The sequence below is a fragment of the Stappia sp. 28M-7 genome, from assembly GCF_014252955.1.
In the GTDB taxonomy this organism is placed as follows: Bacteria; Pseudomonadota; Alphaproteobacteria; order Rhizobiales; family Stappiaceae; genus Stappia.
In genome coordinates, this window is the sequence record NZ_JACMIA010000001.1 from 1358904 (window position 1) to 1474246 (window position 115343).

Consider the following 115343-nt stretch of genomic DNA (forward strand, 5'->3'; position numbering starts at 1 on the left):
CTGACCGTCGGCTGGGGCGTCAACTTCATCGTCGCCAATTCTAAGACCTGGGACGCGCTGGACCCGGCCGTTCAGACCTTCCTGCGCGACGAGGTGCGCACCAAGCTGGAGCCCGCGGGCTGGGAGATGGCCCGTGTCGCCACGCAGCAGGGCATCTGGTGCTCGGTCGGCGACGACCGCTGCGAGCCCGAGTCCACCGCCCCGCGCAACCTGACGAAAGCCGGCCTGAAGCTGGTCGAGCTGACCGAGGCAGAGAGCGCGCGCCTTCGCGAGATCGTCGCCGAGCATGTCATGCCCGAATTCACGCAGGCCTGCGGCTCCGACTGCGTTGCCCGCTGGAACGAGACCGTCGGCACTGTCCTGGACATCCAGCTGAACGCGGCGAGGTAACGGGGTTGGGCAACCTTCTGGTCTCTCGCAAGCTGGCGCGACTGGCCCGGTTTTCCGCCATCGGCAGCGGGCTGCTGCTCCTGGGCGCGGCCGGCCTGATGACGGTGGAAATCCTGTCGCGCCGCCTCTTTCACTTCGGCCTCATCGGCGTCGACGAACTGGCCGGCTATGCCTTCGCCATCGCCATGGCCTGGGGCTTTGCCCAGGCCCTGTTCATGCGGGCGCATATCCGCGTGGACCTCGTCTATCTGCAGTTGCCGGCCGGGGTGCAGCGGTTTCTGGACGTCGTGGCGCTCGGGGCGTTCACCGGGATCATCGGCATCCTGGTCACTCATGCCTTCGGCACGCTGGCGGAATCCCTGCGCCTTGGGGCACGCGCCAGCACGCCGCTGGCAACGCCCCTGTGGATCCCGCAGGCGCTCTGGCTGGCCGGGCTGATCTTCTTCCTGATCTGCCTTGCGGCCCTGCTGTTCGATCTGATGCGCGCGCTCGTCCGGGGCGACCAGGCCCTGGCGGCCGAGCTGGGCGCCTCGGAATCGGCATTGCGGAGGCGGTGAGATGGGCATTGCGCTGATCCTTCTGTTCGTCCTGATCGCGCTGGGTCTGCCGATCGCCGCGGTGCTTGGTTGGCTCGCCGTGCTGCTGGACTGGCTGCTGTCGCCCTTTCCCCTGCAGCGGGCCTTCGGCGAGATCGCCTGGTCGCACAGCATCGAGTTCACGCTGATCGCGATCCCCATGTTCATCATGATGGGCGAGATCCTGCTGCGCTCGGGCATCGCGGACCGCATGTACAACGGGGTCGCGGCCTGGCTCGGCTGGCTGCCCGGCGGGTTGATGCACGCCAATATCGGGGCCAGCGCCCTGTTCGCGGCAACGTCCGGCTCCAGCGTCGCCACGGCCGCGACCATCGGCACCACCGCCATGCCGCAGGTCGACCGCCACGGCTACAGCGAGCGCTTGTTCCTCGGCTCTCTGGCGGCCGGCGGCACGCTCGGCATCCTGATCCCGCCGTCGATCAACATGATCATCTACGGGTTCCTGACCGACACATCCGTCCCGCGCCTGTTCATGGCGGGGCTGATCCCCGGCATCGTGCTGGCGGCGATCTTCTCGCTGGTCATCGTCGTGCTGTGCATCGTCAAGCCCTCGCTGGACGGCGACCGCAGCGCGCCGACCGCGCGGGCCCTGCTGGCCAGCCTGCCGGCATTGGCGCCGCCTCTGGGGCTGTTCGCGGTGGTGATCGGGTCGATCTATGCCGGCTGGGCCACCCCGACGGAGTCCGCGTCCATCGGCGTCATCGTCTCCTTGATGCTCGCCGCGCTCTACCGGCGGCTCAGCTGGGAGATGCTGGTCGAGGTGTTCATCGGCACCATCCGCACCTCCTCGATGATGATCCTGATCACGTTGCTGGCCTTCCTGCTCAACTTCGTCATCGGCGCGACGGGAATGGCCAATGTGGTCAACGACTTCGTGAGCGGCCTCAACTGGAGCCCGCTGTCGACGATGTTGATGATCCTGCTCGTCTATCTGGTGCTGGGCATGTTCATGGACACGCTGGCGATGATCGTGCTGACGATCCCCATCGTCACGCCCATCGTCGTCGGCCTCGGCTACGACCCGATCTGGTTCGGCGTCATGATGGTGCTGGTGGCCGAAACCTCGGTGCTGACGCCGCCCATCGGCATGCTCTGCTACGTCGTGCACGGCGTGCGGGGCAGGGGCGATCTGACGGACGTGTTCATCGGCGTCACGCCGTTCATCGCCGCGCTGATGGGCATGATCGCCCTGATGCTGGCATGGCCGGAACTCGCCCTGTGGCTGCCGGGGCGCCTCTACTAGGCGCGGCCCGCTTCGGCCCAAAACGATCGAGGCCCGGCCAGCCGTCATGCGGCTGGCCGGGCCTTTGTCTTTTTTTGGTGCCCGCCTTGCGCCCTCGACAGGATCGCAAGCCCCTCCGCGCGGCAACGGGAGAATTGACTCCGCACAACCTGCAATTTTTATCGGAAAAACCAATAATTATATCCAAAAAAGGCAGGTTATCCGATCAAGCCTTCTGACGCAGGGTTGGGTGTCCGGCGGGTTTTCGCGCTGGCACATTTCGCGATACCCGTCAGGAGCCAGAGTTGAGCGCCGTCTATCTGAATTACTCGCAAGCCGAACTGGACCGGGCGTACGACCAATCGTGCTGGGCTCCCGAAATGGCGGCTACGCTCGCCGCCTATGCCGCGCTAAGTCTTGCCCAGCGACATGAAACGCCGGCGGAAACCTTCCGCTATGCGGACGACGACATGGGCGGGATCGATGTTTTCAACGCTTCCGCCGACGGGCCGCTGATCTATTTTCTCCATGGCGGCGCCTGGCGGTCGGGCGACCGTTCCATGTACAGCTTTCTTGCGCGCAACCTGGACCTGACCGGGTGTCCGCTGGCGGTGCCCGATTATCCCAAGATCCAGTCGGTCGGCTTGCCGGCGATGGTCGACTGGGTCGCCGCGGCCCTGCGCGCCCTGCTGGCGCAGCGGCCCGACTATGCCCGGCGCGGCCTGGTCCTGGCGGGCCACAGTTCCGGCGCGCATCTGGCCGCATGTCTGGCGACCGGGGCAGGAGGCCCCGACATCGCGCAGCGCGTGTCCGCCTGTCTGCTCGTCTCGGGCATCTACGACATGGAGCCGGTGCTGCTGTCGAGCCGGCGCAGCTATGTGAATCTGACGGAGGCGGAGGCCCTTCGGCTGAGCCCGCTCGAGCATATCGAGGTGCTTGAGCCCGGCCGCATCGTCCTCGCCTACGGCTCGCGCGAGAGCCCGGAATTCGTCCGGCAGGCGGAGGCCTTCGGCCGGGCGCTGGTCTCGATGCGGCACGATGTCCGGATGCTGCGGATCGAGGACCGCGATCATTTCTCCATCCTTCTGGAATGCAACGATCCCGCCAGCGCGCTCTGGCAGGCCCTGACGTCGCTGACGGCGTCGACGCCGCGCTGTGAAGCGCCGCGGACCAAGGAGATGCAAGGACCGGACTAGACCAACCAAACACCGGAGAGGGAAAATGGGAGTGAGTTCAATGAGAATGACGTCGATTATCTGCGCCGCCGCGTTGATGTGCGGAGCAGCGCCAGCCCTGGCCGAGCAATATTCCATCGGAACCCTGCCCCAGGGCAGCAGCGGCTATGTCATCGCCGCGGCCATCGCCTCGACGGCCAGCGACCACACGAGCAACGACTTCATCGCCGTTGCGACGGGCGGCGCGAACCTCGTGTTACCGCAGGTGAATTCCGGCGAGATGGACTTCGCCACCTCCAACATGATCGAGGCGTCCTACGCCGTCACCGGCACGGGCAATTTCGAGGGCATGCCCTTGCCCGAGCTGCGGATCGCCGCGGTGCTGCCGCGCTATCAGGTCGGCCTGCTCGTGCGCCGCGACAGCGAGTTCAAGACGGCGGCCGATCTGGCCGGCCGCCCGGTGCCGACCCAGTACAGCGCGATGAAGATGATCGAGCTGATGCAGGACGCCACGCTCGCGGCGGAAGGGCTGGACTCGTCCCGCTTCGAGGCGACCGCGGTGCCCAACTTCGCCAAGGCCGTCGAGCTGCTCGCCGCCGGCCGTGTCGATGCGGCCTATGCGGCGGCGACCAGCGCCCAGGTGCGCGAGGCGGATGCCTCCGTCGGCGTCCGCTTCCTCGGCGTCAATGCCGTGCCGGGCGGCGAGGAGAAGATGCAGGAGATCGCGCCCGGCTCCTATCTCGACACGATGGAGCCGGGGCCGGGTCTGGTTGGCGTCGACAAGCCGCTCACCATGTTCAGCTATGAATATGCCCTGCTCGTCGGCGCGCATGTGCCGGATCAGGTGGTCCATGACCTGGTGAAGGCGCTCTACGAAAACCAGAAGGAACTGGCCGAGACCTCGCCGCACTTCAAGGGATGGGAGCCGGCCAAGATCTATCGCCCGTCGAAGAAGGCGAAGTATCACCCGGGCGCGGAAGCCTTCTTCCGTGAAGCCGGTCTCCTGAAGGACTGATCGAGGATGCCGGGCAGCGGCGAGGTGCCGTTGCCCGGCCCTAGGTCGTGAACTCATAATTCTGACGAGAAACGGTATGCCCGAACCTGATCGGATACAAGGAGCAAGGCCGCAGGAAACCATCAGGTTTTCAAGGGTTTGCGGCGCTGTTGCCGGCGGGTTCCGGCATACCCGAAGGGCGCCGTTCGAGCTGCGATCTGCGGCGTCGGATCGCTCGGCCGGGGGACCTGCCCCGGCCATCGCGCTCCTCCTGGCATGTCATTGCCCGAACCGGCGCCGTTTCCGGCAAAATTATGAGTTCACGACCTAGTGCAAGGGTCTTGTGGAAGGGTCTTGAAGATGAGGCAATCTCTGGACGGATCGGACGCGCGGACGGGCGTCGATCGGCTTTTTGCCGGCCTTCGCACGGCATTTGCCGTGTCGATACCTCTGCTCGCCGTCGGCTTCTGTCTGGATGCGCCGCGCCGGCTCGGTTACGTCATCTACGACGAGCAGTTCCTGGCGTTTCTGGTCGGCCTGTGCCTGGCGCTGGTCTTCCTGTCGACCGGACCGCGCGGCAAGGCGCGGGACCGTGCCGCGCCTTGGTACGACATCCTCGCCGCGGCAGTCGGCCTCGGCGTCTGTCTGTTCATCGCCTCGGACTACGAGGGGATTTCCATGGCGTCCGCCATGAACCCGATGGCACATCTGTTTCCCGCCCTCGCCGTGATCCTGCTGTTGCTGGAGGGTGTGCGCCGCGTTGCCGGCTTCGCCCTGATGGCCATCATCCTTGTCTTTCTAATCTACGGGCTGTGGGGCTACATGATGCCCGCGCCGCTGACCGGCCAGCAGGTCTCTCCCCAGCGGCTGGCGGTCCAGATCGCCTTCGACCCGAGCGCTATCCTCGGTACGGCGCTGTTCATCTGCGCGACCGCCGTGGTCACATTCATCCTGTTCGGCTCGATCCTGGAAAAGGCGGGCGGCACGGAATTCTTCAACGATATCTCGCTTGCCCTGTTCGGCGGCTATCGCGGCGGAGCTGCCAAGATCGCCGTGGCCTCGTCGGCGCTGATGGGCTCTATCTCGGGCAGTGCGGTCGCCAATGTCGTCTCGTCCGGCGTCATCACCATCCCCTTGATGAAGCGCAGCGGCTATCGCGCGCAGACCGCCGCGGCGGTCGAGACCGTCGCCTCCACCGGCGGCCAGTTGGCCCCGCCCGTGATGGGCGCCGCGGCCTTCCTGATGGCCGACTTCCTGCAGGTGGATTATTCGGAAGTCGTGCTGGCCGCGTTGATCCCGGCCTTGCTCTACTTCCTCTCCATCTTCTTCCAGGTCGACCTTGCTGCCGCGCGCCGGGGCCTGCGCGCGCTTTCGAAGTCCGAGCTGCCGGCGGCGCGCGCGGTCATGGCGCGGGGCTGGATCTATCCGCTGCCCTTCGTCGTCCTGATCGTCGCGATGTTCTGGCTGCATCTGCGGGTCGAGGAAGCGGCCCTGTGGGCCTGCGTCTCCCTGCTGCCGATCCTCCTCTGGAAGAAGGGGGGCCGGCGCAGCCCGGTCGACCTGTTCGCCGCCTTCGTGGCGGCCGGCCGGTCGTCGGTGTCCGTCATCCTGATTGCGGCGGCGGCAGGCATCATCATCGGCATCCTCAACCTGACCGGGCTCAGCTTCTCGCTCACGCGCATCCTGATCACGCTCGGCGAGAACAACCTGTTCCTGCTGCTCCTGCTGTCGGCGGCCCTGTCCATCGTTCTGGGAATGGGCATGCCGACCGTCGGCGTCTATGTGCTGCTGGCCACCCTGGTCACCCCCTCGATGATCAAGCTGGGGGTGGAGCCCATCGCCGCGCACATGTTCGTTCTCTACTTCGGCATGATGTCGATGATCACCCCGCCGGTCGCGGTGGCGGCGTTTTCGGCCGCGACCCTTGCGTCCAGCCCGCCGATGCGCACGGCGATCGAGGCGACGATCATGGCCTGGCCGGCCTTCGTCGTGCCGTTCCTCTTCGTGTTCTCGCCCACCTTGCTGGGCGTCGGGCCGAGCCTTGCGGTGGTTGCCTCGACGGTGACGGCGCTTGCCGGCGTGTGGTGCATCACGGCGGGCGGCATCGGCTACATCCGCGACGCCGCCGGCCCGCTGTCGCGGCTGCTCATCTTCGCGGCCGGCGCCGCATTGCTGATGCCCACCGACCTGTTCCAGGGCGCGCTTCTGCTCAATATCGCGGGCCTTGCGGTCATGATCGCGATGCTGGTGTTGTCCAGGAGAGCCAGGTCCGTCTCGGTATCCGCCCCGCAGGAAACGCGGGCCGGATAGGTTCAGCCGGACTGTTCGGCGTCGAGGTCCGGGTCGGGCGGCACCCCCGCCCGCAGGAGGACGGCGCGCAGCTGTTTGATGAACGTGTACCCCGCCGGGCTCAGCGAGCGGCTTGCCGGATAGACGCAGGAGATCTTGCGCACGATGTGCGGCTCACCGAGAGGCAGGGCAACGACATGGGTGTTGTGAACGCCGAGGATCGTGTAGCGCGGCAGGATCGCGATGCCGAGATTCTCGGCCAGCATGCCGAAGATGGTGGTGATCTGCTCCACCTCCCATTGCGGCTGGAAGTCGACGCCCGCCCGGGCGAAGCCCTGCTCCACCAGTTCGCGCAGGCCGCTGCCGCGTACCAGCGTGATGCAGGGAAACCGGACCGCCTCGCGCCAGTCGGTGGCATCGCCCGCCGCCAGCGGATGGTCCTTCAGGCAGAACACCATCATGTCTTCGCTTAAGAGCGGCATCGACCGCAGGTCGGTCTGGCCCGGCGTCATCGTTCCGATGCAAAGGTCGACCCGGCCGTCCATCAACCGGATCAGCATCTCGTCGTTGGTGACGTCGGATATTTCCACTTTGATGCCGGGATGGAGCCTGGTGAACGCGGCCACCGCGCGCGGCAGGATGGTGGCCGCCAGAAACGGGGGAGCGGCCACGCGCAACCGGCCTTCGCGCAATTCGGTCAGGTTGCGCACGTCCGAAAACGTCTGCTCCAGCTCCTCGAAGGTCCGCACCGCGCCCTTGCGAAAGGTGCGTCCGGCTTCCGTCAGCTCGACGCGGCGCGTGGTCCGGTCGAAGAGGCTCGTGCCGAGCTCCGTTTCCAGGTCGCGGATGATCTGCGAGAGCGTCGGCTGGCTCAGGCCGATGCGTTCCGCCGTCCGCGAGAAATTGCAGGTCTCGGCCAGGACGAGGAAGGCGTTGAGCTGTCGGAACGTGATCTTCATGCCATCCGTTTATCAGACAATCGCATCGATGTGTCGCAGCGCGCCGCGCGCCTGCCCAAGGAAGGAGCCGGGATGATCCCTCAAGCACGGCCAGCCGAAATTATCCTGCACGGCGCGCGGCTCGTCGACCCTGCGGGAGACGATCCGGCCGGCGATGCCGTTGCCATCGGGGAAGGGCGCATTCTTGGCGTCGGCCCGCACGAACAGCTCAAGGGTCTGGCGACGCCCGAGACCGTCTCGCTGTGTTGCGAGGGCCTCTCCCTGATGCCGGGGATGATCGACGGCCACGCGCATCTCGACCGGGAGGGGCTGAAGAGCGTGCTGCCGTCGATCTCCGGCGCGCGGTCAATTGCCGAAATCCAGGCGATTCTGCGGGATGTGGCCGCGCGCACGCCGCCGGGCCAGTGGATCGTGCTGTCGCCCTTGGGCACGCCGCCGCTGTTTCTCGACAGCTGGTCCGGCCTTGCCGACGGGCGCTGCCCGGATCGGCATGACCTCGATGCCGCCGCGCCCGATCACCCGGTCTGGATCCGCCCGGCCTGGGGCTATTGGAGCAACAAGGCGGATCTGGTCTGCGTGGCCAACACCGCCGCCCTGGCGCTGGCCGGTGTGGGCCGGGACACCCCGTCGCCGCATCCGCTGGTCGAGATCCACCGCGCGGCAGACGGCCTGCCGGACGGGCGCTTCAGCGAGGCGACGCGCATCTCCATCGTCGAGACGACCTTGATGTCTGCCGCGCCCGGCTTCGACGTGGCGACCAGAACCGATGCGCTGGCCCGCTCGATGGATACCTACGCGCGCTTCGGCACGACCGGCGTCTATGAGGGCCACGGCGTCGCGCGGGAGGTCATCGCCGCCTACGGCGCCTTGCGGGACCGCTGCAAGCCGGGCATGCGGGCGACGCTCGTCGTCAGTCCGTCCTGGTCGGGCGTCGATGCCACAGCCGACATGGCTGCGCTGATCGCGGACTGGACCCGGTGGGCGAAGCGCGGCTTCGCGGATGACGACCGCCTGCGCATCGAGGGCATCTATGCCGAGATCGATGAAACGGGCGAAGGGCTCGTCAGGGCGCGCGGCGGATGCTGCACCGGCTGGGCGGGCTTTCATCTCGACAGCGGGGCACCGCGCGCGATGGTCCGCGAGCTGCTGCTGGAGGCAGCCCGCCAGCGCCTTCGCGTCTCGACCATCTTCGACGACGTCATGGGCCTGATGGAGGAGGTGAACCGGTCGCAGCCGCTTGCCGGGCTGAACTGGGTGCGCGGCCATGTGGCGACGCTGGACGAGCGCGCCCTCGGGGCCATTCAGGACATGGGCCTGATGCTCGTCACCCATACCAACCGGCACATCGCCAAGGGCGGCTCGGCCCATCTTGCGCGCCTGGGACCCGATCGCTGCAACGACATCGTGCCCATGCGCCGGATCCTCGACCGCGGCATCCCGGTCGCCCTCGGCTCGGACAATCTGCCCCCGTCCTTGCTGCATCCGGTGGCCGACCTTGAGCTGCGGCGCGACCACGGCACGGGTGAGCATGTCGCCCCCGATCAGGCCCTGACCCGCCGCGAGGCGCTGGCCCTGGCGACCGCCGGCGGCGCCAACCTGTTGCAGCGGGGGGAAGAACTCGGTCGGCTCAAGCCCGGATATCTTGCCGACCTCGTCGGCTTTCCCGGCGACATCCTGACGATGGAGGCCGGCGAGCTGAGGCACCTCGAGGCGCGCCTCGCCCTTGTCGGCGGCCAGATCGTCCTCCGGCAAAGCTAGGCCGGCGCGGTGTCGCCCCTAGTGGGCGGCCTCGCTTGCCTTGCGGATACGGCTGAAGCTCATGGCGATATGGGCGCGCCGCACATGGCCGGCGGCGGCAAGGTCGCCATGCTCCACCGCCTCGGTGATGTCGGTGACCTCGCGCTGGAAGGTGGTGAACTCCGTATGGATGAGCTCCTCGAAATTCTTCAGCCGTGAGGCGGTCTTCAGCCAGATCCGCGCGGTCTGGTAATAGAGCCGCTCGCTGATCTCGCGCAGCGGCTCATTGGTCGTCAACGCGTTGAACAGGTGGAAGAATTCCATGTTGATCCGCGAGAAGGTGCGCGGGTCGCCCTCATGCACCATCTCGTCGCAGCGGGCGCGGATCTCGTGGAAGCGTGCGATCAGCGCCGCATCGACCGGGGTGGGAGACAGCTTGCCGACCAGCTCGGCCAGCTCCACCCGCAGCTCGTAGACCTGCGCCAACGCGTCGACCTCTATGTCCGTGACGATGGTGCCGACCCCGTGCACCGAGCGCAGCAGTCCTTCCGCCTCGAGCTTCACCAGGACGCGCCGCACCGGCGTGCGCGAGACGTGGAACTCCTCGGCCAGGTCTTCCTCGCGCAGTCGGCTGCCGGGCGCGTAGTCGAGCAGGCAGATCCGCATTCGCAAGGCCTGGTAGATCCGCTCGAAGCGGCCGCGCGCGCCTTCTTCCGCCGGTCGCCCGGCACCCTCGTTCACCGTCATCAGGCCTGTCCGCTCCCCTCGCATACATGCGTGCCGCCTGCCCGGCGGGGCCGCGTCTTGTCCGGCATTTCCGCTCTCCCGGCAAGCGTCTCGCCATGGGCGGACCTGCCTGCCGCTGCTGGCCGCGCCCCGTTCGGCGGGCGATCTTTCCACAATCCGTCCAGAGCCTTGGCCGCGGCGCTGGAGGGGGCTTCGTTCCTTATAATGTGTACATCTGCGGATGGTCCAGAAAACCACACAAGGAAGTCTCTCGGTCAATCCGGCAAATTCCGTTGACACAGTCTGACCCAGCATGATGTTGTGCACAACATAAGAAGCAAGAGTTGGTGGAACAGAGGAGCTCAACCATGAAAAACACGATCTTCAAAGGCCTTGCCACGCTCGGCATGGCCGCGCTCGCCTTTGGCTTTGCAGGCAGCGCAAACGCCCAGTCGCTGCTGGAGCGCGCCGAGAAGGGCGAGCCGATCCGCATCGGCTTCGCCAACGAGGTGCCCTTCGCCTATCCGGGCGAGGACGGCAGCCCCAAGGGCTTCGTGAACGCCTATACGATCGGCGTTCTCAAGACGATGGGTTTCGAGAACATCGAGCCGGTGCAGACCGAGTGGGGCGGCCTCATTCCGGGCCTCAACGCCAACCGCTTCGACATCGTCACCGGCGGCATGAACATCCTGGCGAGCCGCTGCGAGAACATCGCCTTCTCCGAGCCGATGGCCAAGGTCGGCGACGGCTTCATCGTTGCTCCGGGCAACCCGAAGAAGATCAGCGACTATGCGAGCCTCGTGGCGAACGACGCGGTGATGGTCACGGGCGCCGGCTATTCCAACATCGAGGCGGCCAAGGAGGCCGGCGTTCCGGAAGCCAACATCATGCAGGTGCCCGGGCCGACCGAGATCCTGGCTGCCGTGCGTGCGGGCCGCGCCGATGCCGGTGCCGGCACCTACTTCACCATGAAGCAGCTGGCCGACAGCTCGAACGGTGCCGTCGAGGCGTCCGACCCGAACGCCATGCCGGAAGACTCCTTCAACTGGGCCGGCATCGGTTTCCGCAAGGCGGACAAGGCCTTCCTCGACAAGTTCAACGAGGCCCAGGCCAAGTATCTCGGCTCGGAAGAGATGCTCGCCGCCGTTGCCGAATACGGCTATGGCGAGGGCTCGCTGCCCGGCGACAAGACCACCGAGTGGGTCTGCGCCAACCGCTGACATGACGACGACGGTGTGCGGCGAGCCGGCGCGGCCGGCCCTTCGCCCCGTCTCCCGCATCCGGGCAGGGTTTCCTGCCCGGGCTTTGCGGCCTTGATCGAGGTCTGACAGCAAGGGCTGGGCGGCATGTCCTATTTCGAATTCCTCGGCCAGTATGGCGACCGGATCGCCAGCGGCACGCTCATCACCATGGCGCTGACGGTCCTGTCGGCGCTGCTGGCGGTGGCGATCGCCGTGGCCGCCGGCCTGATGCGCATGGCGCCCAACATGGCGGTGCGCGGTCTGGCCACCGTCTATATCGAGGTCTTTCGCGGCACATCGCTGCTCGTCCAGCTCTACTGGATCTTCTTCGTGCTGCCGCTCTTCGGCATCACGCTGGAAAAGTTCACGGCCGGCTTCGTGGCCGTGGGCATGAATCTCGGCGCCTATGGTGCGGAGCTGGTGCGCGGCGCCATTCTCTCCGTGCCCAAGGGCCAGTGGGAGGCGGCGCTGGCGCTCAACATGTCGCCGGCCAAGCGGATGATCCGGGTGATCCTGCCGCAGGCCGTGCTGATCATGCTGCCCTCCTGGGGCAACCTGTTGATCGAGCTGCTGAAAGGTACGGCGCTCGTCGCGCTGATCTCCGTCGCCGACCTGATGTTCCAGGTGAAGCAGATCAACGGCACCACCTTCATGTCGGCCGAGACCTTCGGCACCGCGCTCATCATCTACTACGTGCTGGCCCGCTTCATGATCACGCCGTTCATGCGCTGGCTGGAGCGGTTCATGTTGCGCAAGATGGGGAGGGCCTGAGCCATGTTCGACTGGCGCTGGGACTTCACCTTCGAGATCCTGCCCCGGCTGATCGCCGCCACCGGCAACACCTTGCTGGCCGCCGGCCTCGGCTATGCCATCGCGGTCGTTCTCGGCCTCGTTTTCGCGCTGGCGCAGCGCACGCCCTTCCGTCCGCTCACCCTGGGCGTGCGCGAGGCGGTGGAGTTCATCCGCTCCACGCCCCTGGTGCTGCAGATCTTCTTCGTCTTCTATGTCGGGCCGCAATTCGGCATCCGCCTGTCGCCCTGGACGGCCGGAATGATCGCCATCGGCCTGCACTATGCGGCCTACCTGTCGGAGGTCTATCGCGGCGGGCTGGAAAGCGTGCCCAAGGGGCAGTGGGAGGCGGCCAAGTCGCTCAACCTGTCGACGGCGCGCACCTACTTCCGCGTCATCCTTCCCCAGGCGCTGCCGCCTTCGCTTGCCGGCATGGGCAACTACCTTGTCGGCATCTTCAAGGACACGCCGATGCTGTCGGTGATCGGCGTTGCGGAGCTGATGCACACCGCCAATGCCATCGGCTCGGAAACCTACCGCTTCCTCGAGCCGTTCACGCTCGTCGGCATCATCTTCCTCTGCATTTCGTTGCCAACGGCGGCCCTGATCCGGCTCTTCGAGACCTGGGTGCGCCGCAAACTCGGATTGGGCTGATGAACACCACAGACGTTTCCGCCTTCCCCCTCCGCCTTGAGGGGGATGCGATCCCGATGGTCAGCTTCAAGAAGGTCACCAAGTCCTACGGCAACCTGGTGGTGCTGGACTCGCTCGACCTCGACGTCGCCGAAGGCGAGATGGTGACCGTCATCGGTCCGTCCGGCTCGGGCAAGACCACCGTGCTGCGCATGCTGATGACGCTGGAGACCATCAATGGGGGCGTCATCTATGTCGATGGCGAGCCGCTGACGCATATGGAGCGCGACGGCAAGCTGGTGCGCGCCGACAGCCGGCACCTGCGCAAGATGCGCTCGAAGATCGGCATGTGCTTCCAGCACTTCAACCTGTTCCCGCACATGACTGCGCTGGAAAACTGCATGGAAGGTCCCGTGCATGTGCTCGGCATGTCGAAAAAGGAAGCGCGCGAGCGCTCCGAGGAACTGCTGGCGATGGTCGGCATGGCGGAAAAGCGCGACCAGCATCCCTCGCGCCTGTCCGGCGGCCAGCAGCAGCGCGTGGCGATTGCCCGCGCGCTGGCCATGCGGCCCAAGGTGATGCTGTTCGACGAGGTGACCTCGGCGCTCGATCCCGAGGTGATCGGCGAGGTGACCAATGTCATCCGCCAGCTGGTTGCCGAGCACAATCTCACCATGCTCATGGTCACGCACCAGATGGGCTTCGCCAAGGACATTTCCGACCGCATCTGCTTCTTCTACAGCGGGCGGATCGAGGAGCAGGGCACCCCGGACGAGCTGTTCGGCAATCCGCAGAAGGAGCGGACGCAGCAGTTCCTCAGCGCGGTCAAGGAGGCGAGTTGAGCATCCAGCTTGCCGACATCCTCGCCGCGCGCCGCACCATTGCCGGCGTTGCCGCGCGCACCCCGATGGTGCCTTCGCTTGCCGTGGATGGAGACCTGCTGCTGAAGCTGGAGACGACCCAGCCCATCGGCGCGTTCAAGCTGCGCGGCGCATTGAACGCCGTCTCCGCCGTGCCGGCGGGCGCCCCCGGCGTCACCTGTTGCTCCACCGGCAATCACGGCCGCGGCGTTGCCTTTGCCGCGCGCGCCGCCGGCCTTCGCGCCGTCGTGTGCATGTCCGAGCTGGTGCCGAGAGCCAAGGTCGAGGGCATCCGCGCGCTGGGCGCCGAGGTGCATATCGCCGGCCGCAGCCAGGACGATGCCCAGGGCGAGAGCCTGCGGCTGGTGCGCGAGGAGGGGCTGGTCGAAATCCCGCCCTTCGACGACCCGCTGGTGATCGCCGGCCAGGGCACCATCGGTCTTGAAATGCTCGAGGACCGCCCGGACCTTGAAGCGATCCTCGTGCCGCTGTCCGGCGGCGGGCTTGCCGCCGGCGTTGCGCTGGCCGCGAAGGCGATCAAGCCGTCAATCCGCCTCATCGGTGTCACCATGGACCGCGGTGCGGCGATGCACGCCTCCATCCGCGCCGGCCGTCCGGTCGAGGTCGTCGAGGTGGCGAGCCTTGCAGATTCCCTTGGCGGCGGCATCGGGCTGGAGAACCGGCTGACCTTCGCCATGTGCCGCGACCTGCTGGACGACTGCATCCTCGTCACCGAGGACGAGATCTACGACGCCATGCAGGCGCTCTACTACGAGGACCGCATGGTGGCCGAGGGCGGCAGCGTCGTCGGCATCGCCGCGATGCGCTCGGGCCGCCTGCCGGCCTTCGGCGGTCCAGTCGCCACCATCCTCACGGGCCGCAATGTCGACATGACCACCTTCACCGAGATCGTCGCCGGGCGCGGCGTCCGCCTCGGCGAGGTCGAGCTGAAAGGGCGCAGCTATGGCGCATGAAGTGACCGTCCTGACCGCCGGCGAGCTGCGCGGGCTGGTGCAGCTGGATCCTGCCGCCGTCGATGTGGTCGAGCGGGCCTTCGCCGCGCTCGCCTCCGGCACGGTGGTGATGCCGCCGATCCTATCGATGGCGATCCCTGAGGCCAATGGCGAGGTCGACGTCAAGACCGCCTATATCCCCGGTTTCGACGGGTTCGCGATCAAGGTCAGCCCCGGCTTCTTCGACAATCCGAAGCTCGGCCTGCCGAGCCTCAACGGCTTGATGATCCTGTTTTCCGCCAAGACCGGTCTGGTCGAGGCGCTGCTGCTCGACAATGGCTACCTGACGGATGTGCGCACGGCTGCCGCCGGCGCTGTCGCCGCGCGCCATCTTGCGCCCTCGAAGGTCGAGACGGCCTGTGTCATCGGCACCGGCATCCAGGCGCGGCTGCAGATCGAGGCGGCCCATCTGGTGCGCCCGTTCTCCCGCGTTCTCGTCTGGGGCCGCGACATGGCGAAGGCGGAAGCCTGCGCCGCCGATCTCTCCGAGCGGCTGAAGATCGAGGCCGAAGCCGTCGCGGACCCGGCCGAGGCGGTGGCGCGGAGCCAGCTCGTCGTCACCACCACCCCGGCCGAGCATCCGGTGCTCAAGGCCGAGTGGCTGCATCCCGGCCTCCACATCACGGCGATGGGCTCGGATCAGGCGGGCAAGAACGAGATCGAGCCGGCAGCGCTCGTTGCGGCGGACCTTTATGTCTGCGACCGGGTCAGCCAGTGCGAGGCTCTCGGCGAGCTGCGCAGCGCCATCTCTGCGGGCCTGTGGCAGGGCGGCACGCCGCCGGAGCTCGGCGAGATCGTCACGGGGCGCCATCCCGGCCGCCGCTCGGACGACGAGATCACCATCTGCGATCTCACCGGCACGGGCGCGCAGGACACGGCGATTGCGACCTCCACCATCGCTGCCGCCCGCAAGGCCGGCGCCGGTTCGACGATCCTGACCTAACGGGCTGGTGTGGCAGGGGCGGCTGCCGGCCGCAGCAGCTCGGCCAGCACCAGCGCGCTTGCCACCATCACCAGGATCGGCGTCGCTCCGAAGGCGGCGGGCAGCATGTAGAACGAGCGGACCAGCACCGCACCGAGCACCAGCGCCATCTGCAACGCGGCGATGGTTGCGACCGGCATGGTCTCCAGTCCCCGGGCGGCGTCGGGCGTGCCGACCGGCACTTTCAGATAGGCCGTGAGGAACAGCGGCACCAGCAGCGCAGTCAGCACGAAATGCGCCGTGTAGAGCGGCCAGCCCAAGGCGCCGATGTCGTCCGGCAGCACCCACCACACCAGCAGGACCAGATAGCCCGCCGCGGTGTTGGCGAGAACCGGCGGCCACAGCAGCAGGGTCAACCAGGCGGACGGTGCTGCGCCTGCCTGTCGCGCCGTCGTCTGCAAGCCTCTGGCGACGTGGATCGTCGCGGCCGTTGCCGCCACGACGAAGGCGAGGGGGACCAGCAGGTCCATCGGCAGGCCCGACTGCAGGAACATGCCGGAGCGATACTGCGAGAAGGCCAGCTCGAGTTCCGACGGCAGGCTGGCGATCATCGGAAAGACCATCAGCAGCAGGATGCCCTGTCCGGCCCCCGGCAGGCGGAGGCGTCCGGCCAGCCAGATCAGCACCGCGGTCGCCCCGCAATAGGCGGCAAGGCTGGCGACCACTCCGCCGGTGGACAGGTCCCGCAGCAACCGGCCTGTCTGCATGCCGTGCAGCACGCCGGCGCCCTGCGCCAGCGTCATCAGCAGAGCGATCAGGCCGGTGATGGCGACCAGCACCTGAGCGTTGCGGGCCGAGGCGGCCTGCCAGCGCGCCAGCGGCGGGATCAGCAGGCGGGCGATCTCCACATGGGCGATGGCCACCACCAGCGGCCCGGTCCACAGGGCGAAGATCGAGGCCATCCGGATCGAGCTGCCGCCGGTGAAGCCGTCGTGGTAGTCGAGCCGCTCCGCATCCACTCCGGGAATCGGGATCCACAGTCCGACCAGATAGATGGCCAGCGCGGCCGCAAGCGGCCACAGCACCGGCCAGAGCGTGCGAGAAGGCGCGGTGCCGGACGTGGAGGGCGGGGGAGGCTGGGTTTCGGTCATCGGGGCCTGTGTTCGCAGCGAACCTGAGCGCATGGCTTGCGATCGTTTCAGGGCGAAACCTTAGCGGCGCAGCTTCGGCATCTGCAAGGGGCACGAACGGCGGACTGATCCGGGGCTGCCGTAAAGGTGCCTGACCGATATTGGGTGGTTCCTTGTATCTGACGAGTGAATTTTCGTCTTTATCGTCAATATCTGTCAAAAATATCCATGGGGAAAAATGCGATAAGTCTCGAAAATAGGTAATTTTTACATGTCGCATCGAAAGTAATAGCGAGTTGACACCTTGGGCGCGCCATTTAAGATTGAAAGCGTCAGCCAGCCGTCGCGCGCGGATTGCAAGCGGACTTTCGCCTGCAGCTCCCATTCCGGCCAGCCATCGACAGTGTCCGTCTGCCCCGCCGGGGCAACGGCGCGGGCTTCGGGGCTGTGGCGGTGGGTGTATCCGGACTATTTCCGACGGTTGCCGTGCTTCGCGCTGTTGCGGCGAAGCTCCGCCGGCAATGGCTCAGCTTTGCCCTGCTCTTCGTCGCGCTTGTCGTTGCCGTTGCCGTCTGCGTCGTGCTGCTGGGGGCGATCCGCTACTACTTCGCGCCCGGCCGCCTGGCCGACGCCGATCTGTGGCGCATCGACACCATCTGGAGCTCCAGCCACTCCGGCGAGAACGGGCGCTGGGCGACCTCGCCGGATCCTCTGGCCCGGCTGATCCGCCAGAACCACGGCTCGCTCGTCCATGCCGGCCGCTTCACGCCCCTTCGCTCGCAGCTGACGATCGACGACATGTCGCTGCCGGGCGGGGCGCTTTTCCGCAGTGATCCGCCCTCGCTTGCCGTCTTCGACTGGCGACTGCGGCAGGGCGCCTTTTCCCTCGAGCGGCTGGGTCCTGGCGAGGCCTTGATCAGCTCCGCCGAGGCGCGGCGCCTTTTCGGCACGCGCGACCCGGTGGGCCAGCGGATCACGCCGGCCCAGCCCGACCGCCGGGGCAAGACCACCACCTATTCGGTCGCGGCCGTTTTCCAGCCCTTCGCCGAAAATGCCGTCTTCCGACCCGACATCGTCCTTGTCGATGCGGTGCCCGGCGCCATCGACCGGGCGCTGCTGCCGAGCACGCTGCAGCAGCTGCCGATGGAGTGGCTGCGCCCCAGCGCCTACACCTTTGTCCGCTTCCGGGGGGAGGCAGGACAAGCGCAGGCGGACGCGATCGCCGCCGACCTCACCACCCGCGCGCCTTATCTGGGCGGCTGGGAGCCGGACTTCCGCGCACGGCCGGCGGCCGGGATCTGGCTGTCGGACGGCGTCTACGAGGAACTTGTCGCCGCGATACCGACCGGCTCCGCCCGCCTGCTGTGGATCAGCGCGCTCGTGCTGGCGGGCGCAGCGCTCGCCGCGTTCGGTCATGGCGTCGGGCTCGCCCGCCTCCAGCTCGCGCCGCTGGCCGAGACGCTGGCCAGCCTGGCGGTGCCTCCTGCGGCCGGCCGGCTGGCGCTTGCCGGCTTCGCGGCGCTGGCGGCGCTCGGTTTTTGCATCGTCGGCACGGCCGCAGGCATCGCCCTGTCGCGTCTTGTCGCGCGGGGCTTGCGGATGGACCCCGCCGCTTTCGCCCTGACGCCGATGGAGGGGCTGGCCCTTGCCGGGGCAGCGCTTCTCGCCTTCGCCGTCGCGGGGCTCTTGCCGCTGGTCCGCCGACAGGCGCATGCGCGCGCCGCGCGCCGGATCCTGCCGCTCTGGGCGACATTCGTCGTCTGCGGCACGGCGGCGGGCCTGTCCATCGTGCTGGTAATGCAGCAGCTGCATCTGGCGGGCCGCGACAGCGGCATGTCGCTGGAGCGTACCCTTGCCCTGCAGGTGGACCAGGACGGCGTTCTCGGCGACCGCCACGACGCCTTCCGCCAGGAGCTCCTGTCCCTGCCGGGCGTGCGAGAGGTGGGCTTCGCCAAGACCCTTCCCGGCGCGCTGCACGACTACAGCTACATGGAGCTGCGCGCCGCGACCGACCGGCGCCAGACCGAGAAGCGCTATCAGGCGCTTGCCGCCGATGACGGCTTCCTGCGCAGCATCGGCGTGGTGCCGCTGGCCGGGGCGCTGCCCTCCAACTGGGCCGAGCGCCGCGACCAGGCCGTGCTCAACCGCAGCGCGGCGGAGCAGCTCGGCTTTGCTTCGCCGAGCGAAGCCGTCGGGCAGCTGCTGCTCAGCTTCGACGGCGGGCCGCAGGTCAGCCTGCGTGTCGCGGCGGTGGTCGAGGATTTCCGCCTGAACGGCCGCCATGTGCCGAGCCCGCCGCTGGTCGTCTACCACGATCCGCGCCTGTTCCGCGTCGCCACCATCCGCTTCGATGCGGAAGCCGGCCCCGCGCGCCTTGCCGACGTCTTTCCCGTGTGGTGGCGGCTGTGGTCCCAGACGACACCCTCGCGCATCGAGCCGGGGGCGCTTTACGGCGCGGCGAACCGGCCGGCGGAGGGCGCGGCCCTGCTCAGCCTCGGAGCCTGGATCGCCACCCTTGCGGTGATCGCCGGCGTGCTTTTCGCCGTGATCCGCTTCCGCTCGGTCAGCTGCCGGCGCGAGCTCGGCCTGCGCCAGCTGCTGGGCGCCCGGCCGCTGCAGCTGGCCCCGGTTCTGGCCAGCCGCCTTGCGGCGCCGCTGCTGCTTGCCATCCCGGTTGCCGCCGCCGCGACCGTCCTTCTCGGGCAGGCGTGGCTGGCGGGGCAGGCGGACCGCATCGCGGTCACCTCGGTCCCCGTTCTGGCCACCGTCTGCCTCGGGCTGGCGCTCTCGTCGGTGCTGGCTCTCGCCGCGTGTATCGCCGTCGAGCTCCTGCTGGTTTCGCGGGGGTCGAACCTTGTCGCCACTGCCACGGGAGGAGCCTGAACCAAGACCTGTCCGATCACCAGGACTGATCTCCGATGAAAGCCGTTCGACCGTCTGGGCCGGCCGGCACGAGGGAGTTTCCCGCATCAACGAAGATACGGAAGGAGAATGGAATGCAGCATGTACTCGACATCACGGCCTCGTCCGCGCACGCGGCCGTCTACGAAAGCTACATCGAGGAAACGGAGCCGATGCTGGCCCGGGCGACCACCAGCGACTGCCTGTCGACCGGCACCACGGTCAGCAGCGGCACCGGTTCGTCGGTCGGCAGCTTCTTCTGCATCGGCTGCATAACCGGCACCGGTGGCTACGACTCGGGCTGCAGCAGCTGCCACGAATAGGCTGACGGACCGGGCCCGGGGATGATGAAGACGATGACCGATACCGCTGGTGTCGCGGCCCTGCACGGCGGAAGCTCCGCTGCGCAGAACCGCGGCCGCCTTCGCGTCTCCGGGCGTTCCGGCCCGTCGGGGCTGATGCTGGACGGGCTGCGCAAGCGCTATGGCGACCATCTGGCGCTCGATGGCGTCAGCCTCGACTGCCGGGCGGGGTCGCTGACCTCGCTGCTCGGGCCGAACGGCGCCGGCAAGACGACGCTGCTGGAAATCCTCGTCGGGCTTCGCAAGCCCGATGCCGGGCGGGCCGAAATCCTCGGCGCGCCGTTCCCCGACCTGCCGCTGGAGCGCCGGCGCCGTGTCGGCATCGTGCTGCAGCAGCAGAGCCTGCCGCCGCTGCTGCGCACCGACGAATACCTGTCGATGGTCCGCACCGCCTATCGCAGCCGCGACATCCCGATGCACCTGGTCGAGGCCTTCTCGCTCGAGGGCGCCTGGAAGAAGCGGATCGGCCAGCTGTCCGGCGGCCAGCAGCGCAAGCTGGCGCTCGTCGCCGCGCTGGTCGGCGAGCCGCAGGTGCTGATCCTCGACGAGCCGACGGCCAGCCTCGATCCGTTCAGCCGCCTGGCCTTCTGGCAGGAGCTGCGGCGGCTGTGCGACCGGGGCGAGGGCGCTTCGGCGATCCTGCTCGCCACCCACGACATGGCCGAGGCGACCGAGCTCAGCAGCGACGTGGTCATTCTGGAGAACGGCCGCGTGCGCGAAACCGGCACGCCGGACGAGCTGATCGCGCGCAACGGCGCGCCGCCGCGTCTGGCCGTGGCGCTGCGCGAGGTGGAAACCGCCGAAAAGCTTCTCGCCGCGCACCCGCAGTTGGCGGCGGACGTGAGCTTGGAGACCGGCAGGGACGGGACCGTGCATGCGGTGTTCGACGCCGGCCGGCTGGACGCGCTGCTTGCCTCCCCCTTGCGCCCGCATCTCGATCTGGCGCGCCTCAGCCAGCGCCGCTCGACGCTGGAGGACGTTTTCGTCGCCCTGCTCGGGCCGGGGCTGAAGGAGACACGGCCGTGAACATGCCGCTGCTCGCCATTCTGGTGCTCAACAATTTTCGCGAATACCTGCGGGACTTCACGTCCAGCTTCTTCACCTTCGTGTTCCCGCTGATCTTCGTCGTGATCTTTTTCATGAGCAGCTCCGGCGGCGGGGCGCCGGGCGCGCTGCCGCTGTCGCTGCAGGGCGATCTCGCCGCGCCCCAGGCGCAGGCGGTGGTCGAGGCTCTGTCCGCAGTTCCCGGCGTGCGGCTGCTGCCCGCCGGGCATGAGGCGGCGGGGACGGTCACTCTCACCGTGGGGGCGGGCGGGCGCGTGGCCCTGTCCGCGGCGGCCGACCCCTCGCTGGCGCGCGTGCTGGAGACCGCGATGCTCGCCGCCGCCGGGCGACAGGCCGGCTCCCTGCCGTTCGACTACAGTTTCGAGCCGGTGCGCAGGACCTCGGAGCTGGTGCAGCTGCTGCCGGCCTTCTTCGCCATGTCGCTGCTGCAGCTCGGACTGTTCGGCACCTCGACACCCTTGTTGCAGCAGCGCGCGCGGGGCGTTTTCCGCCACATGAAGACCCTGCCGATCACGGTCGTGCAGATTGTCTCGGCCTTGCTGGTCACCCGGCTGGCGATCGCGTTGGTGCAGATGGTCGGCCTCTATGCCATCGCCACCGGCTTCTTCGGCTTTCGCATCGAGGGCAGCGGCCTGCTCTTCGCCGCGCTGCTGGCGCTGGGCACCGGGTGCTTCGTTGCCATGGGCTTCGCGCTCGGCGGCATCATCGGCAACCAGCAGGTCGGGGTGCTGGCGACGCTGGCGATCAACTTCCTGATGCTGAGCTTCGGCAACGTCTTCTTCCAGGTGCCGCGCGACAGCGCGCTGGCGGTGGTCTCCGACCTGCTGCCGATCACCTATCTCGTCGACGGATTGCGGCAGGCCGCCACGGGCGAGCCGCAGGCCCTGCCGCTGGCGCTGGTGCTGGCCGTGCTGGCGGCCGCGACCGTGCTTCTGACGGCGGTTTCCGTCCGCTTCTTCCGGTTCGACATGGGGCAACAGGCATGAGGCCGACCAAAGGCATGGAACATGTGCAGGAGAGGCACGGCAGATGACGGTTTTGCACGGGGCGCGCTGGGCCTATTTCAAGCTCTATCCGGGCGTGTTCGGGTCCGGCTTCGACCATCTGGTCGCCAATGACCTGGCGTCCCTGCTGGGCGGCGGCGACGTCGCGAAATGGCACTTCCTGCGCATGACGGACGACGGCGGGCCGCATCTGCGGCTGCGCCTGCTGCCGGTCGATCCGGCGGTGCTGGAGCCTTTGGCCGCGCGGGCGCAGCAGCAGCTGGCAACGCTGGTCGCCGAACTGCCGTTCACGCCCGAAAGCCCGTTCACGCCGCTGGTCGCCTCGGCCGCGCCTCAGGCCGTGCAAGGGGCGGCGGCGCCTGCGCATTTCGCGCGCGCCCATGTGCAGCGCGACACCTACGAGCCGGAGACCGGCAAATACGGCACCGGCGAGATGCTGGAGATCTGCGAGACGCATTTCCAGCGCTCCAGCGAGATCGCCGTTGCGGCCATTGCCGCGGAGCTGCTCGAGGGGCGCTCGCGCAAGTGGATCGCGCCGCTGCTGATGGCCCGCTGCGTGCACCTGTTCGAGCTGCCGCGCTCGCCCCGCCAGTTCCTCAGTGACTATTGCGACTACTGGATGCGCAGCGCCGATCCCACGCAGGATCATGTCGGCCGCTTCTCCGAGCGGATCGCCGAAATCCGGGCGATCCCCTTCGACCCGCTCGACGCGGGCGCGGTGCTCGTCGCCGGCGAGAAGGACCTGCTCGCCCGCTGGGAAGCCTCGATCCGCGAGGTGTCGCGCGCTGCCCGCCGGCATTTCCCGCAGAACGACAATTTCCGCGACCAGCTTGCCTTCAACCTCTGCCACCTGATGATGAACCGGCTCGGCTTCCCGGCGGTCGACGAGGCCTATCTCGCCAGCCTCGTTGCCGCGTTCGACGGGGTGCCTGCATGATCGACGTGTTCGAGAAGGGCGACTTCCGCGCCCGCTTTCCCTGGTCGTCGATCCTCAGCCCCTCCTGCGGCATCGTCCAGAGCGTTGCCGGCATCGACGACGAGGAGCTGGGCGTGCCGGACTTCCGCCGCCGCACCGCCAAACTTTGCAACGTCTCGCTGGGCTATCCCCGGATCCGCGCCGGCGACGGATCCAGCACGGCCGAGACGCTGACTGCCGGCAGCGGCGGCGACGTGCGCGCCGACCTTGCCTATGTGCGCGCGGTGGCGGAGGCGGCGGAGCGCTATTCCAGCGCGATCTTCGACGAGCGCGATTACATCGTCGCCAGCGCCCGCGAGCTCGGCTCGGCGGCGCTCGACCATCGCCGCTGGCCGAAATGCGATGCGGCGGAACTGGCCGACCCGCGCTGCCAGCTCCATGCCTTCGATCCCGACCGGCCGATCCGCTGGGTCGAGGGCTATTCGGTGACGCAGTCGCGCACCGTCTGGCTGCCGCTCGTGATGTCGCATCTGGTGTTCGAGCTGTTGCCGGGCGAGGCGTTCTGGGCGCCGATCACCACCGGCATCGCGCTGCACAGCTGCCCCTACCAGGCGGCGGTCTCGGCGATCTGCGAGAGCATCGAGCGCGACGCCATCGCCTTGACCTGGAACTGCCGGCTGCCGCTGCCCCGCCTGTCCTTCGATGTCGAGCCGCCGGCCGAAGTCGGCGAGGCGCTGGGGCGGATCGACGGTCTGCCACTCCAGCATCATTTCCACGATGCGACGACGGATCTCGGGGTGCCGACGGTCTATCTCCTGCAGAAATACGAGGGTCACCCGCAGCTGGCGACCTTTGTCGGCTGCAGCACCGAGTTCGACCCCTGGATCGCCTGCGGCAAGGTGGTGCGCGAGGCCTGCGTCGCGCGCACGGCGATCCCGTATTTCCAGGACATTCCCGACGATCCGCTCCAGTTCACCCGCCTGGAATACGGCGCCACCTACATGGGCCGCCCGGAGCAGGCGGGTGCGTTCGACTTTCTCGCCGGTCACGACCGGGAGAGCCCGATTTCGCGGTTGGCGCCGGAGTGCGGGCCCGTCGCGCGCGAGCGGTTCGAGTGGCTGGTGCAGCGCTTCCGCGCGCTCGACTTCGAGCTGACCCTGGTCGACCTCACCACCGACGACCTGCGCGAGCAGGGCTTGAGCGTCATCCGCGCCTTCACGCCCGACCTGATGCCGCTCGATTTCCTGCCCTCGGCCCGATACCTCGGCCACGCGCGCCTCTACGACTACCCGCCGAAGGCCGGCTACGGGACGTTCCGCCGCGCCGCCGTCAATCCCTATCCCCAGCCCTTCGCGTGAGAGGAGCCGACGAGATGGCCGATTCCCTGGCGCTGTCCTCGCCCGTTTCCGGGGCCCCGGCTACCGCCGCTCCGGTGCTGCAATGCGTGATCTCCGGCGCCTTCGGCCAGCGTGTGCTGGAGGCCCTGCGCGCCGCCGGCGTGACCATTGCCGGCACCGTTGACCTCGACGGACCCTCGGCGGATCTGGAGAGCCTTGCGGCGGCCGATACGCTGGCGATCCTCGATTTCGACCGGCCGGACGTGATGGGCAGCCTTTGGGACCGCTTGTCGGTCAGCGGTTCGCGTCTCCACCTCATCGGCCTGTTCGAGGATGCGCTGACCGTCGGCCCGCAGTTCCGGGCCGGCCGGCCCGGATGCCCGGAATGCTTTGCCCGCCGGCGCCTCGCCATCTCGAGCTATGACGATGCCGGCCGCCTCGACAAGCTGAGCCGGACCTGTCTGGCCCGCATGCCGTCGGCCCGTCCTGGCTATCCGCCCTACCTGCCGGCCCTCGCCGCGGGTGCTCTTGCCGCGCGCCTGCGCCGTCCGGCGGAGGAGAATGACGGGCGCTTCCTGCGTTTTCTGACCGACGGCAGCTTTCTGGAGGAGGGGCGTCTTCTGGCGCTGCACGGTTGCCGCTGCCGAACCGCCGGTGCGGATGCTGCGGGCAACGCCGGCGCTCGGCGGACCAGCCGGCACCTTGCGGACATGCTCGGCCTTGCCGCCATGCCTGTTGCGGTGCCCACCGGAACGCGGGGGAGCGGGTCATGCTGACGGTCGAGCGCAGCCACGCCCGCGAGCTTGCCGCACAGCGGGTGACCGATCCCGAACTGCTGCGCCTGTCGGTCGAGGCGCCCTATTTCCCGCCGGATTTCCCGGTCCTGCCCTTCGGGCCCGGGCGGCTGGCGATCCTGTGCGGCGGCCGCCGCGAGGTCCTGCGCAGCACCATTCCGCTGGATCTGGTGAAGCGGGTTCTCGGCCGGTGCGACGGCACGCGTCCTGTCGGCGAGATCGCGGCGGGCCTTGCCCCGGACTTCGGCGGCACCGAGGAAGCGCTGCGCAATGTCGACGAGCTGGTGACGCTGCTGGACCGCCGGGGCCTGTTGCAGGACGGCGCGCCGCAGGCGGAGGGCGGTACGGCCTTGCGCGATCCCGAGACCGAGCGGTTCTGGGAGCAGGTCTGCGCGGCCGACAGCGTGCATCGCTCGCGCGCGTCCCTGCGCGCTGCGGTCGACCGGTTCAGCGTCTGCGTCCACGGGCCGGCGCATCTGGGGGGGGCAGCGGAAGCGGCGCTCCGGGCCGCCGGTCTGCATCTCGGCGCGGCAGGCACACAGGATGTCGCCCTGGTGCTCTATGACGGGGCGGGCGATCTTGCGCTCCCGCAAGAGGTTCTGCGCCCCGGCGGCCTCGTCCTGTTCGCCGGGGGCGGCGCGGACTGTTTCCGGCTCGGGCCGCTGGTTCCGGCCGAACGCGCGGCGACCGCTGCCGGCTGGCTGGCCGAGCGCTTCGTCGGCGGCGCGCTGGAGGCGGACGGGCAGGGACTGCGCGCGCCCGTGTTCGACGGAGTGCGCGCCAGCTTGTGCGCGGCAAAGCTCTTCCGTCTTGCCGGCGGCATCGAGCGCGGACGCAAGTTCAACTGTATTGAGCTGTTCCGCCGCGAGGGGCCGGACGGCGACCTTGCCCGCAACATCGTGCTGGTCTCGCCCTATCTCGCCGCGGACGCTGGCGACGGCGCCCCCGGCGAGGCGATGCTGGTCGCCGCCGCGCAATCGGGCATCGAGGAGCCGTTCAGCCGGCATCTCAGCCAGCGCACCTACCTGATGCACTACTCCAGCAAGAACCGGAAGCTCGCCGCTGGAACCGCGCCTGCCTTCTTCGGCGCGCCTGCTCTTGCCCTGCCTGAAGATGTCCCCCTGGAAACGAGCGTGGGAACGATGGCGGAGCGGCTGTCGCTTCTGTGCAAGTGGGCGTTCGGCGAAGAGGACGGCCGGCGCATCACGCCCTCGGGCGGCGACCTGCGCTCGGCCTCTCTTCTGGTCAACCTGCCGCGCGACAGCGACCTGCCGGCGGGGCTCTACCGCTATCGCGACACCGATCACGTGCTGGAACGGCTGGCTGGGCCGCTCGACCCGGCCGCGACCGGGGTGCCGGACACCGGGCCGGCCTTCCTGCTCGTCTCGCGGATGCGGCGGGTGGCGCGCAAGTACCAGGATGCGGCCTACAAGATCTGCGGCCTCGATGTGGGCGTCTCCAGCGCGGTGCTGATGGAGATCGCGGCGCGGCTCGGCCTCGGCCTTTGCGTGCGCAGCGACCTCGACATGCGCGCCATCGAAAGCCGCCTGCCGCTGCCCTTCATCGACGACCGCCACATGCTGTCGCTGTGCCTTGCCCCGCCGCAGGACGAGGGCAGGGGCGCAGCGCGCGCGCCGGCGACCCTTGCGCCCCCCGCCCGGCCGGGCGACCGGGAAGCCCTGCACGAGCCGCGCCTGCCTCATTGGATCGCGGCGCTCGGCAGGGCGCCGCTGCGCACGGGAGAGCCCGCGCCGGATCGGCAGGCGGCGCCGGCTCCCGCCGCCCAGTCCTCGCTGGGCTCGCTTGCGCAGATGCAGCAGGTGCTCCTTGCGCGCCGCGCGGTGCGGATGCTGCCACCGGTGCCGCTGCCGCCGGAAACGATCCTCGCTCTGCTGGCCGAGGCGCAGGCCGGCGTTGCCCGCCATGCCCCGGACATCGCCCGCCATGTGCGCATCCACGCCGTGGACCGGGCGCGGGGCCTTGTCGCCGATGCGGCGGACGGCGGGCCGCGCTGGCGGCCGGGCGTCGGCGACACAAGGGTCTTCTGGCAGGCGGTGCCCGACATGGCGCCGGCCATGCTGGTTGCCGGGCTGGAGATGGAGCCGCTGGCGACAGGCTTCGGTGCGCCGGGCTATCGCTATGCGCTGCAGGCCGTCGGCGCGGGCCTGCACCTTGCCTGGCTCGGCGCCTGCGCGCGCGGCCTGCAGGGCACCCTGCTCGGCGGCGTCTTCAACGAGGGGCTGAATGCCTGCTCTGCCGACGAGCGCTGGCGGATCGCCCCGATTGCCGGACTTGTCTTCGGGGAGGGCGCCGTCTCGTGAGCCCGGACACCGCCAGCCTTGCAGGCCCCTCGGCCCCCTTGCTGCTGCAGGCGGAAGGGCGGCTCTTCATCATCCCGCGCCGGTCGGGTCCCTATGTCAGGGTCAGCGGCCCGCTCTCGCGCGCCGTGGTGGCGCTGCTCGGCGGGCGCGAGCGCGGCGCGGTGCTGGACGAACTGGCCGCCTCCGGTGAAGCCCGCGCACCCGCGATCCTGTCCGCCGCCGAAGGCCTGATCGCCCGTCACGCGCTGGCGCTGCCGGCGGACCGGCATGTGCCCAGCCGCCGGGGGCTTGCCTTGTCGGCGGCGATGGGCGCGCTGGCCCTGGCCTCGCTCATGCTCTGCGCCGGCTTTCTCGTCGCACTGTTTGCGGGAACGGCGAGGGAGGGCGGCTTTCCCCTCTCGTTGGCAACGCTCGGCTGGTTGCTCGCGCTCGCCCCCGGTCTCGTCGTCCTGCACGAGCTGGCGCATCTGCTGACGGCGCGGCTGTTTGCGGTCAGGCCCTCCGCCGCCGGGTTCCACCGCGGGCGCTTCGGCCTGCCGATGCCCTGGCTCGACCTGCGCGAGGGGTGGAAGCTGGCGCCGCGCGATCATGCGCTGATCCATCTGGCCGGGCCGGCCTGCGACCTGCTGCTCACCGGGGCGGCGGTGCTGGCGCTCTGGCGCGCAGGGGCGCCGGTCGCCTGGCTCCAGGCCTGCGCGCTGGCGGGGACCGGCTTCCTCTTCGCCAATCTCAATCCCTTTACCCGGAGCGATCTGGTCGGCGCCTGCCGTGCCGCCCTTGCCGATCCCGACTACGGCCCCTGCCGCCTGGTGCGCGGGCGTCCCGTCGGCCCGCCGGCGCTCCGGCGGCTTGCCGGCCTCTATCTCGCGGTGCTGGCGGTCCTGCCCGCGCTTCTGTGTCTTGCAACCCTTGGAAAGATCCTGCGATGAAAGCTCTCGTCTCCGTCCTGCTGGGCGTCCTGCTCGCCGTCGCACCGCCGGCGCTCGCGCAGCACGCGGTCGCGCCTCCCGGTCTCAGCGGGCCGTCCGCCGGTCCCATCGCCGGCGCCAGCGAAAACGTCGAGACCGTCGGCTTCGTCCGCATCGCCGTGGAGGACGTGCCGGCGACGGCACAGTGGCTGACGGACGAGATGGGCTTCACCCTGTGGCAAATCGGCGAGCGGGCCAGCGGCGAGCAGAGCGTCATGGTGATGCTGCCGTCGGGCCAGAGCGTCGAGTTCTTCAGCCGCCGCCCGTTTTACGAGCGGCTGGAGATGAAGGGCGCGCGCACCGTCTCCCTGTCGCTCTATGTGCGCGATATCGCCGCCGCGATGATGGCGCTGGCCGCGACCGGTGTTCCGACCACGGACATCGTTCCCCTGCATGCGGGCGGCGAGACGACCTATCCGAAGATGTTCGACCTGCTCTTCGTCCGCTCGTTCCAGTTCCCGCTGTGGAACTTCAGCTTTGCGCAGCGCGATGCCGAGGGCATCGAGAAGGTGCGGGCCGATTATCCCCAATACGACGACCGCAAGTGGCAGGAGCATGGAAACGGCGCCGACGGACTGGCCGAGGTCTGGTTCGGCGTTCGCGATCTGGAGGCGAGCGAGCGCTCGCTGGCCGAGCTCGCCCTGATCGCGCGCACGCAGGAGCAGGGGCCGGGCGAGCGCGTCTATGCGCTGGACGGCATGGTCCTGCGCCTCGTCTCGCCCGATCATCCCGAGCGCGGCGAGGAGATCGCCCGGCGCATCGAGGCCGGCGGCGAGGGCGCGTTCCATATCGTCTTCCGCTCGGATGCCGGTACGGCCGCATCCGGCGCGCGCGCGATCCCGGGAAGCGAGCTGCTGCTGGAGGTTCGATGACCTTGCACGAGGCGCCGCGCCCGCATCCCTTCGTGCGTCCCGCCCCGGGTACCGGCGGCGGGCCGTCCGCTGCCGCCGCCACGGCGGCGCAGGAGCGGCTGGAGGCGATGGACCGGCCGGTCCGGCGGCCGGTGTGGAAGGCGGTGCTCCTGTGGGGCGCGCTTGCGGCGGCCTGCAGCGCGCTGATCGGGCTGGCCGCCGCCCGTCTCGACTGGTCCGATGATCGCGTGGTCGAGGTGGCGCGCGGCGATGTGGTGCTCGACCGGGTGCGCCTTGGTGCCTTCCAGCCGGTTCTGCATGCCACCGGCCAGGTCAAGCCGCGCACCTCGGTTGCGCTCCAGAACAGCATTTCGGGTCGGGTCGATGCCGTCCACGTCAAGCCGGGCGACCGGGTGAGTTCGGGCAAGCTCCTGTTCGAGCTGTCCAATCCCGAGACGGAGATGAGCTTCTTCAATCTCGAGGTCCAGGTCGCCGAACAGCTCAACGCCCTGACCCAGCGCGAGCAGAGCCTGGAGCGCGGGCGCCAGGAGGACGAGCTGGAAGTGCTGCGGCTGACCAACGAGATCGGCGAGATCAAGATCCAGCTCGAGCGCCGCCGTCAGCTGCTGAGCCGGGGCCACGACAAGCCCTTCGAGGTGGAGGCGCTGGTGCGCCAGGAAGGCCATCTCGACACCGTTCTGGAAATGCGCGTGACCATGCTGAAGTCGCGCATTCAGTGGCAGACCGACCAGCTGCAGCAGGCCCGCACCCTGTCCGGCAACCTGATGCGCAATCTGGAGACCGCGCGCGAGTCCCTCGACGCGCTGAACATCCGCGCCACCATGGACGGCACCCTGTCGGACTTCAGCGTCAAGCGCGGCGAGGTCGTGGAGCGCGGCAGCAACCTGGTGACGCTGTTCGAGCTCGGCACGCCGATCATCGAGGCGGAGGTCGACGAGATCTATCTCGACCGCATCTCGGTCGGCGACGAGGCCAGCTGGCGCGATGTGCAGGGCGCATGGCGGGCGCTTCGGGTGCGGCGGATCCTGCCGGAGGTGATCGACGGCAAGATCACGCTGGAGATGGACTTCGTCGACGCGCCGCCCGAGGGGCTCGTCCACGGCCAGCGGCTCGACATCCAGATCCGCACCCGCGCGCTCGCCGAGGACGTGCTGATCGTCGCCAATGGCGGCTTCCTCGCTCAGACCGGCGGCAACTGGATCTTCGTTCTGGACGAGACCACGGGCCGGGCGGCCAAGGTCCCTGTCGAGATCCTCGCCACCACCCGCGAGGAGGTAGCGCTGAAGACCGGCCCGGCGGCGGGCAGCGCCGTCGTCGTCTCCTCCTATCTCGGCCTGTCCGAGGCCGACTATCTCAGGATCGAGTGAGCAGGACGCGTCATGCAGATCGAGCTTCACGGCGTCACCAGGCGCTTCCGCAGCCGCGATGTCGAAACCACGGCGCTGAACGGGCTGTCGCTGGAGATCCCGTCCGGCCGCCTCACCACGGTCATCGGTCCGTCGGGCTGCGGCAAGACGACGATGCTGGCGATCATGGGCCTTCTGGAGGTGCCGGACGAGGGGGAGGTGCGCTTCGACGGCGAGCCGGTCTCCCGTCTTGGCCGCCGGCGTCGTCTGGAGCTGCGCCGCGAGCGCGTCTCCTTCATCTTCCAGTCGCTGAACCTCATCGAGGAGATCTCGGTGACCGAGAATGTCGCCCTGCCGGCGCGCTACATGTCGTTGCCGGCGCGCGAGTGCCGCCAGCGGGCCGAGCAGGCGCTGGAGGAGCTGGGTCTGGGGTTCCGCGCCGGCCATTTTCCCTTCCAGCTTTCGGGCGGCCAGCGCCAGCGGGTCGCCATCGCCCGGGCGCTGGCGATGCGCTCGGACCTGATCCTCGCCGACGAGCCGACCGGCAATCTCGACCGGGAAAGCAGCGCCAGCGTGCTGGAGGCGCTGCTCGCCTGCCGGGCGCGCGGCACCACCATCGTTCTGGTCACCCATGATCCGGACATTGCCGAGCTGGGCGACTTCGTCATCGAGATGCAGGGCGGCCATGTGGTGCGGGGCCGGGCCGGGGAGCTGGGCAACCGCCAGCCGGCGTCCTCCGGCCGCTGGGTCGAGGCGATCGCCACATGAGCGCGCTTGCCGGCGAAATGGCGCAGGAGCGGCCCCCTGCCGGTGCGCTCCCCGGCGACAGCGCGGCCCCGCGTGCGGCCTCCGCCGACATGCTGGTGCTGCGGCTCGCGCCCCTGCCGGCGGAGGTGCTGGAGGGGCTGGTGTCGCCCGCCTTTCGTGCGGCGCTTGCCGCCGCTGGCGCGGGAGACGGCCGCGCGGGGCAGGAGGTGGCCGGCGCTTTGCCCGCCGAGCTCGAGCGCATTCTGGCGGCGCTTCGGGCCATGACGCTCGATGCCCACGCCCGGTGGGTGCTGGACGAGGTGCAGGAACGGCTCGACCGGCTGGCAGGCACCCTCGGCAAGCCGTCGGAAAAGCCCGGCCGCCGGTTCCGCGCCGCGATGCGGGCCCTGCGCTATCTCTCGCGCGTCTCGCACAAGACCAGCCCCTTCCAGCGTTACATGGCTGTCGGCATCTGCGAGGGCGATGGCGCCGCCAGCACCGGCGGCCCGGTCCGCTTCGAGCTGGAAAGCCGCGAGCGCCTGGCGCAGGAGTGGATCGCGGTGCTGCGGCACGGCCATGCCGATGCGCTCGGCCAGGGCGGCCTGTTCGAGCTCGCCGGAGAGCTCTCCGCCGATGCGGACCGGCTCGACGCGGAGCTGCACACCCTGATGCTGACGCGCGGCACCTTGTGGCGCACGGGGCGGCGCAAGAGCTTCACCCTGCGCGCGCCGGTCGACCGGATCTTCCGTGCGCTTTCCGGCCGGACCTTCGCGCTGGAGGAGCTGACGGCGGCCTGCGGCGAGGCGGGGCTTTCGCCGGCGGAAACGGCCGGGCTCGTCCGCGGCCTGGTCGACAGGGGCCTGGTGCGCCGTGCCCCGGCCGGCGTCAAGGCCGCCGAAGCCGCGCTGGCGGGCGCGCCCGATCCGGCGCTTGTCGGGCGCCTTGCCGCCGACCCGCTGCTGCAGGATGCGCCGCGGCTCTACCGCGATTGCTGGATGCGGCTGGACGACCGGCCGGATTATGACGTTGCCGCGATCCGCGACCGGGTCTGCGATGTCTTGCGCGACCTGTCGATGCCCTCGCCGGAGCACCGGTTGCTGCGCGACCTCTTCCAGAGCCTTGCGCCCGGTAAGGGCGCTTCCCTTCCGCTGCCGCGCCTTGCCGCCGAGATCGAGAGCGCCGCACCGCAGCTGCTGGCCCGCCTCTCCGACCTGTCGCTGGCGCAGCGTCTTGCCGCCGAAGGCCTTGGCCCGGGCAGTGGCCACCATCCGTTCTGCGCCCACGTCCAGCCGTTCCGCGAGAACGGCGCGCTGCGGCTGGTGCTGAACGGCACTTTCGACGAGCCGGTCTGGCTCCTGTCCCGCTACACCCAGGGCGAGGATGGCAAGGCGCTGGCGATGCGCCGCCGCCTGCGCGCATGGCTGGCACGGCAGACCGAGCTGACCAGTGAGCGCTTCGTCGGGCTGTCGCGCGGCGGCGAGGTGAGCAGCCTGCAGCGCCACGGCGGTCTTGCCGAGCGCTATCTCGCCGGCTTCGCCCCTTCGGGAGATCCGACGCCGGTCCTGCCGCTTGCCGATTGTCATGTCTCCCTTGCTCCCGGCGGCCGACGGCTGCAGGTGACGGACGGCGAGGGCCTGCCGGTGCGGTTCGTCAATTTCGGCAGCGTCCTGCCGTCGCCCGCCTGGGGCCTGCACTACTGGCTGATCCACCTGACCGCGCCTGTCGCCGTCATGCGGCCCGGCCTCGACAAGGGCTTCGTCGGCGACGAGACCGCGCCCCGCCGCCACCGGCCGCGCGAGTATCGCGGCGACTGCGTGCTCTTTCGCGAGACCTGGTACGAAACCTCGCAGGACCTTCTGGACGCGGTATGGAAGGGCGAGGGCGAGGCGCATCTGCCGACGGCCACGGCGATGACCGCGCTGGCGCGATATTTCCACGAACGCGGCATGCCGGCGCAGGTCTTCGTCGCCCGCAAGCCGGGCATGGACTGGCATGCCAGCAACTCCATGGCCAACCGCCACCGCAAGCCGCAATGGATCGACATCGCCAATCCCGTCTGCGTCGCCCTGCTGCGCCGGATCCTGCGCGAGAGCCGGACCGTGGTGTTCCAGGAGGTGCTTCCCGGCCCGCAGGACCGGCTCGCCCGCGCGGGCGGGGGATCGCATGCGGTGGAGCTGCATCTGGAGGCGAGCCTGACATGGTAGGCGCGGTGCGGGGTCTCATCGCCGCTCTGTTTCTGGCGCTCGCCCAATCCGCGCTCGCCCAGCCAACGCCCGCCGACATCGTGATCCTCGGCGAGGTGCACGACAACCTGGAAACCCACCTGGCCCAGGCACGCCGGATCGAGGAGCTGCGCCCCGCTGCCGTCGTCTTCGAGATGCTGTCGCCGGATGCCGCCGACCGCGCCATGCGGGCCGACCGGACGGACCCGGCCGCGCTCGCGGCGGCAACGCGCTGGCATGAGACGCGCTGGCCACCCTTCGATCTCTACGCGCCGGTGTTTCTCGCAGCCCGGGAGGCGGCGCTTTTCGGCATGGCGGTGACGTCCGGCGAGGCGCGCAAGGCGGTGTTTCTCGGCGCGAGCGCGGTCTTCGGGGCGCAGGGCGCGCGTTTCGGGCTGGACCGGCCTTTGCCGCGGGAGGAGCAGGCCGCGCGCGAGGCGCTGAAGCTGCAGACCCATTGCGGGGCCCTGCCGCCGGTGCTGAGGCGCGGCTTCGTCGAGGCGCAGCGCCTGCGCGATGCCGCGCTGGCGCAGGCCGCGCTGTCCGCGTTGGCGGCGCACGGCCCCCCCGTCGTGGTGATCACGGGCCATGGCCATGCCCGCAAGGACTGGGGCGTGCCCCGGCTGATCGCGCGTGCCGCCCCGCACGTCACCGTCCACTCGGTCGGCTATGTCGAGACGGAGGACGGGGCGCCCTTCGACGAGACGGTTCTGGTGCCGGCCACCCCGCGCGCCGATCCTTGCGCGCGCTCCGTCCGCCCTCGGGCCGATGCCGCTCCCGGAAAGCTCAGTCGCCGGCCGCCGCCGTGACCGGCACCAGGCCGAACCGCGCCTCCAGCAGGGCGATGTCGACACCGTCGTCCGCGTTGCCGTCCGCCGCCTGCTCCCCGACCAGCCGCCGCATGCCGAGCCCGCGCAGCGCGGAGAGGAACATCGTCACGTCCGGATCGCCCGGCGGCCGGCCGTAATAGGCCGCGACCCTGGCGTCGAACCGGGCCATGTGCTCGTCGACCAGGACTTTCAGCTCCGGTTCCAGCTGCGCTTCCAGGATCAGGCTGAGGAAGAATCGCATCCGGCCGGGATTGGAGGTCAGGACCGCCAGCCCCTTGCGGATCGCCTCGGGGGCAGGGGGCGCGGGCGGCGTCCCGCCGGCATCCGCGTGGTGCGGCAGGTGGCCCTGCAGCAGGCCCTTGATCAGGTCGATCTTCTTGGGAAAGTAGTAGGTCAGGTGCGACTGGCGCACGCCGGCCGCCTTTGCCACCTGCGGCTGGGTGAACTTCTTCACCCCATAGGTCTGCATCAGGTCCAGCGCGGCCCTCAGGATCTTTTCACGTACTGGATCGTCCGCCATGGACCCCTCCATGAAAGCATCTGCGCACCCGCGTCGGCGCGAAAGCGGGACGACCGACACGTAAGCCATCGGCCCGGCGAACGGAACCCGCTGCGCGTCGCCCGCCTTACTCCGCCTCGGGGCTTCGGTAGCTCGCCAGCGCGTGATAGTCGAGCGCCCGGAAGAATGGCTGCGGCTCGTCGAAGCCGGCCGTGCGAAGCAGCTCGGCAAGGCGCGCGGCCTCCGCCGCATCCCAGCTGCCGCGGATCCGCTTTTCCATCGTCGCGGCTTCGCTGTCTGTCTGCCCGGCGAGCAGGGCCCAGGCGCGATAGGCCGGGTCGAACGTGCCGCCCTCGGGCAGGTAGTCGAGATGGAACAGGCCGGCACCGGGCGCCAGCCGCGCCGCGATGGCGCGGAAGAAGGCGAGCTTGTCGCCATCGCCCTTGATGAAGTGGCTGACCAGATGGGCGATGCAGGCGTCCGCACGAAGGCCTGCATCCGCATCCTCCACCGTTCCCTCGACGATCTCCACCCGGTCGCCGAGGCCCGCCTTCGCAACGCGCGCCTTGAGGATCGCCAGCATGTCGGGCGAGGGCTCGACGGCGATGAAGCGCCAGCCGGGCCGGTGGCTAGCCTGGATCAGGATCTCTGTCCCGGTGCCGGCCCCCGCGACGAGGATCGTCGCCTCGTCCGGCAGCCCGGCGGCAAGGCGCGCCAGCGTCAACTCGTGGGCGAGGCGGTATCCGGGCACCAGGCGGTCGATGCGCGTTTCGTAGGTTTCGGCGAAGGCGGCGGAAAACAGCGTCGAGGTCTTGGCCGCGGTCTTGGAAGAGGTCATGGGCGGGGCTCCACGGGCGTTGCGAATGTGTCGGCGGTGTCGGGATGCGGCGCGCCGAGACGCGCCAGTGCGGCCGCGACGAGCAGCAGGGCGATGCAAAGGGCCGGAACGGCGGCGAAGGAGTGCGCGTTGAGGACGGCGCCGAGCAGCGGCCCGCACGCCATGCCGAGGCCCTGAAACGTCGCGTTGATCCCGGCTGCCTTGCCTTGCGCACGCGCCGGGGCGCTCAGGCTGATCGCGCCGAGATTGCCGGGAAACAGCAGCCCCAGCCCGGCGCCGAACACCATCATCGCGGCCAGCAGGGAGACCGGCCCGGTGGCGGCCCAAAAGCCCGCCATCGCCAGTGCCGCCAGCACCGCGCCGCGCAGCAGAAAGGCCCTCGGGCTCCAGGCAAGGTGCCGGATGACGATCCCCTGCACCGTGATCATGCAGATCGCGGCGGCGGCCAGGATGAAGCCGGCGCGGGAGACGGAGGCCTCCCCGCTGAGCCCGTAATAGTCCTGCAGCCGCAGGGCCATGACCTGCTGCAACGTGCCGTAGATCGCGACCGCCAGCAGCGTGATCACGAAATGCGGCCACAGCCGCGCCAGGCTCGCCGAACGGGTGTCCGCGCCCGCGCCTGTGGGCTCTCGTCCGCCCGCTGTCGGGCGCTCGCGCGTTTCGGGCAGGCACAGCCAGACGGCGAGCCCGGCGGCGAAGGCGAGCGCGGCGAGCACGGCGAAGGAGACGGTCGGCGCGCTGCCGCCGATGCGCCAGGCGACCATGCCGCCCAGGATCGCGCCCAGGCCGAAGGACGAGCCGAGAAAGCCCATGCCCTGGACCCGCTGCTGACGGCCGGTCGTGTCGGCCATGTGGGCCTGCGCCGCCGGCAGCACGCTGCCGGAAAAGGCGGCCTGCAGCACCCTGACGGCGAAGACGGCGGCAAGGGCGAGGCCGGCGGAGATCGCCAGCGACAGGCGCATCTCGACCAGCGCCGCCGTCAGTCCCAGGCAGGCGGCCGGCACCAGCATGCCGGCAAGCAGCACCGGCTTGCGGCCGGCCCGCTCCGTCAGGAAGCCCCAGACCGGCGCCGCGACGATGCCGGCAAGGGCCGACAGGCTCATGATCATGCCGGTCTCGATGTCGGTGAAGCCCATCTGCCGGCCGAGCGGCGGCATCAGGACCACGAACAGGCTGAGGCCTGCAGCCTTCAGAACGAGGGCGGTGAAGAGCGCGATCCGCGCCGAACGGGCCGGCGCGGGCAAGGAGGGGAGGGGGCGTGTCATGACGTCAGAACCTCACCCTTGCGCCCAGGCCAAGCGTCCGGCCGGTTCCCGGAATGCCGGCGTAGACGCCGCCCCCGCCGACCGCGTTGCCGGTGCGATAGGCGGACGTCGTGTAGCTCTCGTCGAAGATATTCTCGGCAAAGCCGTAGACGTCGAAACTGTCGCTTTCCCAGCCCGCGCGCAGGTTGACGAGGTTGTACGCATCCAGCCTCCGGCTGTTGGCCGGATCGATCTGGCGCGATCCCACATGCTGGTATTCGGCACGCCCGAAGGCCTCGCCCGCCAGCCCGGCGATCTGCAGCGGATGGCGGTACTCGGCAAACAGCGAGGCGGTGAACTCCGGCGCGTAAGGCACCTCGTTGCCTTCGAGCAATGCGCCGCCGGAGGTGATCTCGGCATGCAGCAGGCCGGCCGCGGCGCCGAAGTGCCAGTTGTCCGTCGGGCGGGCCGTCACGGTCAGCTCCCAGCCATAGCTGCGCGTGTCGGCGTTCTGTACGTCGAAGCGTCCGGCCACCGGGTTGAAGGTGAAGAGCTGCTCGTCGCTCGTGTCGTTCAGGAACACCGCCGTCGACATCTCCAGCCAGTCGGCGAAGGGTCGGCCCTTCAGCCCGGCCTCGTAGGACCATGTGCCGGAGCTCTTGAACTCCGTCAGCGGAATGCCGGCGGAGGCGAACTGGTTGAAGAACAGGTAGCCGCCGGGCTTCTCGCCGCGGGCGATGGTGCCGTAGACGGTGAGCTCCGGCGCCAGGTCGAAGCTGACGCCGGCGCGCCCGGTGACGAAGCCGAAGGTGCTCTCCTGGCTTTCGGCGAAGGCGGCGACACCCGGCACGCCGCCGGGCCGGCCGGCATAGGTGCCGTCGAACTGCTGGCGCTCGTAGGTGTAGCGGGCGCCGCCGATGATCCGCAGCCGCTCCGTGACGGGAACGGTCACCTCGCCGAAGGCGGCAAGGTTGGTCTTCTTCAGCCGGCCGGTATAGGCGCCATTGGCCATGGCAAGGCTGGTGATGTCGGTGGTGCTCTCCAGATCGGAGTACAGTCCGCTGACGCCGGCAACCCACTGTCCGCCCTGGCCGAACTCGCCGTTGAGCCGCAGCTCCTGGCTGACCTGCGAGCTGGTCTCGTCGATCCGCCGCACATTTACCCCCGCCGCGCCGAAGGCGGAGGGCGGCAGGCCGGTCTGCGCGCCGCCGATGAAACCGTCCAGCAGGTCGGCGTCCAGATCGAGCTCGTAATGGCTGATGCCGGTCAGCGAGGTGAGCGTCGCGAAACCGAGATCGTGGGTGATCTCCAGCGATCCGCCGGTGGTCTCGGTCGTCGTCTCGGGAACCGGGGCGAAGGCGTTGCGCGGGAAATGCGGGTCGTCCAGCCACACGCCGGTCGTCGGCCGCTCGCGGGTCCGCGAATGGCGCAGCGACAGCACCGCGTCGGTGCTGTCCGACAGCTCGGCGGCGACCTTGGCCGAGATCGCGCCCGAATACTGCTCGCGCACCGACATGTCATCCTGCACGACATTGCCCAGCCCGTCGAAGACGATGTTGCGGATGTCGCCGTCGAACCCGTAGAGCGTGCCCGAAAGGCGCGCCGAGACACGATCCGTGATCGCCCCGCCGACGCTCGCGTCGAGCTTGCGCTCGCCGTGCGAGCCGACCTCGACCCCGATCTCGCCGCCGAAGTCCGGCGTGGCGTCCTGTGTCGAGACAACCACCGCGCCCGCTTGCGAGTTCAGCCCGAACAGCGTGCCCTGCGGCCCCTTCAGCACCTCGATGGAGCGGACGTCCATGAAGCGTTGGTCGAACACCCGCGCCGGCAGCGGGATGCCGTCGACATAGTAGTTTACGGATGGCGAGATCAGCGCCGACGACGAGCCGATGCCCCGGATGTTGAGCGTGTTGGCGTAGGTCAGGCCGGTGTCGGCGAAGTTGAAGTTCGGCAGCCGCCCGACGAGATCGGCCGTGTTCTTGATGCGCGCGCTTGCGATGTCCTCGGCCGGCAGCGCCTCGACGGTGAACGGCACCTCGCGGATCGGCTCCTCGAACTTGCGCGCCTTGACGACGACGGTGTCCAGCCGGGTCGCGCTGCTGAAGTCGACGGCGGAGAGGTCGATGCCGTCATCGTCGCTGTCCTGAGCCTTCGACGCCGTGGGAGCCGAGACGGCCAGGGCCGCGAAGAGGAGCGTGCAGGTGAGGTCCTTGGCGTGTCGGTTCCGCATGGCGATCCTGTTGTGTGGCGGTCGATTTTGGTTTGTCTACCAACCAACAAATATGAGAGTCAAACTCATATTTGAGCGGATCGCGAAGTACCGGGAACCACGGGGCAGGGCGTGCCTTTGGGGAGGCGGGGATATCTGGAAAAGCCGCTCGGGGATAAGTCGGCACGGCGCGCGGGGATATCTCCAAATCGGGGCCGGACGCGAGTCGGAGCCGAGATGACGCCGCCGACATGTGTCGCCAGACGGGGATTGAGCGGGGACAAATGCTCTCGCGCCTCACTGCTCCGCCGACCTTTTCGCCAGCGCCGGCCCGCCGTCTCCACCGCCTCGGCGATTGCCGATTTCGAGACGGTCACCGCAACTTTGCGCGATTTCGAGACGGAATTTTGCTAAATCCATCTCAATTTTCGAGAGGCAAGCTATTTCAATGGGTTAAACGGGGCGGGACAGGTTTTGCGCTCGCTCGTCTGGCGCGCGCCCTTTGTGGAGCGGCAGGACCTGCTGCATCATGCCCGGTATGTTTCAGACAGGATGTGTTCGAAGCAGTTTGCTCTTCAGTCCTTTTGTCACCCAGGGTGCCGATCTCGAAATGGTTGCCTCTCCATCCTGCTCTCATCTGTGCAGAGCGCTCGCCGCCAGCCTCCACAGAAAGGTCTGGCAGGATGCGCGCGGTGATCTTGAACGTTTTTCGCGTGTCTTCGACTACGGTTCCTCGCATCTGGAGGCGGCACTCCATGCCCTGGAGCGGGTCGGTGCTGTCGAGCGCGTCGAAACGGCGGGATCCTATCGGGTTCTGGTCATTAACGCCGATTTCGATGACTTTGTTTCCGGGATGGAATTCTCTCAGGAGGATCTGGATGAGCTTCTGTCTGCGTTCCTGTCTTGGGAAATCGGCTTTCTGGGCAGGCTTGGCCCATGGGATGAGCCGTTCGAGGTTCCCGGCGATCTCGCCCCGATCTCGGAGCTGCTTCGCGACGCCGGTTATCTGACGCTCGACGGGCCTGGCGCATCGTGGCTGCCGCCCGCGTTGCCCTGGCTTCTTCATGTCGATGCGCTGCGTCACGAAGACTTGCCGCAGGTCGACCCTGCCCGTGTGCAGTCGGCCGTTCTGACGCTTCCGGATGAGATCCGTACTGTCCTCGTTCGACACTCAAGTGCCCGTAACCTCTACGAGAATGCAAGGTTTCTGTGCTTGTACTGGAGCGCGAGCGGATGGGATCCTGATCGACAGGCGCCATCATGGGCGACATCGAGCTGGGATGTTCCGCTGATCTTTTCTGTACTTGAGATTCTGGCGAGCGCTGAGTCTCAGCAGGTGCCGCCGCGCAGCGCCTTGTAGACGCGGCTGGTCGGGCGGATGCCCATCTCGCGCTCGATGAAGGCGACCGCGTCGAGCAGCGGTTCCATCGCAATGTCGCACTCGTAGCCGTCGCCCTGCAGCAGGTAGAGCACGTCCTCGGTCGCAACGTTTCCGGCCGCTCCCGGCGCGAAGGGGCAGCCGCCGAGCCCGCCGGCGGCCGCATCGACGGTCCGGATGCCAAGGCGCAGGGCCTCGGCGACATTGGCGATGCCCATTCCGTAGGTGTCGTGAAAATGCGCGGCCAGCTCGGCGAGCGGCACGTGCCTGGCGACCGCCTCCATCACCGCGGCGATGCGCGCCGGCGTCGCCTTGCCCAGCGTTTCGCCGAGCGAAATCTCGCCGCAGCCCATGTCCTTCAGCGCCCGCGACACGTCAGCCACCGGGGCGGGCGCGATCCGTCCCGCATAGGGGCAGTCGGTGATCGTCGAGACGTAGCCGCGCACGAAAACACCGGAATTCCGCGCTTTTTCGATGAGCGGGCGAAACCGGTCGAGCGACTCGGCGACGGTGCAGCCGATGTTCTTTTCCGCAAACGCGTCGCTTGCGGCGGTGAACACGGCGACCGACCGGGCGCCGTGCTCGATGGCCTGGTCGAGGCCGCGTTCGTTGGCGACGAGCACCATGTCGCCGTCCCGCTGGCGCGAGCCGGTCGCGGCCATCACCTCGGCGGTGTCGGCCATCCGCGGCACGGCCTTGGGAGAGACGAACGAGCCGACCTCGATGCGCCCTGCGCCGGCCCGGCGCAGATGCTCGACGAGGCCGATGCGCGCTGCCGTCGCGATGGGCTCCTTGCGGGCCTGCAGCCCGTCGCGCGGGCCGACTTCGACGATCTGAACGCGCTCGCTCATTCCGCTCTCCCTGCTCCGGCCGGCTTACTTGCCGGCGCGAAGCCGCGCGAGGATCTCCTCGGCGACGTCCTGGCGAACCTTGCCGAGCGCCTTGAGTTCGCTCGCCACCTGGTCGATCTCGTCCCCGACCGCGCCCACCAGCAGGGCGACGTTCTGGGCGTGCAGCGCCATGTGGCCCTTCTGGATGCCGGTGGTCGCCAGCGCCCGCATCGCCGCGAAATTCTGCGCCAGGCCGATGGAGACGATGATCCGCGCCAGCTGGTCGGCGGTCTCGACGCCCAGCAGCTTGAGGCAGGCCTGCGCGGTCGGATGGATCTTGGTCGCGCCGCCGATCAGGCCGACGGCCATCGGCATTTCCAGGATGCCGACGAGGTTGCCGTCCGCGTCCTCCTCCCAGCGCGACATCGAGCCGTAATGGCCGTTGCGCGCGACGAAGGAATGGGCGCCGGCCTCGATGGCGCGGGTGTCGTTGCCGGTGGCCAGCACCACGGCGCTGACGCCGTTCATGATGCCCTTGTTGTGGGTCGCGGCGCGGTAGGGATCGGCATCGGCGAAATGGTAGGCCGAGATCATGTCGTCGCGGACCTCTTCGCCGCCGATCTCCTCCAGCGGCCACACGGCGCGGGCGCGCACCACGCGGCGGTCGGCCAGATTGGTCAGGATCCGCAGCAGGCTGCGGGCGCCGGTCCACTCCACCAGCCGCGGCGCCAGCGCCTCGGCCATGCTGTTGACCGCGTTGGCGCCCATCGCGTCGCGCGTGTCGACGATAATGTGGACGATGGTCATCGGCCCTTCGGCCGTCTCGATCACCCGCACCTCGATGTCGCGGAAACCGCCGCCGAACTTGACCAGCAGCGGGTCGGTCTCGTTGCAGATGGTCCGGATCTCGTCGAGCCGCTCATAGACCTTGAGGCGTACCTGCTCGGGGTCGCTGGCGCCCAGCAACTGGATCTGCGCGGCCATCACCGGGCCGGACGAGGAGGTGAAGAAACCGCCCGTCGGCCGGCAGCGCTTGGCCGCGTTGCAGACGGCGGCGATGACGGAGGACTCCTCGGTCGCCATCGGCACCAGGACCTCGCGGCCGTCGACGATCATGTTGGTGGCGACGCCGATGGGAATGGCGATGCTGGAGATCGCGTTCTCCACCAGCCGGTCGGCGAGCTCGATCCGCCCTTCCGCCGCCTGGGCGAGGCTGGCGATGGCCTCGTTGCCGAGGCCCGCCTTGGCGGCCACCGCCTGCAGGCGGTCGGCCGGCGTCATCTTGTGAAGACCTTCGATACGGGAGGATCGAGCGTCGCTCATGGTCAGTCCTGTCCTGGGTGAGTTCTTACTGGATCATGGAACGCGGCAGCCACAGCACCAGCTCGGGGAACATGGCGCAGATCAGGATGCCGAGGGCCTGGAGGAGCATGAAAGGGATGATGGCGCGGTAGACCGTACCCATGCCGATGCCGGCGGGCAGGACCCCCTTCATGTAGAAAAGTGTGTAGCCGAAGGGCGGCGAGATGTAGGCCATCTGCGCCGAGACGAGAAACAGGATGCCGAACCACAGCCGGTCGAATCCAAGGAAGTCGATCACCGGCAGGAACACCGGCACGCACAGCAGGATGATGCCGATCTCGTCCAGGAACATGCCCAGGAAGAACAGGATCGCCAGCATGACCACCAGCACGACCCAGCGGTTGGCGTCGAGGTCCTGGATGAAACCGAGCAGGAAGTCGGCACCGCCCGTGCCGGTAAAGATCGCCACGAAGGCACGCGCGCCGATGGTGATCCACAGGATCATGGTCGTGACCTTGACCACGTCGAGGGCAACGCCGGTGATCAGCTCGCCATTGAGCCGGCGCTCGATCAGCGCCGAGACGAAGGCGAGCGCGACACCGACGGCGGCGGCTTCGGTCGGGGTGGCGATGCCCATGTAGATCGTGCCGAGCACGCCGACGATGATCAGCATCGGCAGGATCAGCGACTTCAGCGCGCCGAGCCGCATGGCCCAGGTGATGCCCTCGCTGTCCGTCGGGCGCGGGGCGATCGACGGGTTCAGCGCCGAGCGCAGCACGATGTAGCCGATATAGAGCGAGGCCAGCAGCAGGCCCGGCACCACGCCGGCAATGAACATCTGGCCGATGGAGGCCTGCGCCGTCACCGCATAGACGATGGTGATCACCGACGGCGGGATCAGGATGCCGAGCGTGCCGCCGGCGCAGATCGTGCCGATGGCCAGCTCCGGCTGGTAGCCGCGCTTCAGCATCGACGGCAGGGCCAGCATGCCCATGGCCGCGACGGCCGCGCCGACGATGCCGGTCATTGCGGCGATGATGGTGCAGATGGCCACCGTGCCGACGGCAAGGCCGCCCGGCAGGCGCCGCGACCAGATCTCCATCGCCTTGTACAGGCTCTCGATCACGCCGGAGCGCTGCAGCACGCTGGCCATCATCACGTAGAGCGGGATCGCCAGCAGCGATTCCGAGCGCATCGTGTCGTAGAGGTTCAGCACCGTCACGGTGAGGGCCGACGGGCCCCACAGGACGACGGTGAAGAACAGCGCCAGCGAGCCGAGAACGAAGGCGAGCGGCAGGCCGGTGAGCAGCAGGCCGACGAGGCCGCTGAACATCACCATGAGAACGAGTTCGGAGCTCACGGGCGTGCCTCCTTGGCGGGGGCCGCGGGCGGCGTGCGCAGTGCCATGGCGGCTTCGACGAGCGCCTGGGCGAACAGCATCAGGAAGGCGAAGGGCACGATGAACTTGATCCACCAGATCGGCGGGTTCCAGGCCGAGAAGCTGGTCTCGCCGAGCTGGAAGGCGTTGACCGCGAGCGGCCAGCTCACCCAGCCGAGCACGGCGGCGAACGCTGCGATCACCAGCAGGCCGAAGATTTCGAGGACCTGTCGGGTGCGCCCGGAGGCGCGCTCGGAAAGAATGTCGACGGCGACATGCCCGCGCAGGTGCAGCAGGTACGGGCCTGCCAGCATGAAATGCGGTCCGAACAGGAGCGTGCTCGCTTCCATCGCCCAGACGGTCGGGGCGTTGAAGGCGTAGCGGGCCACCACCTCGTAGAGCAGCATCGGCACCACGGCGAAGATCGCGAGTGCGGCAATGCCGAAGAGGATCCGGTTGAGGCCGGTGACGAAGTTGAAGACTGGGGTCATGAAGAAAAGCCTGCTGTCGGTGACCGTCTGCTGTGGGTCAGGCAGGACGCAGCAAAACGGCGGGCGACGCAAGCGCGCCGCCCGCCCGGTAGGAAAGGCTCAGAGGAGCCCCAAAGACTGCATGAAGGCGGTCTGGCTCTCGACGATCTTGGTCGCCAGCGCGTCGCCCTTGGTCGCGGTCTTCCACGAGGTGACGGCCTTGCTGCGCGCTTCGGCGATGTCGGCCGGGTCGAGACGGATGATCTCGACGCCCTTCTCGCGATACTTGTCGAGGACGATCGTGTCCTGGACGATGATGCGCTGGCGCAGCGAACCGGAGATCTCGCGGGCCGCGACCGCAAGCGCGGCCTTGAACGAGGCCGGCAGGGCCTCGTAGGCGGCCGTGTTGGCCACGTAGCTGGTGGCGGTCGTCGGCTGGTGCACGCCCGGCAGGATGATGAACTTGGCCACCTCGGCAAGGCCCGCCTCGAAGTTGGCGGTCAGGTCGCCGCGGTCGGCGAAGTCGATCAGGCCCTTCTCGAGGCCGGAATAGACGTCGGCGGTCGCCATCGGGGTCACGGCAACGCCGAGGTCGCCCATCACCGCGGAGGCGAGGCCCACGAAGCGGCCCTTCTTGCCGGCCATGTCGGCAATGCTCTCGATCTTGACGGTCGAGTGCATCGGCTCTTCGCCGTAGACGGTCGGGGCGATGTAGAACAGGCCGGCCTTGCCGTAGGCCTCGCGGGCCATGTCGAGGCCGCCGAGCTCGTAGAACCACGCCTCGTACTGGTCGGGATCCGGGAAGCCGAAGGGAATGGTCGAGGTGAAGGCGAAGGACGGGATCTTGCCGGCCTCGTAGCCGTCGAAGGTCTTCATCATCTGGAACGCGCCGCTACGCACCGCGTCGAAGGCCTGCGCCGCCGGGACCAGCTGGCCGGCCGAGAACAGCTTGATGTCGAACTTGCCGTCGGTCAGCTCCGCAACGCGGGCGACAAAGGCCTTCTCGAATTCGAACGGCGTGGTGCCACCGTCCCACAGAGCCTGCATGCGCCACGTGACGGCTTCCTGCGCGCGGGCGACCGCGGGCATGGCAAGCGCGCCACCGCCAATGGCGGAAGCGGCGAGAAAACGGCGTCTGGAAACATCCTTCATGTGCATCCTCCCGGATAGCTGGTTTTTTATCTCCGCGAACTGTCATAAGAATGACTGGGACAATCAAGGGACAGTTGCTGTCAATTTTGCGATGACTGTCCCAATTTTAATACTGGGACAGTGGTCGGGAAACGGCAGATGGCGCGGCTTTCACGAGCAGACACGATCGTCCAGCATGTCAGCGGGTTGCTGTCCGCGGGCGCCTACAAGGCAGGCGAGCGGCTGCCGTCCGTGCGCCAGGCTGCGCGCGAACACGGCGTTTCGAAGAACACCATGGCCGAGGCCTACGACCGGCTGGTGGCGCGGGGCCTGCTCGAATCGCGGGCCGGGTCCGGATACTACGTCGCCCAGTTCCAGCCGCCGCGCCAGGTGCCGCCCGCCGCCCATGTCGCCGCCGCTGTCGATGTGGTCTCCCTGCTGCGCGAACAGCTCGACCAGCATTACGAGGTGCGCCCCGGCGACGGCCGCCCGCCGCCGCTTTGGATGGAGGGCTCGGAGCTCAAGCGCTATTTCTCGGTGTTCAAGGCTGCCGGCCCCGCCTCCGTCGATTTCGGCTATGGCAGCTCCTGGGGCTATGCGCCCTTGCGCGAGCGCCTGCGCGTCCTGCTCATGGAGCGGGCCATCGCGGTGCAGCCGGACGGATTGCTGCTCACCCACGGGGTCAATCACGGTGTCGACCTGATCATCCGACACCTGATCGAGCCCGGCGATACGGTCTTCGTCGACGATCCCGGCTACTATCCGCTGTTCGGCAAGCTGACGCTGGCCAAGGCGAAGATGGTCGGCATCCGCCGCCTGCATGACGGGCCGGACCTCGATGACCTTGCCGCGAAGCTCGCCATCCACCGTCCGAAGATCTTCTTCACCCAGTCGCTGGCCCACAATCCGACCGGCGGCTCGCTGTCGCCGGCGGTGGCCTTCGGGCTGATGCGGCTTGCCGAACGCTGGGGCTTCCTGCTTGTGGAGAACGATGTGCTCGGCGACATCCTGCCGGCGACGCTGCCGCGCCTTGCCGCGCTCGACCAGCTCAACCGCGTGCTCTATGTCGGCACCTTTTCCAAGACCCTGTCGGCGAGCCTGCGCTGCGGCTTCGTCGCCGGGCACCCGTCGATCATCTCCTCGCTCGGCAATCTCAAGATGCTGACGACAGTCGCAACGTCCGACTATGTCGAGCGCTTCGTCTTCAAGCTGATCCAGGACGGCCACTACCTGCGGCACCTGCGCCGGCTGAGGGCGCGCGTGGAGGAGGCGCACAAGGCCTCGCTCGACCAGATGGAGGCGCTGGGGCTGACGGTGCGCGCCAGCGTGACGCCGGGCTTCTATCTCTGGACGGAGTTTCCCGAAGGCATCGACGAGCTGGAGCTCTGCCGCAAGGCGGCCGAGCGCAGCATCTTTCTGGCACCCGGAAGCGTGTTCACGCCCGATCGTTCGGCGCCGGACCGGGCAGGGCGCGGCCGCGCGGCGATCCGGATCAATGTCGCCTACGGCACCAATCCGCGCTTCATCGAGTTCCTGCGGGACATCATGGCCGGGCGCTGACGGCCTCCGGTGCAGCGTCCTGCGCGGCCAGCGCATCACGCAGGGCCCTCGGGTCGACTTCGGCGCCGGTGAAATGGCGGAACGCGTCGATCCCCTGGTGGAAGAACAGCTCGTAGCCGCTGATGATCGTCGCGCCGGCCGCTTGCGCACCCGCCAGGAAGGCGGTGTCGATGGGCGTGTAGACCGCGTCGAACGCCCAGGACGCGCCGCGCATCAGGCCGGTATCGATGGGGCTTCCCGGATTGCCGACCATGCCGACGGGGGTGCAGTTGAGGAAGCCGTCGGCTCCCTCCGCCGCCTCTTCCGCCGTCTCCACATGGCGCGCGCCGGGCAGGATGCCGCCCTCGCGCAAGGCGCGGGCAAGGGCAGCCGCGCGTGTGCTGTCCCGGTCGAAGATCCGAAGGTCCCCGGCACCCAGCGTTGAAAGCGCGAAGGCGATGGCCTTGCCGACCCCGCCGGCGCCGATCATCGCCACGCGGCCGGGCGAGGCGGCTCCGAAGCCGGCGCGAAAGGCCGAGATGAAGCCGGAATGGTCCGTGTTGTGTCCCTCCGGCCGGCCTGGACCGAACAGCACGGTGTTGCAGGCGCCGATGGCGCGGATGCGCGCGTCGGGTACGACAAGCTGCGCGACCACCTGCTCCTTGTAGGGGTAGGTGATGTTGATGCCCCGATAGCCCTCCTCGACGCAGCGCCGGAACACGGCGTCGAAGGACAGCCCGAGATCGCGGGGAACCAGCCGTTCGTAGGTCACATCGAGCCCGCAAAGCCGGCCGGCCTCCACATGCAGGCGGGGTGATTGAGAGCGGGCGATGTTGTCGCCGATGAGGCCGAGCCTGATGACGGCCATGGTGGTTCCCTCTGGCGCTGTCTGTGACGAATGGCCGGAGGTTAGTCGCTGGTGAGCGAGCTATCAACGAGTGTTTTTGTTTTTATCCGATATTTTCAGTTTCGTTGGTTGTGTTTATCGGATCGTCCCGGTCGCCAGGGCGTGTTCGACGCCGCCTTCCACATGGCGGATGAGCACTGCCCGCGCCTGCTCGGCATCGCGGGAAATGGCGCATTCGCGCAGGATCCGGTGCTCCTCGGCGGCGATCTCGCCGCGGAAGGACAGGGCGATCATCTGGTAGCGCAGGTACTTGTCGAAGACGCCGGCATGGGTCTCCATCAGCACGGCCGAGCCGCAGGCGGAGATCAGCGCCTGATGGAACTCCCAGTCGTAGCGCTTCCAGACCTCGGTCTGGCTGCGGTCTCCGCCCTGCATCCGCTGCTCCAGCGTCGCCAGCTTGTGATGGGCCGCGACCACCCGGCCTTCCCATTCCATGTCGCCGCCAGCGAAGGACAGCACCAGCGCATGGCTTTCCAGAAGCAGGCGTAATTCCGCGATTTGCTTGAGGTTTTCGACGGAGACCGGGGCGACTTCGAACCCCCGCTGGCCCTCTGCAATGACGAGGCTTTCCGACGACAGGCGGTTCAGGATCTCGCGCAGGGTGCTGATGCTGGCGCCATAGGCATCGCGCAGCCGGTCGAGCTTGAGCTTCTGGCCCGGAGCCAGCCGGCCGAAGATGATGTCGGTGCGGATCCGGCGATAGGCGTTCTCGCCGATCGTCTGGGTCTGGTCGCCGTCTGTGGCGGAAGCGTCGTGTTTCATAGGATCGTGATAATGTCGGATCGCCTGCAAGGCAACGCGGTTGCCGGCCGGGGTGGTGGAAGGTCGGGGCCGCAAGGCGCGAGGCGGCGGCGGACTGCGGTTTCGGGGAAAGCCATCTGTGCGCCAGGATGGAGGTTTAGGGTCGGGTCGATAAATGATGTAATCGAAAATATCATAGATTTTTGCAATCGACTATTGATGCGGCGTCCCTCTAGTGGCATGAATCCCCTATGACGGGCCGGCGACGCGGGCCTCCGTCAACGAAAATGGCTTGGGAGGAGTGCCATGTTCACTTTCACACGACGGTCGCTGATCGCGGCCGGCACTGCGCTGGCGATTGCCGGGTTTGCCACCACGGCGATGGCCCAGGACAAGGTCCAGCTTCGCTTTTCCGCCGTCTTCTCGGACCAGGACATCCGGGCCGGGATGATGCAGCGCTTCGCCGACGGTATCGGCGACGGCTTCGACTACCAGGGCTACTACGGCGGCACGCTGTTCAAGCAGGGCACCGAGCTCGTCGCCCTGCAGCGCGGCAACCTGGAGATGGGCAACATCGCCCCCCAGGACATCTCCAACCAGATCCCCGAGTGGTCGGCGCTGACCTCGGCCTATCTTTTCCGCGACGCGGATCACCTGCGCACCTTCTTCGCCAGCGATGTCGGCAAGGAGATGTCGCAGATGGTCGAGGACCGGCTGAAGGTGAAGATCCTCGGCCCGACCTATTTCGGCTCGCGGCAGGTGGGCCTGCGCGTCGACAAGAAGATCGAGACGCCCGCCGACATGGCCGGCATCAAGCTGCGCATGCCCGGCGGCGATGCCTGGCAGTTCCTGGGGCAGGCGCTGGGCGCCAACCCGACGCCGATGGCCTATGCCGAGGTCTATACGGGCCTCCAGACCGGTGCCATCGACGGCCAGGACAACCCGCTGCCGAACGTCCAGAACATGAAGTTCTACGAGGTGATGTCGCAGATCGTCCTGACCTCGCATCTGGTCGGCTATGACCTGCTGACGATCTCGCTCGACACCTGGAATGCTCTCTCGCCCGAACAGCAGGCGAAGGTGCAGGAAGCCGCCGACGCGGCCATCGCCTGGAGCACCGCCGAGCACATCAAGCGCGAGGAGGAGCTGGCAGCCTTCTTCAAGGAGCAGGGCTTGCAGATCTACAAGCCGAATGTCGATGCCTTCCGCACCCATGCGCAGAAGATGTATCTGGAATCGGACCTGGCGAAGGACTGGCCCGAGGGCCTGATCGATCGTATCAACGCACTTTGACCGGTGCTGCGGGGGAGGGCACGTGTCCTCCCCCGCTTGTCTGCCGCGCCGTTGACGACCCTTGCCCCGAACGCTCCGGAGGCCCGCATGCGGATCGCCCAGATCGGCCGCTTCCTGTATCGCCGCGCAGAAAACCTGCTCGCCCTGATGCTGGCGGTGATGTTCATCGCCTTCCTGCTGCAGATCGCCTTCCGCTACCTCCTCAACCTGCCGACCGGCTGGACCTCGGAACTGACCGTGGTGATGTGGCTGTGGCTGGTGCTGTGGGGCGCGGCCTTCGTCCTGCGCGAGGATGAGGAGATCCGCTTCGACCTCCTGCATTCCGGCGTCGGACCGCGGGCGCGGCGGATCATGACGGCCCTTGGCGCTCTCGCCCTGATCGGGCTCTATCTTCTGTCGCTGCCGGCCGTCGTCGACTACGTGACCTTCATGAAGGTGCAGTCGACCGCCTATCTGAAGATCCGCTTCGACCACCTGTTCTCGATTTATGTGGTCTTCGCGGTGGCCGTGCTCGTCCGCTACCTGTGGATCCTCTGGCGCGCCGTTTCGGGCAGCGACGGCAGGGACCGCGACGGCAACAGTGCCGCGCCGACATCGGAGGGGCAGGCGTGATCGATCCCTTTGCCGCCTGCATCGTCGCGATCCTCGGGCTTGCCCTGCTCGGGCTGCCCATCGGCCACTCGATGATCGCCGGCTCGATCCTCTATCTCTATCTCGCCGGCCTCGACATGGGCACGGCGGCCGAGCAGCTGTTGAACGGCATGTACACCAGCTACGTGCTGCTCGCCGTGCCGCTGTTCATCCTCTCGGCCGAGATCATGAATTCCGGCTCGATGACGCTGCGCCTGCTCGATTTCTGCAATGCGCTGGTCGGCCGGTTCCGCGGCGGCCTGGCGCAGGTCAACGTCATCCAGTCGATCATCTTCGCCGGCATGTCCGGCTCGGCCATCGCCGATGCGGCCGGCGTCGGCAAGATGATGCAGAAGATGATGACCGAGGGCGGGCGCTATCCGGCGAGCTTTGCAGCCGCCCTGACGGCCGCGACCTCGGTGATCGGGCCGATCATTCCGCCCTCGATCCCCGTGGTGCTCTACGCGCTCGTCTCCGATGCCTCCATCGGCTACCTGTTCCTCGGCGGCATGGTTCCCGGCCTGCTGATGGGCGGCACGTTGATGCTGCTGGTGATGCTGACCGCGCGCCGGCGCGCCTTTCCGGTCGAGACCCCGGTCCCCTTTCGCGAGATCCCCGGCATCACCTTCAGGGCGCTGCCGGCGCTGATGATGCCGGTGGTGCTGCTCGGCGGCATCTATTCCGGCATGACCACGCCGACGGAAGCCGCCGCCATCGCTGCCGCCTATGCCTTCCTGATCTCGGCGCTGGTCTACCGGACGGTGACGCCCGCCAGCGCCTATCGCTCGGTCCTGTCGAGCGCCCGCACCACCGCCTCCATCGGCATGCTGATCGCCGGTGCGCTGGTCTTCAACTACGTGGTGACGGTGGAGAACATCCCGCGCACCCTGACCGTGTTCATCCAGGGTCTGGACCTGTCGCCGCTCGCCTTCCTGATCCTCGTCAACATCCTGCTGCTGCTGCTCGGCTGCCTGCTGGAGGGCACGACGATCATCCTGATCGTGCTGCCGGTGCTGATCCCGACCGCCAAGGCGCTTGGCATCGATCTGGTGCATTTCGGCATCGTCAGCGTCGTCAACATCATGATCGGCCTGATCACGCCGCCCTACGGCCTGCTGCTCTTCATCATGACCAATATCGGCAAGGTGAGCCTCAGCGCGCTGGTGCGCGAGGTGATGCCGTTCCTCTACGCGCTGCTCTTCGCATTGGGGCTGATCACGCTCTTCCCCGATCTCGTTCTCTTCCTGCCACGCCTCTTCGGATACCAGGGCTGATACCATGTCTGCACCGATCTACGTCCTCAACGGTCCCAACCTGAACCGTCTCGGCACGCGCGAGCCGGAAATCTACGGTCGCACCACGCTCGCCGAGGTCGAGGCGATGTGCCGCGAGGCGGCCGGCGGCCATCCGCTGGAATTCCGCCAGTCCAATCGCGAATACGAGATCATCGACTGGGTCCACGAGGCGATCGACCGGGAGGCGGCGGGCATCGTCATTAATCCGGCCGCCTTCACCTTCACCTCCATCGCCATTCTCGATGCGCTGAAGATGTTTCCCGGGCCGCTCATCGAGCTGCACATCTCCAACGTCCACCGGCGCGAGGAGATCTATCACCGCTCGCTGGTCTCGCGCACGGCGACAGCCGTCATCGCAGGGCTGGGCGCGCAGGGCTATCCGGTCGCGGTCGGGGCCGTGCTGGAGCTCGCAGCGCGGCGCAAGGCCGCCTGAGCCGTCGACAGCTCAGGCCGTTTCCAGCAGCTTCGCAAGACGCCGCAGGTTGCCGCCGAAGGGCGACAGCACCGCGCTGAAGCGCGAGCGCGACGCCTCGCCGAGGTCCTGCCGGATGATGGCCGCAAGGCTTCCCGTGGCGCTGAGGTCGATGTAGTGGGCGCCGCCCTGCGCTTCGATGGCCGCAACGCTGGCACCGAGCCGCATCGGTTCGCGCACGATCCGCCAGGCAAGATCCGGAACGCCGGGCTTCACCGGCGCACCGAGGCAGGCGGACCAGACCGGCCAGAACGGGCTTTCCAGCCGCTCAGCCGCTGCATCGGCGATGACGGCGGCGCGCGCGGGCTCGATCCAGCTCGAGTGAAAGGCGAAGGGCACCGGCAGCCGCTGGAACGGCGCGTCGAGCCGGGTGAGGATCGCCTCCACCTCGGCGACATTCTCGCCCGGCATGGCCAGCACATGGTGGCGTTCGGCGTTGATGCCGGCAAGCTCGGCAAGGTGCCCGAGACGGGGCTCGCTCTCGCACAGCGACGGCGGGCCGAGGACGGCGATCAGCGCGCCGGGCGCGCAGCTTTCCAGGAACAGGCGCGGCTGGCGGGCGACGGCGGCAAGCGCCGTCTCGAACGGCACCATCCCGGCGACGCTCATGGCGGCGAATTCCCCGAGGCTGACGCCCAGCAGCATGTCGGGGCGGATACCCTTGTGCTGCAGCAGCTTGGCCATGGCGAACTGGGTCATGAAGATCGCCGGATGGGTGTGCTCCAGCCGGTCGAAGGGCTCGCTGGCGCGCCGTCCGCTCGCATGGATTTCGGCGAGCGGCGAGACGCCGTGCCGGTCGCGCACGATGGCGTCGCCGATTTCCATCCATTGCCTGAACACCGGTTCTTCGGCAAGAAGGTCAGCGGCCATGTGGTAGTACTGGGAGCCCTGGCCGGCGAAGCAGAAGACGATCGGCAGGGACGACGGAGCAGGCGGCATGCAGGAATCCTGGCAGGGCGGTGCGAAGCAGGAGGGCTCTATCTCGCACGGCCCGCCCTTTCGCGACAAGCTCGAGGCGGGCGTCGATCACGTCACGGTTTGGTGGCTGGACCTGAAGAGCATTCGCGAGGACGACTGGCAGCTGCTTGAAAGCCTGCTGGAAGACAGCGAACTGGAGCGCTCGACCCGTTTCCATTTCGACCGCGATCGAGACGTCTACATCGCCGCCCATGCGCTGACGCGCGGCCTCCTGACCTGGTGGACGGGCCTGCCGGCACGCGACTGGCGCTTCATCGCCGGCGATCATGGCAAGCCCGAGGTGACGCCGCCGCCCGGCCTGCCGCGTCTTCGGGTGAACCTGTCCCACACGCGGGAACTGGCAGCCGTCGCCCTGACGGTCGACAACGATGTTGGCGTCGATGTGGAGTGGCTGGAGCGGGTCAACGATGTTGATCAGCTGGCGAAACGCGTCTTCGCTGCGGATGAGCGCGCGCTGCTGGCCGCAACGCCGAGCGAGCGCAAGACCGAGATCTTCCTCACCTTCTGGACGCTGAAGGAGGCCTATGTGAAGGCCATCGGCAAGGGGCTGTCGCAGCCGCTCGATGCCTTCGCCTTCACCCTGGAGCCGCCGGTGATCCGCTTCGACGATATCGAGGCGGACGATGCAGCGCTCTGGCGCTTCCGGCATCTGCGGCCGACGGACCGGCACAAGCTTGCCGTCGGCGTGCGCCATCCCCATCCCGAGCGCCTGTCGATGGAGATCGGCGAGGCGCCCCTCGACTACTTGCGGAACCTCGGCGCGGCGAGTTCGTCCTCGGCCTGATCGGGGCCGGGCAGCACCTCGCGGATATAGGCGGCCATGCCGCGCGACTGGTCCCATTGGCGCGGGTAGCCGAGCGAGACTTCCTCGAAGCGGGTTCCGTCGCGCCAGTCGGTGCGCCGCACATGCAGATGGCCGGAGACCACGGCGCGTGCGTTGAACCGCCGGTGCCAGTCGGCTGTCGCCCGCGTCCCGCACCAGGGCGTGAAGCGCGGCGCGCGCGGAATGTGGATGAGATCCTCGCGCAGCGGAAAATGGTTGATCAGCACCGTCGGCATGTCCGGGGGCAGGGCGGCCAGTCGCGCCTCCGTCTGCCGCAGGCGCTCGCTGCACCAGGCCTCGCGCGAGGCGAAGGGGGCGGGATTGAGGAACATCTCGTCGGCGCAGACCGAGCCCATCTCGCGCGCCCAGCCGACGACGCCGTCGCGGCTGACATGCGCCGGGCGGAAACTGTAGTCGTAGAGCAGGAACAACGGCGCGATGGCGCAGGGGCCGCCGTCGCCGGTCCAGATCTCGTACGGGTCTTCCGGGGTGACGACGCCATGCGCGCGCGCCGTCTCGACGAGGCGGCGGTAGCGCTCCTCGCCCACCAGCGCGGGCAGCCCCGTCTCCTCCGGAATTGCCCACAGGTCGTGATTGCCCGGAACCCAGAACACACGCGCGAAGCGGCGTGTCAGCTCGGTGAAGGCAAGGCGCATGTGCTCGAACCGCTCGCCGACATCGCCGGCCAGAATCAGCCAGTCGTCGGAATAGTCCGGCAGCGCGACAAGGGCGTCGCGGTTTGCCGGGCTGGCGAGATGCAGGTCGCTGATGGCGCGAAGTTTCATGCGGGGGCCTTGCCGGGAACCATGTCCGGGATCGTTCCTTGACCCCTGTTTTCACATGGGGAACACTCGCTACCGACGTCAACCCCTTGAGGCGCGTTATGATTCCCCTTCGGCGACGGACGATCCCGTGACCTTGAAGACTGCGCTTCTGCCCGACGGCCGGGAAATCGCCTGCATCAACCCCTACGAGGTTGATTTTGCAGTGCATGAGATCTTTTCGCAGGACCTTGCAGCGCATGGCCTGAGCCCGCCGCAGGACGGAACGATCTTCGATGTCGGCGCGAATATCGGCCTGTTCTCGCTCTATGCGCTCCAGCAGGCGCCGTCCGCGCGTATCATCGCCTTCGAGCCGGTGCCGCAGGTCTTTGCCGCGCTGGAACGCAACCTGGAGGCCGCCGGGCCGCAGGCCCTTGCCGTGCCGCTGGGGCTTGGCGCCACGGCCGGCGAGGTGGAGTTCGACTATTTTCCCGGCGTTGCCGCATTGTCGACCGCGCATAGCGAGGTCGGCGAGCGGATGGCCGGCGGCATTCGCGACCTTCTCACGGGAAGCGCCGGCGAGGCGGTGCGCGCCGTGATCGAGCGCACCGGTGCCGGCGAACTGGCGCAGACGGAGGGCTTTCTCGATACGCTGCTCCGGGTGGAGCGGGTGCGGGCCCGCATCGACACCGTGTCGTCGCAGATGGCAGCCTACGGTGTCGAGGCGATCGACCTTCTGAAGATCGATACGGAAGGCGCCGAGGAGGAGGTGCTTGCCGGCATCAAGGAGGCCGACTGGCCGCGCATCCGCCAGCTGATGGTCGAGGTGCATCTGGGCCGGCCGAAACTGGAAGAGATCGCGTCCGGGCTGGCGGCGCGCGGCTATCGGGTGACGACCGACACGCATCCGCTTGCCGAAGGCGGGGCCGCGGTGTTTCACATCTACGCGGCGCGATAGGAGCGGGCGGGGCGCATGAGCGAGCAAGGGGCTGCTGCGACGGGCGAGGGGATCGACTGGTGGTCGATCCTGACCGACCGGGCGTTCCTGGAGAACCCTTATGACGAGCTGAAGCGGCTGCAGGCGCTCGGCCCCGTTCATCTCGACGAGGCGTCCGGCGTCTATTTCGTGCTCGGGCACCGCGCCTTCCTGAAGGTCGCGAAGTCCTCGGAACTCGGCCGCGACACCCGCCACTGGAAGAACGGATGGACCGCGCCCGATTACCGGGTGCACGACCCCGTCGGCTACCGGCTGTTCAGCGAGTTCCAGCCGCAGATGATCAATTGCGACGGCGCGGAGCATGCGCGCATGCGCAAGGTCTACGAGCCGGCTTTCCGCTCGCAGGCGGTGCGCGATGTCGGCGCCCTTGTCGAGGCCGAAGCCGCGCAACTGCTTGATGCGATGCCTCGCGAGGGCACGGTCGATTTCATCGAGGCCTTTGCTGGTCCCCTGCCGCTGCGGGTCCTGTGCAAGCTCTTCGACATTCCCCAGAGCCTCGACGAGACGGTCGGGCGCTGGAGCGCCTCGCTGATCCGCATCGGCGATATCCTGATGACGCCGGACCAGAAGAGCGAAGCGCTCGAGGCGCTGACCGAGTTCAAGGCCTTCCTGCGCGAGCACGTCGCCGCCCGCCGGGCCCGGCCGGGCGACAGCCTGATGGACCTTGCGATCCGCGCCCATGACGACGGCACGCTCGACGAGGAGGAGACGCTGACCAATCTCGTCTCCATGCTGGTCGCAGGCCACGAGACCACGGTGACGCTGATCGGCAACGGCCTGCTGCTGCTGCTCCGGCATCCGGGCGAGATGGCGCGGCTGCGCGCCGACCGGAGCCTGCTGCGTACCGCCATCGAGGAGTTCCTGCGCATGGAGCCTGGCGGCAACATGATCCTGCGGGTGGCGCGCGAGGATGTCGAGGTCGAAAGCACGCTGATCCCGGCCGGCGCCCCGGTGCTCGGCCTTGTCGGCGCCATCAACCGCGATCCGGCCCGGTTCGAGCGCGCCGACGAGGTGGATATCGGCCGGCCGGCCAATGCCCAGCTCACCTTCGGCTCGGGCCCGCATGTGTGCATCGGCGCGCCGCTGGCCCGGCTCGAGGCGCATATCGCCTTTTCCGCGCTGTTGGACCGCTACGGCTCCATCGAACTGGCCGGCGAGCCCGAATGGCGGCTCGACCGGCTCAACGCCCGTGGGCTCGGCCGGCTGCCGGTGCGCGTTGGAGGTGCTGCATGACCCGTGCGGTCGGTATCGAGGCGATGAACGTCTATGGCGGCATGGCCTGCCTCGACGTGAAGGAACTGTGCCTGCATCGCGGGCTCGACATGCCCCGGTTCGAGAACCTCTTGGTTCAGGAAAAGACGGTGGCGCTGCCTTACGAGGACCCGGTCACCTTCGCGGTGAATGCGGCCCGGCCGTTGATCGATGCGCTGGCGCCGGAGGAGCGGGCCCGCATCGAGATGGTGGTGACCTGCACCGAGTCCGGTATCGACTTCGGAAAGTCGCTCAGCACCTATGTGCATGCGCATCTGGACCTGCCGTCCAACTGCCGGCTCTTCGAGATCAAGCAGGCCTGCTACTCCGGTACGGCCGGCTTGCAGATGGCGGTGAATTTCCTGCTCGCCCAGACCTCGCCCGGCGCCAAGGCCCTGGTGGTGGCGACCGACATTTCCCGCTTCGCGCTCGCCGACGCCGGGGCAGTGGAGGAATGGGCCTATTCGGAGCCGAGCTCCGGCGCCGGCGCGGTGGCGATGCTGGTCTCCGATACGCCGCATGTCCTGCGCATCGATGCAGGGGCCTACGGTAACCACGCCTTCGAGGTGATGGACACCTGCCGTCCGGGTCCCGATACGGAGGCGGGCGATGCGGACCTGTCGCTGATGGCCTATCTCGACTGCTGCGAGGGCGCGTTCCGCGACTACAGCCGCCGGGTGGAGAATGCGGACTTTCGCGAAAGCTTCGGCCAGCTGTGCTTCCACACGCCGTTCGGCGGCATGGTCAAGGGCGCCCACCGGCACCTGATGCGCCGGCTCTACAAGGCGCCGCCCAAGGAGATCGAGGCGGACTTTCAGGCGCGCCTGGCGGCGAGCCTTGCCTTCGGCAAGCGGGTCGGCAACACCGCGGGCGGCTCGGTCTTCGTGGCGCTTGCCGGCATGCTGGAGACGGTGGCAATCGATGCGCCAATGCGGGTCGGACTGTTCTCCTACGGTTCGGGCTGCTGCTCGGAGTTCTACAGCGGCGTGGTGACGCCGGAGAGCGGCGAGCGTCTGCGCGCGATGCGCATCCCGCAGGCGCTGGACCGCCGCCATCGCCTCACGATCGAGGAATACGAGATGCTGCTGCGCGGCGAGAGCGTCGTGCGCTTCGGCACGAAGGATGCCGAGCTGAACCACCAGATCGTGCCAGACGCCTGGCCGGTTGATGCGGCCGGCGATCGGCTTGTGCTGGATGCGGTCGTCGGCTACCACCGCAAGTACATCTGGATCTGAGCCGGGCTGTCGCAACAGCGGCAGAACCTGGAAAAGGGGGCGAGTTGGACAGCGACCGGATTGCCGAGATCATCATTGCCGAGATCCGCAGCACCGTGCCGGAGCTGGAGGCGCAGCCCATCACCCGCGCCGATTCCATGGCCGATCTCGGGGTCGACTCCATCGAGCGCAGCGAGATCATCCTGGCGACGCTGGAGGCCATCGGCGTGAAGGTGCCGATGGTCCAGCTGCACGGCCCGCGCAACATCGGCGAGCTGGCCGATCTCCTGCATGCCAAGTCCAAGGCCTGACCTGCACTCGCTCGTTGTCACCGGCATCGGGGTCGCCAGCGGTCTCGGCCACGGCAAGGATGCGTTCCGCGCCGGACTGTTCGAGGGGCGGAGCGTTTTCGCGCCGCTTGCCCGTCCCGGCCGGCAGCGCGGCGACGGCAGCCCGCCGTTCTTCGGCGTCGAGATGCCCGATCCTCCCTCCATTCTGCCGCCCCGGGTCGAGCGCACCGCGGGCCTGAGCGGGCGTGCGGCGGTCGCCGTCCTGGACGAGGCCTGGCGCGAAGCGGGGCTGGACCATGTGATGCCCGAGCGGATCGGCCTGATCGTCGGCGGGTCGAACCTGATGGCGCGCGAGCAGCTCTTGAGCCTGCGCGAATACGCCGACCGGCTCGACTTCCTGCCGCCGCGACACGGCCACGTCTTCCTAGACACCGATATCTGCGGCCTGTGCGCCTCGCAGTTTCCCATCCGCGGCTTTGCCCACACGATCGGAGCGGCCTCGGCGAGCGGCGCGGCCGCCATCGTCGAGGCGGTCGAGGCCGTGCGGAGCGGCAGGGTCGATGCCTGCATCGCCCTCGGCGCGTTGCAGGACGTCTCCCTGATGGACCTGCAAGGCTTCCGGGCGCTCGGTGCGCTGGGCGCCGGGCCGGTCTGCCGGCCGATGGACACGGGTCATGACGGCTTCCTCTATGGCGAGGCCTGCGCCGCGCTCGTCGTCACCCGGTCGGAACATTCCGCAGGCACGGTCTATGGCCGCGTGCTTGGAACGGGCTTTTGCACCGATGGCAGCCGCGGCCCGGAGCCGAATTCCGACGCGCAGGTCCGTGCCGCGCAAGACGCGCTGGCCGCGGCCGGACTGGTGGCTGCCGACATCGACTACGTCAACGGCCATGCCACGGGAACGCCATCCGGCGACGAGGCGGAGCTCGCCACCATGCGCAGGCTTGGCCTCGGTCACGCGCTGGTCAACGCCACCAAGTCGATCATCGGGCATGGGCTGAGCGCGGCCGGCGCGGTCGAGGCCGCTGCCCTGCTGATCCAGATGCGCGAGGGGCTGCTGCACCCGACGCTTCATCTCGATGCGCCGCTGGATGAGGCTTTTCGCTGGGTACGGGGCGCGGCGCAGGAGCACCGCATCCGCCACGCATTGAAGTTCTCCTTCGGTTTCGGCGGCACCAATGTCGCGCTGGTCTTCGGGGCGCCGGAGGGAGAGGCGATATGAGCGGGTTCTCGACGATTTCCTGCAGCATCGCGCAGGGCATCTGCCGCATCCGCTTCGTCCGGCCGGAGGCGGGCAACAGCATCACGCCGCAGATGGTGCAAGAGCTGCACGCCGCCTTCGACCTTTGCGAGGCGGACGAGGGGCCGGATGGCCGCGCGGTTACGGTCGTGGTGCTGGAAGGCAACGACGATGTCTTCTGCATGGGCGGAGATTTCGATGCCGTCGCGGAGGATGCCGTGCCAATGGACCCTGCGCCCCTCTACGATCTGTGGCTGCGTATGGCGCGCGGGCCCTTCGTCACGGTCAGCGTGGTGCGGGGCAGGGCCAATGCCGGCGGCGTCGGACTGGCCGCCGCGGCCGATATCGTGCTGGCGGACGAGAGCGCGAGCTTTGCCCTGTCCGAGCTGCTGTTCGGCCTGTTTCCGGCCTGCGTGATGCCGTTCCTGGCGCGCCGGGTCGGGGCGCAGCGCGCCCGCTACATGACCTTGATGACGCGGCCGGTGGGAGCGCGCGATGCCCTGTCCTTCGGGCTTGTCGATGCGCTTGGCGAACGGGCCGACGAGCTGTTGCGCCAGCATCTGATGCGGCTGCGGCTGCCGGGGCGGGCGGGCATCGCCCGCTTCAAGACGCATGCGGCCGCAGGGCTCGACGACCTTGAGGGCCAGCGCGAAGCAGCGCTTGCCGCCAATCGCGAGATGTTCGCCGATCCGCAGATCCGGGCCGACATCCGCCGCTACGTGAGGGACGCAAAGTTCCCCTGGGAGGCGTGAGGCGCAGCCTCCGCACGCAGGTCCACCGCGCGTTGCAGGGGCGGCAGGACACTTGACCCGCCTGTGTGCGCCAGCCCCTGCCGCTGCACGAAGAACCGGTCGAGCAGGGCGATGGACAGCAGGAACAGGAAGGTCTGGTTTTCCTTCGTGCTGACCTCCTCGGCCGGCTTGGTCAGCACCTTCGTGGCAAGGCGCTGGGCGAACTTGGCATTGAGGAAGGGCAGGTTCGCCAGCTCGCTCTCCGACAGGACGAGATCGAGATAGTCGGGCCGGCACGCCGCGAAGGCTGCGGCGTCCGGCGCCCGGTACGGGAACTTGCGCTTGTCGGCGACCGCGCCCGGCAGCCGGTCGCGGAAGGCATCGCGCAACAGCCGCTTCTCGGTGAACCCGTCGTCGAAGCGCAGGTTGACCGAGGAGGCGAGCCCGATCACCGACGGATCGAGGAACGGGCAGCGGTTCTCCACCCCATGGGCAAGGCTCATGCGGTCGCCCTGGGTCGACAGCAGGTAACCAGGCAGCAGGGTCTTGTATTCTAGCCACTGGGCCTTCTCGACCGCGCTCATCGAGCCGAACGCCGGATTGCCGGCGACAAGCGCCGAAATCTCGGCGAAGGGATCGCCGGGCGCGCTCAGCAGGCGGGCCGAAAACTGGCCGTTCTGGAAGCGCAGCTCGTGAGAGAAGAGGCCCGGCATCTTCTCGGCCGAGAACTGATGGTAGAGCCCGGTGACGGCGGCGATGTCCTTCGGCCCGTAATGGGCAAGGTGCGGGTAGAGCCGCTCCAGCCGGCTCCGGCGCATGTCCTCGGGAAGCTCGTTCCACGCGGCGCGCAGCAGCGTTTCCTTGAACAGGTCGTAGCCGAGGAACGCTTCGTCGGCGCCTTCGCCGCTGAGGATCACCTTGATGCCGGCCTCGCGGGTGCGCTGCGACAGCAGGAACATGGGGATGAAGGCGCTGCGGAAGGCCGGCACCTCCGCGTGATAGACCGCATCGGGGCAGGCCTCGGCGATGTCGGCATGGCTGATGCGACGGGCATGATGGCGGGTGCCCAGATGCTCCGCGACGAGCCGCTGTTCTGCCGACTCGTCGAACTCCGCATCCTCGAACTCGACCGAGAACGTGGAGAGCGGATGCGGGGTCAGCTCGCGGGCGAGCGCGGCGACGATGGCCGAATCCACCCCGCCGCTGAGATAGACGCCGACCTCCACGTCGCTGCGCAGCCGCAGGGAAACGGCGTCGGTGAGCTGCGCGCGGATCCGCTCGACCGCCTCGTGCTCGCTGGAGATGGTCTCGCTGGGTGCGAAGGACAGCTCGTCATAGACGAAGCGCTCGATCCGGCCTTCGCGCACCCTTGCCCATTCTCCCATGGGCAGGCTCTCGATGCCGCGAAAGCCCGACTGGTGCGGCAGCGGCGTCCATTGGCCGAGAATGGAGGCGAACTGCTCGGGATCCTGCTCGAACCAGAAGCCGGGAACGGCCAGGAACGCCTTCATCTCGGAGGCGAAGAGAATCGTCTCGCCGTGGCGGGCGAGGAACAGCGGGCGCTTGCCGTAGCGGTCGCGGGCGAGAAACAGCTCCTTCTGCCGGCGGTCGTAGAGCGCGAAGGAGAAACCGCCGTTGAAGCGCTTCAGGCAATCCGGGCCCCAGGCCATCCAGGCGCGCAGCACGACTTCGGTGTCGCAGTCCGTGCGGAAGACGTGGCCGAGGCCGACAAGCGTCTCGCGCAGCTCCCGATAATTGTAGACCTCGCCGTTGTAGCAGAGCCAGTAGCGCCCGCTCTCGTCGCTGATCGGCTGTATGCCGGCGGCCGGATCGAGGATCGCCAGCCGCACCGTGCCCATGGCCAGTCCGTCGTCGAGCACATAGCCGGCGCCGTCCGGCCCGCGATGGGCGATTGCGGTCAGCATGCCGCAGATCTGGCCCCGCGGATCGTCGCAGCCGCGATCGGCGCTGATGAAGCCGGCAATGCCGCACATGACGTCGCGTGCCCCCTGGTCGCTCTCTGCTTGCTGGCGTTCGGTGTCGCGGCGATCAGCCCGCTGCGCGCTCGGCAACCTTTCGGGCGACCGTCTCGCGGATCTGGACGAGGCTCACCAGCACATCGCCGGTCATTTCCTGCTCCGTGAAGCGGATGTCGAACTCCTGCTCGAGAAAGCGGATCAGCTGCACGTAGCCGAAGGAGTCCATCACGCCTTCCTTGAACAGGTCGGAGTCCTCGGGAAAGGAGTCGTCGAACTCGATCAGGAACTGTTCCTCGATGAAGTCCCGAATTTTGTCCATGCGCTCTGATCGCCTGCAGCCGGGCTGGAAAGCCGCTCGGTGTCCTATGGAGATCGGACATGCAGGTCGCCTCTGGTCGGCGCCCCTGTCGTCCCCCCGGGTGCCCCGCACGAAGCGGAACGACCTTACGGTAGCGAATAAGTGTGCGCCGCAACAGTCTTTCCGCTACCTGTGGACGACGTGCTCTGCGAACGAGCTTAATGCACGCCAGGAGGAAAATCCCGGACGCGCTGGCAAGGCGTGCACTTGCCAGCGGAAGGCGTGCTGAATAGCATTCCGTAACGGCGGTCGGAGCTGCCGAAGATGACGAAACACCAGTGAAATCTGATCCGTGAACAGGGCGCTGCCGGCAGGCCGGATGCACCATGGGGCGGGTTGCGCGGCATCGGGACAGGGGCAGTCACCGTGGTTTCATCTGCATGAATATCCTGCGGCTGCTCAGATCCGGCCCTCCCGTGAACCGCCGGTCGATCCTGCTGATCACCAGCCTTGCTGGCCTTGGAAATGCGGGGCTTGTCGGCCTCATCAACGAGGCGGCCGAAAAAGCGGTGCTTGCGGAACCCGTCGGGACGCAGCTGCTTCTCGTCTACGTGACGATGCTCGCCTTCGTGCTGCTGTCGAGCCGAGCCTCGCTGCATGAAGCCAACCGTTTCGTCCAGTCCCGTCTGGAGGCGACGCGTCGGCGAATCGTCAGCAAGATCCGCCGTGTAGACCTGAGGACACTCGAGCGGCTAGGCCATGGCGACGTCTTCGTCACCGTCTCGCAGGAAACCGACCACCTGTCGCAGACGCTGCCGCTGCTGATCGGCGCGGCCCAGAACGCCTTCCTGCTGGTTTTCCTGTTGCTCTACGTGGCGACCCTGTCGCCGATCTCCTTCCTTGTCGTCACCGTGTTCCTGGCCGCCGGGCTCTATGTCTTTTGGCGGCGCCAGAGCGCACTGACCGGGGCCCTGGCCGACGTGCATCACCGCGAAGCGGAAATGCTCGACAGCCTGTCCCATTTCACGCTGGGCTTTCAGGAAATCCGGCTCAACGCCGACAAGAACGATGCGCTGCAGGCGCATTTCGCGGACGTCACCTCGCGTCTGCGGCAGGTCGTGGTGGGCTTGGGCGACCGCTGGGTCTCCCTGCTGCAATTCGCCAATGCCTTCATCTTCCTGCTCATCGGCGTCGTCGTGCTGGTCCTGCCGGTGTTCTTCCAAGGCTATACCGACACGATCTACAAGATCACCGCCGCGACCGTCTTCGCGCTCGGTCCCATCGCGGCGATCACCTCGGTCGTGCGGTTGATCGCCCGGGCCGAAGCCGGCCTTGCCCATGTCTACGCGCTGGAACGCCGTCTCGACGCCGGCCTGACGCCGGAGCCGAAGGGGGCTGCGCGCGCGCCCTCGCGCTACCGCTCGTTCCGTACCATCGAGATGCGCGCCGTCACGTTCAGCTATCTCGACGCTGAAGGAACCGCGCTCTTCACCTCCGGTCCCTGGGATCTGTCTTTGAAGCGCGGCGAGATCCTGTTCCTGACGGGCGGCAACGGCAGCGGCAAGTCGACGGCGCTGAAGCTGCTGTGCGGCCTCTACACGCCGGATGGGGGCGAGATCTCTTGCGACGGTGCACTGGTGAGCGCCGAGACGCGGCGCGACTACCGCGAGATATTCTCCAGCATCTTCACCGACTTTCACCTGTTCGACCGGCTCTACGGGCTGGAGCACGTCACGCAGCGCGAGGTCGAGAGGCTGATCGCCCGCATGGAGTTGGACGGCAAGGTGCGCTTCGAGGACGGGCGCTTTTCCACCACGGACCTGTCGACCGGGCAGCGCAAGCGGCTGGCGATGATCGTGGCGCTGCTGGAGGACCGCGAGGTCTATCTCTTCGATGAATGGGCGGCCGACCAGGACGCGCATTTCCGCGAGGTCTTCTACACCGAGCTGCTGCCGGACCTGAAGGCGCGCGGCAAGACGGTGGTTGCGGTGACCCACGACGACCGCTTCTGGTCCTGCTGCGACCGGCGGTTGGAGCTGGATCTCGGCCGCCTTTCAGACGTGACCGGGGAGGTGTGAGCATGGAGCTGATCGCCTTCATCCGCGCATCCGGCCGCCGCAAGCTGCAGCTGATGTTTGCCCTCAGCCTGCTGGCGGGCGTCGCCAATGCGGCGCTGGTGGTGGTGATCACCACGGTCGCGGAGCGGGTGGCGCGGGCCGAGCATCCAGGGCTGATCGCCTGGGCTGCCTTCGGCGCCGCGTTCCTGATCTACTATCTGGCCAACCAGTTCGCCCTGGTGCGGGCGACCACGCTGATCGAGGACCGGCTCAACGAGTTGCGGCTGGAACTGGCGGAGAAGCTGCGCCAGTCGGAACTGCTGACCGTGGACCGGATCGGCCGGGGCCGTCTCTACGGACTGATCGCTAAGGAAACCAACCATCTGTCGGTGACCTTCCCGCTGATCATGGACGCGATCCAGCAGATGGTGCTGCTCGCCGTGGCGCTGCTCTATCTGCTCTATCTGTCGCCGCTCGCCTTCCTGTGCTTCCTGCTGGCGGTGGTCGGCGGCGTCTACGGCTACAAGGCGATCAACAACCGGTTCGGCCGGATTCTCGGGCTCGTCGAAAAGCTGCAGGCGCAGATGCTCGATGCGATCGCCGACATCATCCACGGCAGCAAGGAACTGCGGCTGAACGCCCGTCGTAGCGAGGCCGTCTCCAAGGCCTATCGCAAGCGCTCCAACGTGCTCGAATTGATGCTGGTACGCACCATCGACCACTGGGTATCGCTGATCCTGCTCGGCAGTCTGGTCACCTTCGCGCTGCTCGGTGTCGTTGCCTTCGGCTTTCCCGCGCTTGTGTCCGGGCACACTGTCATCGTCTTCCAGCTGGTGCCGGTACTGCTGGTCTGCCTCGGCACGCTGACGAAGACGGTTGCGCAGTCGCCGATGTTCATGCGTGCCGAGTTCGGCCTGCAGTCGATCCTCGCCGTGGAACGCGAGCTCGATGCTTCGAAGGGGATCACGACGCATGAGGCGCGCCAGCATGCCCATGCCTTTCGCGGTTTCCAGACCATCGACTTGCGCGAGATCGGCTTCAGCTATCCGGCGGAGCAGGGCGTCGGCTATCACGTCGGCCCGCTGTCGCTCACCCTGTCACGGGGCGAGGTGGTATTCCTCGTCGGCGGAAATGGCAGCGGCAAGTCTACGGCGCTGCGCATGATGTGCGGCCTCTATCCCTTGTCGAGCGGGCGCATCGATTTCGATGGCCATGCGGTCGAGGGCGCGGCGGCCGGCGGTTACCGCGAGCTGTTCTCGGCGATCTTCGTCGACTTCCACCTGTTCGACCGGCTCTACGGGCTCGAACGCGTGGACCCGGACCGGGTCAATGCGCTGATCGACGAGATGGGCCTTGCCGGCAAGGTCCGTTTCACGGACGGCCGTTTTTCCCAGCTTCACCTGTCGACCGGGCAGCGCAAGCGTCTGGCCCTGATCGCGGCGGTTCTGGAGGACCGGCCTGTCTACGTTTTCGACGAATGGTCGGCGGAACAGGATGTTCATTTTCGCGAATATTTTTACCAGACGTTTATCCCGAAACTCAAAGCGGCAGGAAAACTTGTCATCGCGGCAACACACGATGAGCGATACTGGGGCGTTGCCGATAGGGTCATCAAGATGGACCTCGGCCAGATCGAGTGGGTGAAGGATCAGGCCGGGCTGGAGGAGCAATGAAGGCCTTCATGTTTCCAGGGCAAGGCGCGCAGCGCGTCGGCATGGGCGAGGGGCTGTTCGAGGCCTTTCCGCAGCTCGTTGCCGAGGCGGACGCCGTTCTGGGATACTCCATCGCGCAGCTGTGTCTGGAAGGGCCGATGGATCGGCTCACCCGCACGCAGTTCACCCAGCCCGCGCTCTATGTGGTCAACGCGCTGACCTATCTCCGTCATGTCCGCGAGGCCGGCGAACGGCCGGATTTCGTCCTCGGGCACAGCGTTTCGGAATATGTCGCCCTGTTCGCCGCGGGAGCTGTCGATTTCGCCAGCGGCCTGTCGATGGTAGCGCGACGCGGGGCGCTGATGGGCGGGGCAAGCGGCGGCGGCATGGCCGCTGTGATCGGTCTCGATGCCGACGGCATTGCGGCGGTGATCGACCGCAATGGCCTGAGGGACGTCTTCGCCGCCAACTACAACACGCCCCGGCAGATCGTCGTGTCCGGCCGTCGCGAGGCAGTGGTCGCCGCCGAGCCGCTGTTCCGCGAGGCGGGTGCCAGCCATTATGTTGTCCTGCCGGTGAGCGGGGCCTTTCACACGCCCTACATGGAGGCCGCGCGCACAGCGTTCGCCGAGCATCTGGCAAGCCTGACCTTCAAGGCGCCCGAGATCCCCGTCATCTCCAACGTGACCGCACGGCCACATGAGGCTGGAACTCTGCGCGAGCGGATGATCGAGCAGATCACCGCGCCGGTGCGCTGGGCCGAGAGCATCCGCTACCTGCTGGCCAAGGGCGTCACCTTCGCCGATGTCACCGAACTGGGGCCGGCCGGCAGCGCCGTGGTCAAGCCGATGGTGAAGCGCACGGAACTCGAGGCGGGGCCGCTCGACGCGAGCCTGCTGGCGCGCGAGGAGGCGGACGCGGCTGCGGCCGCGAGGATCGTCGAGCCGGAGCTCGAGACCGCCCGAAAGGCGTCGGATGAAACGCCGTCTCCCAGGCTCAACGGCCATGCGTCTTTCCGGTTCAGTCCGGAAAATCTCGGCTCGCGTGCCTTTTGCGAGGCGTTCGGGCTCGAATATCCCTATGTCGCCGGCGCGATGTATCAGGGCATCGCCTCGGTCGCTCTGGTGGAGCGCATGGCCCGCGCCGGCCTGCTCGGCTTCTTCGGGGCGGGCGGCCTGCCGATGGCCGAGGTAGAGCGCGCGATCCTTCGCCTGCGCGACGTGCTTCCCGAGGGCGCGCCCTACGGCATCAATTTCATCGCCCATGTGAACAGGCCGCATCTGGAGGATGAGCTCACCGATCTCCTGATCCGGCACGGCGTCGGCATCATCGAGGCCTCCGCCTTCATGGAGGTGACGCCGGCTCTGGTGCGCTACCGCGCCGCCGGGCTTGAGGACCAGGGCGGTGGCCGGATCGCCGCGCGCAACCGCATCATCGCCAAGGTGTCCCGGCCCGATGTTGCCTCGCAGTTCCTGGCGCCCGCGCCCGAGCGGCTGCTGAGCAAGCTGCTCGCAAGCGGCGCGATCACCGCTGACGAGGCCAACCTGCTGCGCCAGGTACCGATGGCCGATGCCATCTGCGTCGAGGCGGACTCGGGCGGGCATACCGACCAGGGCATGCCTTTCGCCCTGATCCCGGCCGTGCTGAAGGTGCGGGACGAGGCGCAGGCGTGCTTTGCGAAGTTCGGCCCGATCTTCGTCGGGTCGGGCGGCGGCATCGGCACGCCGGAGGCGGCAGCGGCCGTCTTCATGCTGGGGGCCGACTTCATCGTCACCGGCTCCGTCAACCAGTGCACCGTCGAGGCCGGGACCAGCGATGCGGTCAAGGACCTGCTGGAAGGCATCAACGTCCACGACACGGCCTATGCGCCGTCGGGCGAGATGTTCGAGCTGGGCGCCAAGGTGCAGGTGCTGAAGAAGGGGCTGTTCTTCCCCGCCCGTGCCGAAAAGCTGGTCTCGCTCTACCGTCAGCACGAGAGCCTCGAGGAGATCGAAGCGAAGCTGCGCCAGCAGATCGAGGAACGCTATTTCCGTCGCAGCTTCGACGAGGTGTTCCGCGATGTGGCGATGAGCTATCCGGCATCCGAGATCGAGCGCGCGGAGCGCTCGCCCCGGCATCGCATGGGCCTCGTCTTCCGTCGCTACTTCAAGGACACGACCACCTGGGCGCTTGCAGGCGATCTCGATCACAAGGTCGACTTCCAGGTGCATTGCGGCCCGGCGCTCGGCGCGTTCAACCAGCGGGTCGAGGGCAGCGAGCTTGCGTCCTGGCGCGCCCGCCATGCCGACGTCATCGCGGCGCGGCTGCTGGAGGGAGCGGCCGACGTGCTCGGCCGGCGGCTCTCGGTGATGATCGGCGGGGGAGGCCGTACCCGATGAGCCGGGAGGGGGGAAAGGAACCGGTCGCGATCATCGGCGTCGGGCTCCGGCTTCCGGGCGCGGACCGGCTGGCGAAATTCGGCGCGCATCTGGCTGCCGGCCGCTCGCTGATCTCGCAGGTGCCGGCCAACCGCTGGAATGCTGAGGAACTGCTGGGCGACCCGGCGCGGGGCAACAGGACCAGCAGCATCTGGGGCGGGTTCGTCGAGGATGCCGACTGCTTCGACGCGTCGTTCTTCGGCATCTCGCCGCGCGAAGCTGCCTGGATGGACCCGCAACAGCGCTTTGCGCTGGAGATGGCCTGGCATGCGATCGAAGATGCCGGCTACCGCGCTTCCGACCTCGCCGGCAGCCGGACAGGCGTCTACATGGGCGTCTGCCATTGGGACTATGCGGAGCTGCTGGAAAAGCACCTGCCGCATGTCGACGCCTATCTGCCGACCGGGATCGCCTTTTCGATCATCGCCAACCGGGTCTCGCATTTCCTCGACCTGCAGGGACCCAGCATCACCAATGACACGGCCTGCGCCGCGTCGATGACCTCCGTCTACGAGGCGGTACGGGCGCTGCAAGGCGGCGAATGTGACATGGCGCTGGCCGGCGGCGTCAATCTGATCTGGTCGCCGAACCATTTCGTCGCCTTTTCGAAGGCCGGCATGCTGTCGAAGACGGGGCGTAGCAACGCCTTCGACGATGCGGCCGACGGCTATGTCCGGGGCGAGGGCGGTGCCGTGCTGCTGCTCAAGCCGCTCGAGCAGGCGCTGGCAGACGGTGATCCGGTCCATGCGGTCATTCGCGGCATCGGCATCAACCATGGCGGGCGGACGAATTCGCTCACCGTCACCAATCCGCGCGCGCAGGCGGCGCTGATCAAGGCCGTTCACCGCGAGGCGGGCGTTGCGCCGGACACTGTGTCCTATGTCGAGGCGCACGGGCCGGGCACGCCGCTGGGCGACCCGATCGAGATTTCCGGCCTGAAGGAGGCCTTCGCCGACCTGCACGCCGAGGCGGGCACCGCCCCGCGCGAGGCGAGCTGCGGCATCGGCTCCGTCAAAACCAATATCGGCCATCTGGAAGGAGCGGCAGGCGTCGCCGGCATCGTCAAGGTGCTGATCGCGCTGGCCCGCGAGGAGCTGCCCGGCAATGTCGGCTTCACGGCGCAGAACCGGCTGGTCGACCTTGCCGGCACGCCGTTCCGCATACAGAAGGAGGCAAGCCCCTGGCCGCGCACCGAGGACGCACCCCGGCGCGCCTGCGTCAGCTCCTTCGGTTTCGGCGGCAGCAACGCGCATGTCCTGATCGAGGAAGCCCCCGAGATGGAGACTGCGCGGGAGGACGGCGAGGGAGAGGTGCACCTGTTGCCGCTGTCGGCGGCGGATGAGGAGCGCTTGCAGGCGCTGCTTGGCGAGCTGCTGGCGACCGTCGAGGCGGCGGATGCGCCCGCTCTTGCCGATCTTGCCCATACGCTGCGGATCGGGCGGGCGCCGCTCGAGGTCCGTGTCGCCTTCCTCGTCCGCGACCGGCAGGAGCTGGCGCAGGCCCTTCACGCCCGTCTCGGCGGGACCGATCATCCTGCCGTGGTCGACGCGTCGGCAGGGGTAACCGGCGAGCCGCTGCATGATCTCGCCTTGCGCTTTGTGTCGGGAGAGGATGTCGACTGGCTGGCCGCCGGCCTGCCGAAGGGCAGGCGGGTGCGCGCGCCGCTCTATCCTTTCGCGCGCGAACGGCACTGGATGGACGAGTCGCTCGGCGTGAAGGACGACCGGCCGGCACCGCATCCGATGATCCACCGGAACATCTCGGGCTTCGCCGGTCCGGTCTTCGAAAGCTCCTTGCGCGGGCCGGAACTCTTCTGGGCCGATCACAAGGTGCGCGGTACGCAGATCCTGCCCGGCGTTGCGGCGCTGGAGATGGCCCGCGCCGCTGCCGATCTCGCCGGAGCGGACCTCGGCAGCACCTTCGCGCTGGAGGATGTGGTCTGGTCGCGGCCGATTGCAGCGCGCGAGACGCCGGTCGCGGTCGAGACGCATCTGACGCGGCAGGCGGATCGCCGCATCGGCTTTACGATCCGCGCCGCCGGAGGCGAGGGGCACAACGTTCGCGGCACGATTTCACCGTCGCTGGAGGCTGCCCCGTCGGCGCCTGTGCTGTCGCAGCTTCAGGGCGAGCTGCGCGAGGATGTGCCGGTCGCTCTTTGCTATGAGCGCCTGCGGGCAAGCGGCGTCGACCATGGCCCGGGCTTCCGGGCGATGGCGCGGGTCACCCGAGGGAGCGGCCGTGTTCTGGCGCAGCTGAAGCTGCCGCGACGGCTTCACCCGACGCTCGCCGCCCTGCCGCTGCATCCGGTGATGCTGGATGCCGCGATCCAGGCCTGGATCGCGTTGGACGAGACCGGCCCGACGGGCGCGGCGGTGCCCTTCGCCTGCCGCCGGGTGGTGGTGCACGGGCCCTGCGAACCGATGATGTGGGCGCTGGTCACCGAGCGGGGAACGCCAAGTGCGACCGCCGCCGTGCGCCATCTTGACATTCACATGCTGGACCGGGACGGCAGGCTACGTGTGTCCTTCGAGGATCTGGCCCTGCGGATCGTCGCCTTTGACGAGACGGCGGTTGAGGCGGCTGGGGGCGAGACCGCCGACGACCTGCCTCTTGTGCTGGCCGAAAGCCGCTGGCGGCCCGCGCCGGCCGGTACAGGGCAGGTTGGCGAGCGGGATGTCTCGGTGCTGCTGGCAGGCTTCGAGGAGGCGAACCTTTCCAATAACTTCATCAGAAACCTGTCGGAGGCGAGCGGGCAGAGCGTGTGCGTGCTGACCGGTGTTCCGGCAGGCGATCCGGCTGCGGCGGCGGCCGGTCTCTTCGATGCCCTGCATGCGCGGATCGTCGGGGCGATGCGCGACAAGCCGCGTCGCCCGCGGCATTTCCTCGTGCTGGCACCGGAGAGCCTGCCCCAATCGGTCACGGCCCCGCTGGCCGCGCTCCTGCGCACGGCCGCAACCGAAAACCCGAAGATCTCCGGCGCACTGGTTCGGATTGAGGGGCCAGTGGACGCGGGACGGCTTGCTGGTCTCCTGCGGCAGGAGGTCGAGGCTGCCGATACCTTCACCGAGCTGCGGTACCGCGCCGACGGCTCGCGCGAGGCTTTGCGCATCGATCCGGTCGATCTTCCTGCCGGGCGGGGAGAGATGAAGCTTGATCCGGACGGCGCCTACTGGATCACCGGCGGGGCTGGCGGCCTCGGGTTGATCCTGGCCGGCTGGCTGGCAGCACGGGGCGCGCGCAAGATCGTGCTTAGTGGTCGCAGCGCGCAGGACGACAGCCGGTTCGAGGCGCTGCGCGCGGCCGGCGCGGCTGTCACCTATGCCGCGTGCGACATGGGAGATGCGGCGGCGGTCGAGGAGCTGGCGCAGCGGATCGCCCGCGAGATCGGCCCTCTCAAGGGCGTCATCCATGCGGCAGGCCTGCTCGACGACGGCTATATCCTGACGCAGGCGGGGCGGGATTTCGCGCCCGTCTTTGCGCCGAAGCTCGCCGGCACGCTCAATCTCGACCGGGCGACACGCGCCGCGCCGCTCGATTTCCTGGTGCTGTTTTCCTCGGTCGCGGCCCGGTTCGGCAATGCCGGGCAGGCGGCCTATGCCGGCGCCAACGGCTTCCTTGACGGTTTCGCCGCCGAGCGCGCCGCGATGGTCGCGCGGGGTGAGCGGCAGGGGCGGACGCTTGCCGTTGCCTGGCCGCTCTGGGCCGAGGGCGGCATGAGCGTCGACATGCCGACGCTGGAGGCGATGGAGCGACGCTTCGGCACCGTGCCGCTGCCGAGCGATGCGGGCCTTGCCGCTCTGGAGTGGCTGCTTGTCGCCGGGCAGGAGCCTTGCGCCACTGTGCTCTACGGCGACACAGCGCGCATCGGCGCATTTCTTTCCGCGCGCGAGGGCGTGGTGGAAAAGCAGGACGCACCGGCCCCCTCGGACGCCCCGCAGGCCGCGGGCGACGATGCCGCGCTTGCCCGACAGGGCGCGCTCTTCGTGCGCGATATTCTGGCCGATGTGCTGGAACTTGACCCTTCACGCATCCGCCTCAACCGCAAGCTAGAGGAATACGGCCTCGACTCGATCTCCATCGTCGAGACGACGAACCGCCTGGAAGAGCGGCTGGGCTCGCTGTCGAAGACGCTGTTCTTCGAATATGTCGACCTGGAAGGCGTCGCCGGCCATCTGGTCGAGAACCACCGGGATGCGCTGGCCGCCGCTCTTGCCGAAGAGGGGCTGGGCGAGGCGGCTTCCCCGCCGGCCACTCCTGTCGAGGCTCCCGCCGAAGCGATCCCTGCGCGCGCGGACCCCGGCCCGAGCGTGTCGCAGCCGGATGTCGGGACCGATGCCCATGCCATCGCCATCGTCGGCCTGTCGCTGCATGTCTCCGGCGCGGCGACGCAGGACGAGTTCTGGGAGATGCTGGCCGGCGGCATCCACGGCTTCCGGCCTTATCCGCAGGAGCGCTGGGACCATGCGGCCCTGCTGCATCCCGAGCGCGATGTTCTCGGCAAGACCGTGGTCCGCACGGGCTGCTTCCTCGACGATATCGACCGGTTCGATCCGCGCTATTTCCGCATTTCCCAGACCGAGGCGGAGCTGATGTCGCCCGAGGTGCGCCTGTTCCTGCAGGCGAGCGTCGAGGCGTTCGAGAATGCCGGCTATTCGCGCGAGACCCTGCAACGGCGCCATGGCGGCGACGTTGCGGTCATCGTCGGGTCGATGACCAACGAGTACGACCTCTACGGCTTCCAGAACATGCTGATGCGCGGCTCGCCCGCCAGCGGCAGCTATACCGGCACCGTGCCCAACATGGTGTCCTACTATTACGGCTTTACCGGCCCGTCCTATTTCCTCGACACCATGTGCTCGGCCGCCTCGACCTGCGTGCACGAGGCGGTGCACATGCTCCGCTCGGGCCGCTGCGAGATGGCGCTGGCCGGTGGCGTCAGCTTGCTCCTGCATCCGCAAAAGCTCATCGCCACCTCGCAGGAGCATTTCACCACCAAGTCGGCGGACGTGATCCGCGGCTACGGCGTCGGCGCCGAGGGAACCATCCTCGGCGAGGGCGTCGGCGCTCTCGTCCTGAAACGGCTCTGCGATGCCGAGCGCGACGGCGACCATATCCACGGCGTCATCATCGGCACCGGCATCAGCAATGCCGGCGTGCGCAACGGCTTCACGGTGCCCAATCCGCACCAGCAGGCGGTCGCCATCGAACGGGCACTGGACGATGCCGGCATCACCGCCGATACGGTGAGTTATATCGAGGGGCACGGATCGGGCACGGCGCTGGGTGATCCCATCGAGGTGAAGGCACTGACGCAGGCCTTCCGCAAGCACACCGACGCGGTCGGCGCCTGTCCCATCGGCACGGTGAAGAGCAATGTCGGCCATCTGCTCGGTGCCTCCGGCCTTGCCGGCATCGCGAAGGTGGTGGCCCAGCTGGGCAAGGGCATGCTGGCGCCCTCGCTGCATGCCGAGACGCTGAACCCGGACATTCCGTTCGCGACCTCGCCCTTCCGCGTCCAGCGGGAGCTTGCTCCCTGGCAACGTCCGCTCGGAGCCGACGGCCGGGAGCAGTCACGCCGCGCCGGCGTGACCTCCATCGGCGCGGGCGGCATGAACTCGCACATCCTGATCGAGGAGTATCGGCCGCAGCCGAGGCAGGCGAGGGCGGCGGGCCCCGAGCTTCTGGTGTTCTCGGCGATGAACCGGGACCGCCTCGTGGCGCTGGTCCGCCGGCATCTGGATTGGATGGAACGGCACCCGGATGCGGATCTCTCCGACATTGCCTTCACGCTGCAGGTCGGGCGGACCGAGCTGCCGTGCCGACTGGCCTTGGCGGCGAGCGATCCGGCCGACGCCCGCCGGCGCCTTGCCGATTTCACCGAGGCGCCCGACGCGGACGGGCGCTGGCATCATGTCCGCTCGATCCTCGATGTCGATCCGCCGGAGGACGCGGAACGGCTGGCGGCAGCCGTCGCTGCGCGTGACCTGGGGCAACTTGCCGATGCCTGGACGCATGGTGCGGCCATCGACTGGTTTGCGCTCTGGCGGGACCGCGAGCCGCGCCGCGTGCCGCTGCCGACCTATCCGTTCGAGAAGGTCCGCTGCTGGTACCCCGAACAGCCGGACGCGCCTTCGGTGGTCAATCCGCTGGGCTCGCGGCTGAAGCTGCATCCGTTCATCGGGCGCAACGTCTCCACGCTGTCGGGCCTGCGCTACGAGACCGATATCCATCTCGGCGAGTTGCTGGACTATGTGCAAACGCGCGGCCGGAAACAGACGGTCCTGCCGATGGTCGCGGTCGAGACGGTCGCGGCCCTCGCCCGGATCGCCGGGCTGTCCGGACCGGTGGCCGTCGAGGATCTGCAGGTGCTCGGCCTGCCCGAATGGCCGGCGGTCAAGACCCTTACCCTGACGCTGGAGCCGGCGGGCGACGGGTTCCTTGCCCGCGTCGTCGCCCGCGATAGAGAGGCGGTCGAAACGCCCTGGCTCCAGGCGCGGGTTGCAACGGGTACGGCACGCGATGGGCAGGTCGATCTCGACGCCCTGAAGGCTGCCAGCCCCGAGGTTCTGGACCACGCGCGGATCTATGGCGACCTTGCCCGTAATGGCCTCGGCTTCGGTCCCTATCTGGAAGGGATCGCGCGCGCCTTCCGTCTTGCCGGTGGCGGCCTTCTCTGCGAGCTGCGCGAGGATGGTCCGCAGCAGGACTGGTTCCGCAAGAACCTGGCGCTTCCATCGACCGCGCTCGGGGCAGGCTGGCAGGCGCTGGAACTGCTGGTTTCGGGCGGCGAACCGCTGGCGCTGGCGGGCATCAGTCGCACTGAGGTTTCAAGCGGCGACGTTGCCGCGGTGCTCTGCAAACCAGGCAGCTCCGGCGCGTTCGACCTCTCGTTCCTGGACAGGCGTGGGCGCATTATCGCGCGCTGCGAGGGTATCGCCACGGTGCCTGTGGCTCGCTTCGTCGCCGCGGCATCCATTCCGGCCCCCGAGCCGGCAAGGACCGTCGCACTGGACACCAGCCCGACGGCGGACTGGGCGGCACAGGAGCTTCGCCGGATCGCCGCCGCGATCCTGAAATTCAATCCGGACGATCTCGGCCCCCGCGATCCCTTCCATGATCTCGGCTTCGATTCCATTTCGCTGACACGCTATGCGGGCGAAATCGGGTTCGCCTTCGGGATCGAGCTCTCGCCGGCGATCTTCTTCGAATGCGAGCATGTCGAGGCGCTGGCCGAGCATCTGGTGCGACGCCACGACATCGCGCCGCCGGCCGAGAGCGTGCCCGTAGCAGCCCCGCACCGCGCCGCGCCCTTGGCAGTAGCCGCGGTTCCGACCATCTCGCAGCCAGTCGCCGGAGCGGCGCAGACGCGCGGCGATGGCCGTATCGCGATTGTCGGCATGGCCGGCCGCTTCCCCGGCAGCCCGGACATCGAGACTTTCTTCGACAACCTGTTGGCCGGGCGCGACCTGACGCGGGACCTGCCGCTCGAGCGGTATGGCGAGGCCTATCGTGCCCGCGTTGCGGCCGCATCCTTCCCCCGGCGCGGCGGGTTCCTCTCCGACATCGACTGCTTTGATGCGGCCGCGTTCCGCATCTCGCCGGCCGAGGCCGAGCGGATGGACCCGCAGCAGCGGTTGTTGCTGGAAACCGCCTGGCATGCGGTCGAAAACGCCGGTGTGGAGCCGTCCGATCTGCCGAAGGCGACCGGCGTCTTCGTTGGCGTGACCAGCCTCGACTATGCGGCGCTTCTTGCCGCCCACGGGGTCGCCGCGGACGGGCATGTCGCGACCGGAAACTCGCTGGCGATGGTCGCCAACCGGGTGTCGCATGCCTTCGACCTCTCCGGCCCGAGCGAGGCCATCGACACGGCCTGTTCCAGCTCGCTCGTCGCCCTGCTGCGTGCTGCCCAAGCGCTAAAGGACGGGCGTTGCGAGACCGCACTCGTCGGCGGCGTCAATCTCTGCCTCGCCGCGGAAGGCTTCGAGGGACCGCACAATGCGGGCATGTTGTCGCCGGACGGGCGCTGCAAGAGCTTCGGCGCCGGAGCGGACGGCTATGCCCGCGGTGAGGGTGTCGCGGTGCTGGTGCTCAAGCGGCTGCGTGACGCAGAGCGTGACGGCGACCGCATTCTCGGCACGATCATCGGCGGCGCACAGAACCATGGCGGCCGCGCCGGTGCCCTGACCGCCCCCAATGCGAAGGCGCAGGCGGCGCTTGTCGAGGAGGCGATGGCGGGCATCGATCCCGCGACCATCGGCTATATCGAGGCGCACGGAACCGGTACCCATCTCGGCGACCCGGTCGAGGTCAACGGCCTCAAGCGGGCCTTCGCTAACCTGAGCGGGCGCGAGAGCGTTGCGGAGCCGCATATCGGGCTCGGCACGGTCAAGTCGTCCATCGGCCATCTGGAAGCTGCTGCGGGGCTTGCCGGTGTCGTCAAGGTGCTTATGGCGATGCAAGGGGGCGAGCTGCCGCCTACGCTTCACTGCGACGAGATCAATCCGCATGTCGACCTTGCCGGCAGTCCGCTCCGTCTGGTGCGGAGCCGCGAGGCGTGGCCCCGGCCTGTCGATGCGACCGGCGCTCCTTTGCCGCGCCGTGCCGGCGTCAGCAGCTTCGGCTTCGGCGGAACCAATGCCCACGTGGTGCTTGAGGACTACGCGGGCGAGCACCCGCCCCAGCGCCGGCCTTTGCCGCCGCGCCGTTTTGCCGCCACATGCCACTGGATCCCCGGGATCTCGCCTGCGGACGAGACCCCAAGCAGCGAGACGCTTGTCTTTGTGCCGGAATGGCGAGAGCAGAAAGCCCCGGCCGTAGGCTTTGCGGGCCGGCGCATCGTCGTTGCTTGCGACGTTCCCGTCGAAGCAAGGCCGGGCTGCGAACTCGTCTCGCTTGCGCTCGGACGAGGCGCGGTTACGGCGCGGTATGGCCGCGCGGCGGCGCATTTGCTGGGCGTGCTGCGCGACCTCGTAAAACAGCCCGGCGAGGGCAAGGTCCTGGTGCAGCTGGCACTGTCGCCGGCGCGCGAGGGCGCCTTGCTTGCGGGGCTTGGCGCAATGCTCGACACCGCTGGCATCGAGGATCCGCGCATCCTCGGGCAGGTGATCGAACTGCCTGAAGGGCTGGCGCCCGATCATGCTGCCCGGCTGCTGGCGAGTGAGGCAGGGACCGGGGCGGGCACGCGGATCCGTTATTCGAACGGCCAACGCCTCGAGCGCACCTGGCGCGAGGTGCCGGCAGGCGGTGCGGGCTTCCAGTGGCGGCCGCGCGGTGTCGTGCTGGTCACCGGCGGCATGGGGCGGCTCGGCCGGCTGGTCGCGCGCGATATCGCGCAAACGGCAAAGGGGGCGGTGCTGGTTCTGACCGGCTCCCGGCCGCTCGACGGCAGCCGCGAGGCGTTCCTCGACGAGCTCCGGGCGCTCGGCGCGGTTGCCGGCTACCGGCAGGTGGACATGGGCGATGCCGAGGCTGTCGCAGGTCTCGTTGCCCATGTGATCGAGGTGCACGGCACGCTGAATGCGGTGGTGCATTGCGCCGGGACGCTCCGCGACGCGCATCTCGCCTGGAAGCGGGAGACGGACCTTGCCGAGGTTCTCGCCCCCAAGGTGACGGGTGCGCTGGCCCTGCGCGAGGCGTGCAGCGGGCTGGATCTCGACGCCTTCGTGCTGTTTTCCTCGCTTGCCGGCGCCTTCGGCAATGCCGGACAGGCCGACTACGCTGCCGCAAACGGCTTCCTGGACGCGCTGGCAGAGCACTCGGGCGGCCGGATCGCCTCCATCGGCTGGCCGCTCTGGCTGGGCGGTGGGATGGAGGCCGGCGAGCAGGTCCAGGCGGCGCTGTTCGAGCGCATGGGCCAGCGACCGCTGGAAACCGACGCGGGACTTGCCGCGATGCACGCCATTCTCGGTGCCGGCCATGCGCAGGCCGCTGTCATTGCTGGCGACGCGGCGCGCGCTCGTCGGTTCTTCTCGCGACAGGACGCTTCCGAAGTTCTGCCGGTTGAGCCTCAGGCGAAGACAGGCGGCAATGCCGTTTCCTCGGAGCTGCTATCCCGCACGGCGGTGCGGCTGGGTGAGCTCTTCGCGACGATCAGCGGCCATCCGGCGGGGCGCATCGACCCGCAGGCTCCGCTGGAGGACTACGGCATCGACTCTCTGATGATCACCAGGCTCAACAGCGAGCTGGCCGGGATCTTCGAGGCGCTGCCGAAAACCCTGTTCTTCCAGTATCGCACGCTCGCCGCGATTGCCGGCTGGCTCGCCGAGCGCCAGCCCGAGGCCTGCCGCCGCTGGACGGGCACCAGCGATGTCACGGTGTCCGCACCGGCCCTCGTTGCGCCGGCACAACTTAGCGCCGCTTCATTGCGCCGTGGACCGATGGAACGCGCCGAGCCGATTGCCGTGATCGGCCTTTCCGGCCGGTATCCGGGCGCCGACACGCTGGATGCCTTCTGGGAGAACCTCCGGTCCGGCCGCGACATGGTGGGCGAGATCCCGGCCGAGCGCTGGGGCCTTGAGGGCTTCTTCGAGCCGGATGCCGACGAGGCGGTCGCCTCGCAGCGCAGCTATTCGCGCTGGGGGGCGTTCCTTCAGGACTTTGCCGGTTTCGATCCGCTGTTCTTCCGCATCTCGCCGAGGGATGCGGCAGCGATGGATCCGCAGGAACGCCTGTTCCTGATGAGCGCCTGGGAGGCCTGCGAGGATGCCGGCTACACCCGCGCGCGGCTGAAGGCTGTGGCCGGCGGTCGGGAGGGTGCCGATGTCGGCGTCTTCGCCGGCGTGACCAAGACCGGCTACGCGCTGCACGGCCCGTTCCGGGGGGAGGGCGGGGCGGTGGTGCGTCCGTCGACTTCCTTCGCCAGCGTTGCCAACCGGGTTTCGCACGCGCTCGACCTTGCCGGCCCGAGCCTGCCGGTCGATACCATGTGCTCTTCCTCGCTGACGGCGATCCATGAAGCTTGCGAGCGGCTGAGGGCCGGTCATTGCGCCATGGCTCTGGCCGGCGGCGTCAATCTCTACCTGCACCCCTCGAACTACGTCGAGCTCTGTGCTTCGCACATGCTGAGCCCGAGCGGGCGCTGCCACAGCTTCGGCGCAGCAGCCGACGGCTTCGTGCCCGGCGAGGGTGTCGGCTGTGTGCTGCTCAAGCCGCTCTCCCGCGCGCTAGCCGACGGCGACCGTATCCATGCGGTGATCCGGGGCAGCGCGATCAATCACGGCGGACGCGCCAACGGCTACACCGTGCCGAGCCCGGCGGCACAGCGCGACGTGGTGCGCGCCGCGCTCGAGCAGGCGGGACTGTCGGCGCGCGATGTGAGCTATATCGAGGCGCATGGCACCGGCACGGTGCTTGGCGATCCCATCGAGGTCGACGGCCTGACCCAGGCTTTTGCGCCGGATACGGCCGAGACGGGCTTCTGTGCGCTTGGATCGGTGAAATCCGCCATCGGGCATCTCGAGGCGGCAGCTGGCATCGCGGGCCTGACCAAGGTGATCCTGCAGATGCGCCACGGCATGTTGGCGCCGACCCTGCATGCGGAGACGGTCAATCCCAATCTCGACCTTGCCGCAACGCCCTTCGCGCTCCAGCGACAGGCGGCGGAGTGGCGCACGGACGGGTCGCGCATTGCCGGCATTTCCTCCTTCGGAGCGGGCGGCGCCAATGCGCATGTGATCGTCGAAGAGTGGCGGGAGGGCCCTGCAAGCGCCGCGCCCGCGCCTGCGCCGCAAGCCATCGTCCTGTCGGCCCGCACGCCGGAGCAGCTGCGCGCGCAGGCGGAGAACCTGTTGGCGGCGCTTCGGTCCGGCATTGCGACGGACACTCCTGTCTCGCCGCAGGCCGTTGCGGCCGGCATCGCGGAAGACCTTGCCGCCGTGCTCGGCGTCGAGGTGGCGGATATCGATCCGGGCGAGAGCTTCGACGCTCTGGGGCTGGAGGGGCCGGAACTGCTGGCGCTGCGGAACCGGCTGGAAGAGCGCTTGCCCGCGGCTCGGCTGCCCCTGCTCGACCGGTTCGCCAATATCGAGACGCTGGCTGAGATCGTGGCTGCGCAAGGGCTTTCGGCAGAGGGGAATGCAGCCCTGCCGCTGGATGCGGTCGCCTACACGCTGCAGGTCGGGCGCGAGGCCTTTGCCCATCGCCTCGGTATCGAGGCGGCAAGCATCGACGACCTAGCCGCGCGGCTGGGCGACTGGCTGTCGGGCGAGGCGGGCGCCGGCATCCATACAGGAGAGGCGAAGGGCGTCGACGGCCTGCTCGCGACCCTGCGCGGCGATGGCGTGCTGCAGGAACTCGCGGAACGCGCCTGGCAGGAAGGCCGGCTCGACAAGCTACTGGCCCTGTGGGCCGAGGGCATCGACATCGACTGGGCGCGGCTGCCGCGCAGCACCCGCCCGGACATTGTCTCGCTGCCGACCTATGCTTTCGCGCGAGACCGATACTGGCTGCCGCAGACCGAAGCGCCGGTGGGCGCAGAGCTGGAGCGGGCGATCACCGCAGCGCAGGGCGATGAGCAGCTGGTGGCCGAGCAGGATCGGCTCGACCGGCTTGTCGCGTCGGTGCTGGCGGCGCAGCTTGCCCAGGTGCCCGAGGAGGCCGTCACGCAGGGTCTTCGCCGCTGGTATCGCGCCGCGCGCGACCTGCTGGCGCGGAACGGCAGAGAAGCCCTTTCCGAGGACGACGCCTGGACCCGCTGGCACGCCAGCCGCGAAGAAGACGGCCTCGCACCGCAGATGCGGCTTGCCGAAGCCTCGCTGGCGGCGCTGCCGGACATTCTGACGGGAGCACGCAAGGCGACGGACGTGCTGTTCCCGCAAGGCTCGCTGGAGCTGGTCGAAGCGGTCTACAAGGAGAATGCGGTTGCGGCGCGGTTCAGCGAGGCGCTTGCACAGGCCGCCGCGAAACACGTTGGCGCAAGCCGGACGGACCGTCCCTTGCGCATCCTGGAAATCGGCGCGGGGACAGGCGGGACCAGCGAGCCGGTCTTCGCGGCGCTCGCGCCGCTCGCCGGCCGCATCACTGAGTATTGCTATACCGACGTGTCGCGTGCCTTCCTGATCCATGCCGAGCGCAGCTATGCGGGCCGGGTGCCAGGCCTGAGGACCGCGCTGCTGGATATCGAGAAGCCGCTTGCCGGGCAGGGCGTCGAGCCTGGCCGCTACGATCTCGTCATCGCCGCCAATGTCCTGCATGCGACGGCCGATATCGTCCGCACCCTCAAGACCGTGCGCGAAACCATGGCGCCGGAGGGCGTGCTGCTGGTCAACGAAACGAGCCGGGCGACGCTGTTCACCCACGTCACCTTCGGCCTGCTGGAGGGCTGGTGGCGCTTCACCGATGGCGAGCGCCGTATCCCCGGTACGCCGTCGCTGGCGCCCGAAAGCTGGGCCGCGGCCCTGCGGGAAGCCGGCTTCGACTGGATCGCCGGTTCGGGGGAGGCCGAACGGCGACTGGGGCAGCAGCTGTTTGCCGCGCGGGCCACAGGTGCGGCTGCACAGACCGCAGCGCTTGCCGACAAGCCGGCTGCCCAGCCGGTGCCCGCATCTCGCCCGCAGGCGACGGCCGGTGAGGTGCGTCACGATCTGCGCGGCCTGTTGCGCGGGCTTGTCGCGACGACGCTGAATGTCGCGCCCGAGAGCATCGACGTGACGCGCAGCTTCGCGGATTACGGTCTCGACTCGATCCTCGGCGCGGAGTTCGCCCATCGCCTGCGCAAGGCGCTTGGCATCCCGTTCGACCAGACGCGCCTGTTCGATTTCGCCAGCGTTGGCCAGCTGGAGGCCTTCCTGCTCCGCGAGCATGCCGACGCGGTGGCCGCGCTGAACAGCACGGATGCCGTGCCCGCCACGCCGCTCGCCGCTCGGGCACCTGCTCCGGCCCCTGTTCTGGCACGCTCGACGGAAAGCCCTGCCGAGCCCATTGCCATCATCGGTGTCAGCGGACGCTTTGCCGGGTCGCAGACCGTCGAGGAGTTCTGGCAGCACCTGATGGCGGGCGACGACCTCGTCGGCCCGGTGACCCGCTTCGACCTTGCGCCGCATTACCGGGGCGTGCCGGAGGGCAGCTATGGCCGGCATGGCAGCTTCATCGAGGATGTCGACCGCTTCGATGCGGTGTTTTTCGGCATTTCCGGCCTCGAGGCGACCTGGATGGACCCGCAGCAGCGGCTGTTCCTGGAGGAGGCCTGGAAGACGCTGGAGCATGCCGGCCATGCGGGCTCCGATATCGTCGGCTCGCGCTGCGGCGTCTTCGTCGGCTGCGCCCATGGCGACTATCAGGAGCTGTTCCGCGAGCAGCCGCCGGGCCAGGCGTTCTGGGGCAACACGACGTCGCTGATCCCCTCGCGGCTCTCCTATTGGCTGGACCTCAAGGGGCCGGCGATTGCGGTCGATACCGCCTGTTCCAGCTCGCTGGTCGCCGTCCATATGGCCTGCCGCAGCCTGCGCGAAGGCGAGTGCGACATGGCGCTGGCCGGCGGCGTCTTCGTCCAGAGCTCGCCGCGCTTCTTCCTCTATGCCAACCAGGCCAACATGCTGTCGCCGAGCGGGCACTGCGCGCCGTTCGGGGCGGGCGCGGACGGCATCGTGCCGGGAGAGGCAGTGGCCGCGGTACTGCTGAAGCCCTTGTCGAAGGCGCTGGCCGATGGTGACACGGTGCACGGCGTCATTCTGGGCAGCGGCACCAATCAGGACGGCACCACCAACGGCATCACCGCCCCGAGCGCGTTGTCGCAGGAGCGCCTGATGCGTGAGGTGTACCGGCGCTTCGGCATCGATCCGGCCAGCATCACCGTCGTCGAGGCCCACGGCACCGGAACGCCGCTCGGTGATCCCGTCGAGCACGCGGCCCTTGCCCGTGTGCACGGGGGCGGGCAGGTGGGCGAGAAGCTGCTCGGCTCGGTCAAGTCGAACATCGGTCACGCCACGACGGCCGCCGGCATTGCGGGCCTCATCAAGGCGGTCTGGAGCCTGAAGCACGCCATGGTGCCGCCGGTGCTGCATTTCGGCGGCGGCAACCCTTCCATCGATTTCTCGCAAAGCCCGTTCCGGGTGAACGGCGAGCCGTTCACGTTCCCCGCAAAAGACGGGACGCCCCGCCGGGTTGCGGTCAGCTCCTTCGGCTTCGGCGGCACGAATGCGCATGCGGTCCTGCAGGAAGCGCCCGTCCAACCGCAGGCGGCGAGCGGCCTGCCGTTGTTCCTCTTCGTCTTTTCCGCGCGCAACGAGGCGCTGCTGCGCCAGCTCGCCGAGCGCATGGCCGCCCATCTGGAGACGGCGGACGGCATCGAGGCTGCCGACATCGCCCACACGCTGCTGGTCGGCCGTCGTCCCATGGTCGAGCGGCTGGCCATCGTTGCCGGCGAGACCCGCGATCTTGCCGCAAGGCTCCGCGCATGGCTGTGTGGCGAGGATGTGGAGGGCGTCCACCGCGCATCGGCATCGCCTTCGGACGAGAGCGGCAATGCGGCGCTTGTGGCCGACTGCCGCCGGATCGTCGGCGCCTTCGCTGTCTCGCAAGGGGCAGATCCTCAAGCGTGGCGCGAGGGGCTGCAGCAGCTTGCCGGTGCCTGGGCCCGGGGCGCGGAAATCGACGGGACCGGGCTGTTCGGCACCGGCCGCCGCCGGGTGCCGCTGCCGGCCTCGCCGCTTGCGGGAAAGTCCTACTGGGTCGCGGAGACACCGAAGGACGCCGGCCGCCAGCCGGTCCCTCGCGCCGTGGCGGCAGACACGCCTCGCATTGAGCAGCGGTCCGCGCCTGTTGCTTCTGCTGAGCTGGCGATGCCGCGACGTCTTGCCGAGCCGGCCGCGCTTGCTGGCCCCTATGAGACGGTGAGCGGACGGATGCCGTCCGTCAGGCTTGCGCCACTGGACTCGATTGCCGGTCCTGCCGTGGCGCCGCATCCGCCGGAGACCGGCGGCGTACGCCTTGCCGGCGATCAGGACGGCGTGCGCCGGCTGGAGTTGACGGGCCGCTGGAGCGAGGCGACACGGCGCGAGCTTGAGCGCGCCTTGCGCGAGGCGGGAGAGGACCAGGCGCTTCGCGTGGTCGTCGTCCGGGGCGGCGAGGCATGGGGATCTGCAAGCGCAGCAGCCGGCAACACGATCACCACCGCGCTGCTCGACTGCCCGTTGCCGGTGGTCTCTGTCCTCGAAGCGCCGGTCGCAGGAGACGGCACGGCAGCCGCGCTGCTGGCGGATTTCGTCGTCCGTGCCGAGGGCGCGGCCATCTCGTCCTTGCCGGTTCTGCCGGAGGGGCTGCCCTGGCAGCTTGCCGCGCGCCGGATCGAGACGGGGATGGAGACGGTGGCCGCGGATCGCGTCGAGGCCGCCGCGACGGAGCTTGCCGCCTCCATCGCCGGCGCACCGCGCGAGGCGCTGGTGCTGCTGAAGGCGCATATGCGCAAGGCCATGCCCCAGCTCGTCGGCGCGGAGCTCTCGGGATCGCCGGGCCTCGACCGCCTGCGACAGCTCATGCGGGATGCGGGCACCGCAAGTCCGGTTGCGACCCAGCCGCGCCGGGTGCCGCTCGCGACCTCGGTGATGGAGCTGGAGGCCTACCCCGATGGCGTCGTGCTGCTGCGCATGCTGGAGCGGGAAGGACGCAACACCTTCACCGCCGCCTTCATGGACGGGATCGAGGAGGCCTTTGCCTCCATCGCGACGATGCCCGAGGCCAAGGTCGTCGTCCTGACCGGTCACGACGGCTACTTCGCCTGCGGCGGGACGTCCGAAGGACTGACCGAGCTGCAGGCCGGCGAGGCACGCTTCACCGACCGGCGGATCTACAGCCTGCCGCTCGCCTGTCCGTTGCCGGTGATTGCCGCCATGCAGGGGCACGGCATCGGCGCGGGTTGGTCGCTCGGCCTCTATTGCGATGCAGCGATCTTCGCGACCGAAGGCCTCTATCACAGCAACTATCTCTGGTACGGCTTCACGCCGGGCGCAGGCGCGACGCTGATCTTCCCGCACCGGCTCGGCGACGACCTCGGCCGGGAAGTGCTCTTCAGCGCGCGCGAATATCGCGGCCGCGAGCTGGCCCGCCGGGCGCAGCATCTCGATGTGCTGCCGGCCGCGCGCGTTCTGGACGAGGCGCTGGTGCGGGCGCATGCGCTGGCCCACCAGCCGAAGGCAGACCTCACCGCCGCCAAGGCGGACGGCGCGGCCACCGTCGCCCGGCATCTCGACGAGGTGCTGCGGCGCGAATTCGCCATGCACGAGACGACCTTCATCGGCAACGACCGCGTTCGCGCCCGCATTGCGGAGAAATTCGGCGGCGCATCGCCCGCCCCGGTTCAGCAGCCGGCGCAAGCGTCTGCCGGGCGTGCGGACCCACGGCCGAATGTCCGCGAGCGGCTTGTCGCCTCGCTCGCCGAGGACCTGATGATCGACGTGGGCGACGTCCGCGACGATGCAGGCTTCCTGGAACTGGGTCTCGACTCGATCCTCGCGGTCACCTGGATCCGCAAGCTGAACGCGCTGTTCGGGATCGAGCTGCCGGCGACCGCGGTCTACGCGCATCCGACGGTCGGCGGGCTGGCCGATCACGTCGCAAGGCTCGTCCCGTCCTCGGCGGTTCCGAAGGCGCCGGCTCGGGCAATGCCGGAACCGGCAGCGCTTGTTGTCGAGGCAGGGTCGCCCGTGGCGAATGGCCCCGCGACGCATCATGCAGAGATCCGCGAGCGGCTTGTCGCCTCGCTCGCCGAGGACCTGATGATCGATGTGGGCGACATCCGCGACGATGCCGGCTTCCTTGAGCTGGGGCTCGACTCGATCCTGGCGGTCACCTGGATCCGCAAGCTCAATGCGCTGTTCGGGATCGAGTTGCCGGCAACCGTGGTCTATGCGCATCCGACCGTCGGAGCGCTCGCGGCCCATGTCGCCGGGCTCGTCCCGGTCAAGGTTGCAACTCAAGCCGTCGCGCCCGCCGTGACGCCTGCGACCGTGGCCGTTGCGCCAGCCGCCGCCGTCGCCATTACACCCGCTCCGAAGTCCGACGAGGCGCCTGCCGTCGCGATCATCGGCGCGTCCGGCATCTTCCCCAAGGCCGCCGATCTTGAAGCCTTCTGGCGCAACATCCGCGAGGGACGCGACTGCATCGAGGAGGTGCCGGTCTCCCGCTGGGATGTTGCGCGTTTCTATCACCCCGACCCGGCGCATCCCGGCTCGTCCTACTGCAAGTGGATGGGTGCGCTGGACGGTGTCGACCAGTTCGACGCCCGCTTCTTCGGTATCACCCCGCGCGAAGCGGAGCTGATGGACCCGCAGCAGCGGCTGTTCCTGCAGGTCGCCTGGCACGCGATCGAGGATGCGGCCATCGATCCGCATGCGCTGGGCGGTCGCAATTGCGGCATCTATGTCTCCTCCGGCCCGAGCGGTTACGAAGACCTGATCGAGGAGCGCAACGCGTACAGCCTGCTCGGCAGTTCCGGCTCGATCCTTGCCGCGCGCATGTCCTACATGCTGGACCTGCGCGGTCCGAGCTTGTCCATCGACACGGCCTGCTCCAGCTCTCTGGTGGCGATTGCGGAGGCCTGCGAGAGCCTGATTGCCGGCACGTGCGACATGGCACTGGCGGGCGGGGCCTGCATTCTCGTCGGCCCGAAGATGTTCATCGACACGTCCAAGGTCTCGATGCTGTCGAAGGACGGGCGTTGCTTCACCTTCGATGCGCGTGCCAATGGCTTCGTGCCTGGCGAGGGCGTCGGCGCCGTTCTGCTGAAGCGGCTGGACGACGCCTTGCGCGACGGCGATCCCATCCGCGCCGTGCTTCGCGGCTGGGGAACCAATCAGGACGGCCGCACCAACGGCATTACCGCGCCCAATCCGCAGGCCCAGACCGCGCTGATGCGCTCGGTGCAGGCTCGCTTCGGCATCGATCCGGCGACCATCGGCCTTGTCGAATGCCACGGCACGGGCACCCCGCTCGGCGATCCCATCGAGATCGAGGGGCTGCGAGATGCCTTCCACGGCGTCCCGGTGGACGCGGACTGCCGGATCGGCTCGGTGAAGAGCAATATCGGCCATTGTCTCGCTTCCGCCGGTGTTGCCGGCGCGCTGAAGGCGATGCTCGCCCTGGAACAGGCCGAACGGCCGCCGGTGGTGAACTTCGACAGCCTGAACCCGCATATCTCGCTTGAAGGCACGCCCTTTGCGCTGACCCATCAGGCCGAGCCGTGGCCGGCGAGAGGCGCCGCGCCGCGCCGGGCTGCCGTCAGTTCTTACGGCTTCAGCGGTACGAACGCGCATCTGGTGCTGGAGGAGGCGCCGGCCCCTGCGCGCCGCACCGCAACGCCGGGGCCCTGGCTGCTGGTCCTGTCAGCCCGGGATCGCGAGCGCTTGCAGGAGCATGCTGCAGGCCTTGAGCGCTTCGTCGCGGCACATCCCGACCTCGATCTCGGCGCGCTGGTGCACACGCTTCAGGTCGGACGCACCGCGTTCGCCAGCAGGCTGGCCGTCGCCTTCGCAACCCGAGAAGACCTGCTGCGTGCGCTCGCCTCGGTCGCTGCGGGACGTCCGCTCGCCGGGCTGCATGTCTCCGATGGCGAGCGGGCCGCGACCGCGCCGTTCGAGACGGACGAGGATGCAAGGGCGCTTGTCGCACGCTGGCTTGCGTCCGGCGAGATGGACCGCCTGTCGCGTGTCGGCGAGCTCTGGGCCAAGGGGCTTGCCATTGATTGGTCGATCCTGCCGCCGCAAGACCGTCTCCGCCTGCCGGGTTATCCCTTCGCCCGCGAGCGCTATTGGGTCGAGCCGGGCGAGACAGCCGTGAACGAGGAGCCGGCGACAGTCGCGCCGTCGTCGCTGCAACCGCATCCGATGCTGGACGGCGCCGCTGCACGCGGTGAGATCGCTCGCTTCTCCGTCGCGCTCACGGGCGATGAACCCTCTCTCACCAGCCATCTTTCCGCCGACCGGCGGCTGGTTCTCGGTCTCTTCCTGCCCGAGCTTGCGCGCGGCGCGCTGGAGCGTGCAAGTGGCCGCCCGGTTCATGGGTTGCGGCACCTGTTGTGGGGGAGCCCGCTTGCGGTCAACGGCCATGCGCGGCAGCTGACGGTCGTGGTCGGCGACGACGGGCAAGGGCTTTTGTATCGTGTCGTGGCGGACGGTGAGGAGGCCGAGCCCTGGCATTTCGGCGCCGCCGCCGCAGAAGATCAGCTTCCACGAAGGCCCGGCCGGGTGGAGCCGCTCGCGCCAGGGGACGGCACTGACCTGGGCGATGCCTATCGGGTCTTTGCGGAGCGCTGCGCCATCCATTCGGGACCGGCAGCGCCCGAGGCCGCGAGTGTTGGCAGGGTGAACCTCGTCGGGGATCGCCTCGTTGCTGAGCTTCGGCGTCCGCGCGGCGAGGCAGGGTCGGCCGGTGGCATGCTGTTCGATCCGGCATGGATGGACGCAGCCTGGCGGCTGCTCGCCTTCCGCTTCAGTGGGCATCTGGCGGCGCCGGCGACCTCCGGTGCGCTTAAGCCGCCCGTTGCCATCGAGAGCATGGCCGCATGGGCGAGCGCCGGCGAGCGGGCCGTGCTTCACGTGGAGGGCGGCAACGGCCTTCCGCTGGTTCTTTCGCTTTACGACGAACAGGGTAATGCGTGCATGGTGATGCGGGACGTGCGGCTGGGGTCGATGGAGGCCGGCGGCAGCAGGATCGGTCTTGCCGGGGAGAGCGTGCGATGAGCGGAAAGATCGCGATCATCGGCGGCGGCCCGACCGGCATCGGCGTCGCGCGCGAGCTGATCGAGGACGGGTTCGCGGTCGACCTCTACGAGGCCGAAGCGGATCTCGGCGGGGTGTGGAATGCCGAGGCCCCTTGTGGGCGCGCCTATGCCTCGCTTCACCTGATTTCGCCGAAATTCAACACCCAGGTGCCGGATTTTCCGATGCCTGAGGACTATCCGCCCTATCCCAACCATCGCCAGATGCTGGCCTATATCCGCGACTATGCCCGCGCGCATGGCATCTACGACCGTGCCCGCTTCAACGCGGCGGTCGAGCGGCTGGAGCCGGTAGCGGGCGGCTGGACGCTTCGCTCGGCTGCCGGGCACTTTGAAACCTACCGACTGGTCGTGGTCTGCAACGGGCTGCAGCGGGTGCCGCGCCTGCCCGATACGAGCGGGCTCGGCACCTTCGCCGGCACCATCCTGCATGCGCGCGACTACAAGAGCGCCGAGCAGCTCAAGGGGCAGCGCGTGCTGGTCGTCGGCGGTGGCAATTCCGGCTGCGACATCGCTGTCGATGCGGTGCGCACGGCTGCTTGCGTGCATCACAGCACCCGCCGCGGCTACTACTACCAGCCCAAGTTCATCAACGGGAAGCCGACCCCGCAATGGATGATGGAGCTCGGCAACAAGTTCGCCACCCGCGAGGAGACGCTGGCCTATATCGAGGAGGTGTTCCGCTTCGCCGGCTATGATGGCGCCGACTACGGATTGCCGCGCCCGGACTATCCGCTCGACGCGGCCCATCCGGTGATGAACTCGCTGATCCTCTATCACATCGGCCATGGCGACATCGTGCCGAAGGGCGACATCGCCTCGCTCGAGGGCAACACGGTTGCCTTTGCCGATGGCAGCTCGGGCGAGTTCGACACGATCCTTTTCGCCACCGGCTACAGCCGCGATTTTCCCTTCCTCGACCGGGACCTGCTGGAGTGGAAGGGCGAGATCCCGGACCTCTTCCTGCATTCCACCCCGCGCAATCACGACACCCTGCTGTTCATGGGCTTCATCAATGCGGCCGGCGGGCTCGGCGACGGGCTCAAGACGCAAGGGCTCTTCGTGCGCAACTATGCCCGGGCCCTCTTCGCCCGCAGCGCCGGGCTCGGCCGCTTCCTGGCAGCGAAGAAGACCGACCGGCCTGACCTGGGCGAGGGCTATTTCATCGACAGCTACCGCCACCAGTGGGAGGCGGATCTGTGGAAGCTGCTGTCCCACATGCGCCGCTATCGCGACATGCTGGCGGAAGGGGATCCGGCACCGGGCCGCGACCTGACGGAGACGCTGGCTTGATGACCGACGACCGGCGGCCCGAGGACCTGAAGGCGCGGATGGCGCGGCAGCTCGAACAGGAGCTGGTCGAGCGCGCCCGTGCGCGCGCCGCCTCGCGCCGGCCGGAGCGTGATCGCGTGAACGAGCCGTCAGCGCCGGCAACGCTGTCCGCCCGGCTTGCCGAAGACGTCCACCGGCTGGCATCCGAGGCCTTGCGCATCCCGCAGGACAAGCTCGATCCGACGGAAAACCTCGCCAATCTCGGCATCGACTCCATCGCGATCACCGAGGTGATGGCGCGCATCTCCCGCCATTTCGCGATCACCGTCGCGCCGACGACCTTCTTCGAGGCAAAGCACCTCGACGATCTGGCGGCGATCCTGCTTGCCCGCTACGGCAAGGCGGTGGAGGCTGCCTATGCCGCCCGTGCACCCGAGCCGGCTCCGGCCCAGCCGGCTTTGACGGTCGCCCCGCCGCACTCGCCTCCGACGGCTGAAACCGATGGAGCCGCCGATGTGCCGGAGGATTGGCTCGCCCGCCACCGCGCCTTCGCAAAGGGGCAGGTGATCGCACGCGTCGGCGAAGCGGCGCGGCCCGTCCAGCAGACACTGGCGACCGCGACCGAGGAGCAGGTGCCCATCGCGGTGATCTCGATGGAGGGGCGCTTTCCGCAAAGCCCGGATCTCGAGACCTTCGCCGCGCATCTGGCGGCCGGGGATGACTGCATTGAGGAAGTGCCGGCGGACCGTTGGGACTGGCGGGCCGTCCATGGCGATCCGAAGAAGGGGCCTTTCACGGATGTGAAATACGGCGGGTTCACGCCGGGGCACGACCTGTTCGATGCTGCCTTCTTCCACATCTCGCCGCGCGAAGCCGAGCTGATGGACCCTCAGCACCGGCTGTTCATGGAATGCGTCTGGAGCCTGATCGAGAAGGCCGGCCATGCACCCGGCTCGCTTTCCGGGCGCAAGGTCGGGCTGTTTTTGGGCATCAACCTGCTCGATTACACCGACATGGTGAACCGGGCCGGCATCATGGATGCCCAGCAGCTTACCGGCCTCGGCCACGCCTTCTGCCCCAACCGGCTGTCCTTCCTGCTCGACATTCACGGGCCGAGTTCGGTCATCGATACGGCATGCTCCAGCTCGCTCGTGGCCATCCACCGCGCGATCATGAGCATCCGCCATGAAGGCTGCGAGATGGCGATTGCCGGCGGCTCGAACCTGATGCTGTCGCCGATGCAGCACATCATGTTCTCGCAGGTCGGGATGATCACCCCCGACGGGCGCTGCAAGACCTTCTCGGCGGCCGCGAACGGCTATGCCCGTGCCGATGGTGTCGGCGCGGTGCTGCTGAAGCGGCTCGACCTTGCAGAGCGCGACGGCGATCCGATCCTCGGCGTCATCCGTGCTTCCGTCGAGCATCACGGCGGGGGGGCAACCTCGCTGACCGCGCCGAACCCGAAGGCACAGGCTCGTCTGGTGGCGGAGGCGCATCGCCTTGCCGGCATCGATCCGCGCAGCGTCAGCCTGATCGAATGCCACGGCACCGGCACTCCGCTCGGCGATCCGGTCGAGGTGGAGGGGCTGAAGACCGCCTTCGCCGAGCTTTACCGCGAGCATGGCCTGCCCGCGCCGGCCGTGCCGCATATCGGCCTCGGCTCGGTCAAGTCGAACATCGGCCATGCGGAAACGGCGGCGGGTGTCGCCGGGTTGATCAAGGTGCTGCTGGCCATGCGTGCTGGCACGCTGTTCCGCACGCTCCATTGCGAGGAACCGAACCCGCTTCTGCAGCTGGAGGGCAGTCCCTTCTATCTGCTGCAGGCTGCCCGACACTGGGACCGTCCGGTCGTCGACGGGATCGAGCAACCACGCCGTGCCGGGCTCAGCTCCTTCGGCGCGGGCGGCGCCAATGTCCACATGGTGATCGAGGAATATTGCGGGCCGCAGCCTGTGCTGGCGCCCGTCTCGTCTCCAATGATCGTGCCGCTGTCGGCCCGCACGCCGGACGCGCTGGCCGATGCCGTCCGCCGCCTGCGGCCGCATGTGGCCGGCGCTGATCTCGGCGACCTTGCCTGGACGCTTCAGGTCGGGCGCGACGCGATGCGCGAGCGGATCGCCTTTGTCGCCCGCGATGCCGAGGATCTCCTGCGCCAAATGGATGCCGTGCTGGCGGGGGCGGATGGCGACGCGCTTCGCGGTTCTGTTCCGCGCGGACGGCGCGCTGACGAAACGATACTCGACCCCATCGGCCGCGATACGCTCGAGATTGCGCGTGCCTGGGTCGGCGGCGCCGACGTCGACTGGCGGCAGCTGCATGCAGGCACGACGCGTCGGCGCCTCGCGCTCCCGTCCTATCCGTTCCAGCGCAAGCGCTACTGGCTGCCGCTGCAAGCCGCGCCGGCGGCGCCTGCATCCGGTCTTTCACCGAGCCAGGTTGATGCCGGTACGTTCGAGATCGATCTGACGGGGCGCGAGTTCTTCCTCGCCGACCACCGGATCGGCGGGCGGCCGGTCCTGCCCGGCGTTGCCTATCTGGAGCTGGTGCGGGCTGCCGCGGTGAAGGCGGGCCTGACGCGGCCGCTCCTGCGGCAGGTCGTCTGGATGAGCCCGCTTGGCGTGGAAAGCCCCGTTCGCGTGCGGGTCGTCTTCACGCAGGCCGCCGATGGCGCCCGCCGCGCCGAGGTTCTGAGCGTTGCGGCCGGCGAGGAGCCGCGCCTGCATGCGCAGATGATGGTGACGGACGCTCTCGCCGCGTCCCCTGCGGCGGTTGATCTGGCGGCCCTGAAGCTGGCGCATCCGCGCATGATCCCGGCGGAGCGGGTCTATGCCGCGTTCGATGCCATGGGCCTTGCCTATGGGCCGGGGCACAGGGCGATTGCCTCTCTTGCCCTTGGACCCGGCGCTGATGGTGAGCGCTCGGTACTGGCCCGCCTTCGCCTACCGGAGGCGATAGCGGCGACGGCCAGCGCCTATTCTCTGCATCCCAGCCTGATGGACGGTGCGTTCCAGGCGGCCATTGGCCTTGTCCTTGAGGAGGACGGGACCGCGCCGAAAGGGGCAGCGCTCCCGTTCGCCATAGAGGCCGTCGAGATCTTCGGGCCGCTGGAAACAGACCTTTGGGTGCATATCCAGCCGCGCCCTGCATCCGGCGGCGATCCCCGCACGCGGCGCATGGATCTCCTGCTGCTGGACGATGCCGGAAACGCACGCGTTGCCCTGCGCGGCTTCGCGACCCGCAGCTATGTCGATGCGCCGCCTCAGGACACGCCGTGCTTCATGCCGACCTGGCGTCCGGTGGAGGGGCAAGGTGCGGCAAATCTAGCCGGCCGGCACCTCGTTCTCGTCGCGCCGGATGCTGTCAAACGCGACGACCTTGCGCCGCATCTCGTCGCCGCCGAGGTCGTCGAGCTCGCGGGCGATCCCGCAGGGGATCCTGCCGCGCGGTTCGAGGCAGCAACGCTGCAGCTGCTCGATGTGCTGAAGGCGCAGTCCGGCCGCGCCCTGGTGCAGGTGGTCGTGCCGGGCGGGGAGGGGCGGCAGGCGCTCTCCGGCCTCGTCGGCTTGCTCCGCAGCGCCGCGCGCGAGCATGCTGGGCTGAACGGACAGCTGATTGCGTCGGAGCCGGGTGTCGATGCGGCATCGGTCGCCGCGCACCTCTTGCAGGTCGCCGGCCATCTTCCGCTCGACAGCTTCCGCCTTGGGGCGGGTGGCCTTGAGGCTGAAACCTGGGAAGAGCTTGGGGAGGAGACGCGCAGCTCGCGCGGCGAGGGGGCGCTGCCGCTTCGCGCCGGTGGCGTTTATCTGATAACCGGCGGAACCGGCGGTCTCGGTCGGCATCTGGCGCGGGCGATCCTGGCCTCGGCTCCGGGTGCGAAGGTGGTGCTTGCCGGCCGCCGCGCCGTCGCGGCGCTTGCCGGGGACGGGCTGTCCCATGCCACGGCCGACCTGTCCGACGCACAGTCGGCGCAGGCACTGGTCGACGGCATCCGCGCGCGACATGGCCGCCTCGACGGAGTGTTCCATGCTGCCGGCGTGCTGCGCGACGAGGCTCTGCAGAAGAAAACGGCGACGCAGTTGCGGGAGGTCTTCGCGCCGAAGGTTCGAGGCCTCGTCAATCTCGACCGGGCACTGGGCACGGCTCCTTTCGACTTTCTGGTTCTCTTCTCCTCGATTTCGGGTGCGCTGGGAAATCCAGGACAGGCCGACTACGGCGCGGCAAACGGCTTCCTCGACGGTTTCGCCGAGGACCGCGAGGCACGGCGCCGGCGCGGCGCGTGTCAGGGCCGCACGCTCTCCATCGCCTGGCCGTTGTGGCGGGACGGGGGCATGGGCATGGATGCCGCCACCGAGGCCCTGATGCGCCGGACCACCGGCCTCGTGCCGCTTGAAACCGCCGCCGGCGTCAACGTGCTGGCCGCCCTGCTGGCCGACGAGATCGCGCCGGGCGCCGCCCGCGTGCTGGTCACAGCGGGCGAACGCGAGCGCATCCGCGATCTCGTTGCCCGCACCGCAGCTCGCCCGCAGGCAAGGGCCGAGAGCGTGCCGAAGCCTGCCGTCGCCCCAAAGGTCGACACGGGCGATCTGCGGCAGCGGGTTTTGCGCGCGGTCTCCGAGGAGGCCGGTGCGATCCTCAAGGTCGCGCTCGACGATCTCGATCCGGATGTGGAGCTGACCGAATACGGGTTCGATTCCATCAGCTTCACCCAGTTCGCCAATCGGCTGAACGACCGCTTCGGCCTCGACCTGACGCCGACCCTGTTCTTCGAGCATCCCGTGCTGGAAACGCTCGCGGAGCATCTGGCGGATCGTCATCCCCACGAGATGGTCGCCGTTCTGGGCGGTGCACCGGCGCCGCAAGTGGCGCCGCCGGCTGTCCCGGATATCCCTGCGGCTGTCGTCTCGCGGGTGCAGGTGCCTGGGGCCGTCGCTGAGACTGCCTCCGGCGCCGTTGCCATCATTGGCATGAGCGGCATCTTCCCCGGCGCCCCGGATGTCGCCTCCTTCTGGCAGAACCTCGTCGAGGGTCGCGATAGCATTTCCGAGGTGCCGGCCGAGCGCTGGGACTGGCGCGACTGGTGGGGCGATCCGCAGCGCGAGCCCGGCCGCACCAATGTGAAATGGGGCGGCTTTATCGGAGAGCGGCTTGCGGAGTTCGACGCCGCTTTCTTCGGTATTTCCGCGCCCGAAGCCCGCATGATCGACCCGCAGCAGCGGCTGTTGCTGACCGAGGCCTGGCGGCTGATGGAGGACGCCGGTTACGCGCCCTCGCATCTTGCCGGCTCCCGCACCGGCGTCTTCCTCGGCACGGCGGACACCGGCTACAGCCGGTTGGTCGCAGCGTCCGGCAGCGGCGTCGAAGGCTACTCGATGACGGGGCTCGCCCCCTCGCTCGGGCCCAACCGGATCAGCTACTACTACGATTTCCATGGCCCCAGCGTTGCCGTGGAAACCGCCTGTTCCAGCGCGCTGGTCGCCGTCCACCGCGCGGTCGAGGCGATCCGCTCCGGCCACTGCGATGCGGCGATTGCCGGCGGCATCAACGCCCTGCTGCTGCCGGAAGCCTTTGTCGGGTTCTCGCGTGCGGGCATGCTGTCGCCCGACGGGCGCTCCAAGCCGTTTTCCGATGCGGCCAACGGCTATGCGCGGGGCGAGGGTGTCGGCCTCGTGTTCCTCAAGCCGCTGGAGGCGGCCGAACGCGACGGCGACGACATCATTGCCGTGATCCGTGCCTCGGCGGAAAACCACGGCGGCCATGCCGCGTCCCTGACCGCGCCCAATCCGAAGGCGCAGGCCGAACTGCTGCGCACCGCCTATCGCGCCGCAGGGTTCGATCCGCGCACTGTTGGCTATATCGAGGCGCACGGCACCGGCACGCCGCTCGGCGATCCGATCGAGGTCGAGGCGTTGTCCGCCGCCTTCACCGATCTCGCGCGAGAGGCGGAAGGGCGCTTCGGCGCAGGCGCCGCGCCGTCCTGTGGCATCGGCTCGGTCAAGTCGAACATCGGCCATCTGGAGCTCGCCGCCGGAATTGCCGGGCTGATCAAGGTGCTGCTGCAGATCCGGCACGGGAAGATGGCAGCGACGCTCCATTGCGACCGGCTGAACCCGTATCTCAAACTGGAGGGTAGTCCCTTCTTCGTCGTGCGCGAGGCGCAGGAGTGGCCCCGCGTCCGCGATGCGTCGGGACGCGAGCTGCTGCGCCGGGCGGGCGTCAGTTCCTTCGGCTTCGGCGGCAGCAACGCCCATGTCGTTCTGGAAGAGCACGTCGCCGCGCCGGTTGCGCAGCCGGCCGAAACCGGCGGGCCGGCCGTCTTGGTCCTCTCCGCCCGCAGCGAGGACCAACTCCGGACGATGGCGAGCGATCTGCGCTGCCATCTCGACGAGGCGGGAGAGGCGGTGTCGCTGGCCGATGTCGCGCACACGCTGCAGGTGGCGCGCGATGCCATGGAGCACCGCCTGGCCTTCGTCGCCAGCGGGCGCGACGACGCGATCAGGCGGCTGGATGCTTTCCTTGCCGGCGAGGAAATGGGCGGACTGCATCTCGGCCGGGTGCGGGCGAACCGTGCCGTCATCTCGGTTCTGGAGGGCGACGTCGATCTCCGGCAGGCAGCGGCCGGCCTCGTCTCTCGCGGCCGGCATGATGAGTTGCTGGCGCTTTGGGTGCGCGGTCTCGATGTGGACTGGACGCAGCTTCCCGGCAGCGCGGGACGCAGGCGCGTGCGGCTTCCGGGCTATCCTTTCGCCCGCACGCGCCACTGGGTGCGCGGCAGCGAAGGCGCGCCGGCAAGGTCGGCAAGCCCGCTGCTCGATGGAAGCGAGAGCTTTCTGCGCGATCATCTTGTCGGCGGCCGCAAGATCTTGCCGGGTGTCGTCCAGTTCGAGCAGGTCAGGGCCGAGCTGGAACGACGCGGCCTTGCCGGGCTGCCGCTGGAATTCACCGGGCATGTCTGGACGCGTCCGGTCGCCGTCGACGGGGCGCCCGTGCGGCTAGAGGTAGAGTTGGGGGAGGCCGGCGACAGCTACCGTATCCTGACCTCTGGCCATGAGGGCCGGCAGGTGCATGGCGAGGGCCGCGTTCGCGCCGCGCCGGACATTGTGTTGCCGCCGGTCGATCTCGACGCCCTGCGCAGGCGCATGCCTAGAACGGTCGATCCGTCCGGTCTCTATGCGCGGTTCGCGGCGCTGGGTCTTGGTTACGGGCCTGCCCACCGACCGATCACCAGCCTGGCGACCGGTGAGGGGCGCGTGCTTGCGCGGCTGGAGCTTCCGGCAGCAGTGACGGGCGGCATGGCCTTGCATCCGTCCATGCTGGACGGCGCGCTGCAAGCTTTGCTGGCGCTGCCCGCGGACGACGAGGCCGCGCTCGCCGTTCCCTATGCGCTGCGCCGTCTCGTCGTGATCGGCCCCACGGAGCCTGTCATGTGGGCGGTCTGCGAACGGGACGGGGCCACGCATACCGTGCGCCTGTGCGACGCGACAGGCTGTGTTCTTGCGCTTTTCGAGGGCTTCTCCGCCCGCACGGTCAGTCCGCCGCCGGCTGGTCGGTCGTCGGTCGCGCCGCCGCCTTCGGCTCGTCCGGAGACGGTCGCAACGGCAGTGCTCGACCGCGTGACCGCAATCGCCGCGCGCGTCCTGGAAGTCGATCCCTCCGTTCTCGACACGGAGACGGAGCTCGGCGAATTCGGTTTCGATTCCATCACGATGACCGGCTTCGCCTCCGCCATCAACGACGAGCTCGACCTCTCGCTGACCCCGGCGGATTTCTTCGAGTTCGCAACGCTGGCGCGCCTTGCGCGGCATGTCGCGGGTCTGGTCGGGGCCGATTTCGTTGCAGCGCCGGCTCTTGCAGATCCGCAGCCCGCTGTTGCGGATCTGCCACCCGTGGTCGACGCGCAGCGTCCTGCCGCAGACGACGCCTTTGCCGCAGACGACCCGGTCGTCATCGTCGGCCTGAGCTGCGCCTTCCCGATGGCGCGCGATGCCGGCGCTTTCTGGCAGAACCTCGTTTCGGCGCGCGACTGCATCACCCGCATACCGCCCGACCGCTGGGACTGGCGCGACATCGACGGCGACCCCAGGGAGGAGCCGGGCCGCACCAACATCCATTGGGGCGGCTTCATCGACGGCGTGTTCGAGTTCGATCCGCTGTTCTTCGGCATCTCGCCGCGCGAAGCCCGGCTGATGGACCCGCAGCAGCGGCTGATGATGATGCACGCCTGGAACGCCATCGAGGATGCCGGCCACGCGCCGGGCGATCTCGCCGGGCGCAAGGTCGGCATCTTCGTCGGCACCTCCACCAGCGGTTACCGTGATCTCGTTGCGGGCGACACGGGCGGCGACGGCTATGTGGCGACAGGCGCGGTGGCGTCCGTCGGGCCCAACCGCATCAGCTATTTCCTCGACCTGCACGGGCCGAGCGAGCCGGTGGAGACGGCCTGTTCCAGCTCTCTAGTCGCCCTGCATCGCGCGGTCCGCTCGATCCGCGACGGCGACTGCGAGATGGCCCTGGTCGGCGGGGTGAACACCATCGTCACGCCGGAAGCGCATATCAATTTCGCCAAGGCCGGCATGCTTGCGCCGGACGGGCGCTGCAAGACCTTCTCGGCGCAAGCCAATGGCTATGTTCGGGGTGAAGGCGCCGGCATGGTCCTCCTCCGTCGCCTGTCCGATGCGCTGCGCGACGGCGACCCGATCCTCGCGGTCATCCGAGGCACGGCGGTCAATCACGGCGGCCGCGCCAACTCGCTGACCGCGCCGAACACGCAGGCGCAGGCCGATCTGCTGCGTGCGGCCTATCGGGACGCCGGCATCGACCCGTCGACCGTCGGCTATGTCGAGGCGCACGGCACGGGAACTGCCCTCGGCGACCCGGTGGAGATCAACGCGCTGAAGGCGGTCTTTGCCGGCGACCGGGTGCAGGGCTCCTGCGGCATCGGCTCGGTGAAGACCAATATCGGCCATCTGGAACTCGCCGCCGGCATCGCAGGCCTCGCCAAGGTGCTGCTGCAGATGCGGCATCGCCGTCTGGTGCCGAGCCTCCACTGCGACACGCTGAACCCGTATATCGAGTTTGCCGGCTCCCCGTTCGAGGTCGCCCGCGAGGGCCGGCCGTGGACGGCGCCGCGCGATGCCGCAGGCCGCGAGCTGCCGCTGCGGGCGGGCGTCAGCAGCTTCGGCTTCGGCGGGGTCAACGCCCATGCGGTGCTGGAGGACTATCCGTCGGCGCCGCAGTCTGCCGCAGCACTTGGCCCGCAACTGATCGTTCTTTCTGCCCGCGATGCGGCGCGCCTCCGCGAGCGCGCGAGCGACCTTGCCGAGGCACTGGAAGCCGGGTCTTTCACCGATGCCGACCTGGCCGACATCGCCTTCACGCTGCGCGTCGGCCGCACGCCGATGAAGCAGCGGCTGGCATTCGTCGCGCACTCCCTGGCGGACGCCTTGCGCATGCTGACGGCCTATCTCGGCGGCGCATCTGCCCCCGGCCTTCTGGTCGGAGACGATGCCGCATCCGTCCGCGGCCCCGTGTCCGAGCCGGCGAGCCTTGAGGATTGGGCCGGGCATTTCGTGACCGGCGGCGACCTTTCCGGCTTCGCGGAAGCAGCCGGCCCGCGTCGCCGCATCCGTCTGCCGGGCTATCCCTTCGCCCGCGACATCTACCGTGCCGGCGGCGGCGCTATGCGTGAACAGCCTGCAGACACGGCACGGGGGGAGGCGGTCACTGAAGAGATCGGCGCTCCTTTCACCCGCCGTCTCGAGGCCTCGGCCTTCTACCTGCACGATCATCGCTTCCGCGACATGCCGATCCTGCCGGCCGCAATGGGGCTTGAGCTTGCGCGCAGCGCTTTCGTCGCCGCCGGTGGGCGCGATCTCGTGCGCCTGGATAATGTGACATGGCGCCGGCCGCTGGAGCTCGCCTCCGGCTCGGTCGAGGTGCGGCTGCCGCTGGAAGATGGCGAGGCCGGCTCAAGGGGCTTCCGCCTGCTTTCGGGAACCGACACCGAGCACATGCGCGGCAGCGTCGTGGCCCTGCCGGCCGGCTCGGCCCCGGCGCCTCTCGACATTTCGGCGCGGCGCGGAAACTGCCCGGCCGTGCTCGACCGCGACTGGCTCTATGCGAGCTATGCCGCGCTCGGCCTGTCCTATGGTCCGGCCTTCCGCTGTGTGGTCGAGATGCAGGCCGGCGACGGCGAGGCGCTGGCCCGCCTGCGGCTGCCGGAGGCGGCGCGCGGCGAGACGTTCCATCTCCACCCGTCGATGCTCGATGCTGCCTTCCACGCGGCGCTCGGCCTCTTCCACGGAGAGCCCGGAGGGACGGCGGCGCTGCCCTTCGCGCTGAACCGGATGGATGTCTTCGGCCCGACGGACGAGGAGATGTGGGCGCATCTGCGCGAGCAGCCGGCAGCCGATGGTCTGCGCCGCATCGACATCGATCTCGCCGACAGCGCGGGCACCGTTCGCGTCGCGATCCGCGGTTTCACCCTGCGTCTGGTGAGGGGAGCGCCGTCGCCGGAGGAGATCCGCTCGCCGGCGAAACCGGAAACCTCCGCCTCGCTGGTCACTGCCGCCGAGCGTTACCTTGCGGAGGTCGTCGCGCGCGAGACGGAGGTTCCGCTCGGCGAGATCGACCCGCAGGCCGCTCTTGAGACCTACGGCATCGACTCCCTGCTGATCACCCGGCTGACCGACGAACTCGGCAAGGTGTTCGGCCCGCTCTCCAGCACGCTGTTCTTCGAGCACCAGACGATCGCCTCACTGGCCGGCCATTTCGCCTCCGCCCATGCGGAAAAGTTCTCGGAGATCGTGGGAGCCGCGCCGGTCGATACGGCCCCGGCGACCGTTGCTCTGGCTGCGGCGCCCGTTCGCGAGCGTACGAGCGGCGCAAGGGACGAGCCCATCGCCATCATCGGCCTTGCCGGTCGCTACCCCGGCGCGCGCGATGTCGAGACGTTCTGGGAGAACCTCGCCGCGGGGCGCGACTGCATCACCGAGATTCCGGCCGAACGCTGGGACCATGCGCGGTTCCACGATCCGGAGGGGCGGGGCGGGCTGCCGCGCGGCAAGTGGGGCGGGTTCGTCGACGATTTCGACCGTTTCGATCCGCTCTTCTTCAACATCTCCCCGCGCGAGGCGCCCTATCTCGATCCGCAGGAGCGGCTCTTCCTGCAATGCGCCTGGGAAACGCTGGAGGATGCCGGCTACACCCGCGAGAGCGTGGCGCCGTCCGGCGATGGCGTTGCGGGAGGCGATGTCGGCGTCTTCGTCGGCGTCATGTACGAGGAGTATCAGCTCTACGGTGCGGAAAGCACTGCCGCCGGCCGGCCGCTCGCCCTGTCCGGCAGCGCGGCCTCTATCGCCAACCGGGTCTCCTATTTCTGCGATTTTCACGGCCCCAGCATGGCCGTGGACAGCATGTGCTCGTCGTCTCTGACGGCGATCCATCTTGCCTGCGAAGCCCTGCGTGCCGGCGATTGCAGCATTGCCCTTGCCGGCGGCGTCAACCTGACCCTGCATCCCAACAAGTATCTGGCGCTGGCGCAGGGGCGATTCCTGTCGAGCAGCGGGCGCTGTGAGAGCTTCGGCGAGGGCGGCGACGGCTATGTGCCGAGCGAGGGCGTCGGCGCGGTGCTGCTGAAGCCGCTCTCACGCGCCGTTGCCGACGGCGACCGCATCCATGGCGTCATTCGCGCCTCGGCGCTGAACCACGGCGGCAAGACCAACGGCTACACCGTGCCGAACCCGCTGGCTCAGGCGGGGGTCATCGGCCGCGCCATGCAGCGCGCGGGCGTCGCGGCCGAGGACATCGGCTATGTCGAAGCGCACGGCACCGGCACCAGCCTCGGTGACCCCATCGAGATCGCCGCCCTGTCCCGCGCCTATCGCCGGGAGACAGAGGCTTGCGGCTTCTGCGCCATCGGCTCGGTCAAGTCCAACATCGGCCATGGCGAGAGCGCGGCCGGCATCGCCGGCCTGACCAAGGTCCTGCTGCAGTTCCGCCATGGCCGGCTGGCGCCTTCGCTGCATTCGGCAACGCTCAACCGCGAGATCGATTTCGCCGCCTCGCCCTTCCGCGTCCAGCAGCGCCTGGAAGACTGGCCGCGGCGGCGGGACGGGCAGGGCAACGAGCTGCCGCATCTTGCAGCGCTCTCCTCGTTCGGCGCAGGCGGGTCGAACGCCCATCTGATCATCGAGGACTACCCGGCACCCGCTCGCCGGGAGGTCGCGCCCGCCCGTTCGGTCTATCCGTTCTCCGCCCGCGAAGCGGGACAGTTGCAGCAGGTGCTAGAGCGGTTCCGCGCGCGCCTCGACGCCATGCCCGAGGCGGATCTTCCCGCCGCCGCCGCGACCCTTCAGGAGGGGCGCGAGGCCTTCGAGGAGCGGCTTGCCATCGTCGCGGGCGACAAGGCGGACCTGGCCCGTCTGCTGGACGCTGCGCTTCAGGGAGGCGAGGGGGGCGGTATCTGGCGCGGCCGTGCCCCGCGCAATCGCACCGAGGATACGCTGCCCGCATCGCTCGAGGCCGCGGCTGCCGCCTGGGTCGGCGGCACGCGGGTGGACTGGCGAAAGCTGCGCGGTGGCGCCCGCCCTATTCCTATCGGCCTGCCGACCTATCCCTTTGCCCGAGAGCGCTATTGGTTGCCCGAGGGGGCCGCCGCCGCGCCTCGGACGCCAGCGCCAGCCCCGGCCCCCGCCTTGCCGTTGCTGTTCCGTCCGCACTGGCAGGAAAAGGACTTGCCCGCCGCTGCCTTGGCTTCACTGGGCCGGCATGTTGTCGTGCTGTACGGGGCGACGGACGACACGGCCTCCCGCCTGCGTTTGCAAATGCCGCAAGCCCGGATCGTGCAGCTGGAGAGCCAGGGTGCGGACGAGAGCGAGCGCTTCGCCGATCACGCCGCCGGGCTGCTTGCCCTGCTCAAGGACGTGGCGGCGAGCCGCGTGGATGCCACCACTTTGCAGCTCGTGCTTCCCGCCGCGGACACGCTGGCCGAAGGGCTTGCCGGACTGCTGCGCTGTGCGCGCCTGGAGCATCGGACCCTTGCCTGTCAGGCGATTTCGCTCGACCTAGCCCGGCCGGATCTGGCCGGATTGCTGGCGCGCGAGGCCGCAGTTGCGCAGTCCGATCACGACATTCGCTACAGCCGGGACCAGCGTCTCGTGCGGAGCTGGCGGGAGGTCGAGGCCGACGCCCAGGCACTGGCCGTGCCGTGGAAGCCGGACGGCGTCTATTTGGTCACCGGCGGAGCCGGCGGCGTCGGGCTGCATGTCGCCGCCGATATCGTCGCCAAGGCGCCCGGCGCGACTGTCTGGCTCACCGGCAGATCCGCGCGCCCGGCCGCGCTCGAGGAGACCCTTGCCCGCTTCGGGCCGCGCGCCGTCTACCGTCAGGCGGATGTCGCGGATAAAGCCGCGATGCGGGCGCTGGTCGCGGAGATCCGGGCAACGCATGGCCGTCTCGATGGCGTCATACATGCCGCCGGCCTGACCCGCGACAACCTGATCGCCAACAAGTCCGAGGCCGATCTGCGTGCGGTCCTCGCGCCCAAGGTCGCCGGCACTCTGGCGCTCGATGCGGCGCTCGGCGGCGATCCGCTCGACTTCCTTGTGCTCTTCGCCTCCGCGTCCGGTGCCCTCGGCAATCCCGGGCAGGCCGACTATGCCGCGGCCAACGCCTTCCTCGATGCCTTCGCGCAGGAGCGCAATCGCCGGACCGCGCGCGGCGCGTGCTGCGGCCGCACGCTCTCCATCGACTGGCCCTATTGGCAGGATGGTGGCATGCGCCTTCCCGGAGCGGTGGTCTCCGCGATGGAGCGGCAGGCCGGCGCCGTGCCGCTTGCCACCGAAGCAGCGCTTGCAACGCTTGCTTTCGGCTTGCAGCATTCCGGCGAAGACCAGCTCCTCGTGCTGTCGGGCGACAAGAGCCGTCTGCGCGAGCTCGTGCAGCCGTCGGACAACGCAGCGGTTGCCTCTGCGCCGCCCTCCCGCCCAGCTGCGATGCCCGCTCGCGCGGCGGAGGTGAAGAGCACTGCCGTTGAAGTTGCGAGCGGTGCCGTTCTCGATGCGGTGCGGGCGTGTTTCTCGCAAGTCCTGAAGATCCCCGCCGAGCGGCTGGGGGCGGACGAGACGATCGACCGTTTCGGCGTCGATTCCGTCTCGGCGCTGGACATCGTGGCAGCGCTTGAAACGCGCTTCGGCTCTCTGCCGCAGACGCTTCTCTTCGAACATCCGACCATCGCGAGGCTGGCCGCGGAGCTCGAGGCGATGGGTCGGGGCACGGTCGCGAGCGTTAAGGAGGCGCCGACTCCCGTGCCGGTCCCGGCAGTTCCTGCCACCGCTTCCAATGGCATCGCTGTGATTGCCGTTGCCGGACGCTTCCCCGGCGGGCGAACGGTGGAGGAGTTCTGGCAGGCGCTGGAAGAGGGGCGCGACTGCGTTCGCGAGGTGCCGGCAGAGCGCTGGGATGTCGAGACGAACTGGTCACCGCGCAAGGGCCAGCCCCTTGCCAGCCATTGCCGTTGGGGTGGCTTCATCGACGACGTCGACCGGTTCGATGCCGGCTTCTTCGGCTACAGCCCGCGCGAGGCGGCGCTCGCCGATCCGCAGGAGCGGCTGTTTCTGGAAACGGCCTGGCACCTGCTGGAACGCGCCGGCCACACGCGCGCCTGGCTGGGCAAGCGCTACGGCAACCGCGTCGGCGTCTTCGTCGGCGCCATGTACCAGCACTACAAGGCGCTGGAGATGGATGCGGAAAGCCGGGCGCTGCTGCTGCTCTCGTCCTATTCGGCGATTGCCAACCGCACCTCGTTCTTTTTCGACCTGCAGGGGCCGAGCGTTGCCGTCGACAGCATGTGCTCCTCCGGGCTCCAGGCCGTGCATCAGGCCTGCCAGAGCCTTGCGACCGGCGAGTGCCGGCTGGCGATAGCCGGCGGCGTCAACCTGTCGCTGCTGCCGGAAAAATATGTCGGGCTCAGCCAGGCCGGCCTCGTCGGCAGCCATTCCGCCAGCCGCAGCTTCGCCGGCGGCGACGGCTACCTGCCGTCCGAGGGCGTCGGCGCGGTGCTGCTGAAGCCGCTGGCCGATGCGTTGGCCGACGGCGACACCGTGCTTGCCGTGATCCGCGCCAGCATGGCCAATCATGCCGGCCATTCCGCCGGCTATGCGGTGCCCAATGTCGATGCGCAGGCCCGTCTGCTCGCGGAAAATCTCGAGGCGGCGGGCATCGATCCGCGCTCCATCGGCTATGTCGAGGCCGCCGCCAACGGCTCATCCATCGGCGATGCCATCGAGCTGAGGGCACTGGGCCGGGTCTTCGCGGGTGCGCAAGGCATTCCGCTCGGTTCGGTGAAGGTCAATGTTGGCCATGCGGAGGCCGCCTCCGGCATGGCCCAGCTCACCCGGGTCCTGTTGCAGTTTCAGCATCGCCGTCTAGTCCCGTCGCCCGGCCTGCCGGGCCTTGAAGCCGCCGGCTCTCCCTTCGCCGGAACGCCCTTCGTGCCGCAGCTTCAGGCCGAGCCTTGGCGTCCGCGCATCGTCGACGGCGAGGCGCAGCCCTTGCGCGCGAGCGTCAGTTCCTTTGGCGCCGGCGGGTCCAATGTTCACCTGGTGCTGGAGGAAGCACCCGCCTCAGCGTCTGCGCAGCGCTGTCCTGAAGCCGCAGGTCCGTTCCGCTTCCCCGTTTCGGCGCGCACGCCGGACCAGCTCGCAGCGATGCTATGGCAACTCGCTGCCTTCGTGAGGGCCACGCCGGATGTGTCGCTGGACCGCCTGTCGCGCACGCTGCGCTTCGGCCGCGAGGCGATGGCCTGCGGCGTCGAACTGACCGCCTCCTCGGTGGACGAACTGGCCGTCGGGCTGGACGCTGCCGCGACCGATCCATCGATGACGCCTTTGCCGCAGATGGACGAGGAGGGCGACCGGCGCGGCCTGCTGGTCCTGCCCGGTTATCCCTTTGCCCGCGAGCGCCACTGGATCGGCAGGCTGCCGGAGGCATCATCTCCGGAACTGGAGCCGACATCGGCGCCAGGCAGCACCGCGAGCGGCAGCGCACCTCTGGAGACGCTCCGGCAAACGGTTGCCGCCGTCCGGGGCGTGTTGCCCGCGCAGGTTCCCACGGATCGGCCGCTTCGCGACCTCGGCGTCGATTCCATGGGCTGGATGCGGCTGGTCTACGCGGTCGAAGAGGCGCACGGGCATGCGCTGACCCATGACGATCTCGACCGGCATCCGACGCTTTCAGCGCTTGCCGCCAGCATCGCGGCAAAGGAGCCGGCGGCGCTGCCGGTGGAAGCGCCCACGGTGAGGGACGGTCCCTGGCAGTCTCCGCTTGGCGAGGGACAGAAAGGGCTCTGGGTCCTCCAGACGCTCTATCCCGGCCGGACGGACTACAACGTGCCGGTGGCCTTCCGCGTGAGCGGCATCGACGAGCAGGCCCTGTCCCGCGCCTGCCTTTGGCTTTGCGAGAGCTTCCCGGTGCTGACCGCACGCGTTGCGGGGCAGGGCGAGAGGCTGGAGGCCGGCGCCGCGCCGCGTCTTGCGACCTTCTCCATCCCCAAGGAAATCGAGCCGGCTGAATTCGCCCGCCGCCGGCTGGCGCGGCCTTTCGACCTCGCCACAGAAGCGCCGGTGCGCTTCGAGCTGCTGCAGGGCGGAACGCTCGGGCCCGACGAGAGCCTGGTCCTCGTCACTTTCCATCACATCGCCATCGACGGCGCGTCCGCTGCCGTCGCCGCCCGTCTGCTCTGGCAGGCTTACGCGGCCTTCGCCTCCGGCGGAACGCCGCCTTCTGCTGCTGCCGCCAACCGTGCCGACTATGCGGATTTCATCGCCTGGGAGCGTGACCTGCTCGCCTCGACGCGCAGCGAAGAGCAACTTCGCTACTGGCGCGAGACGCTGTCCGGCGAGCTGCCGGGGCTCGACCTGCCGGCCGATAGGGACGCTCTGGCGGCGGAGACCGGTCGCCGCGATGGCGTGGTGGAGCAGCGGTTGCCTCGGGCGCTGGTCGCCCGCATGCGAGAAATCCTGCAGGAGCGTGGCACCAGCCCCGCCGCCTTTCACCTCGCGGTTCTCTCGGTGCTCCTCTACCGCCACACCGGCCAGGAAGACCTGATTGTCGGCGTGCCGACACTGCGCCGGCCGCAGCGACGGTTCGAGGAAACCATCGGTTACTGCGCCAACATGATGGCGCTGCGCATTGCCGTCGACGGCGAGCTCCCGGCCGCTGCACTGCTCGACACCGCACAGCGCGCGCTGGGCGAGGGGATGGCCCGCGCCGATGTGCCTTTTGCCACTGTCGCGCATGGACTCGGCGGCGCGGCCGACGGGCGGGCACCCTGGCAGGTCGGCTACGCCTACCAGAACTTCCCGCAGGGCACTGGCATCGATCTGCCACCGGAGCTCGGCCGGGTGGAACATCTGCCGCAGATCCGCCAGCCGGGCGACACGCCCTTCGGCCTTGAGGTCTACGAGGAAGGCGGGGGCCTCCTGCTGGTCGCGAGTTTCGACGGCGAACGGTTTGCCACCTCCCGGATCGAGCGCATGCTCGGTCACTACCAGACGCTCGCCAGCGCGATGCTCGATGATCTCGAAACGCCGCTCGGCGAGCTCGCCATGCTCACTCGGGCCGAGCGCGAGCGAGCGCTCTACAGCTGGAGCGCGGCAACGGAGGCTGCGCCGCCGGCAGGGCTGGTTCACGAGTGGATCGAGGCCCGCCTGCGGCAGGCGCCGTCCGCCGAGGTTCTCGGCGGTCAGGGTGAAACGCTCACTGGCCGCCAGCTCCAGCGGCAGGTCGAGCGCCTGTGCCTCACCCTCACGGCCTGCGGCATCCGGCAGGGCGACCGCGTTGCGGTGCTCGCCGGGCGCGAGGCGGGCGGCATTGCCAGCCTGCTGGCGGTGCTGTCCATCGGCGCGGTCTGGGTGCCGCTCGATCCTGATCACCCGGACGAGCGGCTGTCGCTGATCCTGCGCGATGCAGGCGCCACGCTGGTCCTGGCGCCGAAGGGGCTGGCCGCCCGCGCGCGCAAACTGGCTGCGACCGGGACGCGCATTGTCCGGCTCGACCGCGACGGCTGGGACCTGCGCCCGCAGTTGGCTCGCCGCCGTCCCGTCGTCCTGCGACCGGAGGACCCGGCCTACATCATCTACACCTCGGGCTCGACAGGAACGCCCAAGGGCGTGGCCGTGTCCCACGGCGCGCTTGCAGGTCACTGCCGGGCGGTCGTCGATCACTATGGCCTCGGCGAGCGGGACGCCGTGCTGCAATTCGCCTCGCCCGGGGTGGATACCGCGCTGGAGCAGATCCTGCCGGCTCTGGCGAGCGGCGCCCGCCTCGTCCTCGGCGGCACGGCCGTCCGTGCGCCCTCGGACTTCCTGAAGCTGCTCGAGCGCGAGCGCATCACCGTCGCCGACCTGCCGCCGGTCTATCTGCGCGAGCTGTTGCAGGCCTGGAAGGCCGGCGGGGCCGACCTGTCCGGGCTCTCCCTGCGCCTGCTGATTTGCGGCGGCGAGGCGCTGGGCCCGGATGTCGTTGCACTCTGGGCCGACAGCGGGCTCAAGCGGGCGCGCCTGCTCAACGCCTATGGCCCGACCGAGGCGACGATCACCGCCCTCGTGCACGATGTGGCGCCGGACGACCGCGGCGCTCCCGTGCCCATCGGCCGGCCGCTGGCCGGCACCCGGATCTATATTCTCGACCGTCACGGCAATCCGGTGCCCGACGGCGTCGTCGGCGAGTTGCATATCGGCGGCGCCCGCCTTGCCATCGGCTACCACGGCCGCGACGACCTCACGCGCGAGCGCTTCGTCTTGCGCACCATCGATCCCGGCGAGCCGCCGGTGCGTCTCTATCGCACCGGAGACCTTGCGGCCTTCCTGCCGAACAGCGGCGGCACGGTCGCCTTCCACGGCCGTATCGACGATCAGGTCAAGATCCGCGGCTTCCGCGTCGAACCGGGAGAGGTCGAGGCGGCCCTTGCGGCCGAGGGGCTGGGCGAGGTCGCGGTACTGGCGGAAGCGGATGGCGAGGGCAGGGCCTTCCTTGTCGCCTTCGTGGCGGTGCCCGAGGCGGGCTTCGATGCGGCCGCCTTGCGGGATCGGCTTTCCGCGCGCCTGCCGCTGCACATGTTGCCCTCGGTGATCCACCGCATCGATGCGCTCCCGGTCGGGCCCGGCGGCAAGGTCGACCGGCGGGCGCTGCGCAGACTGGCCGAGCGGTCGGCCTTACCGCAGGACGCCGCTGAGGCCGATGACGTGCCGGACGAGGTGGAGACCCTCCTGCTGGAGGTCTGGGCGGGGGCTTTGAACAGGAATGCCAAGGATCTGCGGCGCGGCGACAGGTTCGCCGAAAGCGGAGGCGACAGTCTGGCCGCCGTGCGTCTGCTCGGAGGGATCGAGCGCAGCTTCGGCGTCACCCTGTCCGTCTCCGATCTCGGCGCGGCCGCAACGCTGGGCGAACAGGCCAGCCTGCTGCGCCGCCGTCTGCCGGCAGACGCCATCCCGCGCAAGGCAGATGCCGCGGGCATGCCATCGCTGATCGTGCCCCTGCGCGTCGCGCGACGGGACGATGCTCCGGCGCTGTTCCTCGTGCATCCGGTTGCCGGCACCGTGGCGTGCTACGCCGGCCTTGCCGCCGCGCTACCCGAAGGCTGGTCCGTCTATGGCATTCGCGCCTCTGGCCTCGTTGCGGGGGAAAGTCCGGCGATCACCGGCCTGCCTGCCATGGCCTCGCACTATGTCGAACAGCTGCGCGCCATGCGTGCGAAGGGGCCTTACCGCCTTGCCGGCTGGTCGATGGGCGGTGTGCTCGCCTTCGAGATGGCGCGTCAGCTGGAGGCCGCCGGCGAGCGCGTCGACTTCCTGGCTCTGCTGGACAGCTACACGCCGCAGGAGCTTTCGCGCATCGAGCCCTGGCTTGTCGGCGATGCCGCGACGGGAGAAACGGCGGAGCAGGCCTGCCGGACGGCCTTCGTCCGCGATCTTCTGGGCGGGGAAGCCCTGGCGCTTGCCGCAGGCGACGACCTTGCCGGTCAGCTGCTGGCGTCCCCGGCCTTCACCCGCCGGCATCCCGGCATGAGCGCTGGGGACCTGCGCCGCCTCTTTGCGGTCTTTGCGGCCAACCAGGCGGCGCTGGCGGAATATGAGCCGGCCTCCTGTGCGGCGCCGCTGACGCTGGTTCGCACGGAGCAGGGGCTGGCGCGGTTCGGAACAGCGGCCTGGCAGGCGCTTGCCGGTGGCGGCTTCGTCCTGCACGAGACCGGCGGCGACCACCATGGCTTCCTGCAGCCGCCGCATCTTCAGGGTTGGGCGGGGCGCCTTTCGCAGGCCCTTGCCGGACTGGCGGCACGGGCATGAAAAATCTGGCAATATGGGCGAGGGTCCAGGCATGCCGGCCTTGCAATCGAGAGCAAGAACCCGGCTTATAGCAGGCTGGAACCACGGCTGGGCCCGCCCTATACTGCCGTCCTGTTCACTGTAAAGACTGGCGAGTCGGCCGAATGGCGCTGGACGATGAGTTCGAAGATTATGAAGAATTTCTTCGCAGCGAACGCCAGCGTCGGATCCAGATCTATACTTTGCTGATTTTGCTTTTGTTCGGGGTCGGGCTGGTAACGCTCTGGAACAGGGTGGTCGTCACGATCCATTCGGGCGAGGCCGGTGTGCTCTACCGCTGGATTTCCGGTACGGACATGAGCAACATCTATGGCGAAGGGCTGCACATCATGTGGCCCTGGAACCGGATGTATGTCTACAATGTCCGCTTGCAGACCGAGCAGCGCCAATACAGCCTGCTGACACAGGGCGGTCTTCCGGTCGATCTGGAAATCGCCGTCCGCTACAAGCCGGACCTGCGCCTGCTGCCGCTGCTGCATGTCACGGTCGGCCCCGAATATCTCGACAAGGTCGTGTTTCCCGAGACCGAGGCGGTGCTGCGCCGGGCCGTCGGCCAGTACGCTCCCGAAGAGGTCTATACCAGCCGCCGGGGCTTCCTGGAGTCGATCGTCGTCAACAGCCTGACCAATGTCGAGGACCGCTACGTCATCATCGACGACGTGCTGGTGCGCAATGTCGAGCTGCCGGCGGCCGTGCGTCTTGCGGTCGAGCGCAAGCTCACCCTTCTGGAAGAGCAGAAGGCGTATGAATACCGGATCGGCATCGAGAAGCAGGAAGCGGAACGCAAGGCCATCGAGGCGGAAGGCATCCGCCGCTATCAGGACGTCATCAAGCAGAGCCTGACCGAGGACCTGCTGCGCTGGCAGGGCGTGCAGGCGACGAAGGAACTGGCGTCGTCTCCGAATGCCAAGACAGTCGTGATCGGATCGGGCAAGGACGGGCTGCCGCTCATCCTCGGCGGCGACAGGTAGGCCGATGGCCAGGAAGCCTTTCGCCAGAACGGTCCGGCCGGCGGGCAAGACAACCCGGTTCCGGGTGGTTGCCGGCATCCTTGCGGCCTGGCTCGCGCTGTTCCTCGTCATCGTCGTGTCGAGCGGCATTTCTGTCGGCGACCGCATTGTCGCCTATATCGACATCATTCGCGGCAACACGTCGAGCGCCCTCAAGATCGCCCTGGTCTATGCGGAGGGCGACGAGGTCAACAGCTTCACCAACGGCGCCCGGCTCGCCGCTGCGAAGGTCAACGCCTCCGGCGGCATTCTCGATCAGGATCTCGAGCTTGTCCTGTATAGCGAGGAGGTGGCCTATGGTGACGGCGGCTTCGAGGCGACGGTCGCGCGCACCATGCGGCTTGCCGGCGAGGTAGCGAACCAGAACGGCCTGTTCGGGGTGATCGGCCACGAGTGGTCCGACACGGCTGTCACCGCGAGCGCGATCTACAACCGTAACGACATTCTGTATCTTGCCACCCACGCGACGGCTTCCTCGCTGACCAATCACGGGTTCTCGCTGCTCTTTGCCCTGCAACCGGACAACAGCGACAATACGGAAATGGTCGCGCGCTATGCGCTTGCAACCGGGTTGAAGCGCTTCCTCGTGCTCACCGACAAGAGCGATTACGGCAAGGAGGCGGGCGACTTCTTCAGCGCGGTCGCGACCTCGCAGGGCGGCGACGTGGTGTTCCGCGGCTATCTGCCGGGGAGCCGGGGGTCGATCGACCAGCTGATCATGTTCATCCTCGACAACAATGTCTTCGGCCGGGGCGACTACGACGCGTTCTTCGTTGCCTCCGCGCTGTCGCACGATACGGCCGAGTTCATCCGCAGGGCGCGCGAGCTCGGCCTCCCGCAGCCGGTGCTCGGCCTGGAATACATGTTCTCCAACACCGTCGAGACCCTTGTCGGCAAGCAGAACATGAAGGACGTTGTCGGCGTCTCCCTCTTCGACAGCGAAAGCGTCACGGATCTCTCGATGGTCTTCGTCAACGAGTACCGCAGCAAGTACGGCATGATGCCGGACCTCAGCGCGGCGCTCGGCTATGATGCGGTGATGCTGTTGAAGGAGGTCACCGAGCGCACTGGCTCGCGGGACCCGCGCAAGATCGCCGACGCGCTGAAGGTTGCGCGTTATGGCGTGCCGTTCGAGGGCGTTACGGGTAAGCTCGTGTTCAATACGAGTGGACTTATCACCGACACCGACGTCTTCGTCGTGCGCCACGACGGGACGCGGTTCCAGACGGTGGCGAGCTACCGCAAGCCGCTGGAGTGGTCGGCAGAGCATATCAGGACCGGCGGGGACGATGGCGCGCTGATATCCGATCCCGCCGCCAAAAGGGAGCACACCGTGCCATGACGCTCTTCGTCAATCCGTGGATCCTGTTCATCTGGGTGATCGCCAGCTGGATCATCGGCATGCTGGGCCGCGACACCCGCTTCGGCTTCGTCGGCAACTTCCTGGTCGCCTTCCTGTTCAGTCCGGTCGTCGGCATCATCGTCTTGCTGGCCTCCGACCGCTGGACCGGTCTGGGCAGCCGGCGCCGCGATCCGCGCCACCGCTCGGGCCGCGTCTGAACGGTTCCGCAAGGCCCGCCTGACGAGCGCCGCGCGAGGCCGCAATCCGTCAGCGGCCTTCGCACCCGCGTGGGGCGGTATCCCGTTTCCCGTTGCAAACGAAAACGCCGCGAACGCTGGCTCCAGCATTCGCGGCGATCGTGTATTCGAAGGGGCGAGGGGCAGCGCCAGTGATAAAGCCGCCCCGATCCCCCGTCAGCATAAGTCGTCAGGACGCCTTGGCAACCGTCTCCTCGACGGTCTCGGCCGCCGCCTCGGCGCCGCTCTTGGTGCGGTCGCGCGCGCGCTTGGCCAGTTCCTTGCCCTTCTCGAACTGCTCCTTGTAGAAGGCGCGCATCTTGCTGGCGTCGAAGTCCATCAGCGAGCCGCCGTCCTCGTAGTGGCGGGCAATGGAGCGACCGACCGCGTAGGTCGAGGCGCCTGCCACGACCGGCAGCGATACCATGCCGACCATCCAGCCGATGCCGGGGATGAGCTTGGTGGCGCTTGCCGCGACCGCATAGCCGGCCCCGTAGCCGAGCACGCCGCCGGCCAATGCGTAGATCACCTTGCGGCCCATCTTGTCGGAGAAGGGCTTGCCGTAGAGCTGCGACAGCTTCTGGATCATGCGCATCTGGATCGCCACCACTGCGGCGATGTCGAAGATCGCCACCGGAACGATGCTGGCCGCCACGGAGGCAAGCACATAGTCCTTCGTCAGGCTCTCTGCCGTGAGCTGGCGGGCGATGTCGTCGTCGGACAGCGTTGCCGCTTCCGGAGCCTCACCCTCGATCACGTCCTCCACGTCCGCCTCGATATCGGCGTCGCTTGCTGCGGCAGTCTTTTCGGCAGTGCTCTTGGTTGCCATCCAAACTCTCCTGGTACAGTCCGAAGGCGCCTGATGCGCGAGGATCCGAAATGCTGCCGCCGGAAGCGGGCTGAACGATTTCCGGGAAATTCCGACGTTACGGTACCCTTTCGAATCGAAAAAGGAAAGGGTTGCAACCTGTTGCGGGCCTCGTTTCGGCGCGATTTTCGCCGGCTTGAACCCGTTTCAGTTTCCGGCACCGTCGACGGGCTCGCCGCGCTCCAGCCGCTCCAGGAAGACGTCGCCGATCACCCGCGTTAGTCCGACGGCGGCGGCGGCGGTCACGGTCATGCCGACAAGGTTCGGGCCCGGAGCCATCCTGAGCAGGCTGGTCGTGGTGAAGCTGGCGATGCCCGGCGCG

Annotated in this window: 69 protein-coding genes (2 of these 69 cut by a window edge); 49 read left to right on the forward strand and 20 right to left on the reverse strand. The window is 68.6% G+C overall.

Features of this window, described 5'->3' with window-relative positions:
• From H7H34_RS06125 to H7H34_RS06150, 6 genes are all read left to right on the forward strand, one after another.
• Positions 1–390, forward strand: partial view of a TRAP transporter substrate-binding protein gene (locus H7H34_RS06125; protein ID WP_185924586.1) — the 3' end only. 693 nt of this gene lie to the left of the window's left edge; only the last 390 of its 1083 coding nucleotides appear in the window; its start codon lies off the left edge, out of view; its stop codon occupies positions 388–390.
• A gap of 5 nt (positions 391–395) precedes the next feature.
• Complete coding sequence (locus tag H7H34_RS06130; protein WP_185924587.1) at positions 396–947, forward strand: TRAP transporter small permease subunit; 552 nt, start codon at positions 396–398, stop codon at positions 945–947.
• A gap of 1 nt (position 948) precedes the next feature.
• Entirely contained in the window at positions 949–2229 is a 1281-nt protein-coding gene (locus H7H34_RS06135; RefSeq protein WP_185924588.1) for a TRAP transporter large permease, read from the forward strand.
• A gap of 284 nt (positions 2230–2513) precedes the next feature.
• On the forward strand, positions 2514–3404 hold the full coding sequence (locus tag H7H34_RS06140; RefSeq protein ID WP_185924589.1) for an alpha/beta hydrolase: 891 nt from the start codon (positions 2514–2516) through the stop codon (positions 3402–3404).
• 46 nt (positions 3405–3450) lie between these two features.
• Positions 3451–4398 carry a TAXI family TRAP transporter solute-binding subunit gene (locus H7H34_RS06145; RefSeq protein WP_185924590.1) on the forward strand — a complete coding sequence of 316 codons (948 nt, stop codon included), beginning with the start codon at positions 3451–3453 and terminating at the stop codon, positions 4396–4398.
• A 417-nt stretch (positions 4399–4815) separates the two neighbouring features.
• Entirely contained in the window at positions 4816–6687 is a 1872-nt protein-coding gene (locus tag H7H34_RS06150) for a TRAP transporter permease (RefSeq protein ID WP_371811365.1), read from the forward strand.
• A 2-nt stretch (positions 6688–6689) separates the two neighbouring features.
• Here H7H34_RS06150 and H7H34_RS06155 read toward each other — a convergent pair whose 3' ends face one another.
• Positions 6690–7625 carry a LysR family transcriptional regulator gene (locus H7H34_RS06155; RefSeq protein WP_185924592.1) on the reverse strand — a complete coding sequence of 312 codons (936 nt, stop codon included), beginning with the start codon at positions 7623–7625 and terminating at the stop codon, positions 6690–6692.
• Between the two features lie 72 nt (positions 7626–7697).
• Here H7H34_RS06155 and H7H34_RS06160 point away from each other — a divergent pair, with 72 nt between their 5' ends.
• Positions 7698–9383, forward strand: coding sequence for an amidohydrolase (locus tag H7H34_RS06160; RefSeq protein WP_185924593.1), 1686 nt, complete (start codon positions 7698–7700; stop codon positions 9381–9383).
• A gap of 18 nt (positions 9384–9401) precedes the next feature.
• Here the strand turns inward: H7H34_RS06160 and H7H34_RS06165 are convergent, their stop codons facing one another.
• On the reverse strand, positions 9402–10109 hold the full coding sequence (locus tag H7H34_RS06165) for a GntR family transcriptional regulator (RefSeq protein WP_120268977.1): 708 nt from the start codon (positions 10107–10109) through the stop codon (positions 9402–9404).
• Positions 10110–10456: 347 nt separating this feature from the next.
• On the opposite strand from H7H34_RS06165, the gene ehuB reads away from it, so the two are divergent.
• The 6 genes from ehuB to H7H34_RS06195 all read left to right on the forward strand — a co-directional run bounded on the left by ehuB (position 10457) and on the right by H7H34_RS06195 (position 15567).
• Positions 10457–11308: an ectoine/hydroxyectoine ABC transporter substrate-binding protein EhuB gene (gene ehuB / locus H7H34_RS06170; protein WP_185924594.1), complete on the forward strand. Its 852-nt coding sequence runs from the start codon at positions 10457–10459 to the stop codon at positions 11306–11308.
• Positions 11309–11434: 126 nt separating this feature from the next.
• Entirely contained in the window at positions 11435–12100 is a 666-nt protein-coding gene (ehuC, locus tag H7H34_RS06175; RefSeq protein WP_067221691.1) for an ectoine/hydroxyectoine ABC transporter permease subunit EhuC, read from the forward strand.
• Between the two features lie 3 nt (positions 12101–12103).
• Entirely contained in the window at positions 12104–12772 is a 669-nt protein-coding gene (gene ehuD, locus H7H34_RS06180) for an ectoine/hydroxyectoine ABC transporter permease subunit EhuD (RefSeq protein ID WP_185924595.1), read from the forward strand.
• Entirely contained in the window at positions 12772–13593 is an 822-nt protein-coding gene (ehuA, locus tag H7H34_RS06185) for an ectoine/hydroxyectoine ABC transporter ATP-binding protein EhuA (RefSeq protein ID WP_067221695.1), read from the forward strand. Before ehuD ends, ehuA begins: the two co-directional genes overlap by 1 nt.
• Positions 13590–14585 carry a hydroxyectoine utilization dehydratase EutB gene (gene eutB, locus H7H34_RS06190; protein ID WP_185924596.1) on the forward strand — a complete coding sequence of 332 codons (996 nt, stop codon included), beginning with the start codon at positions 13590–13592 and terminating at the stop codon, positions 14583–14585. Before ehuA ends, eutB begins: the two co-directional genes overlap by 4 nt.
• On the forward strand, positions 14575–15567 hold the full coding sequence (locus tag H7H34_RS06195) for a cyclodeaminase (RefSeq protein ID WP_185924597.1): 993 nt from the start codon (positions 14575–14577) through the stop codon (positions 15565–15567). Before eutB ends, H7H34_RS06195 begins: the two co-directional genes overlap by 11 nt.
• Here H7H34_RS06195 and H7H34_RS06200 read toward each other — a convergent pair.
• Entirely contained in the window at positions 15564–16697 is a 1134-nt protein-coding gene (locus tag H7H34_RS06200; RefSeq protein ID WP_185924598.1) for a hypothetical protein, read from the reverse strand. The two genes, H7H34_RS06195 and H7H34_RS06200, sit on opposite strands and share 4 nt — an antisense overlap.
• Positions 16698–17162: 465 nt before the next feature.
• Here H7H34_RS06200 and H7H34_RS06205 point away from each other — a divergent pair, with 465 nt between their 5' ends.
• The 14 genes from H7H34_RS06205 to H7H34_RS06270 all read left to right on the forward strand — a co-directional run bounded on the left by H7H34_RS06205 (position 17163) and on the right by H7H34_RS06270 (position 34340).
• On the forward strand, positions 17163–19559 hold the full coding sequence (locus H7H34_RS06205; RefSeq protein WP_185924599.1) for an ABC transporter permease: 2397 nt from the start codon (positions 17163–17165) through the stop codon (positions 19557–19559).
• A gap of 113 nt (positions 19560–19672) precedes the next feature.
• Positions 19673–19900 (forward strand): hypothetical protein, encoded by a 228-nt coding sequence (locus H7H34_RS06210; protein WP_120268984.1) that lies wholly within the window; start codon positions 19673–19675, stop codon positions 19898–19900.
• A gap of 33 nt (positions 19901–19933) precedes the next feature.
• Positions 19934–20965: an ABC transporter ATP-binding protein gene (locus H7H34_RS06215; RefSeq protein WP_185924600.1), complete on the forward strand. Its 1032-nt coding sequence runs from the start codon at positions 19934–19936 to the stop codon at positions 20963–20965.
• A 2-nt stretch (positions 20966–20967) separates the two neighbouring features.
• The gene (locus H7H34_RS06220) at positions 20968–21990 is read left to right on the forward strand and encodes an ABC transporter permease (protein WP_120268986.1); all 1023 of its coding nucleotides are present in this window, start codon (positions 20968–20970) and stop codon (positions 21988–21990) included.
• Between the two features lie 43 nt (positions 21991–22033).
• A complete protein-coding gene (locus H7H34_RS06225) occupies positions 22034–22945 on the forward strand; it encodes a thiopeptide-type bacteriocin biosynthesis protein (RefSeq protein ID WP_185924601.1) in 912 nt (303 codons plus the stop codon).
• A complete protein-coding gene (locus H7H34_RS06230) occupies positions 22942–24282 on the forward strand; it encodes a YcaO-like family protein (RefSeq protein WP_120268988.1) in 1341 nt (446 codons plus the stop codon). The genes H7H34_RS06225 and H7H34_RS06230 overlap by 4 nt, the downstream gene beginning before the upstream one ends.
• A gap of 14 nt (positions 24283–24296) precedes the next feature.
• The gene (locus H7H34_RS06235; protein ID WP_185924602.1) at positions 24297–25037 is read left to right on the forward strand and encodes a hypothetical protein; all 741 of its coding nucleotides are present in this window, start codon (positions 24297–24299) and stop codon (positions 25035–25037) included.
• Positions 25031–27376 carry a nitroreductase family protein gene (locus tag H7H34_RS06240; RefSeq protein ID WP_185924603.1) on the forward strand — a complete coding sequence of 782 codons (2346 nt, stop codon included), beginning with the start codon at positions 25031–25033 and terminating at the stop codon, positions 27374–27376. The genes H7H34_RS06235 and H7H34_RS06240 overlap by 7 nt, the downstream gene beginning before the upstream one ends.
• Entirely contained in the window at positions 27373–28305 is a 933-nt protein-coding gene (locus H7H34_RS06245) for a hypothetical protein (RefSeq protein WP_185924604.1), read from the forward strand. The genes H7H34_RS06240 and H7H34_RS06245 overlap by 4 nt, the downstream gene beginning before the upstream one ends.
• A complete protein-coding gene (locus H7H34_RS06250; protein WP_120268991.1) occupies positions 28302–29216 on the forward strand; it encodes a VOC family protein in 915 nt (304 codons plus the stop codon). Before H7H34_RS06245 ends, H7H34_RS06250 begins: the two co-directional genes overlap by 4 nt.
• Entirely contained in the window at positions 29213–30583 is a 1371-nt protein-coding gene (locus tag H7H34_RS06255) for an efflux RND transporter periplasmic adaptor subunit (RefSeq protein WP_185924605.1), read from the forward strand. The genes H7H34_RS06250 and H7H34_RS06255 overlap by 4 nt, the downstream gene beginning before the upstream one ends.
• 12 nt (positions 30584–30595) lie before the next feature.
• Complete coding sequence (locus H7H34_RS06260) at positions 30596–31330, forward strand: ABC transporter ATP-binding protein (protein ID WP_185924606.1); 735 nt, start codon at positions 30596–30598, stop codon at positions 31328–31330.
• Positions 31327–33513 (forward strand): hypothetical protein, encoded by a 2187-nt coding sequence (locus tag H7H34_RS06265; protein WP_185924607.1) that lies wholly within the window; start codon positions 31327–31329, stop codon positions 33511–33513. The genes H7H34_RS06260 and H7H34_RS06265 overlap by 4 nt, the downstream gene beginning before the upstream one ends.
• On the forward strand, positions 33507–34340 hold the full coding sequence (locus H7H34_RS06270) for a ChaN family lipoprotein (RefSeq protein WP_185924608.1): 834 nt from the start codon (positions 33507–33509) through the stop codon (positions 34338–34340). The genes H7H34_RS06265 and H7H34_RS06270 overlap by 7 nt, the downstream gene beginning before the upstream one ends.
• On the opposite strand, the gene H7H34_RS06275 is transcribed toward H7H34_RS06270, so the two are convergent.
• The 4 genes from H7H34_RS06275 to H7H34_RS06290 form a co-directional block, all read right to left on the reverse strand.
• Positions 34318–34881, reverse strand: coding sequence for a TetR/AcrR family transcriptional regulator (locus tag H7H34_RS06275; protein ID WP_185924609.1), 564 nt, complete (start codon positions 34879–34881; stop codon positions 34318–34320). The genes H7H34_RS06270 and H7H34_RS06275 overlap by 23 nt on opposite strands.
• Before the next feature lie 106 nt (positions 34882–34987).
• Entirely contained in the window at positions 34988–35698 is a 711-nt protein-coding gene (locus H7H34_RS06280) for a class I SAM-dependent methyltransferase (protein ID WP_185924610.1), read from the reverse strand.
• A complete protein-coding gene (locus tag H7H34_RS06285; RefSeq protein ID WP_185924611.1) occupies positions 35695–36963 on the reverse strand; it encodes an MFS transporter in 1269 nt (422 codons plus the stop codon). Before H7H34_RS06285 ends, H7H34_RS06280 begins: the two co-directional genes overlap by 4 nt.
• Before the next feature lie 4 nt (positions 36964–36967).
• The gene (locus tag H7H34_RS06290; protein WP_185924612.1) at positions 36968–39172 is read right to left on the reverse strand and encodes a TonB-dependent receptor; all 2205 of its coding nucleotides are present in this window, start codon (positions 39170–39172) and stop codon (positions 36968–36970) included.
• A 508-nt stretch (positions 39173–39680) separates the two neighbouring features.
• Between H7H34_RS06290 and H7H34_RS06295 the strand changes: the two genes are divergently transcribed.
• Positions 39681–40511 (forward strand): hypothetical protein, encoded by an 831-nt coding sequence (locus H7H34_RS06295; protein ID WP_185924613.1) that lies wholly within the window; start codon positions 39681–39683, stop codon positions 40509–40511.
• On the opposite strand, the gene H7H34_RS06300 is transcribed toward H7H34_RS06295, so the two are convergent.
• The 5 genes from H7H34_RS06300 to dctP all read right to left on the reverse strand — a co-directional run bounded on the left by H7H34_RS06300 (position 40481) and on the right by dctP (position 45661).
• Entirely contained in the window at positions 40481–41380 is a 900-nt protein-coding gene (locus tag H7H34_RS06300) for a hydroxymethylglutaryl-CoA lyase (RefSeq protein ID WP_185924614.1), read from the reverse strand. The two genes, H7H34_RS06295 and H7H34_RS06300, sit on opposite strands and share 31 nt — an antisense overlap.
• A gap of 24 nt (positions 41381–41404) precedes the next feature.
• The gene (locus tag H7H34_RS06305; RefSeq protein WP_120269000.1) at positions 41405–42682 is read right to left on the reverse strand and encodes a hydroxymethylglutaryl-CoA reductase, degradative; all 1278 of its coding nucleotides are present in this window, start codon (positions 42680–42682) and stop codon (positions 41405–41407) included.
• A gap of 25 nt (positions 42683–42707) precedes the next feature.
• Positions 42708–44021 (reverse strand): TRAP transporter large permease, encoded by a 1314-nt coding sequence (locus tag H7H34_RS06310; protein WP_185924615.1) that lies wholly within the window; start codon positions 44019–44021, stop codon positions 42708–42710.
• Positions 44018–44530: a TRAP transporter small permease subunit gene (locus H7H34_RS06315; protein ID WP_185924616.1), complete on the reverse strand. Its 513-nt coding sequence runs from the start codon at positions 44528–44530 to the stop codon at positions 44018–44020. The genes H7H34_RS06310 and H7H34_RS06315 overlap by 4 nt, the downstream gene beginning before the upstream one ends.
• A gap of 99 nt (positions 44531–44629) precedes the next feature.
• Positions 44630–45661 (reverse strand): TRAP transporter substrate-binding protein DctP, encoded by a 1032-nt coding sequence (dctP, locus tag H7H34_RS06320; RefSeq protein WP_185924617.1) that lies wholly within the window; start codon positions 45659–45661, stop codon positions 44630–44632.
• A 138-nt stretch (positions 45662–45799) separates the two neighbouring features.
• Between dctP and H7H34_RS06325 the strand changes: the two genes are divergently transcribed.
• Positions 45800–47200 (forward strand): aminotransferase-like domain-containing protein, encoded by a 1401-nt coding sequence (locus H7H34_RS06325; RefSeq protein ID WP_185924618.1) that lies wholly within the window; start codon positions 45800–45802, stop codon positions 47198–47200.
• On the opposite strand, the gene H7H34_RS06330 is transcribed toward H7H34_RS06325, so the two are convergent.
• Positions 47184–48047 (reverse strand): shikimate dehydrogenase family protein, encoded by an 864-nt coding sequence (locus H7H34_RS06330; protein ID WP_185924619.1) that lies wholly within the window; start codon positions 48045–48047, stop codon positions 47184–47186. The two genes, H7H34_RS06325 and H7H34_RS06330, sit on opposite strands and share 17 nt — an antisense overlap.
• Before the next feature lie 114 nt (positions 48048–48161).
• Positions 48162–48848, reverse strand: coding sequence for a GntR family transcriptional regulator (locus tag H7H34_RS06335; RefSeq protein WP_067221755.1), 687 nt, complete (start codon positions 48846–48848; stop codon positions 48162–48164).
• A gap of 285 nt (positions 48849–49133) precedes the next feature.
• Between H7H34_RS06335 and H7H34_RS06340 the strand changes: the two genes are divergently transcribed.
• From H7H34_RS06340 to H7H34_RS06355, 4 genes are all read left to right on the forward strand, one after another.
• Positions 49134–50120, forward strand: coding sequence for a sialic acid TRAP transporter substrate-binding protein SiaP (locus tag H7H34_RS06340; RefSeq protein WP_067221756.1), 987 nt, complete (start codon positions 49134–49136; stop codon positions 50118–50120).
• Between the two features lie 87 nt (positions 50121–50207).
• Positions 50208–50732: a TRAP transporter small permease gene (locus tag H7H34_RS06345; protein ID WP_067221757.1), complete on the forward strand. Its 525-nt coding sequence runs from the start codon at positions 50208–50210 to the stop codon at positions 50730–50732.
• On the forward strand, positions 50732–52024 hold the full coding sequence (locus H7H34_RS06350) for a TRAP transporter large permease (RefSeq protein WP_185926459.1): 1293 nt from the start codon (positions 50732–50734) through the stop codon (positions 52022–52024). The genes H7H34_RS06345 and H7H34_RS06350 overlap by 1 nt, the downstream gene beginning before the upstream one ends.
• 4 nt (positions 52025–52028) lie before the next feature.
• On the forward strand, positions 52029–52478 hold the full coding sequence (locus tag H7H34_RS06355; RefSeq protein WP_097175560.1) for a type II 3-dehydroquinate dehydratase: 450 nt from the start codon (positions 52029–52031) through the stop codon (positions 52476–52478).
• A 12-nt stretch (positions 52479–52490) separates the two neighbouring features.
• Here the strand turns inward: H7H34_RS06355 and H7H34_RS06360 are convergent, their stop codons facing one another.
• Positions 52491–53456, reverse strand: coding sequence for an acyltransferase domain-containing protein (locus H7H34_RS06360; protein ID WP_185924620.1), 966 nt, complete (start codon positions 53454–53456; stop codon positions 52491–52493).
• On the opposite strand from H7H34_RS06360, the gene H7H34_RS06365 reads away from it, so the two are divergent.
• Positions 53455–54279 (forward strand): 4'-phosphopantetheinyl transferase family protein, encoded by an 825-nt coding sequence (locus tag H7H34_RS06365; RefSeq protein WP_185924621.1) that lies wholly within the window; start codon positions 53455–53457, stop codon positions 54277–54279. The genes H7H34_RS06360 and H7H34_RS06365 overlap by 2 nt on opposite strands.
• Here H7H34_RS06365 and H7H34_RS06370 read toward each other — a convergent pair.
• On the reverse strand, positions 54237–55103 hold the full coding sequence (locus H7H34_RS06370) for a metallophosphoesterase family protein (protein WP_185924622.1): 867 nt from the start codon (positions 55101–55103) through the stop codon (positions 54237–54239). The genes H7H34_RS06365 and H7H34_RS06370 overlap by 43 nt on opposite strands.
• A gap of 127 nt (positions 55104–55230) precedes the next feature.
• On the opposite strand from H7H34_RS06370, the gene H7H34_RS06375 reads away from it, so the two are divergent.
• The 6 genes from H7H34_RS06375 to H7H34_RS06400 are packed head-to-tail and all read left to right on the forward strand — an operon-like array spanning position 55231 to position 60823.
• Positions 55231–56037 carry an FkbM family methyltransferase gene (locus tag H7H34_RS06375; protein WP_185924623.1) on the forward strand — a complete coding sequence of 269 codons (807 nt, stop codon included), beginning with the start codon at positions 55231–55233 and terminating at the stop codon, positions 56035–56037.
• Positions 56038–56052: 15 nt separating this feature from the next.
• A complete protein-coding gene (locus tag H7H34_RS06380) occupies positions 56053–57309 on the forward strand; it encodes a cytochrome P450 (RefSeq protein WP_185924624.1) in 1257 nt (418 codons plus the stop codon).
• Entirely contained in the window at positions 57306–58562 is a 1257-nt protein-coding gene (locus H7H34_RS06385; protein ID WP_185924625.1) for a hydroxymethylglutaryl-CoA synthase family protein, read from the forward strand. The genes H7H34_RS06380 and H7H34_RS06385 overlap by 4 nt, the downstream gene beginning before the upstream one ends.
• Positions 58563–58606: 44 nt before the next feature.
• Positions 58607–58852 (forward strand): acyl carrier protein, encoded by a 246-nt coding sequence (locus tag H7H34_RS06390; protein ID WP_185924626.1) that lies wholly within the window; start codon positions 58607–58609, stop codon positions 58850–58852.
• Positions 58833–60053, forward strand: coding sequence for a beta-ketoacyl synthase N-terminal-like domain-containing protein (locus H7H34_RS06395; protein ID WP_185924627.1), 1221 nt, complete (start codon positions 58833–58835; stop codon positions 60051–60053). The genes H7H34_RS06390 and H7H34_RS06395 overlap by 20 nt, the downstream gene beginning before the upstream one ends.
• Positions 60050–60823, forward strand: a complete 774-nt coding sequence (locus tag H7H34_RS06400; protein WP_185924628.1) for an enoyl-CoA hydratase/isomerase — start codon at positions 60050–60052, stop codon at positions 60821–60823. Before H7H34_RS06395 ends, H7H34_RS06400 begins: the two co-directional genes overlap by 4 nt.
• Here the strand turns inward: H7H34_RS06400 and asnB are convergent.
• Positions 60787–62796, reverse strand: coding sequence for an asparagine synthase (glutamine-hydrolyzing) (asnB, locus tag H7H34_RS06405; RefSeq protein ID WP_185924629.1), 2010 nt, complete (start codon positions 62794–62796; stop codon positions 60787–60789). The genes H7H34_RS06400 and asnB overlap by 37 nt on opposite strands.
• A 55-nt stretch (positions 62797–62851) precedes the next feature.
• A complete protein-coding gene (locus tag H7H34_RS06410) occupies positions 62852–63100 on the reverse strand; it encodes a phosphopantetheine-binding protein (RefSeq protein ID WP_120269016.1) in 249 nt (82 codons plus the stop codon).
• 419 nt (positions 63101–63519) lie between these two features.
• Between H7H34_RS06410 and H7H34_RS06415 the strand changes: the two genes are divergently transcribed.
• The 9 genes from H7H34_RS06415 to H7H34_RS06455 all read left to right on the forward strand — a co-directional run bounded on the left by H7H34_RS06415 (position 63520) and on the right by H7H34_RS06455 (position 114135).
• Positions 63520–65157, forward strand: coding sequence for a cyclic peptide export ABC transporter (locus H7H34_RS06415; protein ID WP_245164992.1), 1638 nt, complete (start codon positions 63520–63522; stop codon positions 65155–65157).
• 2 nt (positions 65158–65159) lie between these two features.
• Entirely contained in the window at positions 65160–66809 is a 1650-nt protein-coding gene (locus H7H34_RS06420) for a cyclic peptide export ABC transporter (protein WP_185924631.1), read from the forward strand.
• Positions 66806–69166 (forward strand): ACP S-malonyltransferase, encoded by a 2361-nt coding sequence (gene fabD, locus H7H34_RS06425; protein WP_185924632.1) that lies wholly within the window; start codon positions 66806–66808, stop codon positions 69164–69166. The genes H7H34_RS06420 and fabD overlap by 4 nt, the downstream gene beginning before the upstream one ends.
• The gene (locus H7H34_RS06430; protein ID WP_185924633.1) at positions 69163–89874 is read left to right on the forward strand and encodes an SDR family NAD(P)-dependent oxidoreductase; all 20712 of its coding nucleotides are present in this window, start codon (positions 69163–69165) and stop codon (positions 89872–89874) included. Before fabD ends, H7H34_RS06430 begins: the two co-directional genes overlap by 4 nt.
• Entirely contained in the window at positions 89871–91205 is a 1335-nt protein-coding gene (locus H7H34_RS06435) for a flavin-containing monooxygenase (RefSeq protein ID WP_185924634.1), read from the forward strand. The genes H7H34_RS06430 and H7H34_RS06435 overlap by 4 nt, the downstream gene beginning before the upstream one ends.
• Positions 91205–111526 (forward strand): non-ribosomal peptide synthetase, encoded by a 20322-nt coding sequence (locus H7H34_RS06440; protein ID WP_185924635.1) that lies wholly within the window; start codon positions 91205–91207, stop codon positions 111524–111526. Before H7H34_RS06435 ends, H7H34_RS06440 begins: the two co-directional genes overlap by 1 nt.
• A 143-nt stretch (positions 111527–111669) precedes the next feature.
• Positions 111670–112536 carry a prohibitin family protein gene (locus H7H34_RS06445; RefSeq protein ID WP_185924636.1) on the forward strand — a complete coding sequence of 289 codons (867 nt, stop codon included), beginning with the start codon at positions 111670–111672 and terminating at the stop codon, positions 112534–112536.
• 4 nt (positions 112537–112540) lie between these two features.
• Positions 112541–113917, forward strand: coding sequence for an ABC transporter substrate-binding protein (locus H7H34_RS06450; protein ID WP_185924637.1), 1377 nt, complete (start codon positions 112541–112543; stop codon positions 113915–113917).
• Positions 113914–114135, forward strand: coding sequence for a hypothetical protein (locus tag H7H34_RS06455; RefSeq protein ID WP_120269025.1), 222 nt, complete (start codon positions 113914–113916; stop codon positions 114133–114135). The genes H7H34_RS06450 and H7H34_RS06455 overlap by 4 nt, the downstream gene beginning before the upstream one ends.
• Positions 114136–114343: 208 nt before the next feature.
• Here H7H34_RS06455 and H7H34_RS06460 read toward each other — a convergent pair whose 3' ends face one another.
• Both H7H34_RS06460 and H7H34_RS06465 read right to left on the reverse strand, forming a co-directional pair.
• On the reverse strand, positions 114344–114982 hold the full coding sequence (locus H7H34_RS06460; RefSeq protein WP_185924638.1) for a YcjF family protein: 639 nt from the start codon (positions 114980–114982) through the stop codon (positions 114344–114346).
• 186 nt (positions 114983–115168) lie between these two features.
• Positions 115169–115343, reverse strand: partial view of a DUF697 domain-containing protein gene (locus H7H34_RS06465; protein WP_147421864.1) — the 3' end only. 554 nt of this gene lie beyond the right edge of the window; only the last 175 of its 729 coding nucleotides appear in the window; its start codon lies off the right edge, out of view; the stop codon is at positions 115169–115171.

Bases quoted from the DNA above. Each gene is read 5' to 3' on its own strand.
- H7H34_RS06275 (WP_185924609.1), bottom strand. From the start codon at position 34,881: ATGGCGGACGATCCAGTACGTGAAAAGATCCTGAGGGCCGCGCTGGAC.
- H7H34_RS06330 (WP_185924619.1), bottom strand. From the start codon at position 48,047: ATGGCCGTCATCAGGCTCGGCCTCATCGGCGACAACATCGCCCGCTCT.
- H7H34_RS06265 (WP_185924607.1), top strand. From the start codon at position 31,327: ATGAGCGCGCTTGCCGGCGAAATGGCGCAGGAGCGGCCCCCTGCCGGT.
- H7H34_RS06420 (WP_185924631.1), top strand. From the start codon at position 65,160: ATGGAGCTGATCGCCTTCATCCGCGCATCCGGCCGCCGCAAGCTGCAG.
- ehuB (WP_185924594.1), top strand. From the start codon at position 10,457: ATGAAAAACACGATCTTCAAAGGCCTTGCCACGCTCGGCATGGCCGCG.
- H7H34_RS06395 (WP_185924627.1), top strand. From the start codon at position 58,833: ATGCCAAGTCCAAGGCCTGACCTGCACTCGCTCGTTGTCACCGGCATC.
- H7H34_RS06295 (WP_185924613.1), top strand. From the start codon at position 39,681: ATGCCCGGTATGTTTCAGACAGGATGTGTTCGAAGCAGTTTGCTCTTC.
- H7H34_RS06385 (WP_185924625.1), top strand. From the start codon at position 57,306: ATGACCCGTGCGGTCGGTATCGAGGCGATGAACGTCTATGGCGGCATG.
- H7H34_RS06165 (WP_120268977.1), bottom strand. From the start codon at position 10,109: ATGACGGTGAACGAGGGTGCCGGGCGACCGGCGGAAGAAGGCGCGCGC.
- H7H34_RS06200 (WP_185924598.1), bottom strand. From the start codon at position 16,697: ATGACCGAAACCCAGCCTCCCCCGCCCTCCACGTCCGGCACCGCGCCT.
- H7H34_RS06335 (WP_067221755.1), bottom strand. From the start codon at position 48,848: ATGAAACACGACGCTTCCGCCACAGACGGCGACCAGACCCAGACGATC.
- H7H34_RS06290 (WP_185924612.1), bottom strand. From the start codon at position 39,172: ATGCGGAACCGACACGCCAAGGACCTCACCTGCACGCTCCTCTTCGCG.
- H7H34_RS06410 (WP_120269016.1), bottom strand. From the start codon at position 63,100: ATGGACAAAATTCGGGACTTCATCGAGGAACAGTTCCTGATCGAGTTC.
- H7H34_RS06270 (WP_185924608.1), top strand. From the start codon at position 33,507: ATGGTAGGCGCGGTGCGGGGTCTCATCGCCGCTCTGTTTCTGGCGCTC.
- H7H34_RS06215 (WP_185924600.1), top strand. From the start codon at position 19,934: ATGACCGATACCGCTGGTGTCGCGGCCCTGCACGGCGGAAGCTCCGCT.
- H7H34_RS06210 (WP_120268984.1), top strand. From the start codon at position 19,673: ATGCAGCATGTACTCGACATCACGGCCTCGTCCGCGCACGCGGCCGTC.
- dctP (WP_185924617.1), bottom strand. From the start codon at position 45,661: ATGAAGGATGTTTCCAGACGCCGTTTTCTCGCCGCTTCCGCCATTGGC.
- H7H34_RS06135 (WP_185924588.1), top strand. From the start codon at position 949: ATGGGCATTGCGCTGATCCTTCTGTTCGTCCTGATCGCGCTGGGTCTG.
- H7H34_RS06450 (WP_185924637.1), top strand. From the start codon at position 112,541: ATGGCCAGGAAGCCTTTCGCCAGAACGGTCCGGCCGGCGGGCAAGACA.
- H7H34_RS06260 (WP_185924606.1), top strand. From the start codon at position 30,596: ATGCAGATCGAGCTTCACGGCGTCACCAGGCGCTTCCGCAGCCGCGAT.
- H7H34_RS06315 (WP_185924616.1), bottom strand. From the start codon at position 44,530: ATGACCCCAGTCTTCAACTTCGTCACCGGCCTCAACCGGATCCTCTTC.
- H7H34_RS06300 (WP_185924614.1), bottom strand. From the start codon at position 41,380: ATGAGCGAGCGCGTTCAGATCGTCGAAGTCGGCCCGCGCGACGGGCTG.
- H7H34_RS06220 (WP_120268986.1), top strand. From the start codon at position 20,968: ATGCCGCTGCTCGCCATTCTGGTGCTCAACAATTTTCGCGAATACCTG.
- H7H34_RS06285 (WP_185924611.1), bottom strand. From the start codon at position 36,963: ATGACACGCCCCCTCCCCTCCTTGCCCGCGCCGGCCCGTTCGGCGCGG.
- H7H34_RS06250 (WP_120268991.1), top strand. From the start codon at position 28,302: ATGAAAGCTCTCGTCTCCGTCCTGCTGGGCGTCCTGCTCGCCGTCGCA.
- H7H34_RS06455 (WP_120269025.1), top strand. From the start codon at position 113,914: ATGACGCTCTTCGTCAATCCGTGGATCCTGTTCATCTGGGTGATCGCC.
- H7H34_RS06195 (WP_185924597.1), top strand. From the start codon at position 14,575: ATGGCGCATGAAGTGACCGTCCTGACCGCCGGCGAGCTGCGCGGGCTG.
- H7H34_RS06355 (WP_097175560.1), top strand. From the start codon at position 52,029: ATGTCTGCACCGATCTACGTCCTCAACGGTCCCAACCTGAACCGTCTC.
- H7H34_RS06445 (WP_185924636.1), top strand. From the start codon at position 111,670: ATGGCGCTGGACGATGAGTTCGAAGATTATGAAGAATTTCTTCGCAGC.
- asnB (WP_185924629.1), bottom strand. From the start codon at position 62,796: ATGTGCGGCATTGCCGGCTTCATCAGCGCCGATCGCGGCTGCGACGAT.
- H7H34_RS06380 (WP_185924624.1), top strand. From the start codon at position 56,053: ATGAGCGAGCAAGGGGCTGCTGCGACGGGCGAGGGGATCGACTGGTGG.
- H7H34_RS06325 (WP_185924618.1), top strand. From the start codon at position 45,800: ATGGCGCGGCTTTCACGAGCAGACACGATCGTCCAGCATGTCAGCGGG.
- H7H34_RS06145 (WP_185924590.1), top strand. From the start codon at position 3,451: ATGACGTCGATTATCTGCGCCGCCGCGTTGATGTGCGGAGCAGCGCCA.
- H7H34_RS06230 (WP_120268988.1), top strand. From the start codon at position 22,942: ATGATCGACGTGTTCGAGAAGGGCGACTTCCGCGCCCGCTTTCCCTGG.
- H7H34_RS06340 (WP_067221756.1), top strand. From the start codon at position 49,134: ATGTTCACTTTCACACGACGGTCGCTGATCGCGGCCGGCACTGCGCTG.
- H7H34_RS06240 (WP_185924603.1), top strand. From the start codon at position 25,031: ATGCTGACGGTCGAGCGCAGCCACGCCCGCGAGCTTGCCGCACAGCGG.
- ehuD (WP_185924595.1), top strand. From the start codon at position 12,104: ATGTTCGACTGGCGCTGGGACTTCACCTTCGAGATCCTGCCCCGGCTG.
- H7H34_RS06370 (WP_185924622.1), bottom strand. From the start codon at position 55,103: ATGAAACTTCGCGCCATCAGCGACCTGCATCTCGCCAGCCCGGCAAAC.
- H7H34_RS06160 (WP_185924593.1), top strand. From the start codon at position 7,698: ATGATCCCTCAAGCACGGCCAGCCGAAATTATCCTGCACGGCGCGCGG.
- H7H34_RS06460 (WP_185924638.1), bottom strand. From the start codon at position 114,982: ATGGCAACCAAGAGCACTGCCGAAAAGACTGCCGCAGCAAGCGACGCC.
- ehuA (WP_067221695.1), top strand. From the start codon at position 12,772: ATGAACACCACAGACGTTTCCGCCTTCCCCCTCCGCCTTGAGGGGGAT.
- H7H34_RS06155 (WP_185924592.1), bottom strand. From the start codon at position 7,625: ATGAAGATCACGTTCCGACAGCTCAACGCCTTCCTCGTCCTGGCCGAG.
- H7H34_RS06280 (WP_185924610.1), bottom strand. From the start codon at position 35,698: ATGACCTCTTCCAAGACCGCGGCCAAGACCTCGACGCTGTTTTCCGCC.
- H7H34_RS06365 (WP_185924621.1), top strand. From the start codon at position 53,455: ATGCAGGAATCCTGGCAGGGCGGTGCGAAGCAGGAGGGCTCTATCTCG.
- H7H34_RS06345 (WP_067221757.1), top strand. From the start codon at position 50,208: ATGCGGATCGCCCAGATCGGCCGCTTCCTGTATCGCCGCGCAGAAAAC.
- H7H34_RS06400 (WP_185924628.1), top strand. From the start codon at position 60,050: ATGAGCGGGTTCTCGACGATTTCCTGCAGCATCGCGCAGGGCATCTGC.
- fabD (WP_185924632.1), top strand. From the start codon at position 66,806: ATGAAGGCCTTCATGTTTCCAGGGCAAGGCGCGCAGCGCGTCGGCATG.
- H7H34_RS06435 (WP_185924634.1), top strand. From the start codon at position 89,871: ATGAGCGGAAAGATCGCGATCATCGGCGGCGGCCCGACCGGCATCGGC.
- H7H34_RS06235 (WP_185924602.1), top strand. From the start codon at position 24,297: ATGGCCGATTCCCTGGCGCTGTCCTCGCCCGTTTCCGGGGCCCCGGCT.
- ehuC (WP_067221691.1), top strand. From the start codon at position 11,435: ATGTCCTATTTCGAATTCCTCGGCCAGTATGGCGACCGGATCGCCAGC.
- H7H34_RS06225 (WP_185924601.1), top strand. From the start codon at position 22,034: ATGACGGTTTTGCACGGGGCGCGCTGGGCCTATTTCAAGCTCTATCCG.
- H7H34_RS06430 (WP_185924633.1), top strand. From the start codon at position 69,163: ATGAGCCGGGAGGGGGGAAAGGAACCGGTCGCGATCATCGGCGTCGGG.
- H7H34_RS06440 (WP_185924635.1), top strand. From the start codon at position 91,205: ATGACCGACGACCGGCGGCCCGAGGACCTGAAGGCGCGGATGGCGCGG.
- H7H34_RS06415 (WP_245164992.1), top strand. From the start codon at position 63,520: ATGAATATCCTGCGGCTGCTCAGATCCGGCCCTCCCGTGAACCGCCGG.
- H7H34_RS06360 (WP_185924620.1), bottom strand. From the start codon at position 53,456: ATGCCGCCTGCTCCGTCGTCCCTGCCGATCGTCTTCTGCTTCGCCGGC.
- H7H34_RS06255 (WP_185924605.1), top strand. From the start codon at position 29,213: ATGACCTTGCACGAGGCGCCGCGCCCGCATCCCTTCGTGCGTCCCGCC.
- H7H34_RS06305 (WP_120269000.1), bottom strand. From the start codon at position 42,682: ATGAGCGACGCTCGATCCTCCCGTATCGAAGGTCTTCACAAGATGACG.